The 115,343-nt window shown below is 59.6% G+C and carries 103 protein-coding genes, 1 tRNA gene and 1 riboswitch (2 of these 105 cut by a window edge); of the genes, 56 read left to right on the top strand and 48 right to left on the bottom strand.

Annotated features, from left to right (window positions below; genetic code table 11):
• The 3 genes from AC1EJ1_RS03275 to AC1EJ1_RS03265 form a co-directional block, all read right to left on the bottom strand.
• On the bottom strand, positions 1-167 hold the start of the coding sequence (locus tag AC1EJ1_RS03275; protein ID WP_285014081.1) for a glycoside hydrolase family 76 protein. Its footprint begins 1,372 nt before the window's first position; the window shows 167 of its 1,539 coding nt (coding positions 1-167); its start codon is at positions 165-167; the stop codon falls past the left edge of the window.
• Positions 168-288: 121 nt separating this feature from the next.
• Positions 289-1,386 carry a GntR family transcriptional regulator gene (locus tag AC1EJ1_RS03270; RefSeq protein ID WP_480295322.1) on the bottom strand — a complete coding sequence of 366 codons (1,098 nt, stop codon included), beginning with the start codon at positions 1,384-1,386 and terminating at the stop codon, positions 289-291.
• Between the two features lie 80 nt (positions 1,387-1,466).
• Positions 1,467-1,937 (bottom strand): hypothetical protein, encoded by a 471-nt coding sequence (locus tag AC1EJ1_RS03265; RefSeq protein ID WP_285014079.1) that lies wholly within the window; start codon positions 1,935-1,937, stop codon positions 1,467-1,469.
• Between the two features lie 331 nt (positions 1,938-2,268).
• Here AC1EJ1_RS03265 and AC1EJ1_RS03260 point away from each other — a divergent pair, with 331 nt between their 5' ends.
• The 12 genes from AC1EJ1_RS03260 (at position 2,269) to AC1EJ1_RS03205 (ending at position 19,217) form a co-directional block, all read left to right on the top strand.
• Complete coding sequence (locus AC1EJ1_RS03260; RefSeq protein WP_285014078.1) at positions 2,269-3,048, top strand: SDR family oxidoreductase; 780 nt, start codon at positions 2,269-2,271, stop codon at positions 3,046-3,048.
• A 289-nt stretch (positions 3,049-3,337) separates the two neighbouring features.
• Complete coding sequence (gene ileS, locus AC1EJ1_RS03255; RefSeq protein ID WP_092648585.1) at positions 3,338-6,592, top strand: isoleucine--tRNA ligase; 3,255 nt, start codon at positions 3,338-3,340, stop codon at positions 6,590-6,592.
• A 16-nt stretch (positions 6,593-6,608) separates the two neighbouring features.
• Positions 6,609-8,273: a bifunctional folylpolyglutamate synthase/dihydrofolate synthase gene (locus AC1EJ1_RS03250; protein WP_480295321.1), complete on the top strand. Its 1,665-nt coding sequence runs from the start codon at positions 6,609-6,611 to the stop codon at positions 8,271-8,273.
• A gap of 86 nt (positions 8,274-8,359) precedes the next feature.
• The gene (gene dhaK / locus AC1EJ1_RS03245; RefSeq protein WP_058236903.1) at positions 8,360-9,352 is read left to right on the top strand and encodes a dihydroxyacetone kinase subunit DhaK; all 993 of its coding nucleotides are present in this window, start codon (positions 8,360-8,362) and stop codon (positions 9,350-9,352) included.
• 14 nt (positions 9,353-9,366) lie between these two features.
• Positions 9,367-10,020: a dihydroxyacetone kinase subunit DhaL gene (gene dhaL / locus AC1EJ1_RS03240; RefSeq protein ID WP_480295320.1), complete on the top strand. Its 654-nt coding sequence runs from the start codon at positions 9,367-9,369 to the stop codon at positions 10,018-10,020.
• Positions 10,017-10,727 carry a dihydroxyacetone kinase phosphoryl donor subunit DhaM gene (dhaM, locus tag AC1EJ1_RS03235; protein WP_285014076.1) on the top strand — a complete coding sequence of 237 codons (711 nt, stop codon included), beginning with the start codon at positions 10,017-10,019 and terminating at the stop codon, positions 10,725-10,727. The genes dhaL and dhaM overlap by 4 nt, the downstream gene beginning before the upstream one ends.
• A 79-nt stretch (positions 10,728-10,806) precedes the next feature.
• The gene (gene ndk / locus AC1EJ1_RS03230; RefSeq protein WP_058236704.1) at positions 10,807-11,274 is read left to right on the top strand and encodes a nucleoside-diphosphate kinase; all 468 of its coding nucleotides are present in this window, start codon (positions 10,807-10,809) and stop codon (positions 11,272-11,274) included.
• A 26-nt stretch (positions 11,275-11,300) separates the two neighbouring features.
• On the top strand, positions 11,301-14,822 hold the full coding sequence (gene smc, locus AC1EJ1_RS03225; protein ID WP_058236705.1) for a chromosome segregation protein SMC: 3,522 nt from the start codon (positions 11,301-11,303) through the stop codon (positions 14,820-14,822).
• Positions 14,823-14,898: 76 nt separating this feature from the next.
• Positions 14,899-15,267, top strand: a complete 369-nt coding sequence (locus AC1EJ1_RS03220) for a hypothetical protein (RefSeq protein ID WP_070727205.1) — start codon at positions 14,899-14,901, stop codon at positions 15,265-15,267.
• A gap of 18 nt (positions 15,268-15,285) precedes the next feature.
• Entirely contained in the window at positions 15,286-16,440 is a 1,155-nt protein-coding gene (gene ftsY, locus AC1EJ1_RS03215) for a signal recognition particle-docking protein FtsY (RefSeq protein WP_058236707.1), read from the top strand.
• A gap of 66 nt (positions 16,441-16,506) precedes the next feature.
• A complete protein-coding gene (gene ffh / locus AC1EJ1_RS03210) occupies positions 16,507-18,099 on the top strand; it encodes a signal recognition particle protein (protein WP_058236708.1) in 1,593 nt (530 codons plus the stop codon).
• Between the two features lie 8 nt (positions 18,100-18,107).
• Positions 18,108-19,217: an amidohydrolase family protein gene (locus AC1EJ1_RS03205; protein ID WP_480295319.1), complete on the top strand. Its 1,110-nt coding sequence runs from the start codon at positions 18,108-18,110 to the stop codon at positions 19,215-19,217.
• Here the strand turns inward: AC1EJ1_RS03205 and AC1EJ1_RS03200 are convergent.
• Positions 19,173-20,168 (bottom strand): inositol monophosphatase family protein, encoded by a 996-nt coding sequence (locus AC1EJ1_RS03200; RefSeq protein ID WP_480295318.1) that lies wholly within the window; start codon positions 20,166-20,168, stop codon positions 19,173-19,175. The two genes, AC1EJ1_RS03205 and AC1EJ1_RS03200, sit on opposite strands and share 45 nt — an antisense overlap.
• 262 nt (positions 20,169-20,430) lie before the next feature.
• On the opposite strand from AC1EJ1_RS03200, the gene rpsP reads away from it, so the two are divergent.
• The 12 genes from rpsP (at position 20,431) to AC1EJ1_RS03140 (ending at position 29,714) form a co-directional block, all read left to right on the top strand.
• On the top strand, positions 20,431-20,958 hold the full coding sequence (gene rpsP / locus AC1EJ1_RS03195) for a 30S ribosomal protein S16 (RefSeq protein ID WP_070727214.1): 528 nt from the start codon (positions 20,431-20,433) through the stop codon (positions 20,956-20,958).
• Positions 20,958-21,197 carry an RNA-binding protein gene (locus AC1EJ1_RS03190; RefSeq protein ID WP_480295317.1) on the top strand — a complete coding sequence of 80 codons (240 nt, stop codon included), beginning with the start codon at positions 20,958-20,960 and terminating at the stop codon, positions 21,195-21,197. Before rpsP ends, AC1EJ1_RS03190 begins: the two co-directional genes overlap by 1 nt.
• A gap of 79 nt (positions 21,198-21,276) precedes the next feature.
• Positions 21,277-21,786 (top strand): ribosome maturation factor RimM, encoded by a 510-nt coding sequence (gene rimM / locus AC1EJ1_RS03185; RefSeq protein ID WP_058236713.1) that lies wholly within the window; start codon positions 21,277-21,279, stop codon positions 21,784-21,786.
• A gap of 4 nt (positions 21,787-21,790) precedes the next feature.
• On the top strand, positions 21,791-23,155 hold the full coding sequence (gene trmD, locus AC1EJ1_RS03180) for a tRNA (guanosine(37)-N1)-methyltransferase TrmD (protein ID WP_092648591.1): 1,365 nt from the start codon (positions 21,791-21,793) through the stop codon (positions 23,153-23,155).
• A gap of 171 nt (positions 23,156-23,326) precedes the next feature.
• A complete protein-coding gene (rplS, locus tag AC1EJ1_RS03175) occupies positions 23,327-23,680 on the top strand; it encodes a 50S ribosomal protein L19 (RefSeq protein ID WP_058236715.1) in 354 nt (117 codons plus the stop codon).
• A 64-nt stretch (positions 23,681-23,744) separates the two neighbouring features.
• A complete protein-coding gene (lepB, locus tag AC1EJ1_RS03170) occupies positions 23,745-24,473 on the top strand; it encodes a signal peptidase I (RefSeq protein ID WP_227469358.1) in 729 nt (242 codons plus the stop codon).
• Entirely contained in the window at positions 24,473-25,156 is a 684-nt protein-coding gene (locus tag AC1EJ1_RS03165) for a ribonuclease HII (protein ID WP_058236716.1), read from the top strand. Before lepB ends, AC1EJ1_RS03165 begins: the two co-directional genes overlap by 1 nt.
• A gap of 7 nt (positions 25,157-25,163) precedes the next feature.
• On the top strand, positions 25,164-25,466 hold the full coding sequence (locus AC1EJ1_RS03160; RefSeq protein ID WP_058236717.1) for a DUF2469 domain-containing protein: 303 nt from the start codon (positions 25,164-25,166) through the stop codon (positions 25,464-25,466).
• Between the two features lie 144 nt (positions 25,467-25,610).
• The gene (locus AC1EJ1_RS03155; RefSeq protein WP_480295316.1) at positions 25,611-26,051 is read left to right on the top strand and encodes a YraN family protein; all 441 of its coding nucleotides are present in this window, start codon (positions 25,611-25,613) and stop codon (positions 26,049-26,051) included.
• Positions 26,048-27,625 carry a YifB family Mg chelatase-like AAA ATPase gene (locus AC1EJ1_RS03150; RefSeq protein ID WP_058236718.1) on the top strand — a complete coding sequence of 526 codons (1,578 nt, stop codon included), beginning with the start codon at positions 26,048-26,050 and terminating at the stop codon, positions 27,623-27,625. The genes AC1EJ1_RS03155 and AC1EJ1_RS03150 overlap by 4 nt, the downstream gene beginning before the upstream one ends.
• Positions 27,600-28,772, top strand: coding sequence for a DNA-processing protein DprA (dprA, locus tag AC1EJ1_RS03145; protein WP_480295315.1), 1,173 nt, complete (start codon positions 27,600-27,602; stop codon positions 28,770-28,772). The genes AC1EJ1_RS03150 and dprA overlap by 26 nt, the downstream gene beginning before the upstream one ends.
• Before the next feature lie 9 nt (positions 28,773-28,781).
• The gene (locus AC1EJ1_RS03140) at positions 28,782-29,714 is read left to right on the top strand and encodes a tyrosine recombinase XerC (protein WP_058236720.1); all 933 of its coding nucleotides are present in this window, start codon (positions 28,782-28,784) and stop codon (positions 29,712-29,714) included.
• A gap of 9 nt (positions 29,715-29,723) precedes the next feature.
• Here the strand turns inward: AC1EJ1_RS03140 and AC1EJ1_RS03135 are convergent, their stop codons facing one another.
• Positions 29,724-30,230: a M23 family metallopeptidase gene (locus AC1EJ1_RS03135; protein ID WP_480295314.1), complete on the bottom strand. Its 507-nt coding sequence runs from the start codon at positions 30,228-30,230 to the stop codon at positions 29,724-29,726.
• Positions 30,231-30,602: 372 nt separating this feature from the next.
• On the opposite strand from AC1EJ1_RS03135, the gene rpsB reads away from it, so the two are divergent.
• The 13 genes from rpsB to AC1EJ1_RS03070 all read left to right on the top strand — a co-directional run bounded on the left by rpsB (position 30,603) and on the right by AC1EJ1_RS03070 (position 43,346).
• On the top strand, positions 30,603-31,556 hold the full coding sequence (rpsB, locus tag AC1EJ1_RS03130; RefSeq protein WP_480295313.1) for a 30S ribosomal protein S2: 954 nt from the start codon (positions 30,603-30,605) through the stop codon (positions 31,554-31,556).
• A 45-nt stretch (positions 31,557-31,601) separates the two neighbouring features.
• Positions 31,602-32,432, top strand: a complete 831-nt coding sequence (tsf, locus tag AC1EJ1_RS03125) for a translation elongation factor Ts (protein ID WP_058236722.1) — start codon at positions 31,602-31,604, stop codon at positions 32,430-32,432.
• A 60-nt stretch (positions 32,433-32,492) separates the two neighbouring features.
• Entirely contained in the window at positions 32,493-33,227 is a 735-nt protein-coding gene (gene pyrH, locus AC1EJ1_RS03120) for a UMP kinase (protein WP_371935764.1), read from the top strand.
• Positions 33,228-33,229: 2 nt separating this feature from the next.
• Positions 33,230-33,787 carry a ribosome recycling factor gene (gene frr, locus AC1EJ1_RS03115; RefSeq protein WP_058236723.1) on the top strand — a complete coding sequence of 186 codons (558 nt, stop codon included), beginning with the start codon at positions 33,230-33,232 and terminating at the stop codon, positions 33,785-33,787.
• Positions 33,787-34,689 carry a phosphatidate cytidylyltransferase gene (locus AC1EJ1_RS03110; RefSeq protein ID WP_058236724.1) on the top strand — a complete coding sequence of 301 codons (903 nt, stop codon included), beginning with the start codon at positions 33,787-33,789 and terminating at the stop codon, positions 34,687-34,689. The genes frr and AC1EJ1_RS03110 overlap by 1 nt, the downstream gene beginning before the upstream one ends.
• Positions 34,686-35,918, top strand: coding sequence for a dual-specificity RNA methyltransferase RlmN (gene rlmN, locus AC1EJ1_RS03105; protein WP_285014073.1), 1,233 nt, complete (start codon positions 34,686-34,688; stop codon positions 35,916-35,918). The genes AC1EJ1_RS03110 and rlmN overlap by 4 nt, the downstream gene beginning before the upstream one ends.
• Positions 35,911-36,462, top strand: coding sequence for a DivIVA domain-containing protein (locus AC1EJ1_RS03100; protein WP_058236726.1), 552 nt, complete (start codon positions 35,911-35,913; stop codon positions 36,460-36,462). Before rlmN ends, AC1EJ1_RS03100 begins: the two co-directional genes overlap by 8 nt.
• Complete coding sequence (dxr, locus tag AC1EJ1_RS03095) at positions 36,462-37,694, top strand: 1-deoxy-D-xylulose-5-phosphate reductoisomerase (protein ID WP_285014072.1); 1,233 nt, start codon at positions 36,462-36,464, stop codon at positions 37,692-37,694. Before AC1EJ1_RS03100 ends, dxr begins: the two co-directional genes overlap by 1 nt.
• Positions 37,694-38,947 carry a M50 family metallopeptidase gene (locus tag AC1EJ1_RS03090; RefSeq protein ID WP_285014071.1) on the top strand — a complete coding sequence of 418 codons (1,254 nt, stop codon included), beginning with the start codon at positions 37,694-37,696 and terminating at the stop codon, positions 38,945-38,947. The genes dxr and AC1EJ1_RS03090 overlap by 1 nt, the downstream gene beginning before the upstream one ends.
• A 50-nt stretch (positions 38,948-38,997) precedes the next feature.
• Positions 38,998-40,161, top strand: a complete 1,164-nt coding sequence (ispG, locus tag AC1EJ1_RS03085) for a flavodoxin-dependent (E)-4-hydroxy-3-methylbut-2-enyl-diphosphate synthase (protein WP_070727237.1) — start codon at positions 38,998-39,000, stop codon at positions 40,159-40,161.
• 77 nt (positions 40,162-40,238) lie between these two features.
• Positions 40,239-41,111: a carbohydrate ABC transporter permease gene (locus AC1EJ1_RS03080; RefSeq protein ID WP_285014070.1), complete on the top strand. Its 873-nt coding sequence runs from the start codon at positions 40,239-40,241 to the stop codon at positions 41,109-41,111.
• On the top strand, positions 41,098-41,952 hold the full coding sequence (locus AC1EJ1_RS03075; protein WP_058236730.1) for a carbohydrate ABC transporter permease: 855 nt from the start codon (positions 41,098-41,100) through the stop codon (positions 41,950-41,952). The genes AC1EJ1_RS03080 and AC1EJ1_RS03075 overlap by 14 nt, the downstream gene beginning before the upstream one ends.
• A gap of 29 nt (positions 41,953-41,981) precedes the next feature.
• Positions 41,982-43,346 carry an ABC transporter substrate-binding protein gene (locus AC1EJ1_RS03070; protein ID WP_285014069.1) on the top strand — a complete coding sequence of 455 codons (1,365 nt, stop codon included), beginning with the start codon at positions 41,982-41,984 and terminating at the stop codon, positions 43,344-43,346.
• A gap of 39 nt (positions 43,347-43,385) precedes the next feature.
• Here AC1EJ1_RS03070 and AC1EJ1_RS03065 read toward each other — a convergent pair whose 3' ends face one another.
• Positions 43,386-44,456, bottom strand: coding sequence for an aldo/keto reductase (locus AC1EJ1_RS03065; protein WP_480295312.1), 1,071 nt, complete (start codon positions 44,454-44,456; stop codon positions 43,386-43,388).
• Between the two features lie 110 nt (positions 44,457-44,566).
• On the opposite strand from AC1EJ1_RS03065, the gene AC1EJ1_RS03060 reads away from it, so the two are divergent.
• Genes AC1EJ1_RS03060 through AC1EJ1_RS03050 form a run of 3 tightly spaced genes read left to right on the top strand, consistent with a single transcriptional unit; the run spans position 44,567 to position 47,700 of the window.
• Positions 44,567-46,342: a proline--tRNA ligase gene (locus tag AC1EJ1_RS03060; protein WP_480295378.1), complete on the top strand. Its 1,776-nt coding sequence runs from the start codon at positions 44,567-44,569 to the stop codon at positions 46,340-46,342.
• A complete protein-coding gene (gene def, locus AC1EJ1_RS03055; protein WP_285014066.1) occupies positions 46,342-46,833 on the top strand; it encodes a peptide deformylase in 492 nt (163 codons plus the stop codon). Before AC1EJ1_RS03060 ends, def begins: the two co-directional genes overlap by 1 nt.
• A gap of 3 nt (positions 46,834-46,836) precedes the next feature.
• The gene (locus AC1EJ1_RS03050) at positions 46,837-47,700 is read left to right on the top strand and encodes a class I SAM-dependent methyltransferase (protein WP_285014065.1); all 864 of its coding nucleotides are present in this window, start codon (positions 46,837-46,839) and stop codon (positions 47,698-47,700) included.
• Here AC1EJ1_RS03050 and AC1EJ1_RS03045 read toward each other — a convergent pair.
• Positions 47,687-48,442 carry a DUF981 family protein gene (locus AC1EJ1_RS03045; RefSeq protein WP_058236735.1) on the bottom strand — a complete coding sequence of 252 codons (756 nt, stop codon included), beginning with the start codon at positions 48,440-48,442 and terminating at the stop codon, positions 47,687-47,689. The two genes, AC1EJ1_RS03050 and AC1EJ1_RS03045, sit on opposite strands and share 14 nt — an antisense overlap.
• A 213-nt stretch (positions 48,443-48,655) precedes the next feature.
• Between AC1EJ1_RS03045 and AC1EJ1_RS03040 the strand changes: the two genes are divergently transcribed.
• The 5 genes from AC1EJ1_RS03040 to aspA all read left to right on the top strand — a co-directional run bounded on the left by AC1EJ1_RS03040 (position 48,656) and on the right by aspA (position 54,517).
• Positions 48,656-49,156 carry a DUF3145 domain-containing protein gene (locus AC1EJ1_RS03040; protein ID WP_058236736.1) on the top strand — a complete coding sequence of 167 codons (501 nt, stop codon included), beginning with the start codon at positions 48,656-48,658 and terminating at the stop codon, positions 49,154-49,156.
• A gap of 3 nt (positions 49,157-49,159) precedes the next feature.
• Entirely contained in the window at positions 49,160-49,477 is a 318-nt protein-coding gene (locus AC1EJ1_RS03035) for an acyl carrier protein (protein ID WP_058236737.1), read from the top strand.
• A 53-nt stretch (positions 49,478-49,530) separates the two neighbouring features.
• Positions 49,531-52,245, top strand: coding sequence for a fumarate reductase/succinate dehydrogenase flavoprotein subunit (locus tag AC1EJ1_RS03030; protein ID WP_480289291.1), 2,715 nt, complete (start codon positions 49,531-49,533; stop codon positions 52,243-52,245).
• Entirely contained in the window at positions 52,242-52,997 is a 756-nt protein-coding gene (locus AC1EJ1_RS03025) for a succinate dehydrogenase/fumarate reductase iron-sulfur subunit (protein ID WP_058236738.1), read from the top strand. Before AC1EJ1_RS03030 ends, AC1EJ1_RS03025 begins: the two co-directional genes overlap by 4 nt.
• 62 nt (positions 52,998-53,059) lie before the next feature.
• Positions 53,060-54,517, top strand: a complete 1,458-nt coding sequence (gene aspA, locus AC1EJ1_RS03020; protein ID WP_227469364.1) for an aspartate ammonia-lyase — start codon at positions 53,060-53,062, stop codon at positions 54,515-54,517.
• Between the two features lie 91 nt (positions 54,518-54,608).
• On the opposite strand, the gene aceE is transcribed toward aspA, so the two are convergent.
• The gene (gene aceE / locus AC1EJ1_RS03015) at positions 54,609-57,359 is read right to left on the bottom strand and encodes a pyruvate dehydrogenase (acetyl-transferring), homodimeric type (RefSeq protein ID WP_480295311.1); all 2,751 of its coding nucleotides are present in this window, start codon (positions 57,357-57,359) and stop codon (positions 54,609-54,611) included.
• A gap of 301 nt (positions 57,360-57,660) precedes the next feature.
• Here aceE and AC1EJ1_RS03010 point away from each other — a divergent pair, with 301 nt between their 5' ends.
• Both AC1EJ1_RS03010 and AC1EJ1_RS03005 read left to right on the top strand, forming a co-directional pair.
• Positions 57,661-58,062, top strand: coding sequence for a DUF3052 family protein (locus AC1EJ1_RS03010; protein ID WP_058236741.1), 402 nt, complete (start codon positions 57,661-57,663; stop codon positions 58,060-58,062).
• A gap of 81 nt (positions 58,063-58,143) precedes the next feature.
• A tRNA-Val gene (locus AC1EJ1_RS03005) sits at positions 58,144-58,217 on the top strand.
• 3 nt (positions 58,218-58,220) lie between these two features.
• On the opposite strand, the gene AC1EJ1_RS03000 is transcribed toward AC1EJ1_RS03005, so the two are convergent.
• The 3 genes from AC1EJ1_RS03000 to AC1EJ1_RS02990 all read right to left on the bottom strand — a co-directional run bounded on the left by AC1EJ1_RS03000 (position 58,221) and on the right by AC1EJ1_RS02990 (position 62,256).
• Positions 58,221-59,096 carry a Cof-type HAD-IIB family hydrolase gene (locus AC1EJ1_RS03000; protein WP_480295310.1) on the bottom strand — a complete coding sequence of 292 codons (876 nt, stop codon included), beginning with the start codon at positions 59,094-59,096 and terminating at the stop codon, positions 58,221-58,223.
• 131 nt (positions 59,097-59,227) lie between these two features.
• Entirely contained in the window at positions 59,228-60,697 is a 1,470-nt protein-coding gene (gene der / locus AC1EJ1_RS02995) for a ribosome biogenesis GTPase Der (RefSeq protein WP_058236744.1), read from the bottom strand.
• Complete coding sequence (locus AC1EJ1_RS02990; protein WP_058236745.1) at positions 60,694-62,256, bottom strand: UDP-N-acetylmuramoyl-L-alanyl-D-glutamate--2,6-diaminopimelate ligase; 1,563 nt, start codon at positions 62,254-62,256, stop codon at positions 60,694-60,696. Before AC1EJ1_RS02990 ends, der begins: the two co-directional genes overlap by 4 nt.
• A gap of 66 nt (positions 62,257-62,322) precedes the next feature.
• Here AC1EJ1_RS02990 and pepN point away from each other — a divergent pair, with 66 nt between their 5' ends.
• The 7 genes from pepN (at position 62,323) to AC1EJ1_RS02955 (ending at position 68,766) form a co-directional block, all read left to right on the top strand.
• Positions 62,323-64,887, top strand: a complete 2,565-nt coding sequence (pepN, locus tag AC1EJ1_RS02985; RefSeq protein WP_480295309.1) for an aminopeptidase N — start codon at positions 62,323-62,325, stop codon at positions 64,885-64,887.
• Entirely contained in the window at positions 64,884-65,696 is an 813-nt protein-coding gene (locus AC1EJ1_RS02980; protein ID WP_058236747.1) for a DUF881 domain-containing protein, read from the top strand. The genes pepN and AC1EJ1_RS02980 overlap by 4 nt, the downstream gene beginning before the upstream one ends.
• Positions 65,697-65,698: 2 nt before the next feature.
• Positions 65,699-66,031 (top strand): small basic family protein, encoded by a 333-nt coding sequence (locus AC1EJ1_RS02975; RefSeq protein ID WP_058236748.1) that lies wholly within the window; start codon positions 65,699-65,701, stop codon positions 66,029-66,031.
• A gap of 10 nt (positions 66,032-66,041) precedes the next feature.
• Entirely contained in the window at positions 66,042-66,779 is a 738-nt protein-coding gene (locus tag AC1EJ1_RS02970; protein ID WP_058236749.1) for a DUF881 domain-containing protein, read from the top strand.
• 106 nt (positions 66,780-66,885) lie between these two features.
• Positions 66,886-67,323 carry an FHA domain-containing protein gene (locus AC1EJ1_RS02965; protein ID WP_058236910.1) on the top strand — a complete coding sequence of 146 codons (438 nt, stop codon included), beginning with the start codon at positions 66,886-66,888 and terminating at the stop codon, positions 67,321-67,323.
• Positions 67,320-68,087: a transcriptional regulator FtsR gene (gene ftsR / locus AC1EJ1_RS02960; RefSeq protein ID WP_092648609.1), complete on the top strand. Its 768-nt coding sequence runs from the start codon at positions 67,320-67,322 to the stop codon at positions 68,085-68,087. The genes AC1EJ1_RS02965 and ftsR overlap by 4 nt, the downstream gene beginning before the upstream one ends.
• 154 nt (positions 68,088-68,241) lie before the next feature.
• Complete coding sequence (locus AC1EJ1_RS02955) at positions 68,242-68,766, top strand: MerR family transcriptional regulator (RefSeq protein WP_058236911.1); 525 nt, start codon at positions 68,242-68,244, stop codon at positions 68,764-68,766.
• A 2-nt stretch (positions 68,767-68,768) separates the two neighbouring features.
• Here AC1EJ1_RS02955 and AC1EJ1_RS02950 read toward each other — a convergent pair whose 3' ends face one another.
• The 4 genes from AC1EJ1_RS02950 to AC1EJ1_RS02935 are packed head-to-tail and all read right to left on the bottom strand — an operon-like array spanning position 68,769 to position 76,618.
• Complete coding sequence (locus AC1EJ1_RS02950) at positions 68,769-71,270, bottom strand: YhgE/Pip domain-containing protein (RefSeq protein WP_480295308.1); 2,502 nt, start codon at positions 71,268-71,270, stop codon at positions 68,769-68,771.
• Entirely contained in the window at positions 71,271-73,937 is a 2,667-nt protein-coding gene (locus AC1EJ1_RS02945) for an MMPL family transporter (protein WP_480295307.1), read from the bottom strand.
• Positions 73,938-73,973: 36 nt separating this feature from the next.
• Complete coding sequence (locus AC1EJ1_RS02940; RefSeq protein ID WP_480295306.1) at positions 73,974-75,494, bottom strand: Hsp70 family protein; 1,521 nt, start codon at positions 75,492-75,494, stop codon at positions 73,974-73,976.
• A 5-nt stretch (positions 75,495-75,499) separates the two neighbouring features.
• Positions 75,500-76,618, bottom strand: coding sequence for a hypothetical protein (locus AC1EJ1_RS02935; RefSeq protein WP_480295305.1), 1,119 nt, complete (start codon positions 76,616-76,618; stop codon positions 75,500-75,502).
• Between the two features lie 137 nt (positions 76,619-76,755).
• On the opposite strand from AC1EJ1_RS02935, the gene AC1EJ1_RS02930 reads away from it, so the two are divergent.
• Positions 76,756-77,121 (top strand): RNA polymerase-binding protein RbpA, encoded by a 366-nt coding sequence (locus AC1EJ1_RS02930; RefSeq protein WP_058236755.1) that lies wholly within the window; start codon positions 76,756-76,758, stop codon positions 77,119-77,121.
• On the opposite strand, the gene lnt is transcribed toward AC1EJ1_RS02930, so the two are convergent.
• The 28 genes from lnt to AC1EJ1_RS02790 form a co-directional block, all read right to left on the bottom strand.
• The gene (gene lnt / locus AC1EJ1_RS02925; protein ID WP_285014052.1) at positions 77,118-78,689 is read right to left on the bottom strand and encodes an apolipoprotein N-acyltransferase; all 1,572 of its coding nucleotides are present in this window, start codon (positions 78,687-78,689) and stop codon (positions 77,118-77,120) included. The genes AC1EJ1_RS02930 and lnt overlap by 4 nt on opposite strands.
• On the bottom strand, positions 78,674-81,433 hold the full coding sequence (locus tag AC1EJ1_RS02920; RefSeq protein WP_285014051.1) for a DEAD/DEAH box helicase: 2,760 nt from the start codon (positions 81,431-81,433) through the stop codon (positions 78,674-78,676). Before AC1EJ1_RS02920 ends, lnt begins: the two co-directional genes overlap by 16 nt.
• 14 nt (positions 81,434-81,447) lie before the next feature.
• A complete protein-coding gene (locus tag AC1EJ1_RS02915; RefSeq protein WP_285014050.1) occupies positions 81,448-82,365 on the bottom strand; it encodes a helix-turn-helix transcriptional regulator in 918 nt (305 codons plus the stop codon).
• Positions 82,358-83,302, bottom strand: a complete 945-nt coding sequence (locus AC1EJ1_RS02910) for a helix-turn-helix transcriptional regulator (RefSeq protein ID WP_285014320.1) — start codon at positions 83,300-83,302, stop codon at positions 82,358-82,360. The genes AC1EJ1_RS02915 and AC1EJ1_RS02910 overlap by 8 nt, the downstream gene beginning before the upstream one ends.
• A gap of 222 nt (positions 83,303-83,524) precedes the next feature.
• Positions 83,525-84,370 (bottom strand): ATP phosphoribosyltransferase, encoded by an 846-nt coding sequence (gene hisG, locus AC1EJ1_RS02905; protein ID WP_285014049.1) that lies wholly within the window; start codon positions 84,368-84,370, stop codon positions 83,525-83,527.
• A 32-nt stretch (positions 84,371-84,402) separates the two neighbouring features.
• Positions 84,403-84,666, bottom strand: a complete 264-nt coding sequence (locus AC1EJ1_RS02900) for a phosphoribosyl-ATP diphosphatase (RefSeq protein WP_058236761.1) — start codon at positions 84,664-84,666, stop codon at positions 84,403-84,405.
• Positions 84,667-84,687: 21 nt separating this feature from the next.
• Complete coding sequence (locus AC1EJ1_RS02895; protein ID WP_285014048.1) at positions 84,688-85,731, bottom strand: ABC transporter substrate-binding protein; 1,044 nt, start codon at positions 85,729-85,731, stop codon at positions 84,688-84,690.
• 22 nt (positions 85,732-85,753) lie between these two features.
• A complete protein-coding gene (locus AC1EJ1_RS02890; RefSeq protein ID WP_285014319.1) occupies positions 85,754-86,488 on the bottom strand; it encodes an ABC transporter permease in 735 nt (244 codons plus the stop codon).
• A gap of 125 nt (positions 86,489-86,613) precedes the next feature.
• Positions 86,614-86,740, bottom strand: a riboswitch (FMN riboswitch).
• A 47-nt stretch (positions 86,741-86,787) separates the two neighbouring features.
• Entirely contained in the window at positions 86,788-87,450 is a 663-nt protein-coding gene (rpe, locus tag AC1EJ1_RS02885) for a ribulose-phosphate 3-epimerase (protein WP_058236763.1), read from the bottom strand.
• Between the two features lie 4 nt (positions 87,451-87,454).
• A complete protein-coding gene (locus tag AC1EJ1_RS02880; protein WP_285014047.1) occupies positions 87,455-88,900 on the bottom strand; it encodes a transcription antitermination factor NusB in 1,446 nt (481 codons plus the stop codon).
• Between the two features lies 1 nt (position 88,901).
• Positions 88,902-89,846 carry a methionyl-tRNA formyltransferase gene (fmt, locus tag AC1EJ1_RS02875; RefSeq protein WP_285014046.1) on the bottom strand — a complete coding sequence of 315 codons (945 nt, stop codon included), beginning with the start codon at positions 89,844-89,846 and terminating at the stop codon, positions 88,902-88,904.
• Between the two features lie 9 nt (positions 89,847-89,855).
• Positions 89,856-91,451, bottom strand: a complete 1,596-nt coding sequence (locus tag AC1EJ1_RS02870; RefSeq protein ID WP_285014045.1) for a GTPase family protein — start codon at positions 91,449-91,451, stop codon at positions 89,856-89,858.
• Complete coding sequence (locus AC1EJ1_RS02865; RefSeq protein WP_285014044.1) at positions 91,451-93,145, bottom strand: dynamin family protein; 1,695 nt, start codon at positions 93,143-93,145, stop codon at positions 91,451-91,453. The genes AC1EJ1_RS02870 and AC1EJ1_RS02865 overlap by 1 nt, the downstream gene beginning before the upstream one ends.
• A 7-nt stretch (positions 93,146-93,152) precedes the next feature.
• On the bottom strand, positions 93,153-94,499 hold the full coding sequence (gene hisS / locus AC1EJ1_RS02860; RefSeq protein ID WP_285014043.1) for a histidine--tRNA ligase: 1,347 nt from the start codon (positions 94,497-94,499) through the stop codon (positions 93,153-93,155).
• A 32-nt stretch (positions 94,500-94,531) separates the two neighbouring features.
• Entirely contained in the window at positions 94,532-95,251 is a 720-nt protein-coding gene (locus AC1EJ1_RS02855) for an MBL fold metallo-hydrolase (RefSeq protein ID WP_058236769.1), read from the bottom strand.
• Between the two features lie 3 nt (positions 95,252-95,254).
• Positions 95,255-96,586, bottom strand: a complete 1,332-nt coding sequence (locus tag AC1EJ1_RS02850) for a DUF349 domain-containing protein (protein WP_480295377.1) — start codon at positions 96,584-96,586, stop codon at positions 95,255-95,257.
• An 83-nt stretch (positions 96,587-96,669) separates the two neighbouring features.
• The gene (locus tag AC1EJ1_RS02845; protein WP_285014041.1) at positions 96,670-99,003 is read right to left on the bottom strand and encodes a RelA/SpoT family protein; all 2,334 of its coding nucleotides are present in this window, start codon (positions 99,001-99,003) and stop codon (positions 96,670-96,672) included.
• 73 nt (positions 99,004-99,076) lie between these two features.
• Positions 99,077-99,622 (bottom strand): adenine phosphoribosyltransferase, encoded by a 546-nt coding sequence (locus AC1EJ1_RS02840; RefSeq protein WP_070727295.1) that lies wholly within the window; start codon positions 99,620-99,622, stop codon positions 99,077-99,079.
• A complete protein-coding gene (gene secF, locus AC1EJ1_RS02835) occupies positions 99,619-100,725 on the bottom strand; it encodes a protein translocase subunit SecF (RefSeq protein ID WP_480295304.1) in 1,107 nt (368 codons plus the stop codon). The genes AC1EJ1_RS02840 and secF overlap by 4 nt, the downstream gene beginning before the upstream one ends.
• Positions 100,722-102,563 carry a protein translocase subunit SecD gene (secD, locus tag AC1EJ1_RS02830; RefSeq protein WP_285014039.1) on the bottom strand — a complete coding sequence of 614 codons (1,842 nt, stop codon included), beginning with the start codon at positions 102,561-102,563 and terminating at the stop codon, positions 100,722-100,724. The genes secF and secD overlap by 4 nt, the downstream gene beginning before the upstream one ends.
• Before the next feature lie 46 nt (positions 102,564-102,609).
• Entirely contained in the window at positions 102,610-103,068 is a 459-nt protein-coding gene (locus tag AC1EJ1_RS02825; protein ID WP_285014038.1) for a preprotein translocase subunit YajC, read from the bottom strand.
• Positions 103,069-103,220: 152 nt separating this feature from the next.
• Positions 103,221-104,249 (bottom strand): Holliday junction branch migration DNA helicase RuvB, encoded by a 1,029-nt coding sequence (gene ruvB, locus AC1EJ1_RS02820; protein ID WP_285014318.1) that lies wholly within the window; start codon positions 104,247-104,249, stop codon positions 103,221-103,223.
• Position 104,250: 1 nt separating this feature from the next.
• Entirely contained in the window at positions 104,251-104,844 is a 594-nt protein-coding gene (ruvA, locus tag AC1EJ1_RS02815) for a Holliday junction branch migration protein RuvA (RefSeq protein ID WP_285014037.1), read from the bottom strand.
• A 35-nt stretch (positions 104,845-104,879) separates the two neighbouring features.
• A complete protein-coding gene (gene ruvC / locus AC1EJ1_RS02810) occupies positions 104,880-105,509 on the bottom strand; it encodes a crossover junction endodeoxyribonuclease RuvC (RefSeq protein ID WP_058236777.1) in 630 nt (209 codons plus the stop codon).
• Complete coding sequence (pdxT, locus tag AC1EJ1_RS02805) at positions 105,500-106,093, bottom strand: pyridoxal 5'-phosphate synthase glutaminase subunit PdxT (protein WP_058236913.1); 594 nt, start codon at positions 106,091-106,093, stop codon at positions 105,500-105,502. Before pdxT ends, ruvC begins: the two co-directional genes overlap by 10 nt.
• A gap of 7 nt (positions 106,094-106,100) precedes the next feature.
• Entirely contained in the window at positions 106,101-107,024 is a 924-nt protein-coding gene (gene pdxS, locus AC1EJ1_RS02800; protein WP_058236778.1) for a pyridoxal 5'-phosphate synthase lyase subunit PdxS, read from the bottom strand.
• Positions 107,021-107,785 carry a YebC/PmpR family DNA-binding transcriptional regulator gene (locus tag AC1EJ1_RS02795; RefSeq protein ID WP_480295303.1) on the bottom strand — a complete coding sequence of 255 codons (765 nt, stop codon included), beginning with the start codon at positions 107,783-107,785 and terminating at the stop codon, positions 107,021-107,023. Before AC1EJ1_RS02795 ends, pdxS begins: the two co-directional genes overlap by 4 nt.
• Positions 107,786-107,898: 113 nt before the next feature.
• A complete protein-coding gene (locus AC1EJ1_RS02790; RefSeq protein ID WP_070727411.1) occupies positions 107,899-108,393 on the bottom strand; it encodes a SixA phosphatase family protein in 495 nt (164 codons plus the stop codon).
• Between the two features lie 35 nt (positions 108,394-108,428).
• On the opposite strand from AC1EJ1_RS02790, the gene AC1EJ1_RS02785 reads away from it, so the two are divergent.
• Positions 108,429-108,644, top strand: coding sequence for a hypothetical protein (locus AC1EJ1_RS02785; protein ID WP_285014035.1), 216 nt, complete (start codon positions 108,429-108,431; stop codon positions 108,642-108,644).
• 26 nt (positions 108,645-108,670) lie between these two features.
• Here AC1EJ1_RS02785 and AC1EJ1_RS02780 read toward each other — a convergent pair whose 3' ends face one another.
• The 5 genes in view from AC1EJ1_RS02780 to coaBC are tightly spaced (at most 19 nt apart) and all read right to left on the bottom strand, a layout consistent with a single transcriptional unit that may run on beyond the window.
• A complete protein-coding gene (locus AC1EJ1_RS02780; RefSeq protein WP_285014034.1) occupies positions 108,671-110,281 on the bottom strand; it encodes an ABC-F family ATP-binding cassette domain-containing protein in 1,611 nt (536 codons plus the stop codon).
• 19 nt (positions 110,282-110,300) lie between these two features.
• On the bottom strand, positions 110,301-112,298 hold the full coding sequence (locus AC1EJ1_RS02775) for a primosomal protein N' family DNA-binding protein (protein WP_285014033.1): 1,998 nt from the start codon (positions 112,296-112,298) through the stop codon (positions 110,301-110,303).
• Between the two features lie 6 nt (positions 112,299-112,304).
• Entirely contained in the window at positions 112,305-112,922 is a 618-nt protein-coding gene (locus AC1EJ1_RS02770) for a vitamin K epoxide reductase family protein (RefSeq protein ID WP_285014032.1), read from the bottom strand.
• A 4-nt stretch (positions 112,923-112,926) separates the two neighbouring features.
• Entirely contained in the window at positions 112,927-114,129 is a 1,203-nt protein-coding gene (metK, locus tag AC1EJ1_RS02765; protein WP_285014031.1) for a methionine adenosyltransferase, read from the bottom strand.
• Positions 114,126-115,343: the 3' portion of a bifunctional phosphopantothenoylcysteine decarboxylase/phosphopantothenate--cysteine ligase CoaBC gene (coaBC, locus tag AC1EJ1_RS02760; protein ID WP_285014030.1), read on the bottom strand. It continues 3 nt past the right edge of the window; the window shows 1,218 of its 1,221 coding nt (coding positions 4-1,221); its start codon lies beyond the right edge, outside the window; the stop codon is at positions 114,126-114,128. Before coaBC ends, metK begins: the two co-directional genes overlap by 4 nt.

The following is a 115,343-nucleotide window of genomic DNA, read 5'->3' as shown; positions in this document are numbered from 1 at the left end:
TATTGGGCTTCTGGATCCCAGTACTTGTCGATGAAGGCGTTCCACATTTTCGTAGCCTTGTCGGGGATTGCCGGCGCAGCCTGCGTCGGCGCACTCACGCAGAAAACGGCGAGAAGGGCTGCGATAATCGGTGCGGTCAGGAAGCGGACGATCTTGCGTATTCTCATTGTTCACCCTCGAATCAATGCGTATTTGGAGATCATGATGATTGATCGAAATATGTGCAATATACAGTGACACTGATCCCACCGTCTGTCAAGGGGTTCAGTAAAATCGTCGCGTTGAGAACTAGTCGTTCAAGCGAGCGACTGTGTCGCCTTCCACCAGTGTCAACGGCAAAGAAATCTTCTCCGTGGACGCGCCTTCGCGAATCTGCTGGATCGTTGTTTCAACAGCCAGTCGACCCAGTTCCTCCTGCTCCTGCTTCATATGAGTGAAGCGTGACAGTGTGTGGTCGAAACCAGCTGGACGGTGATCAAAGCAGATAATTGACTTATCCTCGGGAATGCGCAGACCCATGTCGTCGAGGGTGTCACGCAAGATTAGCGCAATATTGTATTCGCACGCGACGAACGCAGTGACCTCCTGGTGCTGCTCAATAAAGGCGCGCAACTCAACCTGATCGTCTTCCACCGACACGTTCGTGCCCGGTGTGGTCGAACGAATCTCGTGATAGGACAGTGACTGATCCAGGCTGATATGGCGCAGTGCGTGTGCCTTAACCCAGCCGGAGTGGCGATCGGCATTGGATGTAACCGTTCGTGGCGCACCGATAATGGCAACATGGCGGTGACCTGCATCAAAGAGATACTCCGTTGCCGTAATGGCGCCCGCCTCGTGGTCCGAGCTCACCGCAGCTACCGGAATTGTCTGATAGTGGCGGTCAAGGATCGTCAACGGGAAGTGCTCTCCGACAAGCTTGAGGACGACCGGACTGATCATCTTCGAAATGAGTGGCATCAGGATAATGCCCTGCGCGCCCGCCCGGATCACCGATTGAATCGCTTCGGTTTCGCGGCCAGCCTCGCCTCGCGTCAACTTGACGATCAGATTCGCGGTCCCAAAGGACGCCTCAAATGCTCCGGTCAGGATATGCGCACCGAACGCCTCGTCGAAATTCGTGACAATCAGGCCGATCAGCGGTTCTTTCTGCCCTTCGCGAGGGCGGGTCGGAGTGTTCGACACGACCGTGGTCCCGATGCGAGGCTGACGCGTGATGAAGCCATCCTCGCGCAGCATATCCAGTGCGCGGCGAATGGTGATGGAACTGACGGAATAGTGCTCACGCAGCTGAGCTTCGCGGGGAAGGCGTGAGCCGATCTTCAAATCACCACGGACGATGCGGTTCCGAATGTCATCGTAGACCCGTTGATATAAAGCACTCACGGAGCGTCCTATCCCGTTGATTTTAAAAAGTATTCTTATTGAGTATAGCGAGCTGCAGGGAGACCCTTTGAAGGTTCGCTCTATTCTAGCTCACTGCCGCTGTGAACAGTCCAACCACGAGGCGCAACCAGCGGGACGCACAGGGCAAAGACCAGTGGCACGACCGCGCTGATCAATAGGGCAACACGTAATCCCGACCCGCCATCGTCAGGAAGAAACCGTGCGACCGGCTCGAGGAAACCGGACGATGCTGCAGCAAGCTGACCTGCCGCACCGGGCCCCAGCGCACCGCCCGCATCACTTGCGAGCGCCAGTACCGCGAACATTGCCGCACTCCGGCGGGGAAACGAGCCGCGGTCAATGAGGAAAACGGGCATCCCGAGTAGTGATTTCACGAGTGTGCGATCATCGTCGGCCACAGTGGGCGGCAAGGGGACACGCAGAAAGAGCAGAAGATTCACGGCAGGAATGACCGCCCACAGCAGTGGCAGCAGTGACCAGTACTGCGTGCCGATAAGCGAGATGAGAGCTGTCGTACGGATCGGACGCAACCTGGGGGAGTACCGCCAGTAGCACAAGGCCGACCGTCGCTGCCGCGTGGGCGCATACCATAGGCGGCCTGTAGCCGACCTTGTCCACGATGAACATCGCGACGAAATCAGTGAGCAATTGGATGCCAAAGTTAAACGATGACAGGATTGCCAGCTGTGCGACGGAAATATCGAGCTACTCGTTAAAGATGACGAACAGCAGGGGAGCCAGGTTGTTGATGACCGCGTGGACAACGTAGCCCGTATAACAGGCGCGCACAGTGGTCCGCTCACTGAATTGACGCGATGCCATCGGACCTCCTTTCGTGTCCGAAGAGACCATAATGGAGTTATGACAACTTCACCATCTGCAGGCCAGCCCGCGCGCCGCGCAATCGTGACGGGCGCATCCAGTGGCATCGGACAGGAAACAGTTCGCCAGCTTCGTGACCGTAACTGGGAGATCATTGCTGTTGCCAGACGCGGTGACCGTCTGAAAGATCTTGCACACGAATGCGGATGCATTCCCTTCGCTGCAGACCTGGTGGATGAAGGCCAGGTTGACGCTCTGGCTAGGTTCGCTGACGAGATAGGTGCGGTGGATGCCCTCGTCAATTGTGCTGGAGGGGCCAGAGGGGTTGAAACGATCGCTGACGCCGTTGTGGACAAGTGGCAGCACATGTTCGACATCAATGTGAAGACCACGCTGCAACTGACCCGGGCACTGCTGCCACAGATGCGTGAGCGCGGCGGCGACATCGTCTTCCTGACATCGACAGCCGCCCATGACACCTATCCCGGCGGGGGAGGATATGTGGCCGCCAAACACGCCGAACGTATCATTGCCAATACTCTGCGCATTGAATTAGTAGGCGAGCCGGTACGGATCATTGAGATCGCACCTGGCATGGTCAAAACGGAGGAATTCTCCCTGCGTCGCCTGGAGTCACAGGAAGCCGCCGATTCGGTGTACGAGGGCGTCGCGGAGCCACTGACAGCTGCTGACATTGCAGATGCGATTGTATGGACCCTGACCAGGCCCTCGCATGTCAACATCGATTCGATGATTATCCGCCCACGCGCCCAAGCCAGCAATACGCTTGTCGCCCGCGAAACAGACGGGTCGAATTAGGGCAAACGCCACATGGACGCGCATGAGCCTTGCGCCTCAAGTCGGCTACTATTGGCAGTGGCGATGATCCGACCCGGAAATTCCGGGATATCAGCGGGGAGTCTTCTGGAAGAACGAGGCTTCGGCCTTCAGTAGAACCGGACGGGTGGGCCCGACACAGCCCCAAACGAGTGGTCGCTCGGGGATCCTGATAACGGAGCGCGAGCGTCAAACGGGGTGGTACCGCGGAAGCTGGCGACGCCAGGATCCGTCCCTGTATTGCTACGCAGGAGACGAAACGAGGACCATCATGGCGCAGGGACATTACCCTCTGAACGGGAACACCCATCCAACCGGTAACCCCTCTTTCCCAGATATGGAAGAGGCGACTCTCAAGTACTGGGATGAGCACGATATTTTCGCCAAGTCCGTCAATGAGCGTGCTGCGGGCAATCGCGGCGACAATGAATTCGTCTTCTATGATGGTCCGCCCTTTGCCAACGGCCTGCCACACTACGGCCACCTGTTGACCGGCTACATCAAGGACATCGTCGGCCGCTACCAGACGATGCTGGGGCATCGCGTGGAGCGACGCTTCGGATGGGATACACACGGCCTGCCCGCCGAGCTGGAAGCACAGCGCCTGCTCGGTATCGACGACGTTTCCGAAATCACCAAACCAGGCGGACTGGGCATCGAAAAGTTCAACGCTGAATGCCGATCCTCCGTCCTGCGCTACACGGATGAATGGCAGGACTACGTGACGCGCCAGGCACGCTGGGTCGACTTCGACGACGACTACAAGACTCTTGACATCACCTACATGGAATCGGTGCTGTGGGCGTTCAAGACGCTGTATGACAAGGGTTTGGCATATGAGGGATACCGCGTGCTGCCGTACTGCTGGCACGATCGCACCCCGCTGTCGAACCACGAACTGAAGATGGATGACGACGTCTATCAGGACCGCACCGACCAGTCGGTCACCGTCGGCTTACGCATGGAAAGCGGCGAGCTGGCCCTGATCTGGACAACAACCCCGTGGACACTGCCTTCCAATCTCGCCATCACTGTTGGGCCGGACATCGAATACGTTACGGTTGTTCCTCAGGAAGGCGAACTGGCGGGTGAACGCGTCATCATCGCGCATGACTTGCTGGCGTCCTACAGCAAGGAACTGGGCGAAGGTCCGACGATCGAAGCCACCTATCCTGGCTCTGAGCTGGTCGGACGGCGCTATGCACCGATTTTTGACTACTTCGATACCGATGAACGCCGCGCTGAAGGCCAGACGCCCGGACCGAACGCATGGACCATCATCGCTGGCGACTTCGTCACCACTGAGGACGGCACCGGCCTGGTGCACACAGCACCGGCATTTGGTGAAGACGACATGATCGCCTGTCAGGAAGTCGGCATCAGGCCTGTCGTCCCTGTCGATGAGGCAGGATGCTTCACCTTTGAGGTGCCCGACTACGAAGGCGTGCAGGTGTTCGACGCGAACAAACTCGTGCTGGCTCACCTGCGCGAACAATCAGGGCCCATCGCACGTCGCCCTGAAGAGGTGCGTGCGAAGATGGTGCGTCAATCCTCATTCACCCACTCCTACCCACACTGCTGGCGCTGCCGTAAACCGTTGATCTACAAGGCGGTCAGTTCATGGTTCGTCAAGGTCAGTGCTTTCCGTGACCGAATGGTGGAGCTCAACCAGCAGATCACATGGGTACCTGAGCACACCAAGGACGGGATCTTCGGAAACTGGCTGGCCGGCGCCCGCGACTGGTCCATTTCGCGTAACCGCTTCTGGGGTGCGCCGATCCCCGTGTGGGTCTCAGATAATCCGGAATACCCCCGCGTTGACGTCTACGGCTCGATTGCGGACCTCGAAGCTGATTTTGGGGTCGAGGTCACCGATCTGCACCGCCCATTCATCGACACGCTGACGCGACCAAACCCCGACGACCCGACCGGCACATCCACAATGCACCGCATCAGCGATGTGTTCGACTGCTGGTTCGAGTCGGGCTCCATGCCGTACGCCCAGGTGCACTACCCGTTTGAAAACCGCGACTGGTTCGAAAGCCACTACCCGGGCGACTTTATTGTCGAGTACATCGGGCAGACCCGCGGCTGGTTCTACACACTTCATGTTCTGGCCACCGCACTGTTTGACCGGCCCGCATTCACGCACTGCGTCTCCCACGGAATCGTGCTGGGCGACGATGGCCGCAAGATGAGCAAGTCCTTGCGCAACTTCCCGGACGTCAACCGCGTCTTCGATGAGTACGGGTCCGACGCGATGCGGTGGTTCCTCATGAGCTCACCGGTTGTGCGCGGCGGTAACCTCATTGTTCACGAGGGTGGCATCCGCGACACGGTGCGCCAGATCCTGCTTCCTCTGTGGAATGCCTACCACTTCCTCGCCCTGTACGCAGGTGCGTCCGATCATGGCAATGGATATGTGGCTGAGCCGCTGGCCTTGGACGATCCGAAAGTGCTTGACGGCCTCGACGTCATGGATCGCTACCTGCTGGCACGCACCCAGTCACTGGCTGACGCTGTTCGCACCGCTTTGGATGCGTACGATATCGGCACGGCGTGTTCACTGGTTCAGGATCATATGGATGTTCTGACGAACTGGTATGTGCGCACTCAGCGTCAGCGCTTCTGGGATGAAGATGCGCGCGCATGTGACACATTGTCATCAGCCCTGGTGACCCTGTGCGAGGTTACTGCCCCGTTGTTGCCCCTGCTGACCGAGGAAATCTGGCGGGCACTCACAGGTGGAGAATCGGTCCACTTGCAGGACTGGCCGACAATGCCCGAGGCAGTGCGCAACGACGAACTGGTCGCCGTGATGGATGCAGTGCGTCAGGCCGTATCAGGTGCTCACGCATTGCGCAAGACGCATAATCTGCGCGTGCGCCAGCCTCTGCGTCAGCTTTCCGTCGTCTCGGAGGCGGCGCCCTCCCTTGAACCCTTCGCTTCCCTCATTGCCAGTGAAGTGAACGTCAAGAACGTCACTTTAGTGGATCCGGATCACTCCGGTCTGAAAGTGACGACGCAACTGGCATTGAATCCTCGCGAATTCGCCCCCGAGGTCCGTAAGGTCACCTCCCAGCTTTTCGCAGCCCACAAGCAGGGGCAGTGGGAGCTGGACGAATCAGGTCAGACTGTGACGTTCCCCAACGTCGAGGTGGGCGGGCAGCCCGTTCAACTGGGCGAGGGACAGTTCTCTGTGTCGACTACCGTCGAAGCATCAGAAGGTGAGGTTGCATCCGTTCTGGCTGACGGCACAGTGGTCGTCCTCGACACGGACATCACCGCCGAACTTGCTGCCGAGGGATACGCGCGCGACGTCATCCGCATCGTACAGGACGAGCGCAAGCGAGAGGATCTGAATATTTCAGACCGCATCGACCTGGAGCTGACCGTGCCAGAGGAACACGTGGCGGATGCGGAAACGCATCGAGACATGATCGCGCACGAAACACTGTCGCTGTCCGTTTCCATCGTTCCAGGCGATACGCTGGCAGCGCACGTCAGCGTGCACGCAGACAACTGAAGGAGAACCCTGTTCCATGAGTGACCATCCCGCCTTCTTTGGCTCCGACGAGGAACCCAGTGGCATTCCTGCGGATTTGCTGCCCTACCTTGAGGCTGCAGATGAGCCATCTGAGGCGGACCGTCAGGCCGACCAGGCTCGTCAGGAAGCCGAAGAAGCGGCGGATCGGGCAGACCGGGAGCGAGCCGAGGCATTGCGTGCACTGGTAGAGAATTCGCTCCTGCTCGGACCCGATCCGTCGATCCTGGCTGAAATCGAATCAGATGAGGACGAGGACGGGACACCCTCGGACGAAGAAGATCACGAACGCATGCTCGACGACGCGCAGCAGGCTGCCCAGGAACGCGCGGAAGTGGCACGCATCTACGAATCAATTGTGGCGCGCGCCCCGGAACACAAAGTCCAACCCAGCCTGGAGCGCGTGTCTCGCGTGATGGATATTCTGGACGATCCCCACACGTCTTACCCGAGCGTGCATATCACGGGCACGAATGGCAAAACGACAACTGCACGCATGATGGATGCCCTGCTGGGAGCGCTGGGCCTGCGCACGGGCCGTTTCACGTCGCCGCACCTGCTGGACGTTCGCGAACGCATCTGCCTGGACGGAGAGCCCATCTCGCACCGGGCCTTCATTGATGCCTACCACGATGTGCAGCCCTATATCGACATGGTTGACCACAGCTCGATCGAGCAGGGTGGCCCGACACTGTCGTTCTTCGAAGTTTTCACTGTCATGGCGTTGGCTGCATTCGCAGACTATCCGGTCGACGCGGCTGTGGTGGAAGTCGGTATGGGAGGCACGTGGGATTCCACCAACGTGGTGGACGGTCAGGTCGGTGTCATTATGCCGATCGACGTTGATCACCAAAAGTGGCTGGGCAAGACGGTCACGGACATTGCCCATGAAAAGGCCGGCATCATCAAACCCGGCCAGATCACTGTTGTTGCCCACCAGCGTGACGAGGTGCTCGAGATTCTGCGCGAGCGCGCCGACCAGGTGGGTGCGCGCCTCCTGGTGGAGGGCACAGACTTTGAGGTCGTGACTCGTGAAAGGGCAGTAGGCGGGCAGCTCATGTCACTGCGCACTCCGCATGCGATGTACACCGATATTTTCCTTCCCCTTCATGGCGAGCACCAGGCGCACAATGCCGCGGCCGCTTTGGCAGGTGTGGAAGCGTTCATCGGTGAGCGCGCATTGGACGCGCAGGTGGTCGAGCAGGCATTCGGTGCAGTGACATCACCGGGCAGGCTGCAGGTCGTGCGACGCTCACCCATGATCATCGTGGATGGAGCCCACAACCCGGCAGGTGCGCGTACCGTTCGCGCCGCCATCGACGATCTCGGTCTGGCTCACGTGGTCGGCGTGTTCGCGGCGATGGCGGATAAGGACGTGGACACGATGCTCGGCGAAGTTGAACCCGTGATGGACGAGCTGATCGTCACCCAGATGGATTCTGAGCGGGCGATGGAACTCGACGACGTGCAGGCCATTGCTGAGGATGTCTTCGATGATACGAGGGTGAGTCGGATTCCTGACATCGCCGAAGCAATAGCGGAAGCTGCCACCCGTGTGGAAACACGCGCTGAGCCGGGTGAAAATGTGGCCGTCATCGTGTTCGGCTCGATTGTACTGGCAGGGCAGGCCACGCAGATCGTCTCCCAGGCTAACGGCCGCTGACTTCCACGAGTGTCGCCGTTTCCGTGGTTAAAATCCATGAAGGATGGCACCATGGATGTGAGATTGATTGGTTCAAGGAGGCACTGGTGAAAAAACTGGTCAACGACGTTCATCAAGTAGTTGAGCAGGCTCTGCAAGGCTTCGGTGGTGTGTACGCCGACCTCGTCACCGTCCATACGAATCCAGCCTATGTCACTCGTGCACAGGCGAAGGATCAGGGGAAGGTTGCCATCGTCTCTGGTGGTGGGTCGGGCCACGAACCATTACATGCGGGATACGTTGGGAAAGGCATGCTGGATGCCGCTGTGCCCGGTGCCGTGTTCACGTCACCGACACCTGACCCGATCGCGCAGGCCGCATTGGCTGTCGAACGCGGAGCGGGCGTGCTGTTCATCGTCAAGAACTACACGGGCGATGTCCTCAACTTTGAAACCGCTGCCGAACTGGTGCAGATGGACGACATCGACGTTGCCACCGTTACCGTCAATGATGATGTCGCAGTGGAGGACTCGCTTTATACAGCCGGACGACGGGGCGTGGCAGGCACGGTTCTAGTGGAGAAGATCGCTGGCGCAGCAGCCGAACGCGGAGACGATCTGGACACTGTCACCCGCATCGCTCAGCACGTGATCGACAATGTCCGATCGATGGGATTGGCACTGGGGCCCTGCACCGTGCCACATGCAGGACGCCCGTCCTTTGAACTGGGTGACAACGAGATTGAACTGGGGATCGGAATCCACGGCGAACCGGGATACCGGCGCGGTCAGATGGAAACTGCGGACACGCTGACTGAGGAACTTTACGACAAGGTTCGCTCCGATCTGGCCCTCGAAGCAGGCGAATCCGTGATTGCGCTGGTCAACGGCATGGGCGGAACCCCGCTCAGCGAGCTGTACATTGTGTACCGTCACGTGGCCGAATTGCTGCAGCGTGACGGAATCAATCTGGCACGCAGCCTTGTCGGTGACTACGTGACGTCACTGGAAATGCCGGGTGTTTCGGTTACCCTATTACGGGCGGACAACGACATCGTGGAGCTTTTCGATGCTCCCGTATGCACGCCGGCCTGGAAATGACATCAGGAGCATAGATGAGTGAGACGCTAAACGAGCAGTGGATCCGCGAATGGATGATGACTGCTGTGCACACGATCGCAGACAACAGAGAATATCTGATTGACCTGGATCGACACATCGGGGATGGCGACCACGGTGAGAATATGGATCGCGGTTTCAGTGCCGTTCGCGACGCGATGGAGTCCGATGACCATGCGCACGAAGCTGCAGCGGCCCTGCTCAAAACAGTTGCGAAGACCCTGATGTCCACGGTTGGCGGAGCTGCCGGCCCACTGTATGGCACAGCGTTCCTGCGCGCATCACAGGCACTGACAGGACAGGAAATCTCCGCCCGGGACGTGGTGGCCATGTTCGACGCAGCATTGGAAGGCATCCAGGCCCGAGGCAAGGCAGAAGAAGGCGAAAAGACGATGGTCGATGCGTGGGCACCGGCCGCTCGCGCCGCTCATGATGCTGCCAAAGTGGAGCGCCCGATCTGCGAGATTCTCGAGGCCGCCGCGCGCGCTGCCGAAGAAGGCGTTGAAGCCACGATCGACATGCAGGCCGCGAAGGGGCGCGCATCATATCTGGGGCCGCGCTCAGTAGGCCACCGCGATCCTGGAGCCGCCTCCTCAGCGATGATTATTCGAGCTGCGGCTAAGGGCGCAAAGTCGGTGGATAACCGATGAGCTCAAGAGTCGCCCTCGTAATCGTGTCCCACAGTGACCTCCTGGCGAGGGGCGTGCGGGAAGTAGCAGAGCAGATGGCACCCGACGTGCACATCGAATGCGCGGGGGGAATTCAGGACGGCTCGCTGGGCACCTCCTACGACAAGGTTGCCTCTGCGATTACCCGCGCACTCGGAGCAATCGAGACCGGCCATGACGGTGCAGGCGTCGTGTGTCTGACCGACATGGGCTCAGCAGATCTGACCGTGGAATCCGTCCAGGAAATGGAAGACTTCGAGGCGTTGGAACACGCGCATGCTCCACTCGTTGAAGGCACCATTGCTGCTGCGATCAGTGCGCAATCAGGCAGTAGTCGCAGTGAGGTGCGCGCCGCAGCTGAACGGGCTGGCGCTCCTGACACGCCGCGTTCTGCCGCCTCCCCGGTGGGACGCGTCGTGATTCACGAAAACGAAGACACCGCTGACCACGTTGTGACGGCAACTGCGCGAGTGGCCGACCCGGTAGGGCTCCATGCGCGTCCGGCTGCATTGTTGGCTCGCTTAGCTGGCTCATTCGATGCAGAAGTATTCGTCAACGGAGCCGATGCAGGGTCAGCGTTGGAAGTGATGGCGCTGGGAGTGCGTCAGGGTGACATTGTGCAGCTGCGTGCCACAGGACCGCAGGCACAGGAAGCAATAGATGCACTGGTCGACAAGCTCGAAGAGTGACTGCATAATAATGTAGGTCTTTTGACCTAGTGGCCGAAAGGCTGCATGAAGTGCACGATCATCTACGAGGGGGAATGCTATGTCGGCACACGAACGCACAGACGGCTCCCATGAACGCACACTGGTGCTGGTCAAGCCTGATGGATACAGGCGAGGATTGACAGGCGAAGTGCTGCGACGGATTGAATCAAAGGGATACAAGCTGGTTGGTCTGAAAGTTCAGCAAGCCTCTGAAGAATTGCTTCAGGAACATTACCATGAACACCGCCATCGCCATTTCTACCCTGCATTGATCGAATTCATGTCGTCTGGACCGCTCGTGGCTGCCGTTGTCGAAGGGACACGCGTTGTCGACGGAGTGCGCCGACTAATCGGCTCAACCGACCCGACTGACGCCGAGCCAGGAACAATCCGTGGCGACTTGGGCCGCGCGTGGGGACGCGCAACCGCGGAAAATATCGTGCACGGATCAGATTCGCCGCACTCTGCCCAACGCGAGATTGCCCTGTGGTTCCCGGAGCTTGCCGACGATGCAATGCACGCTTAACTGCCTTTTTACGTATTCTTAAAGACGTGCACCTGAAAAATTTAACGTTACGAGGCTTTAAATCCTTTGCTTCGGCGACAACGCTGCGTTTAGAACCCGGCATCACGTGTGTAGTCGGCCCGAACGGGTCGGGCAAATCGAACGTCGTCGATGCTCTTGCCTGGGTCATGGGCGAACAAGGTGCCAAAACGTTGCGCGGTGGACAGATGGCGGACATCATCTTCGCCGGAACATCCTCGCGAGCACCGTTGGGGCGTGCTCAAGTTGATCTGACCATCGACAACACCGATCGGGCCCTGCCCATCGACTACTCAGAAGTGACGATCTCGCGCACATTGTTCCGCGGTGGGGGATCAGAGTATGCCATCAACGGCACCCCAGCGCGCCTGCTCGATGTTCAGGAACTCCTGTCCGACACGGGTATGGGCAGGCAGATGCATGTCATCGTGGGTCAGGGACAACTCGATCAGATCCTTTCGTCAACACCTGAGGAACGTCGAGGTTTCATCGAAGAAGCCGCCGGTGTTCTCAAGCATCGCCGACGTAAGGAACGCGCCCTGCGCAAGCTTGAGCAAATGGATCAGAATCTGGTGAGGGTCCTCGACCTCACGCAGGAAATCCACCGCCAGCTTGGCCCACTGGCACGCCAGGCTGCAACGGCCCGCCGTGCACAATCGATACAGGCTCGTGTTCGTGACGCAAAGGCACGCCTGATTGCAGATGAGATCGTTGACCTTCGCGACCGCCTGAATGCGCACGACGAATCCGACCAGGTGCGTACCCAGAAGACTCAGGAATTGCGTGTTCACGCGCGCGAGCTGACAGAAAGTATTCAACTTTGTGAACAGCGCGAACGCGAAGCCGATCCGCGTTTGACTGAGGCGAATACCGCTTGGCGTGACCTCACTGCGATCGGGGAGTCCTTGCGCGCAACAGTTCTGATGGCCCGCGACAAGATTGCCTCCCTCGAACGTCCACTTGATGCGCCCTCCGGTGACGATCCTGACGAACTGGACAGGCGTGCCGATGAGGCCAGTGCCGAGGACGCCGAGCTTCTGCGCACAGTAGAAGAGTGCCGACGGCGCCTGCAGGAGGCTATCAGTGCTCGTGAGGAGGCGGAGCAGCGTGATGAAGAAGCCCACGGGACGCTGTCCGGCATCACGCGCCAGATAGCGGATCGACGTGAGAAGATCGCACGTCTGACAGGCGACGTCGAATCTGCGCGCTCACGCCTCGTAGCTGCCGAAGCTGAGGAAAATCGAGCAGAAGAACTGGTGCGCGCCGCGCGCAAACGTCAGGAGGAAGCCGAGAAAGCCCTCCGAAAGACGCCTGCTCCCGATGGCGAGGGTAGCGAAGACACTGCTGCGCGCAACCACTCGCAGGCTTCCGTCAAACGCGATGAAGCCCGAAGTCAGGTTGACGCTTTGGTGGCGCGTGAGCGGGAAGCACGCGCCGAGCGAGCCAGGTGGGAGTCGCGCCGTGACACGTTGGCTGAGCAGCTCGCACCCGACGACGCAACTTCGACATTGGCAGGCCGCTCCGGTGTCCTCGGAACGGTCCCTGAAGCCTTGACCATTGAGCCGGGCTGGGAAGATGCCATTGCCGCAGCACTGTTCCCACTGGCTGATGCCGCGATCGTCGACGGAACGGCGAACGGAATAGACTGCCTGCGTCACGCCCGCGAACACCAACAAGGACAGATGCGCATGATGCGCGCCGGTGACGGCGACGGCAATAACGAGGTGGAACCGCAGCCACGTGGTCCCCTTCCGTCTGGAGCGCGCTGGGCGCTGGACGTCATCACCCACGCGCACTCGGTTTCGCGCAGCGTCACGAAGCTGCTCGAAAGCGTCGTCGTGTGCCGGGATCTCGACGAAGTGCAGGACTTGCTGGAGCATCCCGACGTTCGAACAGTGGTCACGTCCAACGGTGATGTTGTCACGGGGGAGTCACTGATCGGATCTGGCCACTCCACTTCCTCGGTGTTGAGTGTGCGCGCTCAGTACGAACAGGCCGTTGAGGGAGCGCGCCACGCCCTCGATGACGAACAGAAGGCCTCTGAACAGCTGGTTCACGCAAATAAGGTACTCGATCAGGCGATCCGCGCTGCCAACGAAGCGCTCAAAGCCTTGCGTGCCCAGGACTCGCAGCGCGCAAAGCTCGCTGAAGCATACGCGCGCGCCCAGTCGGCAGCCAAGGCTGCTCAGGCAGAGACACAAAGGTGCGAGGCGACCGCACGTAAAGTCGCCGAGCATGTTCAATGGGCACGCAGCCAGGTGGATACCGCCGACGAGCGGCTGAGCACCTCCAAAGACATGGAACCGGCTCCCGACGCTGAGCCGGCTCAACAGAGAGCAGGCGAAGCCGCGCGCATAGCCCGCGAAGCTCGCGAACATGAGACGGCCACGCGTCTGGAACTTCGCACCAATGAAGAACGGTCGAGACAAAGCGGAGGAAGGGCTCGAGCTCTCAGGCAGGCAGCAGCGCGCAGCCGTGAGGAGCGCAGCCGATACGCCCAACGTGAGGACCAGCGCCGGCGCAAGCTGCTCATTGCCCAACGCGTTGCCGAACAGGCTCAGTACGGCGTGGACGTTGCCGCTCGAATCGTTGAGCACTGGGAACACCTGCGCGCCGAAGCTGAATCACTGCGTCAGCAGTCAAGCCATGAGCGCATCGAATTGCGCGCCGCGCTCGATGCCGTCAATGCTGAAATTGCCGAGATCACCGGCCTGGCACACCAGGACGAAATCGCACGTGCACAGACCATGATGCGCTTGGAACAGGCGACCGCCCGGTCGATGGAGGAACTCAGCCTGGAAGCTGACCAGCTCATCGAAGAATTCGGCCCCCATAACCTCGTGCCGGATTTTTCAGGCGAGGGCGACCCGACTGCCTTTTCGCGCCCCGAACAGGAAAAGGCACTGGCGGCTGCTGAACGTGACCTGGCAAAACTTGGCCGCGTGAACCCACTGGCACTGGAGGAACACGAAGCACTGTCCAAGCGCCACGAATTCCTGGTTTCCCAGGTCAATGATCTGAAATCGTCGAAAGCCGATTTGCTGCATATCATTGACGACGTCGATCGCCTGGTCGAAGACGCATTCACCACCGCGTTTAACGACACGCGCGAACAGTTTGCCCACACCTTCGAGGTCCTTTTCCCCAACGGCGAGGGCAACCTGACGCTGACGGATCCAGATTCGATGCTGACAACGGGCATCGAGATCGAAGCCAGGCCGGCGGGCAAGAAGGTCAAGCGCCTGTCACTGCTGTCCGGCGGAGAACGCTCCCTGGCAGCTCTGGCATTCCTCATCGCCATCTTCAAGGCGCGTCCCTCACCGTTCTATGTCATGGACGAGGTTGAGGCCGCCCTCGACGATGTGAACCTGACGCGATTGCTCGAAATCTTCCGGGAGCTGCAGGAAGAAAGCCAGCTGATTGTTATCACCCACCAGAAACGCACGATGGAAATCGCTGATGCGCTCTACGGCGTGACGATGCGTGACGGGGTCACAACCGTCGTCTCGCAGCGCCTGGCAGATGCTTAGGAGATCACAGATAACAAATTGAGCATGTGCGGCGTTTACTGTGGCTCTCGCTGGCGTCACACATGACAATGAAGACATGTTTGGTTCTCTTGTGGTCATCGTGCTGACAACGTTGGTTGTTGTGGCTCTGGCAGGAGGCGTCCTGGCAAGCCTGGCCTTGTCACGCCGAGGCGCCCAATCATGGCAGTCTCTTTGGAAAGACCAGTCGAAACGCTGGGCTGACCCGGCGCGAACAGATGAGGACGCGGATATCGATCCTCAGCTTGTCAGCCTGGACACGATGCTCCGGAGCAATGGGCGAGACGGCTCGGCGTATGTCGATGCGACCGACCTGCCTGGATATGAACGCCTCGAGGATGCAGCAGTACGTGTCGAAGAGGCGGCCACACGCATGGAGGCTGCATCGCGGCGCGGACGCGTGCGTAAAATGCAACTCACGCATTAAATAGGCCATGATAGGACTATGAACACTTTCACCGATTTTGTGACAAGTCCGATCGGTCTGGTATGCCTGTTGGTTCTCGTTGCCCTTGTGGGCGTGGGAATCTGGTGGGGCGTACGAGGACGACAGTCCAGCCCCGAACTTGAAGAACGCCGCACACCCACTATTGAGAGCGGTCAGACCACTGCGGCTCCTGACGTTGAGACGCAACCGCGTACCGAAACCCCTGAATCCGTTCCCTCCCGCATGCAACGTCTGCGCGGACGCCTCGCGCAGTCTGGCGCTATCGGACATGCGCTCCTTTCAGTTCTCTCGCGCGCGCAGCTCAACGCGGCAGACTGGGAAGAGATCGAAGATTCACTTCTGATGGCCGACCTGGGATTGCCGGCCACCGAAGAACTCATGGAGCGGCTGCGCACCCGCGTCAAGGTTGAGGGACATTCAGATGCCGAGTCAGCCCGCACGATTGTACGCGAAGAGCTTCTGGCACTGGTCGACCCGACTATGGATCGTTCCCTGCATTGCGAGCCGCACATTGATGAAAACGGCACCAAGGTCAGTGCGTCTGTGCTGGTGATCGGCGTCAATGGAACAGGTAAGACGACGACGATTGGCAAACTGGCCCGGTTGCTTGTTGCACAGGACAAGACAGTCCTGCTCGGTGCTGCTGATACATTCCGCGCCGCAGCGGCTGACCAGCTGGAGACGTGGGGCAACCGCGTGGGGGTTGACGTGGTCCGATCCGACCGTGAAGGCGCCGATCCCGCATCCGTCGCTTTTGATGCCGTACACCGCGGTGTCGACGACGGCGTTGACGTCGTGATTGTGGACACGGCGGGTCGACTGCAAAACAAGTCAGGTCTGATGGATGAGCTCGGGAAAGTCAAGCGCGTCATGGAACGTGTCAGTCCCGTTGACGAGGTCCTCCTGGTCCTCGATGCGACGACCGGCCAAAACGGTATGCGCCAGGCGGAAATTTTCGCAGAAGTGGCTGGAGTGACAGGAATCGTCCTGACGAAGCTGGATGGCACCGCAAAGGGCGGAATCGTGGTGTCGGTCCAAAGGGAACTCGGAGTTCCTGTCAAGCTGGTGGGGCTGGGAGAGGGCGTCGACGATCTGGCGCCCTTCGATGCCGAGTCATTCATTCAGGCAATTGTGGGACAGCCTGCCACGTAAGCACACGGCGCCGTGGGTGCGCTAGTGTAAGACCATTGCGTCCACATCGGAGAAGGAAGGGATCCAGTGTTCTCCAACCTGTCAGATCGTCTCACTGAGTCGTTCAAACAACTTCGCGGGCACGGTATTCTCAGCGAATCTGACGTTGATGAAACAGTCAGTCAGATCCGACGCGCCCTGATTGACGCTGACGTTGCCCTTCCTGTCGTCCGCGAATTTACCGCCGCGGTGCGTGAACGCGCTTACGGAGCGACCCGCTCACAGGGTCTGAACCCCAGTCAGCAGGTTGTGCGTATCGTGCGCGACCAGCTGGTCGAAACCCTCGGCGGCGAAACGCGTGAACTCCACTTCGCTGACCGGGGGCCGACCGTGTTCATGCTGGCCGGCCTTCAGGGTGCCGGTAAGACAACCCTTGCCGGCAAGCTCGGCAAGTGGCTGACGGAAGAAGGCAAGAAGGTCATGCTGATTGCATCGGACCTTCAGCGCCCAAATGCCGTCCAGCAGCTGCAAGTTCTGGGCGAGCGTGCCGGAGTCAAGGTGTGGGCACCGGAGCCGGGGAACGGAGTCGGTGATCCTGTCTACGTGGCGCGAACCGGCGTCAACTACGCCATCAACAATGGTTTCGACGTGGCAATCGTCGATACCGCTGGGCGCCTCGGTGTTGACCGGGAAATGATGGATCAGGCAATCGCGATTCGTGACGCCGTCAATCCGCACGAAATCATGTTCGTCCTGGACGCAATGGTTGGCCAGGATGCCGTGCAGACATCGACCGCGTTCAGGGATGGGGTCGGCTTTACCGGTGTCGTCTTGTCGAAACTTGACGGCGATGCCCGAGGCGGCGCTGCGCTGTCCGTACGCGGCGTGACCGGTGCGCCGATCCTCTTTGCCTCAACGGGCGAAGGCCTTGACGATTTTGAACGATTCCACGCAGACCGCATGGCCGGCCGAATTCTTGATATGGGTGACGTTCTGACCCTGATCGAGCAGGCCGAAAAGAAGATGGATCAGGAGGAAGCCGAGAAGGTCGCTGAGAAGGCCATGAGTGGCCAGCTCACCCTCGAAGACTTCCTGAACCAGCTCCAGCAGGTCCGCAAACTCGGATCCATGCGCAAGGTTCTGGGAATGATTCCGGGAATGGCGCAGATGAAGGACCAGCTCGCCAACTTCGATGAGTCAGAAGTCAACCGTGTCGAAGCAATCGTCCGTTCCATGACGCCCGCCGAACGCAACGACGTCAAGATTCTCAACGGATCGCGCCGTGCTCGTATTGCCCGCGGTTCAGGTACCACGGTGACGGAAGTCAACGCACTGGTCAAGCGCTTCGAAGCAGCCCGCGAGATGATGGGTCAGATGGGCGCTGCCGGCGGCTTCCCCGGAATGGGGAATATGCCGGGACATGGTGGCCGCGCCAAACAGCGTGAAGATGCACGCCGTGCCAAGGCTCAGCGTGCGCGCGTGAAGAAGAAGGCGCGTTCAGGAAACCCAGCCAAGCGTCGCCAGCAGGAACTCGAAGCAATGCTTCCAGCCAGTGAACGCAGGAACAATGCGTCCTCGTCGGGTAGCGCATTCGGCATTGGTCAGGGCCAGGGCGCTGCCCAGCGCCCCTCTATGGACCAACTGCCCGAGGATATTCAGCGCATGCTCAACGGATTCTGACGGATATCATGCGCCTGACAGGAACAGCTCTGTGGCGTCCCTCCTCAGACGGGTCGCAGCCCGCCGCATGGACGCAAGGCTCCTGGTCGATTTGTGACGGCAGAATCTCCACGGCCGCACAGCCTCCGGCCGCGGATGAAGAGGAACTGATCGGGTGGATCATTCCCGGCCTCGTTGACGTGCATTGTCACATTGGCCTGGGTCCTCACGGTCCTGTCGATCAGGAAACACAGAATCAGCAGGCTCAAGCAGACCGTGACAGCGGAGTTCTGCTCATGCGTGACTGCGGCAGTCCTGTCGATACGTCGCATATTCAACACGATCCCACATTGCCGCACTTGATCCGCTGCGGCACACACCTGTCACGCCCTAAACGCTACATTCGTGGCATTTCGCGCGAACTGGCCACGCCCTCGCAACTGCCTGAAGCGGTCGCACAGGAAGCGGCCCGCTCGGATGGATGGGTCAAAATCGTGGGGGACTGGATCGACCGCAGTGAAGGATCAGAATCGGATCTGCGCCCCCTGTGGCCAGGTGAGGTCCTGCGTGACGCAGTTGCCGCCGCGCACGAATCTGGCGCGCGCCTGACCGTTCACACGTTTTCTCACGCAGCAATCGACGATCTGCTGGCAGCCGGCGTCGACGGAATCGAACACGGTTCCGGTATGGACGATGATCAGCTCAGTGAGGCCAGACGGCAAGGTGTTGTCATCACACCCACGCTCTGCCAAATCGAACTCTTCGAATCCTTCGCGCAGGCTGCCGACGGCAAGTTCGCGCGCTACGCGCAGACCATGCGCACGCTTTACGAGGGACGACACGACCATTATGAGCGCCTCTTCGATTCAGGAGTCCACCTGCTTCCCGGAACAGATGCCGGCGGCTACCAGGATCACGGATCCCTTCCAGCAGAACTTGCCCGATGGCACGCGGCAGGCTTGCCGCCAGCCAAGATTCTCGACATCGCGACCTGGCAGGCTCGCGACGCCCTCGGCTATCCCAGTCTGTACGATGGTGCGCCAGCTGACTGCGTGGTCTACGAGGCCGATCCTCGTGCAGACATTACCGAACTGTCACGACCGGTCGCCGTCATCTTGGGCGGGACGCGCGTCGCCTGAGCGCCGGCTGTCAGCCTGGTGAAGAAGCTCCTGGAGGACGGGGGCCTCCATCGAGCCGACCCACGCTGCCACGCCTGGACGCACTCCGTCGGGAAGATCAGTGCCCATCGGGGCATTCACGACGTTCCCGCCTGCCACTTTGACCATGTGGATACCGGCTGCCACATCCCACGGCTTCATCGTCCCGGCCAGCATTGCACCAGCCCTTCCAGACGCGACCATCGCCAGGTCGAGGGCTGCGGCACCTGGCCGACGAACAGCCTGATACGTTGACGCCAGGCGAGCGTATTCTTCAGCTGAACCGGCAGGATCGTCAATGAATGAATGCAGTGACGGGTGATATGACAGCACGACCGCGTCTCGCTCGCTCGTGGGACCCTGGGCGTGAATGTCGATGTCTTCCCCGTCAGTGCGCAGCCACGCATGAGTGAGATCAGCGAGGAACAGGTGATCCATGATCGGAGCATTGATTGCGCCAGCAACGACTGCGCCGTCCAGCTCAGCAGCGATTGACGTGTTGAAATAAGGCATTCCGGCTGCGAAATTCGCCGTCCCGTCGATGGGGTCGACGATCCACCTGACGCGCTCAGCCAGCGACATACAGCGGCGCCTGGCACCCTGAACCAGGGGGGATGTGGGAAATTCGAAGTGCTCGGTGAACTCCTCGGTCGGCCCGTCGAATTTTCGGGGCAGGGTGCGTTCACCAGTTTCCTCACCCAGTACGCGTGAGCCCGGAACAAAATAGCCCAGGAGAACATGCAGCGCAGATTCCACGCGCTTGTCATGTACAGTGACCGGATCGTGGTGGTCAGCTTTGAAGTCAACGGATTCAACGTGGCTGACAGCGCGCCGCAGATAGCTGGCCACGGCGCGCGCTGCAGCCCCCGCCAGGATCGCCAGGTCGTGAGCAATGCGCTCATCATCATTCGTGACGTCACCATGTGTGCTCATAAGGCTATTGTGGTGTTTCGCCCACTGAATTTCCACTTCTCGTGAGCCCTCGTCGTGATCGATCACACGCCAGGAAACAGAGGATGAGAGGAACAAGATCTGGGAATTGAGACCGATGCGTGGCACAATGGAGTGCTGTACCCGGTCGAGGGTTGGTCCCTCTCACCACTCGAGACTGTGTCCAGGATCTATCGTGACATCGTGTTTCCCACCGATACCATGTGCGATCCAACCCGAGTTAGAAACAGGAGTGACCACACAAGTGGCAGTTCGTATTCGTTTGAAGCGCATTGGTAGGATCCATGCGCCCTTCTACCGCGTCGTTGTCGTTGACCAGCGTAAGAAGCGCGATGGTCAGGTCATTGAAGAGGTCGGCATCTATGATCCGACCCGCGACCCCTCCATCATTAAGATCGACTCCGAGCGCGCGCAGTACTGGCTTTCAGTGGGTGCGCAGCCCTCGAACACGGTGCGTAACCTGCTCGTGCTGACCGGTGACATTGCCAAGTTCAACGGCAAGAAGGACGCCGTCTCGCGCGTCAAGGTCGCTGAGACCGATCAGTCAGCAGAAGCCGAAAAGGCCATTAAGGCCGCTGAGGAAGATGCTGAAAAGCGTAAGGCCAAGGTTGCAGCTGAAAAGGAAAAGGCCGAGGCTGAAGCCAAGGCTCAGGCTGAGGCTGAAGCAGCCGAGGCAGCCGAAGCTGAAACCGACGCCCCAGCCGAAGAATCCGCAGAAGAACCGGCTGCCGAGGCAGCCGAGGCTCCAGCTGAGGAAAAGGACGCTGAGTAATGCTGGCCGATGCCTTGGAACACCTTGTCAGCGGAATTGTTGACAATCCTGACGATGTGCGTGTCACGCGGCGGTCGATCCGGCGCGGGCAGCTGCTGGAAGTTCGGGTTAACCCGGATGATCTGGGTCGCGTGATCGGCCGGTCGGGTCGCACCGCACGCGCACTGCGCGCCGTAATGAACGGCCTGTCGACTCGCGGCTTCGTCAGGGTTGACGTGATTGATACTGACCAGGAGTAACAGCGCCAAGGCTGTATATGGCATAGGTGTGGGGTCCGCTCAACATGAGCCGGACCCCACAACACCGTGAGGAGCAAAGATGCAGCTCAGAGCGGCAGTGGTGGGGACGGCCCACGGCCTGAAGGGCGAAGTGTACGTGACAGTCACGACGGACCGGCCCCAGGCGCTGGCTCCCGGCACCACTGTGCACACCTCTCACAGCGAATACAGCACTTTGACGATGCGGTCTTTGCGTGCACACAAAGACCGCGTCCTGGCGGGCTTCGAAGAAATTTCCACCCGCGAACAGGCTGAGGACCTGCGCGGCACGGAATTAATGGTGGATGCCCTCGATGAGGATGACGCGTGGTATCCCCACCAGCTCACCGGACTGGAAGCCGTCACTTTGCTGGGCGAACACCTGGGAACAGTCACCGGTATGCAGCCCGGAGCTGCGCAGGATCTTATCATTGTCGATGCCGATGGCCGGGAAGTACTGGTGCCATTTGTCAGCGCCCTGGTACCGGAAGTCAACGTGGACGAGGGAACCATGACGATTGATCCGATCCCGGGTCTGTTCGACGATAACTACGACATGGACGGAGAATAGCGGCGTGCGAATTGATCTGCTCACCATCTTCCCGCACTACTTTGACGTCTTGGACCTGTCCCTTCTGGGCAAGGCCCAGGACGCGGATCTACTCGACATTCACACCCATGATCTGCGTCAATGGACAACGGATCGTCATCGCACTGTCGATGACGCGCCGTACGGCGGGGGAGCAGGAATGGTGATGCGGCCCGACGTGTGGGGCCGCGGCATCGACCAGGTTCTGAGCGTCGACCTGGATGATTCCCACTCTGACTCCGCCCGAAGAGTCCTCGCGATTCCGACCCCGTCCGGCACGCCGCTGGATCAGCGCCGTGTGGAAAAACTAGCGGAAGTCGACCAGATCATCCTTGCCTGCGGACGATATGAAGGTATCGATCAACGCGTTGCCGACTTCTATCGCGAGCAGGAAGTGGAAGTCCTCGAATACTCCATCGGCGACTACATCCTCAATGGCGGCGAGGCCGCAGCACTCGTCCTTGTCGAATCCGTGTCACGACTGCTCGAGGGTGTCCTCGGCAATCCTGAATCTCTTGACGAAGAATCCTATGGGCCCGATGGCCTGATCGAATATCCCGTGTATACCAGGCCCAGATCGTGGCGCGGCATTGACGTGCCCGACGTGCTCACCAGCGGCAACCACGCCGACATTGACCGGTGGCGCCGTGATCGATCACTGGTCAGAACTGCTCACCGTCGGCCCGACCTCATTGATCGGCTCGATGCACAATGCCTGTCAACCCGCGACAAGGAAGTGCTGGCCGGTGCCGGCACGATCATCACCCCCAAGCGACGCGATGTCATGATACGGCTGGCGCGTGAAGGGGAAGCAGAGGCTCTTTCTGAGCTTGCAGCCAACACGTTCCCACTGGCATGTCCGGACTACGTCAGTCAGGACGATATTGCAGCCTTCATTGAGGAAAGCCTGTCTCCCAGCGAATTTGAACGCATGCTCGCGTCCCCGTCCGTCTACCGGATCCTGGTCGCGCAGTTGCGCGGTGCTTCATCGGAGCTGATCGGCTACACCCTGACTATTCTGTCCGGGCCCGACGGAATGCCTACCCAGATGGTGCGGCCTGGGAAGCTTGAGCTAGGGGCGGCATATCTGTCCAAATGCTACGTGAGAGAATTCTGGCAGGGGTCAGGTGTGGCCGGAGCGATGATCGAGCGTGCGGTCGCAGATGTGGAAGCTCAGGGGCGCAACTCACAGATTGCCCTGGGAACCTCGATCGCCAATAAACGCGCTCAGACGTTCTACAAGCGTCATGGTTTCTCAGTGGCCGGCAGGCGCACGTTCATGGTGGGGGAGAAAGCCAATATCGATGACGTATTCGTGCGTAACATCACGCCGCGATCACGCCACGAATAGCTCACAGGACTTGGGAAGCACCCGATTCTTGTGGCACACTAGAACGTCAGATCAGCTGGGCGTAGCCTGCCGCGGGGGGAGCGCCAGAAAGCACGATCTGCTCAAGAATTGCGGACCAAGATCCGCCGTATAAACGGGACTGACCTGCGGCAGAAACGTTGAGGAGTAAAAATGCAGAAACTGGATGCTGTTGATGCACCGTCATTGCGCGATAACATTCCGGTTTTCCGTGCTGGAGACTCGGTGAAGGTTCACGTACGAGTCGTTGAAGGTAACCGTAGCCGTATTCAGGTCTTCCAGGGGATCGTTATTGCACGCCGTGGTCACGGCGTGTCCGAGACGTTCACCGTCCGAAAGATCTCATTCGGTGTCGGCGTTGAGCGTACCTTCCCGATCCACACGCCTACCATTGACCACATTGAGGTCACTTCCCGCGGTAATGTGCGCCGCGCGAAGCTGTACTACCTGCGTGATCGTCATGGCAAGGCGGCGCGTGTGCGCGAGCACCGCGAGTTCACTGAGTGAACGAGACTCACGAGCGCCCGGTACCTCCACGGTACCGGGCCTCAGTTTCAGAGGAAGTCGACGCGTGAACTACCAACCGATCCAGCACAGAAAGCGCTACCACGACTCCGACCAGGATGACTCTTTGCAGAAGAAGCCAAGCGGTTTCTCATGGTTGAAAGAGTGCGCCATCATCGTGGTGGGCGCACTCGTCCTGTCCACCGTCATTCGCGCTTTTATTTTCCAGATGTTCTGGATTCCCTCGCCCTCGATGCGTTCCACGCTCGTCGAAAATGACCGCATCGTCGTCTCACGAATTTCGACCTTCCGAGGCGATATCGAGCGCGGTGACGTGATCGTGTTCAACGATGCAAAGGGATGGCTTCCTCGCGCAGAATCAGAAGGTGCAGGGAGAATCCTGCGTTCGGTGGGAGAATTTATCGGCATCCTCCCAGCTAACGGCGAACAGACGCTGGTCAAGCGCGTCATCGGAGTAGGCGGAGACCGTGTCCAATGCTGCACCGCGAACGGCGCACTCACCGTCAATGGCCAGGAGATCACCGAACCGTACATTCCTGCAGGCGAACCAGCATCGCGTATGGAATTCGACGTCACCGTCCCCGAAGGATCAGTGTGGGTGATGGGGGACAATCGCCCGAATTCCGCTGACTCACGTTTCCATATGGACCCGCTCGAGAATGCATTCATTGACACTGACGAGATCGTCGGCCGCGCAACGATGGTGCTGTGGCCCCTCGGTCACTGGAGCTGGCTAGGCGATCGTGATGTTTTCTCAGCCGTGAAAGATTCGTGATGCGTCAGCTTCGCCGCTTTGCCACACGTGACGTCGAGTGCGAATTGCTGCAGTCATATCCCACCGTTTTAGGTGTGGACGAAGTGGGACGCGGCGCAATTGCTGGTCCCGTTGCCGTGGGAGTCGCCCTCGTGACTGAAAAATCGGGACCTGCTCCTGTTGGACTTGCAGACTCAAAGATGCTCTCTGCACGCGCTCGAGAAGAGCTCGTTGACCCTATTCACCAGTGGGTCGCCGCCTCGGCAGTCGGCATGGCCAGCCCCGCAGAAATTGACGAGGGTGGCATCATCGGCGCTCTAAGATTGGCAGCATCGCGGGCGATTGAAGCGGTGAGAGGGGATGGTGCCACTATCGGGGTGACTTTACTTGATGGTGTTCATAACTGGCTCGCTGCAGATCTTCTGGGTGTTTCTCCCGTCGGCACTGACGTTTCCATCATGACGCGCGTGCATGGAGATGCAGAATGTGCAGTCATTGCCGCTGCGTCCGTTCTGGCGAAGGTGGAGCGAGACAGATTGATGTGCTCGCTGGAGGATCCAGGATACGACTGGATTCACAATAAAGGGTACGCGTCGCGCACCCATATTGACGCCCTGAGCCGCATGGGTGCGTGTGACCAGCATCGGCGTTCGTGGAAACTTCCCGGCGTGGAGCCCAGCACGAATTTGACGAACAGGGCATGATGATACCGTGAGCGCAGATGATCTGGAAGGCTACGAGAATAGCCTCGAACTTGACCTGTTTCGTGAATACCGCGACGTGATCGGTCTGTTTTCGTACGTGGTGGAAACCGAGCGACGCTTCTATCTGTGCAACAAGGTTGATGTGCAGGCCCGACCGATGGGCGGCGACGTTTTCTTCGAGCTGACGTTGACTGATGCATGGGTGTGGGACATTTACCGCTCTTCTCGCTTCGTGAAGTCAGTGCGGGTCATTACGTATAAGGATGTCAACGTCGAAGAGCTGTCGAAGCCTGAGCTTGACATCCCATAGGCCCTGTAGCCTGTTCAAATAGCTCTATCCACAGGATACTTCCCGGAAGAGATCCTTCCACAGATGCCGTGTGTACAGGCATCGCATCCACAGATACTGAAGCCGCGATAGCCACTGACTCGACCTCGTTGGCACGGTTGCACTATGACAGCAACCGACGAACGCATCGACTGGCGAGGTACACTGGGCCGCGCCGGAGAAGACTGCGCTTCCCGCGTCGTACAGGAGTGTGGATACGAGGTCCTCGCACGTAACTGGAGAAACGGGACTCGCGGCGAGATTGACCTCATTGCGCGTAGCGGCACAAGGATGACCACCTTTATTGAGGTTAAAACGCGTATTGGTGACAGGTTCGGCAGTGGCCTCGAAGCCGTGACACACGTTAAGTTCACGCGCATCGCGCAGGCAGCGGCCGCATGGTGCGCGGCCAACCGGCCGGAAGCGCCGATCAGATTTGATGTGGTCTCAATCGAGGTCAGCCCCAGCCAGGCAGCATGCTTGAGTCGCGCACTTGAGAGCGGCCACGGCGCTCAATGGCTGCGTCGCAATGCGGATATCACCTGGTGTCAGGGCATTCAGCTATGAGCGGGCAGACGGCCTCGATCCGCACGATTGCGTTGATCGGCATGGATGGTCACATAGTCAATGTGGAGACATCTGTCGCGAACGGTGTGGTCTCATTTACTCTGGTCGGTTTACCGGACGCGTCTTTGCGTGAATCCAAGGACCGTGTGCGCTCCGCACTCAGTGCCTGCGGGCTGGGCCTTCCCAACCAGCGCGTCACCGTCAACTTGTCACCGGCCGGCCTACCCAAGTCAGGATCAGGGTTTGATTTGGCGATCGCACTGTCTGTTCTGCTGGCCAGTGGACAGATCCCGCCCGACGCTGTGGTGGACACGCTTTTCTTGGGCGAACTGGGTCTGGATGGGTCGCTGCGGCCTCCACCTGGCCTTCTCGCAGCTGTCATAGGTGCTGCACGAGGCGGTACCACGGATATCGTGGTCCCAGCAGCAAGTGTCGCTCAGGCGGCGCTGGTGCCGGGTGTATCCGTCCACGGCTACGAGCATCTGGCGGATTTAGTCGAATCTGTTGGCGGCATTGCCCAGCGCAGCGGAAGCGTAGGCTTCTCCCATCCTTCCGAGGGCGAGTGCGATCACTACAGTTCCAGCGCGCAGTGTCCGTCCTTACTTGATTTGAGCGATGTACGAGGTCAGTCTTATGCCCGGACAGGCCTTGAGATCGCCGCAGCAGGGGGACACCACATCATGTTGATAGGGGAGCCAGGAGCCGGAAAGACCATGCTTGCGCGCGCGTTGCCGACCATCCTGCCACCTTTGGATACTGACACATCACTCACGACGACCGCGCTGCACTGTCTGGCGCAGGCGTGGAGCGCAGAGCACGGACTGATCACTCAGCCTCCGATCGAAGCTCCACACCACTCGGCATCGATGCCGGCCCTCGTGGGTGGGGGACAATCAGTGGGGCGACCAGGCGCCATCTCCCTTGCACATGGGGGAGTGCTGTTTCTTGATGAAGCTGCTGAGTTTGCCCCCTCAGTGATGGATGCCTTACGTGAACCGTTGGAAAACGGTGTGATGACGATTCACCGCTCGCGCGCCACCGTCACGTTCCCGGCATCTTTTCAGCTCGTCTTGGCGACCAACCCGTGCCCCTGTGGTAACCGGAACTCCAAGCATGCTCGATGCACATGTACCTCCATGCAGCAGCGCCGCTACTTGTCGCGCCTGTCTGGACCGCTTCTTGATCGTGTCGACATTCAATTGAATGTGTCCAGACCTACCGCGGGAGACTTCGCGATGGATACGGGGGAGACTTCGGCATGCGTTCGCGAGCGTGTGGAGGAGGCCCGCCAGCGACAACGCCGCCGCTTCGAGGGGACACCCTGGAGACTCAACCGAGAAGTTCCCGGCTCCGTCCTGCGGCGGGATTTCATGCCCGACGAGGCAATCGCATGCGCAATGTCGCGCGCAGTGGATTGCGGCTCACTGTCAATGCGCGGCGCGGACAAAGTCCTGCGAGTGGCATGGACGATCGCTGATCTGGCAGGTCACAACCATCCCACCATGAATGACTTCACGATGGCGTATTCACTTCGAACAGGAGAAGATTATGACGATCCCCCTACTGCCCGATGAGCATCATATTGCTGCCTGGTGGTCCAGTGTGATCGAACCGGGTGACGTGTACGCCCATGCGCTTCGCCTCGCTCTGGGCGATGATGAGGCGATCGCCTGGGTGTGTGCAGACACGCCGGGCAGCTTGCCACTTGCACTTGAGCGAACTGCGCAGGGAATTCCTCGGGATTGGGAGACTGTCTGGAAGCGTTGGCATCCACGAGCCGTGGTCGCCGACCCGGCCGGGGAACTTGAATGGATTGAACGCGTCGGTGGTCAGCTGCTGATTCCCAGCGATAGCAAATGGCCTGAGGCTTTGAACGACTTGGAACACGAGCGGCCGGTGTGCCTATGGGTGCGAGGCCACCTGCTTGATCGCCCTACCGTCGCCATTGTCGGATCACGAGCCTGCACCCGGGTTGGTGAGAAGACTGCTGCCGACATGGGCTACGAGCTGGCGTCCAAAGGTATGTGCGTGGTGTCCGGAGGCGCGTTCGGCATTGACATCGCAGCACATAGGGGAGCACTCGCCTCGCCTCCGGGCCCCACTATTGCCGTGATGGCTGGCGGACTCGAACGGCCGTATCCCGTAGCACACCGTCAACTTTTTGACGAGATAGTCAGCCATGAGGCGGGTGCGCTGATGAGTGAGGTACCGCCACGGTGGCGCCCTGCACGCTGGCGTTTTCTCACGCGTAACCGCGTTATCGCGGCGTTGGCACAAGCGACCATCGTCGTTGAAGCCGATCAACGATCCGGAGCGCTGGCAACAGCGCGGCGCGCCATGGAGCTGGGACGGCACGTCGGAGCTGTTCCAGGCCCTGTTACATCAGCAATGTCACGAGGCTGCCATCGGTTGATTCGTGAGGGCGGCACGCTGATCCGCGACAGCGCAGATGTTATTGAGATGGTCAGCACCCTTGACCTGAACATCGGAAACACAGAACCGCTCTTCCACCAGCCTCAATCACCCGACCACGGCATTGACGCCCTGCCTTGCCACCAGCGCAGAGTGTGGGAAGCGCTGCCCAGGCGCGCCGCTTCCAGCGTGGATGCCATAACCGTCACGGCAGGGATGAGCATAGAGGATGTGATGAGCGCATTGGGCGCTCTCGAGCTTGCAGGGCTCGCAGCGCACACACACGGTCGGTGGAAGCGCACCGCGTAAAATAGGCGCGTGAGTGATGCTAGGACACAACCGGTACGGGAGCTCATCGACGTGTGGATTGATGAGCTCGCGCACTCGCGTGGCCTGTCAGCCAACACTGCGCGCGCCTATCGAACTGACCTGAATGAGTTTGCAGATTTTCTGGACCAGCGCATCGCAAACGGCACCACACTGGACCAGGCAGTGACCACCAGCTCGATTCGTCAGTGGCTCGCCCACATGGCCAATGATGGGATGAGTCGGGCGACCCTGGCTCGACGCATCGCCTCCATCCGCGGATTCACCAGCTGGGCGCACCATCACGGGCATCTGAGCGCAGACCCCGCTCTTCTCGTCACCGCACCTTCGCGTGACCAGCGCCTACCACATGTCCTCGACATTCAGGCGGCGCGCGCACTCATGGACTATGCACGTCAGGAAGCGCGCGACGGCGATCCGGTCCATATCCGTGACTGGGCAATGGTGGAAACCCTCTATTCGACCGGCATACGCGTCTCCGAGCTATGCGGTTTGGATCTGGGGTCCTTCGCATTCGACCGGCAATGCCTGAGAGTGCTCGGCAAGGGCAACAAGGAACGCGTTGTTCCCTTGGGCGATCCGGCAGCTCAGGCACTGCATATGTGGTTGGACCGTGGTCGCGTCGCCCTCGTCGATGCGCGCGTGACAACGAACGCCGCATTTTTGGGTGAGCACGGCAAACGTATCGACCCGCGTGTTGTTCGAGCTCGGCTGCATCGACTGGCAGCCAGGGCAGGTGTGCGGGACGTCGCGCCGCACGCGTTGCGCCACAGCGCCGCCACGCATCTTCTTGAAGGCGGCGCCGACCTGCGCGTTGTTCAGGAGATCCTGGGGCACTCATCATTGCAGACCACGCAGCGCTACACGCATGTCGATGCTGCGCGTCTGTCGGCGATCTACCGTCAGGCACATCCGCGTGCATGACCCCTAGCGTCACTCCCACGGCTTCAAGACAATCGGTCCAACGAGGAATCTGAGCGGGTCATGGTAGGTCCGGGGGCCAGACTTCACGCCCCAATGCAAAGCGCCGGGGGAGTGGCCACTGGCAACATGGCCGATCACATCACCCTTGCGAACCTCATCGCCGGGCGTGACCGTGGCTTCAACCGGCTCGAACGTTGAACGCACCGATCCGTGCGACACAGAGACCACCGGCCGATCGACAATGACGCCTGCCACCACAACTGTGCCGTCCGCTGGCGCGTAAACCGGTGAGCCGACCAGCACATCCAGATCGACCCCTCGATGTCCCGGCAGCCAATTGTGCTTTAGGTCGTCGAAAGCGCGTGCGACCGGCACAGGATCTCCACTGGGCCATAACCACGGCTCGCGCGCATCGCTCAGTGGCTGCGCTGCACCCGCCCACACGACAACCGATACGGATAGCGCCCCTGCGAGCATGCATAGCACCCGACCCGCGCTTTGACCTCTTACTCTCATGCCGACACTGTCACCTACCTGTGCTTTGCACGCAATCGCTTGCCGCGCTCCTGTGGACACGTTGACGCGACGCATCTACCTGTGGACATGTTCTGAAACGGACGTTTAGGGACGGGCTTCACAGTTCCGGAAGGCGGAGATGCCCACCACGTGGACTACAATGTGGGGAGCGTCCGCATCAGCGGGCGACTTCGCGTGTCATTTCCGCACTCGAGTTTTCACACGAAAATTGACGAGGGCGGGGCGCGGATGCCACGGTCCCTACGGGGCGGCATCCGGTCATGGCACCAGGATCGGCATAATGCCGATAACAACCGAGAACCGGTACGCATCTGCGTGCCCCGACCTGCGCATTGCGCAGAAAGGACGATCATGGCAGTCGTCACCATGCGCCAGCTGTTGGAATCTGGCGTTCACTTTGGCCATCAGACCCGTCGCTGGAACCCGAAGATGAAGCGCTTCATCCTCACGGAACGCAACGGCATCTACATCATTGACCTTCAGCAGACAATCGCTGACATCGACATTGCATACGACTTCGTGAAGGAAACCGTTGCTCATGGAGGCAACATTTTGTTCGTCGGCACGAAGAAGCAGGGCCAGGAAGCCATTGCAGAGCAGGCCTCACGTGTTGGCATGCCGTATGTCAACCACCGTTGGCTCGGCGGTATGCTGACGAACTTCTCCACCGTTTCCAAGCGCCTGCAGCGTCTGAAGGAACTCGAGCAAATCGATTTCGAGGATGTCGCATCCTCCGGACACACCAAGCGCGAGCTGCTCATGATGAGCCGCGAAAAGGACAAGCTTGCCCGTACCCTTGGTGGTATCCGCGACATGTCCTCCCTGCCGTCAGCGCTGTGGATCGTTGATCCCACCAAGGAGCACCTGGCAGTGGCAGAGGCTCAGAAGCTCAACATCCCGATCGTTGCCATCCTCGACACCAACGCTGATCCTGACGAGGTCGACTACCGCATCCCCGGTAACGATGATGCGATCCGCGCCGTGTCCCTGCTGACCCGCGTAATTGCTGATGCAGCAGCCGAAGGCCTCCTCGCACGCAACTCGCGCCGCCAGAAGGATGCTGAAGCTGACGACAGCACCGAGGGCGAACAGTCCGAACCGCTGGCAGAATGGGAACGCGAGCTGCTTGAGGGCAACAAGCCTGCTGAAGAAGCAACCAAGGACAAGGCTGAAGAAAAGGCCGACGACAAGGTCGAAGAAAAGGCTGAAGAAGCATCCGACGACAAGGCTGACGAAAAGGCTGAAGAAGCCGCACCCGCGTCAGAAGAAGCATCCGAGAAAGAAACCTCAGCTGACGCTCAGTGAGAGCTTCAGCAGACCACTACACTTTTTGCGAAAGGACTGACAGCAATGGCGAATTTCACCGCTGCTGACGTCAAGGCTCTGCGTGAACAGACCGGCGCAGGCATGATGGACGTCAAGAAGGCACTGACCGAAGCTGACGGCGACCAGGCCAAAGCTCTTGAAATCATCCGACTCAAGGGCCTCAAGTCCCTGTCCAAGCGCGAAGACCGTGTTGCCTCGGCTGGACTGCTTGTCGGCACCGTTGTCGATGACAAGGCCGGCATCCTGGTTGAGGTCAACTCTGAGACCGACTTCGTTGCCAAGAACCAGAAGTTCATTGACTTCGCCCATTCGGTTCTCGAATCGGCAGTCAACTCCGGCGCAGCCACCCTCGAGGATCTTTTGGCTGCTTCCCATGAGGAAGGAACCGTGCAGGATGCGCTCAACACGATGGGCGCCGTGATCGGCGAAAAGCTTGAGATTCGCCGTATCGTCCGTCTCGAAGGCGAACTGGTCACCCTGTACCTGCACCAGACCAGCCCTGACCTACCTGCGCAGGTCGGCGTTCTCGTCTCCACTGACGAAGCTGGCCGCGAGATTGCACACGACGTTGCTATGCACATCGCTGCCTACCAGCCGACGTACCTTGACCGCGACCACGTTCCGGCCGATGTACTGGCACAGGAGCGCTCGACTCTCGAGAAGATCACGCTGCAGGAAGGCAAGCCTGAGAACATCGTTCCCAAGATCGTTGAAGGCCGCCTGAACGCATACTTCAAGGACAACTGCCTGGTTGACCAGGAGTACGCTCGTGACCCCTCCAAGACCGTTGGACAGGTTCTCAAGGAAGCCGGCGCAACTCTGACCGACTTCGTTCGTCTCCACGTCGGAGCCTAAACAGTAGCCATGATGGCCCCGCCCACACGGACGGGGCCATCATCACAATAAGGAGAGTGCATGGCGATGTCTCAGCGCCGAGTATTACTGAAACTGTCAGGAGAAGCATTCGGCGGTGGCAAAGTAGGTCTCGACCCTACCGTCGTCAGACAGATTGCCGAACAGGTCGCGCAGGCAGTTCACCAGGGCATCCAGGTCGCCATTGTGGTGGGCGGGGGCAACTTCTTCCGAGGTGCCGAATTGTCACGCTCTGGACTGGACCGTGCACGCGCCGACTATATGGGGATGCTCGGTACTGTCATGAATGCCCTGGCATTGCAAGACTTCATCGAACAAGCTGGCGTCGCCAGTCGTGTGCAGACCGCCATCTCCATGCAACAGGTCGCTGAGCCCTATATTCCGCTGCGCGCCATTCGTCACATGGAAAAGGGCCGCGTGGTCGTCTTCGGTGCTGGTGCCGGAATGCCGTACTTTTCGACCGACACTGTCTCCGCTCAGCGCGCACTGGAAACCCACTGCGACGAACTGCTCGTCGCGAAGAATGGGGTCGACGGTGTTTACGATGACGACCCGCGTTCCAATCCGAATGCCCGTCGCTTCGATTTTCTGACATACTCGGATGCATTGGCTCGCGGCTTGAAAGTTGTAGATGCTGCCGCATTTGCTCTGAGTCGTGACAACGGACTGACCATGCGCGTGTTTGGAATGTCCGAACCAGGAAACATCACTAAGGCACTGATGGGCGAATCAATCGGTACGCTAGTGACTGCAACACCTTCAGATGACGAGGAGTAAACGTGATTGATGATGTTCTGCTCGAAGCAGAAGACAAAATGGACAGCGCCATCGAAGTGGCGAAGGAAGACTTCGGCAATATTCGCACTGGACGCGCCAACGTCGGCATGTTCCAGCAGATCATGGTGGACTATTACGGCGCACCCACACCGATGCAACAGCTGGCCTCGTTTCAGATTCCCGAGGCGCGCACCGTCCTGATCTCTCCTTATGATCGCAATTCGACCGCAGAGATCATGCGCGCTATCCGCGAATCTGACCTGGGTGTCAACCCCTCGGACGACGGCAACGTCATCCGTGTGGTGCTGCCATCGCTCACCGAGGAGCGTCGCCGCGACTATGTCAAGCAGGCTAAGACCAAGGCTGAAGAAGCTCGCGTGTCCGTGCGCGCTGTGCGACGCAAGGCCATGGATCAGCTCAACAAGATGAAGAAAGACGGAGACGCTGGGGAAGACGAGATCGAACGCGCGGAAAAGTCTTTGGAAAACACGACCCGCGAACACGTCAGCCAGATCGACGAGCTTCTCGAATCGAAGGAAAGCGAACTGCTGACGATCTGATGGCACACGCCTCGACACGCACCATCATCACACAGGTTTTTCGTCCAGGGCCCACCCAGGATCACAAACCTCTGTCAGTGTCCGGACGCGCCGGACGTAACCTTCCAGCTGCGATCGCGACGGCAATCGTCCTCATCACGATTGTCGGCGTAGCTGTCGCTATTGGCCGGTGGGCCGTCACCGCAGTCGTATGCGTGATGTCCTTGGTCGCCATCTGGGAACTGGCCGCTGCTGTGCGCCGTGACGGCATTATCGTCCCGACTGCACCCCTTTATGTTGGCGCTGTTGCGATGATCGTCTGCGCCCGCCAGGGCGGGATTGGAGTAAGCGCCGGAATTCTGGCTCTCACTGTTGCCATCGCCAGCGCATGGCGTCTGCTCGACCCCGACGGTGACCGCCCGCACGGACGAGACCTCGTCTACACGGCTTTTATCGCCGTATACGTACCGTTCTTTGCCTCATTCGTTGCCACAATGATCTCGGGTCAGTCTTGGCGCTGGGTTCTGGTGATGTACCTGGCGGTGACCTGCTCGAACGATTTGGGCGGCTGGGCCTGCGGTGTTCTCGTCGGCCGTCACCCGATGGCTCCGCGCATCTCTCCGAAGAAGTCGTGGGAAGGTTTTATTGGTTCGGTCGCCATGTGTATGGCTGTGGCAGCGTGTTTCATTGTGCCTCTCGGCGGACGCTGGTGGTGGGGTCTGGTTGTGGGTCCGCTCATTGCTGTGGCTGCCACCGTGGGTGATCTGACCGAATCCATGCTCAAACGCGACGTGGGACTGAAGGATATGTCGGGTATCCTGCCAGGCCACGGCGGAATGATGGATCGCCTCGATTCAGTGCTGATGTGCGCCCCGGTCTTCACGTTCATTGTCAGCTATGCATTGCCGGGGACACTGCTATGAGCACCCGAGAAGTACGCCCCACCGATCAGGCACCGGAAGGCGCGACGCATCCTGATGCCAAGCCGGTCCTGTCTTTCACCGCGCGCCGTCGCGGCAAGGCGCCGCGTCACCTCGTTGACCTGGACCTTGCTGAACGTAAGGAAGCTGTGGCAGCGGTTGGTATTCCTGCGTTCAGAGCCGATCAGCTGTCGCGCCACTATTTTGAGCACATGCTCGGTGACACTGCGCAGATGACGGATCTTCCTGCATCACTGCGCCCGAAGCTGGGGGAGGAACTCTTCCCGAAGCTCCTGACGGAAGTCACCGCGCAGCACGCTGACAAGGGCCAGACGATTAAGACTCTGTGGGAGCTTTTCGACGGCGCCCGCGTCGAATCGGTTCTCATGCGCTACCCTCACCGCACGACGCTGTGCCTGTCTTCTCAGGCCGGCTGCGGGATGGCGTGCCCGTTCTGCGCGACCGGGCAGATGGGGCTGACACGCAACCTATCCACCGGTGAGATGGTCGAACAGGTGCGCGTCGCCCGCTTGGCATGTGCCCGAGGCGACATTGGTGATGGGCCGACACACCTGACTAACGTCGTTTTCATGGGGATGGGGGAGCCGCTTGCCAACTGGCGTCACCTGGTGGGCACGCTGCACCGACTCGTGCGCGATGTGCCTGAGGGATTCGGCATGTCCGCCCGTAACATCACCGTCTCAACTGTCGGCCTGGTTCCTGCGATCGACAAGCTGTCAGGCTTGGGAATCCCGGTGACACTGGCAGTGTCCCTGCATGCACCCGACGATGACCTGCGCGATGACCTCATTCCGATTAATTCACGCTGGAAGGTCGGTGAACTCCTGGATGCTGCGAGGCGGTATTTCATGGCGACCGGCAGGCGCGTGTCAATCGAATACGCGTTGATTCGCGATATGAACGATCAGCCGTGGCGCGCGCAGCTCCTCGCTGATGAGCTCAATAAACGAGGGCGCACGTGGGCCCATGTCAATCCCATTCCGCTTAACCCCACGCCCGGGTCCATCTGGACGGCATCGACACAATCCGCCCAAAATGAATTTGTTGACACGTTACGTCGTGCAGGGATTTCGACCACGATACGTGATACACGTGGATCCGACATTGATGGGGCGTGTGGTCAACTCGCAACCGCCGTCGAGAAGGTAAGCTCATCTCGTAAGAAGCGGCCCGTCCCGGTTCACATCGAACGCAGGAGTGAGAATGAGTGACTCTTTTCCGAAAGTGAGTGTCTTCAAGCGCGGTTACGACCCGAAGCTCGTTGACGAATTCTTCACCGAAGCGCGCAGTGCTTACGAGGGCGGTGTTCCTGCAGAACAATTCAGCGCCGAGCAAGTCCGCCAGGCGACCTTCCTGCTCAAACGCGGCGGATACGCGTGTGAAGCAGTGGATGCTGCGATGAGCCGTCTGGAAGATGCGTTCATTCAGCGTGACCGTGCCGACCATATTGCCGTCAACGGCGAATCCGCTTGGTATGAACGCGTGGCAGACCGTGCAACGACTCTGTACCCCCGCATGCTTCGCCCACGAGGGGAGCGCTTCTCCCATCCTGCATCCGGCCGAGGCTACAACGCACAGGAAGTGGATGATCTTCTGGACCGCTTGGCTGACTACTTCGATGACCGCGGTGAAGTCACTGTCGAGGACGTACGCCTGGCAACGTTCCGTGATGCAAAAGGCACGAAGGCCTATTCTGAAGGGCCTGTGGATGCCTACCTGGGGCGCGCCGTTGAGATCCTCCTCGCTGTCAACTGATGCACACCGATCCTTTTGTGCGCGATGTCGTAATCCTCGGGTCCACCGGGTCGATCGGCACGCAGGCCCTTGATGTCATCGAACGCCACGAAGAGGCGTTCCGGGTGCGCGCGCTGGCAGCAGGTGGCAGCAACATTGACCTGTTCGCCCGTCAAATCAGGTATTTTCGCCCCGAACGCGTCGCCCTCGCCCAGCCCGTAGCACACCAGCTTGCCGCTGCCTTGGACGAGATGGGTACTGCGCGTCCAGACATTGCCGAGGGCGCCGACGCCGTCGCACAGCTTGCCGGAGCTTACCCCAAGGCCACAGTCCTCAACGGGATCACGGGCCAAGCCGGCCTGGAATCCACACTGGCCGCGCTGACCGCCGGATCCACGTTGGCACTGGCTAACAAAGAGTCCCTCGTTGTCGGTGGCTCCCTCGTCCGGAAAGCAATGCAGCGCCCCGGGCAGATCATTCCCGTCGACTCGGAGCATTGCGCGATCGCACAGGCCCTCAGCTCGGGGATCCATGAGAAGGGTCTAACGGCGCCGCGAGTGACCGGCCGAAGCGAAGTTGCCGAACTGGTGCTCACCGCCTCAGGAGGCCCATTCCGCGGGTGCACCCGCGCTGAACTGGCACACGTCACCGCGCAGCAGGCTCTGGCTCACCCGACGTGGGCAATGGGGCCGGTGGTAACGATTAACTCATCAACCTTGATGAACAAGGGGCTGGAGCTGATTGAGGCGCATCTGCTCTTCGATATAGCGCCTGAAAGCATTATTCCCGTCGTTCACCCACAGTCGATCGTGCACTCGATGGTGACGTGGCGTGATGGCGCCACCATTGCTCAGGCCAGTCCGCCTGATATGCGCCTGCCGATCGGCTGGGCACTGTCGTACCCGGAAAGGCTAGGCGACATCGCCCAGCCGCTGACGTGGTCAGCATCGCAGTCGTGGACCTTTGAACCCGTTGATTCTGATACGTTCCCCGCTCTTGACCTGGCTCGCCAGGCCGTGGCCGCTTCACCGACGCACCCGGCCGTATTAAACGCCGCCAATGAAGTCATGGTCGATGCATTCTTGCGCGGCCAGGTGCGGTGGCTCGACATTGTGGACACTGTTGGGGCTGTCCTTGACGCGCACGAGGGCGTCAGCGATCCAACACTGGATGATATCCATGAGGCCGAACGGTGGGCTGCTGACCGTGCCCGTGCCGTAGCGGGTCTGGGATCTGAACGAGGGGACCACTAGTGGCGGGAGCCGTTGGCATTATCGTCGTCATCATTGGGCTTCTGCTTTCGGTTGCCTTGCACGAGATCGGTCACATGGTGCCAGCCAAACGCTTTGGAGCTGCCGTCAGTGAGTATTCCGTTGGTTTCGGACCGGTAATCGCTCAACGCACCTGGCGCGGTACGCGCTACGTGATTCGGTGGATTCTGCTGGGAGGCTACGTGCGCATCCTGGGCATGCTGCCTCCCGCGCGGCCTGGCACACGCACGCACCGCGGCTCGAAGCTTACTTTGGCCGAACAGGCACGTCGCCAGTCCGCCGAGGAAATGATTGACGAGGATGCAACCGGCATTCCGTTTTATCAGCTGTCCGTGCCGCAGAAGATCACTGTCATGATGGGCGGACCGGTTATGAACCTGCTGATCAGTGCTGTTCTGACGGCAGTGGCACTGATGGGAATTGGCATTCCGACCGCATCCCTGACACTGGCGGACGCGCCACAGACCATCACGTTGCGCGACGGGGAAGAATTCCCGGGCCCTGCCTATCAGGCCGGCATCCGCGCAGGCGACACGGTGCGTTCCTGGGGTGACACGTCGGTTCACCAGTGGGATGATCTGGTCGGCGCGATCGCGCACACAGGATCTGAACCCACCGCCGTGACAATTGAACGCGACGGCGTGGAGCAGACGATGACCGTGACGGCCCACCAGGTGTCTGATGGCTCGTATATCACCGGAATTGTTGCCGGGGTGGAGCGACGCTCAGCTCAGGTTTCAACCGTGGGCAGTGTGTGGGCACAGATGGGTATCGGCACAGCGGCAATTGTGGTCAAGCTCCCTGTGGCAGTGTGGAATGTCGTGGAGTCGCTTTTCACGGGCAAGGACCGTGGCGAGGACTCTGTCATGTCTGTTGTGGGGGTGGGTCGCGTCGCGGCTGAAATTTCCTCCAGCGCAGCGCACGACGCACAATCAGGTGGAACGGATTTTGCCGGTGCTGCCGGAACGCTGCTGATGCTGCTTGCTTCACTGAATATGGCGTTGTTCGTGTTCAATCTGATTCCGCTGCTACCGCTGGACGGCGGCCACATCGCAGGCGCCCTGTTCGAGGGGACCCGTCGCATGTGGGCGCGCCTTCGCAATCGTCCAGATCCCGGACCGGTTGATACGGCGCGTATGTTGCCGGTGACCTACGCTGTGATGCTGATTCTGGTGGTTATGACGATTGTGCTGGTGATTGCCGACATTGTTGTCCCTGTCACGTTGCCCCTGTGAGATCGTCGTTAATCGCTGCCAACTGCCATGCTTCGGGAGATAATGAGCCCATGAGCCAGCCAATTGCATTGGGAATGCCCTCCACTGCGGATGTGGGATTTCCTCGGAAGAAGACTCGTCGCATCCACGTAGGGTCAGTCCCTGTGGGGGGCGGCGCGCCGATTTCTGTTCAGTCCATGACCACCACGAAGACGCATGACATCGGGGCGACACTTCAGCAGATCGCGGAGCTGACTGCAGCTGGGTGCGACATTGTGCGTGTGGCATGTCCGACTGATAAGGACGCTGCTGCGCTCAAAGTAATCGCGCAGCAATCCACCATCCCTGTTATTGCGGACATCCATTTCCAGCCCAAGTACGTGTTCGCGGCAATCGAGGCGGGATGTGGGGCAGTACGTGTCAATCCAGGCAATATTCGTCGGTTCGACGATCAGATCGAGGCCATCACTCAGGCTGCTACAGAACACGGGACCTCGATCCGCATCGGTGTCAACGCCGGCTCGCTGGACAAACGTATGTATGAAAAGTTCGGCGGCCCAACCGCTGAAGCTTTGGCTGAATCAGCTGTCTGGGAAGCCTCGCTGTTTGAGCAATACGACTTCCACGACTTCAAGATTTCTGTCAAGCACCACGATCCTGTCACGATGATCCGTGCCTATGAGCTCTTGTCCGAACGAGGGGACTGGCCGCTCCACTTGGGTGTCACGGAAGCTGGACCGGCCTTCCAGGGCACCATCAAGTCGGCTACCGCCTTTGGCGCCCTGTTGCGTGAGGGCATCGGTGACACGATCCGCGTGTCCTTGTCGGCACCGCCCGTCGAGGAAGTCAAGGTTGGCATTCAAATTCTGCAGTCAATGGGGCTGCGCGAGCGCACACTGGAAATCGTGTCATGCCCGTCATGCGGCCGCGCGCAGGTCGATGTGTATTCCCTGGCCAACAGTGTGACTGAGGGGCTGAAGGATTTGACGGTTCCCCTGCGCGTCGCCGTCATGGGATGCGTCGTGAACGGACCAGGTGAAGCACGCGAAGCCGACCTGGGTGTGGCATCCGGCAACGGGAAAGGCAAGATCTTCATCAAGGGTGAAGTGGTCGAAACAGTGCCGGAAGATCAGATTGTTGAAACACTGATTCGCCGCGCAAACCTGCTCGCCGAAGAAATGGGCCTTGAAGAAGGCGACGGTCACGTCGAGGTCATCCCTGCCGGAGCACGGTGATCACCGTGAGGTGCGCGTCGAGCGGGGATATTGTGTACCGTTGAAAGATAGCCTGGAAGTGCGGAAGGGAGCGGCTCGTGGGTAGTAATCGCCTGGGTCGAACCGTGACAGGTTATGCGCTCTTGGTGCCCAGTTTGATCGGTGTGCTCGTTTTCCTTCTGGCACCCATCGGCATTGTGATCTGGCTGAGCTTTCAGCGCTGGGATTTGATCGGACCGCGCCAATTCGTCGGATTCGACAACTGGGTATCTGTCCTTACCGGACCTGACCTGGTGAACTCCCTGATCGTCACTGCACTCCTGGTGCTGTTGGTAATTCCCATTCAGACACTCCTCGGCCTGCTGATGGCTGCTCTCATGGTGAAAGGACTACCAGGCTCGGGAGTGTTCCGCGTTATCTACGTCATCCCGTGGGTGTGTGCGCCACTGGCTCTGGGCATCGTGTGGAAGTGGATTTTTGCCCCCACCGGCGGTGCCCTGAACGCACTGATCGGCACCCGGGTCGAATGGCTGACCGATCCGACATTAGCCCTGCCAGCAGTCGCATTCGTATCCATCTGGTCCCAGGCCGGCTACGTCGCCCTGTTTTTTATGGCCGGTCTGGCTGCGATCCCAGAAGACATCATTGAGGCAGCGCGCGTCGATGGAGCATCCGACACGCGCATCTTCTGGTCAATCAAGGTGCCCCTCATCCGCCCGACGATGTTCTTCGTACTGGTTACGTCCACCATTTCCGTCTTCCAAATGTTCGACCAGATTTTCGCGCTGACCGAGGGCGGCCCGGCCAAGCGGACAGAGGTACTGTCCTACCGGATCTACAACCTGGCGTTCACGAACTTTGATCTGGGCAGAGCGTCGGTGACGGCGTTGGTTCTCTTCGTCATCCTGGTGGCAATCACGCTGATTCAGAATCGCTACTTTTCCCGGAGGATGACCTATGAGTACTCCTAGGAAGCGTGGCGTTGCCGCGGTGTGGACGAACACCCTTGTCTACGCAATCTTGGTCATCGGTGCGGTTCTGGTTCTGGCACCGTTCGCGTTGTCTGTCATGACGTCGTTGAAGACACCAAGGCAGTTCGCTACCTCGTCGCCTCTTGAACCTCCCGCACCGCCGACTCTGGACAACTTCACGAACCTGTTTGCAGGTGGAACGAAGGTCGACTTCAGCCGCGCCTTCGGCGTGACGTTCGCCGTCGTGATAGTTGTCCTTGTGGGCCAACTTCTTTTTTCCATCATGGCCGCCTATGCTTTCGCGCGTATCAGTTTTCCTGGTCGTGACGCCGTCTTCTGGGTGTATCTGGCTACGCTCATGGTGCCGCAGGTCGTCACGATCGTTCCGCTGTATCTGATGATGGCGCAAAGCGGGCTGCGCAATACGTTCTGGGCATTGGTGCTGCCGTATGTCTTCGGCTCCCCGTATGCGATCTTCCTGCTTCGTGAGTATTTCCGCTCCATTCCTCAGGACCTGATCGACGCAGCGCGCCTCGATGGTGCTGGAACTATCCGAGTATTGACTCGGATTGTCGTGCCTATGTCCCGCCCGATTATCGCAACTCTTGCGTTGATCACGGTAGTGACGCACTGGAACAACTTCATGTGGCCGTTGATTGTGACAACCGGCCAGGACTGGGCAGTGATCACCGTGGCGACCTCGAGCCTGCAGTCCCAATACACCAATAACTGGACGCTGGTCATGGCTGCCACCACGATTGCAATGGCACCGTTGATCCTCATATTTGCGCTCTTCAATCGTCGTATTGTCGATTCCATTGCGATCACGAGCTTTAAGTAGACCCCACCACAACACGAAAGGATGAAGCGATGACACATCTGCGAAAGCCGCTTCTTGCAGGAGTTCTGGGCATGGCATTGGCTCTGGCTGCCTGCAGCTCAGGAGGATCCGGTCAAAGCGGCGAAAGCGGGGGGACCGCTTCGAATTCAGGAGCTGCCACCACTGTGACCTTGAGGCTGTGGGACGAGGGGGCCGCCGGCGCCTACGAAGAATCACTCGCTGCATTTCACGACCAGAATCCTGACATAGCTGTGGAGATTTCCGTCGTCCCGTGGAGCGACTACTTCACCAAGTTGCGCACGGATATCGCTGCCGGCTCGATGGATGACCTGTTCTGGATTAACAACTCGTCCTACACGTCCTACGCCAAGAGCGGCAACATGGTCAATATCGACGAGGCATTGGGCGCCGAAGCGCGCGACCAGTGGGATGCCAATGTTGTCAAGGCCTTCACCCTCGATGACACATTGTGGGGCGTGCCGCAGCTGTCGGACGCTGGAATTGCGCTGTACTACAACAAGACTCTCCTCGATGAAGCTGGCGTGACACCGGACGACCTCGCCAATGCGAAATGGTCACCGCAGGGCGGCGACGACACGCTGATCAACCTGCTCAAGAAGCTCACGAAGGATAACAGCGGCAATACTGCTGACTCAGCTGACTTCAACGCAGATTCGATCAGCCAGTACGGCTACAACGCGGCTCAGGATCTCCAGGCAATCATGCTGCCCTTTATTGGCTCCAACGGCGGCACGTTCCAGAACGGTGACCAATTCACCTTCTCTGACGCCAGGACCACACAGGCCATGCAGTACGTTGTCGACCTGATTACCAAGGAACACGTGGCTCCCTCGGCAGCCGATACGAACATGGACGGAGAATTCACTCGTAACCAGTTCCTCCAGGGCAACATGGCGATCTTCCAGTCCGGCCTGTACAACTTGGCCACCATTGCGGAAAGTGCCGATTTTGAGTGGGGGACAGCGCTTCTGCCGGAGGGTCCCGCAGGCCGTGTCTCTGTCACCAACGGCATCGTCGTTGCGGGCAATGCGAAGAGTGAGAACCCCGAGGCTGTTGCCGAGGTTCTGGAGTGGCTCGGTTCCCAGGAAGGCAACGAATATATCGGAAAGAACGGCACGAATCTGCCTGCGGTCACAGCGGCGCAGCAGGTCTACTTCGATTTCTGGAAGGACAAGGGGATCGACATTCAACCGTTCTTCGACGTTGTCGCCGATGGTGCGCCCACCATTGATCCGCCTGTAGGCGACAACTTCACGGCCGCGTCAGCCGCGTACACCGAAGTCCTTAACGAGGTCTTTCAGGGACGCGTTCCCGTCGCTGAGGGTATGAAGACAGCGGACGAGAAGGCGAACGCCGCCATGAACGGCGAATAAGACGTATACCGCTTGCGCGGCCGTGGGTCAGTCGGTGCCTTACGGCCGCGTTTCAGTTGCGCCCCACCATTGGTTGATGCCTGAATCCACCGCATGCTCGTCGATGGCCTGCAGTTCCTCGTCGCTGAAGTCAGTGGCGTCGAGTGCTCCGAGAGAATTCGACAATTGCTCCACGCTGGAAGCTCCGACCAATGCGGTGGTCACGGTGCGCGCTCCCTGATCTCGCAGCACCCACGCGATAGCCATTTGAGCCAGATCCTGTCCACGCTCATGAGCTATATCGTTGAGGGCGCGAATGTGATCGAGCGTCTCATCGGTGAAGAATTCGCGCGAAACTTTACCCACGCCGAGCCGTGAATTCTCAGGAATGCCGTCCAGGTACTTGTCGGTGAGCATTCCCTGCGCCAGAGGAGAAAACGCGATGACGCCCATCTTCTGTTCAGCGGCAGTATCCAGCAGCGAGGGCTCGCCTTCTTCAACCCACCTATTCAGCATCGAGTACGACGGCTGATGAATCACGAGGGGAACGCCGAGTTCACGCATGATCGACTGTGCCTGAATGGTTGCGTGCGCACTGTAGGACGAAATCCCGACGTAGCGTGCTTTGCCCGATGCCACAGCATCACGCAGCGCCATCATCGATTCTTCCAGGCGCGTTTCGCCTTCAGGACGATGGTGGTAGAAGATGTCCACGTAATCGAGCCCCATACGGGTCAATGACTCATCCAGAGATGACAACAAGTAGTTGCGGGAGCCGCCCTGGCCATAGGGACCTTCCCACATGTCCCATCCCGCTTTCGTTGAAATGACGAGCTCGTGGCGATGTGCCCGCAAATCCTTCGCGAAGATCCTCCCGAAGTTCTCTTCCGTGCTCCCCGCTGGCGGACCGTAGTTATTGGCTATGTCGAAGTGGTAAATACCGTGATCGAATGCGAAGCGAATAATGTCACGCTGTGTCTGGAACGGGCGGTCGTCACCGAAGTTGTGCCACAGTCCCAGTGCAATGCGAGGGAGCTGCAAACCTGAGTCCGCGCAACGCGCGGTCGGCATGGTCGAATAACGGTCCGTCGAAGGCAGCCAGGGAGTACCGGTTGGAAGAAAATTCATCATGGTTCTATTGTCTCGTGCTGCTGGTCGCCTCGCTTGGATTCCGACATCTCAGGGACAGGATCTGACAGGAAGCGCAGTGGTGAACTAATCTGGAAGACGTGCTGAAAACTATGTCATCTTTCTTTGTCCGCACGTTGCGTGAAGATCCCGCCGACGCGGAAGTCACCTCTCATAAGCTCCTGGTGCGCGCTGGTTACATTCGACGTACCGCACCCGGTATCTACACGTGGCTCCCGTTGGGCCTGCGCGTGGTGCGCAAGGTGGAGCAGGTTGTGCGTGAGGAAATGGACAGGATCGGTGCGCAGGAAGTACTGTTCCCAGCTCTGCTTCCAGCCGACCCGTACAAGCAGTCCCATCGCTGGGAGGAATACGGCCCTACGCTCTTCAAGCTGCGTGACCGCAAAGAGGGGGACTATCTGCTTGCCCCCACTCACGAAGAGATGTTTACCCTGCTGGTCAAGGATATGTACTCCTCGTACAAAGATCTTCCCGTCACGCTGTACCAGATTCAGACCAAGTACCGTGACGAGGCTCGTCCTCGCGCCGGTCTGATCCGCGGACGCGAATTTATCATGAAAGATGCGTACTCTTTCGACCTTGACGATCACGGGCTGGATGCCTCCTACGACCTGGAACGTTCGGCGTACGAAGCGATCTTCAAACGTCTGGACCTTGAATACGTCATCTGTTCGGCAATGTCCGGCGCAATGGGCGGATCACGCTCTGAAGAGTTCCTGCATCCGTGCACGATTGGCGAAGATACATTTGTTCGCTCTGCAGGTGGGTATGCGGCCAACGCGGAAGCTGTCAAGACACCGGCACCGGACCCGCTGCCAATCGAAGGTCAGCGCCAGGCAGTTGTCTATCCGACGCCGAATTCCACGACGATCGACGCACTCGTGACGTTCGCGAACGACGAGCATCCGCGTGAGGATCGCCCGTGGGAAGCATCCGACACATTGAAGAACGTGGTAGTGGCGTTGACGCATCCTGACGACACGCGTGAAGTCGTGGTGATCGGTGTGCCAGGTGACCGAGAAGTCGATATGAAGCGCCTAGAGGCCGCTGTTTCACCGGGGCGTGTTGAGATCGCGACCGGCGAGGATCTGGCGCAGCATCCGGAGCTGGTCGCCGGTTACATCGGCCCTGACGTCCTGGGCCCCAATGCACGGGGCATTGAACACCCTGTGCGCTACCTGCTCGATCCGCGCATCGTGGATGGCACGTCGTGGATCACAGGCGCCAATGAGGTCGAACGGCACGTCTTTGGCCTTGTCAAGGGGCGTGACTTTACTGCAGATGGCTGGATCGAAGCGGCCGAGGTACGCGAGGGCGACCCCGCACCTGACGGCTCCGGTCCGTTGCACCTGGAACGCGGCATCGAAATCGGCCATATTTTCCAGTTGGGACGCAAGTACGCCGAGGCGTTGGGCCTGACCGTTCTGGATGAGAACGGCAAATCCCGCATCGTCACGATGGGCTCCTACGGTATCGGCGTGTCTCGCGTGATGGCGGCCTTGGCTGAATCGACCAGCGATGAGAAGGGCTTGTCATGGCCCGCACACATCGCACCCTTCGATGTTCATGTCCTCGCTACGGGTAAGGGCGAGGAGATCTTCACGACGGCGCGCGATTTGGCCACTCAGTTGGATGCTGCAGGTCTCGATGTGCTCTACGATGACCGTCCGAAGATGTCGGCAGGTGTCAAGTTTGCTGACAGTGAGTTGATCGGCATTCCGATCACCCTCGTCGTTGGGCGTGGCCTGACTGACGGTGTCGTGGAAATCCGTACGAGAGCGACAGGTGAGCGCCATGAAGTTCCCGTGGACGAAGCGCTCATGCGTGTCAGTGAACTTCATCAAGACTTAATGAATCAGGGGCAATAATGGCGATTCGTGACATTCGCATAATCGGAGATCCCATCCTGCGTACGCCGTGCAAGGAGATCACGACGATTGATGACCACGTGAAGATGCTGGTCGAAGATTTGCTTGAGGGCGTTGATATGGAGGGGCGTGCGGGTCTCGCGGCCAACCAGATCGGCGTTGGTCTGCGTGCGTTCTCGTGGAACATCGATGGGGAAGTGGGCTACATCCTGAACCCCCGGATCGTCGAGTTGTCCAAGGACGAATATCAGGATGGCGATGAGGGTTGTCTGTCAGTTCCTGACTTGTTCTTCCCAACTGAGCGTGCCTGGTATGCCCGTGCCGAGGGGATTGACCTGGATGGCAAGCCAGTTGTCGTCGAAGGCGAGGAGCTGATGGGTCGGTGTATTCAACACGAATGCGACCACCTGGACGGCAAGATTTACATTGATCGCCTTGACCGCAAGAACCGTAAGGAAGCGATGCGCGCGATCCGCAAGATGGGTCTGTAGCTGATGCGTGAGCACGGTGACGCACTCTGCCTCAATCACGCCTTCTGGCAGGAGCAGGCATCACGTCACGCTCAGTCACCGTTTTACGACGTTGACACTCTGGTGAACGATCGCGCGAAGATTCCTGAGGCTATACGCTTGGATCGACCGTACCTGGAGGGCGCTGGCATCGAGGGCGGCGACGTCATCCACCTTCAATGCCATATCGGCACCGACACTGTAGGACTGGCACGCTTGGGGGCGCACCGTCTGGTTGGCCTTGATTTTTCCGAAGAATCCCTGGAGATTGCACGCGGCATTGCCGACCGAGCAGGCCTCCACATCGACTACGTGTGCTCGGATGTTTTGTCTGCCCATGAGGCGGTAGAGGAACGCTTCGACATTGTGTACACCTCGGAGGGTGCCCTTGCATGGGTGCCTGACATACGCCGGTGGGCTCATGTTGTCGCTTCCTTGCTGAAACCAGGCGGCACTCTGGTTGTACGTGACGTGCATCCTCTTGTGGGAACATTGAAGGACCCGGTGCAATGTGACGCCCTCGAACTTCATTTCCCGTACTTTGAAACCCGTGAGGGAATCACATGGGACGACGACTCAAGCGAAGCCGACTACGCAGGCTCTTCTGTGACCCCAGGCAAGAACGCGACGGTGGAGTGGAACCACTCACTTGGGCAGATTGTCAATGCGCTCAGTGACGAGGGCGTCTTTGTTAAACGCCTTGACGAGATTGATGAGTTATTCTTCCCGATGTCGCCCGATATGAAACGGTGCGGACCCAGCAGCTGGAAGCTACCGGAATCCGCACCGACATGTGCCCTTCCTCTGTCATTCAGAATCGTGGCAACTGCAGATCTCACATCGTGTTGACGATCAGACCGATGTGCGTGTAGAAGTTCAGGCATCCGAATAGGCCGATTGCAACGCCGCATGCCAGCCACAGCCACATGACAGCGTTAAGAATGCCGCCTCCACGCGATTCAGATGTGCCTTCTTTATCAGCGCGGAACACGCCGATTGGGAACAGGACGCAGCCCAAACCGATGACAAAGAAGAACAGTGACATGAAGATCGCTTCGAACCACGGCCACTGTGCAAACCAACCGGAAATGGGCTCCTGCGGGGGAGCGGTGAAGAGTCGGTACATCACGCCGGCGAAGGCGATGCCCCACAGTCCCAATCCCAGTCCGCCGGCGAAAATCGACAGCGGCTTTGCGGCGTGGAGCAGTTCGCTCAGAGCCTTCTGTGAACGGGCAATGTGGTCACGCTGCTTCCAGAGATAGAAGCACGCGAACAGTAAGAGTGATCCAAAGCCCAGGCAGGTTTCACCGAAGATCACATTGTCGTAGGCGAAACCGCCAGCGGCCAGCGGCCACGTCGTCGTCATGTGCAAGCCGGTGGTTGTCAAGATCAAGCCAAGAGCACCGAACGCCATGGCGTATCCGTCGACCCGCACGGCAGTCTTGCCGGAGTTCGAGCGAACTTCCCTGAAGAACATCGCAAGCCCGATGAGCGCTGCACCGGCTGCGACTGCCATTAACGTGTTGTAGGTCGGCATGCTCGGCCAATCGATCATGCCGGGGCTTTCAACACCTCTGAAAAAGTCGTCCATCTATTCTTTTCTTTCCTCGACCCATGTCTCCACACAAAATGGAGCCGCGCCGTCTGCGCAGTGGGGACACTACGATGCTAACAGGCTTTCACGGCGTGGCACTGGAATAGTCGGCGTAGACGCGTCATAATGGGTGTAACGCCACGATTCAGCGTGTCTGTTTCCGGTTGAGAACGTAGGGGAAGACGATTCTCACGCGAAATGGAGGTCACGATGAGTAGGTCTTACACCCGTGGTGTACTTTTCGTGCACTCAACTCCGCCAGCGCTGTGTCCACACATCGAGTGGGCCGTTGGAACAGCGCTCGGACAGGAAGTGCACCTGCAGTGGACTGATCAGGATGCTGCACCCGGGATGGTACGCTCCGAATTCTCATGGGTAGGCCAGACCGGGTCCGGCGCCCGACTCGCGTCGGCACTTCGCGGCTGGGAACACCTGCGTTACGAAGTCACCGAGGAAGCCACCGCGATCACTGACGGTGGCCGCTGGTCTCACACGCCGTCACTGGGCATCTTCCACGCCCAAATGGACACGGCAGGCAACGTTGTCGTGCCGGAAGGAAGGATTCGCGCAGCCCTCGACGAATCACATTCCCCGACAGAGATGATCGACAAACTCAATCTTGCGCTCGGACAGGCGTGGGATGATGAGCTCGAACCATTCCGCTATGCCGGTGCCGGAGCTCCGGTGCGCTGGCTCAACCGCGTGGGGTAAGACATGGGATCGATCGGCGACCAGCTTGGCATCGACTTGACCGAACTCCTCGACATGGACGAACCGCCTCAGAGCGATCAGGAGGACAACGATACGGTCGGTGAAGCCGTCATGAACGCACTGCTGGAAGAAACCTCCATCGAACCAGACCGGATGCGCGCAGACCTGACACTCGAAGGTGACCTCGACCTGGACACCCTCGGACGCTACTCTGTGATCAGCCAAATCGAGCACGAACTCGGCATCACCTTGATCGACCGGGACGTGGATGCACTCACAACGGTCGAGGACCTGCTCAACCTAGCTCGCTCGACGTCCTGAACCGCACACGAGCCCTCCCGAACCCGATAGGCTGGATATGAGGAGGATCGGACATGACGATCAACGGCACGTTGACGCCCACCGCGCGGCGCGTCACGATTCCAACATGGGTGTGCAAAGTCGTCATGGCAATCACAGGCCTGATCATGGCGGCGTTCGTCTTCATCCACATGGTCGGCAACGTCAAGATCCTGACCGATCCTGCTCAGATGGATCACTATGCGCAGTGGCTGCGCACGATCGGTGAACCGGCTCTTCCGTATGGGTCCGTTTTGTGGATCCTGCGCGTGATCTTACTGTCGTGTGTTCTGCTGCATATCTGTGGCGCACTCATCTTGTGGCGCCGCGGCGCGTTGACCCACACGCCCGGTGTGCGCAGGCTGAAGCATCGCGGCTGGGCTGCAAAGCTCATGCTTCCGACCGGACTTGTCCTCATTGCCTTTATCGTGATCCATATCCTTGACCTCACCATTGGCACAGTGGTCGAATCGGCCGCTTTCCGCCATCCCGACTCTCGTTTCTACGCCGCTGCCAATGTGGTGGCATCGATGAGCAGGCCTGTCATGTTCGCGGCATATGTCATCGCCCTTATTGCGATAGGCCTTCACCTCAGCCACGGCATTGAGCGAGCCTGGCAGGATCTCGGTGGGCGCTCACCACGTATCGGCACCGTTGTGCGCATCGCTGGCTATGCGATCGCTTTGGCAGTTGTGATCGGAGACCTCACCGTCATCGCCGCTTCGCACATGGGAGCGATCAGCGTCGCCCTCGCGCTTCCGCTCGCTGCCGGACGCACGCATCTGCGCATTGACGAGGGCGCCCCTGTTGACGCCCATGAACCTGAAGTCGAACCCGAACGCATGTGGGACGAATTTGTCTCCCACGCGCGCCTCGTCTCACCCGGGAACAGGCGTACATTCAGGGTGGTTGTTGTGGGGACCGGTCTGGCGGGCGCCAGTGCCGCAGCGGCTCTGGCTGAACTGGGCTTTGGGGTAGATGCGATCACAACTCTGGATACGCCGCGACGCTCCCATTCAGTGGCAGCTCAAGGCGGTATCAATGCGGCGCGGGCACGACGAGTCGACTCGGACAGCGTGCAGCGGTTCGTCACCGACACGATTAAGGGCGGTGATTTCCGCGCCAGAGAGTCTGAAGTATGGAGACTGGGTATTGAATCGGCGCGCGTCATCGACCACATGAACGCGCTGGGTGTGCCGTTCGCCCGAGAATATGGCGGATCATTATCCACACGATCATTTGGCGGCGTGCAGGTTTCGCGAACGTACTACTCGCGAGGGCAGACGGGCCAGCAACTTCAGGTGGCAGCGTCCTCGTCCCTCATGCGTCAGGTGGCTGCAGGCCGCGTGACGTTATGGGTGCGCCACGAAATGCTCGACGTCGTCGTTGCTGACGGCCGGGCCGCCGGTGTGATCACGCGTGACATGATCACCGGACGCACCCGCTTCCATCCCGCACACGCAGTTGTGATTGCCACAGGCGGATACGGCAACGTCTACTACTATTCGACGCTGGCAAAGAACTGCTCGACAACAGGCATATGGCGAGCTCACCGTGCCGGCGCCGCCCTCGCTTCACCGAGCATGATCCAATTCCACCCCACCGCATTACCTGTCTCATTCCCGTGGCAATCCAAGACCACGCTCATGAGCGAATCTCTGCGTAACGACGGACGCATCTGGGTGCCACGCAGCCCTGGCGATGACCGAGACCCGAACGCCATTCCCGAAGAGGAACGCGACTACTACCTGGAGCGCAAGTACCCCGCGTTTGGAAACCTCACGCCTCGCGACATTGCCTCTCGCGCTGCGCGCGAGCAGATCGAATCGGGGCATGGGGTCGGTCCCGAACGAAACAGCGTGTACCTGGATTTTAGGGACGCACTGGAGCGGGTGGGCCGACGCGTCATCGCTGAGCGCTACGGCAACCTCCTTGACATGTACCTCGATGCAACAGGGGAGGACCCCTACACTCGCCCCATGCGCATCGCTCCCGGCGCGCATTTCACAATGGGTGGCTTGTGGGTCGACTTCCGCCTCATGACCACCATCCCGGGACTGTTTGCAGCCGGCGAGGCGAACGCGGCCTACCACGGGGCCAACCGTCTGGGAGCCAATTCCTTGCTTGCCGCCTGCGTCGATGGTGCTTTCACAATCCCGCGCACAGTACCCGACTATTTGGCAGGCATTTTAGGCCAGGAGTTGCTCTCCGTCGATGATTCCCGCGTGATCGCTGCCCGTGAGGGGGTCGAATCGCGACTGCAGGGCCTGCTCCACATCGATGGAGCTACTCCGACGGACAGTTTTGCCCGCAAGTTGGGCGATATCATGTACCAGGGGTGCGGCGTTGTGCGCAGTAAGGAGAGCCTGGAGGCTGCGCTCAGCGACATCGACGCACTCCAACAGCGCATGGGTGCCGACCTGCGTGTCAGTGGCGAGACAGGACACTTCAACACCGACTTGGTTGCAGCTGCCAGGCTTCAGGACAGCATTCAGATGGCCACACTCATGTGTGTGGACGCGTGGCATCGCGAGGAATCCTGCGGCGCGCACTTCAGAAGTGAATACCAGACGGAGCAGGGGGAGGCGCAGCGCCGCGACGACCAGTGGATGAACGTATCCGCCTGGACCACTGACGGGTGGCATGACCTGAGGACAGATGGCGCAGCTCCCTTGGCAATTACCTGCACTCACCACGCCGAAGAGCTGACGTTTACTACCGTCCCCCTGGCAACGAGGAACTACCAATGAAACTGATCGTCGACGTGTGGCGGCAAAAAGCCCCGGAAGCTGTCGGAACATTCCACTCCTACGAACTGGACGGGTGCGATGAACGCATGTCGATTCTGGAGCTCCTCGATCACCTCAACCGCAACCTGAGTTCCCGCGGCGTCGAGCCGGTTGCGTTTGATTCGGATTGCCGCGAAGGAATCTGCGGTGCATGCGGCATTCAAGTTGATGGAAGGCCCCACGGATTCAGTGAGAATCTGCCGGCTTGCATGCAGAGGGTCGGCGCTCATGCCGATGGCACGCATGTGCGCCTGGAACCGTTGCGATCGGGCGCCTTTCCAGTGATCCGTGACCTTGTGGTAGATCGCAGTGTCCTCGACCGGATCACGATGGCGGGAGGATTTGCTTCCGTTGATACCGGTCTGGCTCCTGATGCGGACGCGATTCCGATTCGTCATCAAGATGCCGAAGGTGCACTTGACCTGGCCGCGTGTATCGGCTGCGGCGCGTGTGTTGCGGCGTGTCCGAACGGCTCAGCCGCGTTGTATGCGGGTGCACGGATGGGTCACCTGGCAGCGTTGAACATTCCGGGGTTGGAGCGGGCAGAGCGTGCCCGGCGCATGAATGAGGCGATGGATCAGTACTTTGGCTCGTGTTCTGGCTACGGCGAATGCATCAGAGTGTGTCCTGCGAATATTCCTTTCGACGTTGTTGCCGTTGCCTCACATGAACGTCTCAGGGCACTATGGTCGAGGTGGCCTCAGCCTCGCTAAAGCACCACTACTATAGACATTGAGATGAGATGCCCGACGATGGGCTGACATGAACGGAGGATATTGTGGGAAATCGGTCCGAAGAAGATCTTTTGGGAAGTCGCGACGTTCCGCAGGAAGCCTACTGGGGTATCCACTCCTTGCGCGCGCAGGAAAACTACCAGATTTCCGGTAGGACGATCAATGAAGTGCCTGAGCTGATTCGGGCATTCGCTCAGGTCAAGAAAGCCGCCGCGCTGGCGAATAAGGATTTGCGAGTGCTCAAGCCCGCCACGGCAGATGCAATTGTGCAGGCCTGCGATGCCATCATCGACGAGGGCGCGTGCCTCGACCAGTTCCCGATCGACCAGTTCCAGGGTGGTGCGGGCACATCGGTGAATATGAACGCCAACGAGGTGATCGCCAATCTCGCTCTCGAGATGACCGGTCAGGAGCGAGGGCGCTATGATCTGATTAATCCCAACGACGATGTCAACCACTCCCAGTCCACCAACGACACGTATCCCACAGCTTTTCGACTGGCCGCCTACGAGAAGGTCGACCAGCTGCGGCACGCCGTGAATGATCTGGCCGACGCGTTTGAGCGCCTCGGTGCCCGCTATCAGCATGTCCTCACTATGGGGCGCACACAGTTGCAGGATGCCGTCCCCATGACGATTGGTCAGGAAATGACCGCGTTCGGCGTGACTTTGCGTGAAGAGGACCCACGTCTGGTCAACGTAGCCAACCTGCTTCTGGAAACAAACCTGGGCGCCACTGCGATTGGCACTGGGCTCAATACGCCTCCGGGCTACCAGAAGGCAGTGGTCGCTCATCTGCGTGAGATCACGGGCCTGGACGTGACAGCCTCCGAAGACTTGATCGAAGCGACATCGGATGCCGGGGCGTATATCTCCATGCATGCCACGATGAAGCGCACCGCTGGCAAGCTGTCCAAGATCTGCAACGACCTGCGTCTGCTCTCATCGGGTCCGCGAGCCGGCTTGAACGAGATCAACCTTCCGCAAAGGGCTGCCGGATCCTCAATCATGCCCGCGAAGGTCAACCCGGTGATACCCGAGGTGGTCAACCAAGTCTGCTTCAAAGTCATCGGCAACGATGTGACGGTCACGATGGCAGCCGAGGCCGGCCAGCTTCAGCTCAACGTCATGGAACCGGTGATCGCCCAGTGCATGTTTGAATCGGCCACGTTGCTCACCCACGCATGTGACACGCTGCGTGAAAAGTGTGTGGACGGTATCACCGTCAACGAAGAAAACTGCCGAAACATGGTGATGAATTCGATCGGTATCGTCACCTATTTCAACGATGTCATCGGGCATCATGCCGGTGACGTGGTGGGTAAACGAGCTGCGGCAGAAAACAAGAACGTCGGTGATCTGATCGTTGAGATGGGCTTCCTGTCTCAGGAACAGGTCGATGAGATCCTGTCTCCGGAAAACCTGGCGAACCCGCAGTATCGTGGCGCCAAGATCAGCGATGATCCTGAAACCCCCAAGCAGGCGTCAAGTAAGCACTAGCGCGTAATTCTGCCAATTGCAGACACACGAAGACGCCCTCGTCACTCTCACTGAGTAGCGATGAGGGCGTCTCCACGTCTGCGTTCACATCTTATTCGTCTGAAGCTGCAGCCTCATCGGCACCGATGCGCACATTGTGCAGCTGGTACTTCTCGATGGCCTGTTCGATGACTGCGCGGTCAACCTGGTTTTGATCGGCCAGTGCCTGCAGCGTGCGCACCACCATTGATTCTGCATCGATGTGGAAGTAGCGTCGTGCTGCGCGGCGCGTGTCGGAGATGCCGAAGCCGTCTGCGCCCAACGTGTACAGGTAGCCGGGAACCCACGGACGGATCTGATCAATGATCAGGGCATCGTAATCGGACGTGCCAATGAAGGGGCCTTCAGAGCCGGACAACTTGGTTGTCAGGTAGGCGTAGCGCGGATCCTCATTCGGATGCAGGAAGTTGTGCTCGTCAGCTTCCACGCCATCGCGACGCAGTTCGTTCCATGACGTCACCGACCACACGGCGGCGTCCACGCCCCAGTCCTCGGCCAGGAGCTTGCGGGCCTCACGTGCCCACGGCACCGCCACACCTGATGCCAAAAGCTGAGCCTTCGGGCCCTGCCCTGTATGGTCATCAACCTTGTAGATGCCCTTGATAATGCCGTCCACGTCCACATTTTCAGGTTCTGCCGGCTGATGAATCGGCTCGTTGTACACCGTCAGGTAATACATGACATTCGGGTCACGCGTATCCGAGGGATCGTGCTCGCAGAACATGCGCTTAATGCCATCCCACATGATGTAACGGATTTCGTAGGCGTAGGCGGGGTCGTACAGCACGAAACCGTGGTTGGCTGCACCCAGGATCGGGGAATGGCCGTCCAAATGCTGAAGACCCTCGCCGGTCAGGGTGGTACGTCCAGCTGTCGCGCCCACGACGAAGCCACGAGTCAGCTGGTCGGCAGCAGCCCAGAACTGGTCGCCGGTGCGCTGGAAACCGAACATCGAGTAGAAGATGTAGAACGGAATCATCGGCAGGTTGTGCGTCGCATACGAGGTGCCCACGACCTGCAAGGCAGCCGCAGATCCAGCCTCGGTAATACCGGTGTGCATCACCTGCCCCTGTTCGGATTCCTTGTAGGACAGCATCATGTCCGCGTCCACGGCAGTGTAATTCTGACCGTGCGTGTTGAAGATCCTGGCTGACGGGAAGATAGCGTCCAGACCGAACGTGCGTGCCTCATCGGGAATGATCGGCACGATGTGCCGACCAATATTCTTATCACGAAGCAGGTCTTTGAGCAGTCGGACCAGTGCCATTGTCGTGGCCACTTCGAGTTTTCCTGAGCCCTTCGACAAAGCCTCGAACGGCTTCATCGCAGGTTCAGGCAGGTGTGCATCGTCATGGGCACGACGCTCAGGCAGGTATCCGCCCAGCTTCTCCCGACGTTCCTTCATGTACAGCAACGCCGGATCGTCTGCCGGTGGCATGTAATACGGCGGCTTGTACGGATCCTTCTCCAGCTCCTCGTCGCTGATCGGGATCTGCAGACGGTCACGCAGCGCCTTCGCATCCTCCAGAGTCAGTTTCTTCATCTGGTGCGTCGAGTTGCGTCCTGCAAAATGCGTGCCGAGCGCGTATCCCTTAATGGTGTGCGCCAGGATGACGGTAGGCTGTCCGGTGTGCTCCATCGCAGCCTTGTAGGCGGCGTACACCTTGCGGTAGTCATGGCCACCTCGGCCCAGAGCCCAGATCTGCTCATCGGTCCAGTCCTTCACGAGCGCCTTGGTTCGCGGATCACGTCCGAAGAAGTGTTCACGAACGTATGCACCATCTTTGGCCTTGAACGTCTGGTAGTCACCGTCGAGGGTCTCATCCATCAGGTGAACGAGGGCATTGTCCTTATCTGCTGCCAGCAACTGATCCCAGCCGCGTCCCCAGATCACCTTGATGACGTTCCAGCCGGCGCCCTTGAAGAAGGCTTCGAGTTCCTGAATGATCTTGCCATTGCCACGTACAGGCCCGTCGAGGCGCTGCAAGTTGGCGTTGACGACGAAGGTGAGGTTATCCAGGCCCTGCTGTGCGGCAAGCTGCAGCATGCCGCGCGCTTCCGGCTCGTCCATTTCGCCGTCACCCAGGAATGCCCATGTGTGCTGCTGAGAAGTGTCCTTGATGCCGCGCAACTGCAGGTAGCGGTCAAACCACGCCTGGTAGATTGCCTCGGCAGGCCCCAGTCCCAGTGACACGGTGGGGTATTCCCAAAAGTTAGGCATTTGGCGTGGGTGGGGGTAGGAAGGTAGTCCACCGTCCACACTGACCTGCTGACGGAACCCGTCCATCTCTTCTTCGGTCAGGCGACCTTCGAGGAATGCGCGTGCATAAGGGCCAGGGGAGGCGTGTCCCTGGAAGAAGATGTGGTCGCCGCCGCCCGGGTGGTCTTTGCCGCGGAAGAAGTGGTTGAGACCCACTTCGTACAGGGTAGCGACTGATGCGTAAGAGGAGATGTGGCCGCCTACTCCGACACCGGGGCGCTGAGCGCGCGTGACCTGAACGGCGGCATTCCACCTGATCCAGCGGCGGTACTGACGCTCCATCGCTTCATCGCCGGGGAAGTAGGGTTCCTGGTCAACGGGGATCGTGTTGACGTAGGGCGTGGTGTATTCCTGAGGCAGCTGCACATCGCGTTTGCGAGCCTCGTCCATCATGTGCAGCAGGATGTAGCGTGCGCGAGGTCCGCCTTTTTCATCGATCAGGCTGGTGAGCGAGTCGATCCATTCCTGGGTTTCGTCAGGATCGTTGTCTGGAATTTGACTGAGCAATCCGTTGATGACGGGATGCTTTTGGTTTGTGCTCACAGATACCCCTTTTTATCTCGTGCTGACAGACCTGAAGGTCGCCAATGTCCTGGTGGTTCTATTCTCACCCGAAAGTCCCAGATTTGCGACTTCTTTAGGGCTTAAGACCCATGAGAATCGCCTCAATTTTGATTCATTGACGAGGGTGACGCCTTCCGACCGTACTCGCAGGTCCCGTCAAGCCACATCGGCGGCGACTTTCGGCGCAAATATTCTTCCCAGGTGCAGATCTGCTCTACTATAGTGCCGTTAGATAGTTCACGAGCCCAGCGGGTTCGCGTGTGGAAGGTGGTTACACAACGTGGCGATCAGCCTCGGATTCACCCAAAATCAGGTTGTCCAGGAATTCTACGTAGACGATGACAGCGATGAAGCTGTTCGCGATGCTGTCGCACGCGAGACTGGTCACGAACTGGTCGATGTCGATTATGGCGACGTTGTCGACGGCGCACTGGTATGGTGGCGCGCTGACGACGCTGAAGAGGAAGACCTCGGTGACGTTCTGGTCGATGTTGCGTCAAACCTTGACGACGGCGGCATGATCTGGGTTCTTTTCCCCAAGCCTTCTGATCCGAACACTGTGCCCGTGGCGGACATTGCCGAAGCAGCCAGTGTGGCAGGTCTTCATTCTACGTCCGCGTTCTCAATGGGGGACACGTGGACCGGAATCTGCGTCACGGCTCGTCCGCGCGCACACCGGTAAGACATCTCACGCACGTCTCAAGTGCGTCTGCGTACCTGTGTGCGTTAAAGTATCCCTCGTGCCACGTCAGTGGCACGTGTCGGGCCTGTAGCTCAGTTGGCCAGAGCGCTGCGTTTACACCGCAGAGGTCGTCGGTTCGAGACCGGCCGGGCCCACCGTTAAAGCGCCAGTAGCGCGCGTACCACAGTCATGACACCGTGATCAATATTTGACGGCGCGCGGTATCGGGCTCGTGCTGTCACATCCGGATGAGCGTTAGCCATCGCGTACGAATAGTCGGCATGGTCGAAGAGCTCCAGGTCGTTCAGGAAGTCGCCAAACACAACCGTGTGCTCCGGACCGATCCCCAGCGATTCCTGCAGGGCAGTCAACCCTCGTCCTTTATTCGCCACAGGATTCATCATATCGACCCAGTGGCGCGAAGATTCTGCCACCTGATGCGATTGACGCAAGTGGGGAACCTGATCATCAACGAAGGCAGAAATATCCGTGAAGTCATACGTTGCGAGTTTCAGGACGTTATCGTGCGCCGCGGCCTGCTTCAAGTCGTCGACGACTTCCAGTTGTGCATAGTATTTGTGGGCTTCAGCGTAAAACTCGGCATCTGTGCGTTCAACGTACGCGCTGTTCTGCCCGCACACGACCAGACCGAGGTTGTAGCTTCCGTCAGAGCTCACACGCCGCGTCACATCGATCATTTCATTGACTGTCGGCATGTCGATGCAAGTGGTCGACACAACCTGCCCGTGGAACGTGACGATGGAGCCATTTTCAGCAATGTAGGAGTGACCGGCGTCTGTGCCGGAAAACATGGTGTCGAGGGTGGCGAGCTGACGGCCTGACGCGGGCACGAACGCAATCTCACGTACAGCCAGTTCATGCATGAGCGGCCAGAACTCGTCCGGCAGTTTCGAGTTGCCGTCCAGCAGCGTCCCGTCCATGTCGCTGGCGATCAGTCGAATGTCAATTGGCCCATCGGGCAGTGTCATCATGGGCGTATCGTTCACGTCGGCTCTCCGTTCTTGTCCGGTCATGACTGTATCATCGACCGGCCTCCCGCACGGGTCACCCTCGTCAATTCACTCCTTCATGCGCGTTGCGTGACGACGCTGCACATAGCAGATCGAAAGATAGATGCCATACATGCCGAAAACAACAGTCAGGACTATTTCCTGCGCCGCTCCCGCACGCGCACAGATATCTGAACGGGGGAGCCGGCGAAACCGAAGTCCTCACGCAGACGCCTCTCAATGAAACGTCGATATCCGGGGTCGAGGAAACCGGTCGTGAAGAGCACGAAGCGTGGGGGAGCGGATGACACCTGCGTTCCGAACAGGATCCTGGGCTGTTTGCCACCGCGCAGCGGATGCGGGTGTGCGGCCACAAGCTGCCCCAGAAAAGCGTTCAGCTTACCTGTCGAGATTCGTGTTTCCCACCCGGCAAGAGCCGTATCCAACGCCTGCACGATTCTGTTCGTATGCCACGTCGTTGCCGCCGAAATATTGATGCGCGGCGCCCACGCGACCTGCACGAGTTCGCGTTCGAGTTCAGATTTGAGTTCCTTTTGGCGTTCCTCGTCCACCAGGTCCCACTTGTTGTTGACGATCACGAGTGCCCGCCCGGCATCAACAACCTGCTGCACGACGCGCACGTCCTGCTCGGTCAATACTTCCGAGGCATCAAAAAGGACGAGGGCGACCTCGGCTTTTTCAATCGCAGCCTGTGTTCTGATCGACGCGTAGAAATCAGCTCCCGTTGTTCGGTGCATTTTGCGGCGCACACCGGCCGTATCCACAAATTGCCACTGGCGGTCGCCCAAAGTGACGATCTCATCGACCGGGTCACGCGTAGTGCCAGCTGTTGAGTCTACGACGACGCGCTCATGTCCAACGAGCGCATTGAGCAGTGAGGACTTGCCGACGTTCGGTCGTCCCACCAGAGCCACGCGGCGAATGTTGGGATCGCGTGGTTGACCGGCTCGTGCCGAGCGCTCAGGGAGAACTGCCAGCACTCGATCCAGCAGGTCACCCGTGCCTCGACCGTGCAAAGCGGAGATGGCGTATGGTTCGCCCATACCCAAACCCCACAGGTAGGCAGCGTCTGCTTCCTGCATGGCGGAATCCACCTTGTTAGCCGCCAGAATGACCGGCTTGCCGCTGCGGCGCAGCAACTCCACGATACGTTCATCAGTGGTGGTAATTCCCACCGTCGCGTCGACCACCAGCAGCACTGCATCTGACAGGTCGATCGCCACCTCGGCCTGGTCGGCCACATTGCGATCCAGTCCGCGCACGTCGACTTCCCAGCCGCCCGTGTCAACGACGAGGAATTCGCGACCAGCCCATTCGGCCTGGTAGGTGACACGGTCACGTGTGACACCCGGCGTGTCCTGCACAACCGCTTCGCGACGCCCCAGGATACGGTTCACCAGCGTGGACTTGCCGACGTTGGGTCGCCCGATCACAGCAAGGACCGGTAAGCCGTCCATCTCAGTGCTGGAGGGCAGGTCGCCCTCGTGATCGTCAAGGATCTGCAAGTCGGATTCACTGAGCTCATAGTTGTCCAGTGACGACCGCATCGAGCGTGCGCGGGCTTCACCTGTGTCAATATCCTGCTCTTCGCTCACGTTTGTCATCCTCGCTTGCGGGGTTCACTGTATTCCAGCACTTCGCGTGCAACCGGCACGTCATTGTATCGGTGATAGACATGATCTATCTCCTGATACCACTCGGCACCCTTCCCGGTGATCAGGACGATGTCATTCGCACTGGCGTCCTGAATCGCGCACCGTACCGCATCCCGGCGGCACGTTGTAACCTCCGTGACGTTGGTCAGGTCGGGACGCACGTTGCGGATTCCCTCCATCAGCTCGGCGCGAATTGCCGCCGCGTCCTCGGTTCGGGGGTTCTCATCTGTCACCCACAACACGTCCGCGTGTCTCGCCGCAACTTCAGCCAGCGGTATGCGTTTGGAGGCATCCCGGTCACCGTCCGTGCCAAAGACCAGGACGACGCGGCCGCCAGCCAGTTCGCGCGCATCCTTGAGAATCCATTCCAGAGCTTCGGGGGTGTGCGCGTAATCAACGATCACGAGCGGCTGATCGTCACAGTCCGGATTGATTTTCTCCATACGCCCAGGAACCTGCGGTGCCCGCTCGAGGGCAGTGACCGCCTGATCTGAATCCGCACCCACTGCCGTCGCCGCTGCGATTGCCACAGCGCAGTTTTGCACGTTCACTTCTCCGAGTACCGGGCTGTGAACCTGGTGGGTGTGCCCCGCCGGATCGGTCAGGGAGAAAACGGTTTGTGCGGTCTGCGGATCCGGATGAATATCACTGACGTGCCAGTCTGCCTGTTGCGAGCTCAAGGCCGCAACAGTCGTGATCGGGATCGTGGCCTCACGTGCCAGTCGCTGGCCCCATTCATCGTCCACGCACACGATTCCACGCAGGGCATGCTCGGGCGTGAACAGGGATGCTTTGGCCTGGAAGTAGTGCTCCATGTCGTGATAGAAGTCCAGGTGATCGTGCTGCAGATTCGTAAAAATGGCGACGTCAAAGACAATGCCGTCAACACGATTCAAGCTCAATGCATGAGAGGACACTTCGATGACCGCATTGTCAGCGCCTTGTTGCTGTGCGCAGGCAAGAAAGCGATGCAGGACCGGTGCCTCGTTCGTGGTGCGCGTCGCCAAGATCGTCATGTCACCGATGCGGGTTTCCACGGTGCCGCACAGCGCAGGAACATCGTGTATGGCGCCCAACGCGGCGCTGACCAGATAGGTTGTGGTGGTCTTTCCGTTTGTGCCGGTCACTGCTGCGGTCGTCAGTGACTGATCGGGGTTTCCGACCACTCGTGCAGATACGAACGCTGCCGCCTGGCGAGGGTCGTCGACAACTGCAATAGGGACGCTCGCGCCACTGTCACGCAGGATCCGCGCACCTTTCTCATCAGTGATGACGCCGGCCGCGCCAGCCTCAAGCGCACCTGCGGCAAATTCGGCGCCGTGGTGGGAGTATCCGGGGATTGCCACGAACACCCATCCGGCATCAATGTCGCTGGAAGAGACCGTCACGCCAGTGACGGGACAGTTGGCCTTGTCTTCATTCACCCATTGATGAACATCGAGGTCGCGGACCAGTTCACGAAAAGTAATCGCTGATGTGCGAGGACGCAGTTCATTAATGGTAGTCATGGCGCACACTTTACTACTCGGGCGCGCCCCAATGCCTCAACTCGCGCGCGCTCTTACAATCGAGACATGTTTAACCTCACGCGATCCCAGGCACGTCAGCGTGCTCAGACAGTCTCAGTGTCCCACATTGACGTGACGGTGGATCTGACGCGTGCAGGTGATCTTGACGAGACACATTATCCTGTCACCTCTGTGTTCACAATGACGCTCAACCGTCCCTCAACATTTGTTGACGTGGTGGGAACGGTGGACGAGGTTCTGGTCGATGACGCTCCGCATGCGTTCCACCATGACGGATCTCGCCTTGACCTTGATGACCTTCCAATATCACGTCCGATCACGCTCACCGTGCGCGCCCACTGCAGCTTTTCACGCACAGGGGAGGGGCTCCACCGCTATCTCGATCCTGAAGATCACCGCATCTACCTGTACACACAGTTTGAGCCCACCGATGCGCGCAGGGCCTGGCCGTGTATGGATCAGCCCGATATCAAGCCGCGCTGGACCTTCCACGTCCTCGCGCCGAAAGAATGGACTGTCACGTCCAACGGCATCGACACACCGACGGATGCCGGCACCTTCATTCGGCACGACTTTTCCACCACACCACCTCTGTCCTCCTACATCACCGCAGTTGTTGCAGGCCAGTGGGCCGTAGTTGACGGCGGTACCTGGGAAGGTGGAGCCGGCGACGGCACACATGTCGCGATCCCGCTGCGTCTGATGTGTCGCGCCGCCCTCGCGCCTTTCATGGACGACGACGATATTCTGACTGTCACCCGACAGGGCCTCAACTTTTATCATCAGCACTACGGTGTGACATTTCCGTGGGGATCCTACGATCAGGTGTTCGTGCCTGAATACAACCTTGGCGCAATGGAGAATCCCGGGTGCGTCACGTTCAACGAACATCTCCTGTCGCGCGACACCCCCACATTCGCGCAGCGTCAGCACCGTGCCAACACGATCCTTCACGAAATGTGCCACATGTGGTTCGGTGATCTCGTCACGCCCGCATGGTGGGATGACCTGTGGCTCAAAGAATCCTTTGCTGACCACCAGGGCACCAACACGGCTGCTCACGCCACCGCCTACACAGGGGAGTGGACGTCATTCGCCATTGGCCGCAAAGCCTGGGCCTACGAGCAGGACCAGTATCCAACCACCCACCCCATCGCTGCAGATATCCCGGACGTGGAGGCAGCCAAGAACAATTTCGACGGCATCACCTACGCCAAGGGTGCAGCCGTTCTCAGACAACTGTTCGCCGCCCTTGGTGAGGACGCGTTTTTTGCCGGTGCACGACTCTACTTCACCCGCCACGCCAACGGTGCGACGAAGCTGACCGACCTTCTGAAAGCCCTGGAAGAAACGTCCGGGAAGGATCTGACTGAGTGGAGCAGGCTATGGCTGGAAACCAGCGGCCCATCCAGGCTCTCCGTCGACGTGCAATTCGACCATTCGGGCCGTCTTTCCCGCTTCGACCTGGTCCAGGACCGCCTCGTTCGTCCACACACACTTGAGGTATCCACGTGGGCGATTGACGAGGGAGCCCTGAGGCGCACCCACACCTATAGCCTGCATACTGAGGCCGCCCGTATCCGCATCACAGACGACACACTTTCACGCGGGGAATGCGATTTGATCGTGTTGAACGACCACGATCTAACGTATGCGATCTGCAGGTTTGATGCGCACAGCGCGGACACGGCATTGGCTTACATCGGAACCTGCCCTGATCCGCTCACGCGCGCCGTTGTGTGGGCGAACCTATGGAATATGGTGCGCGATGGGCTCATGCGCGCAGACCGCTATGTTCGCGCAGTACTCACGCAGGCACTCACCGAAGATCACGACGCGGTTGTGGACAGACTGCTGTCCAGTGTTCAGTACGCCATCGCGCATTACTGCCCGCGCTCACAACGAGCAGCATTGCACGAACAGGTCGTCGCCACTGCACTCGACATCCTCTCACACACCACTACCGTGGACCACCAGCGTCTGTGGCTCGGAGCGTTGCTCAGCTCAGCACCCTGGTGCCCCTTGTCACCTGCAGCGACCAGCACGATCACAGCCGTGGCGGGCCGGCACAGTATTCATGGACTGGAAATCGGTCCCGAACTTGCCTGGCGTGCACGCCGCGCGCTTGCTGCGCGCGGCGATGTCGACCGCGCTCGCCTCGACCAGTGGCTGGACAACGAACGCACAGGGGAGACTACCATTTTCCACGCTCGCGCTGTGGCTGCTCTGCCCACAGCCACTATCCGTGAACAGTCATGGAAACGAGTTCTCACCGGGGACATTTCCAACGAGGAAACCTCAGCGATCCTCTTCGGCCTGGCGGAGTCCACGTGGGAGGGCGATGAGCTCGACCGTGAGTTCTTCGCGCACCTCGCTGATTTTTGGGCCACCCACTCCATCGGCATGGGTATTCGCTTCGTGCGTGCTGGCGCTCCACATCACGTCGACTGCGATGATCCGAATGCGGTAGCCACCCTCGTCAATGAATATGAACAATGGCTGGAGGGCAATACGGATGCACCTGCTGCCCTGCGACGGCTCGTAATCGAGAACTTTGACGACGTTCAGCGTGCTCAACGCGTCCAGGAACTTTGGGAGGAGACGCTATGAGCACTGCCTCGCCCCGAAAGGACCCTGCCGCATCGATGTCGCAGCTCAACCAGCTTCTTCGCAATCCGCTCGATGCTGCCTACCACGCATACGCAGCCGATCCGAATGCCCGCCGATCCGGCCCGGCAATGCGCGTCCTCGTCATCATCATGGCGATCGCGCTGGGGATCGCCTCCGGAATCGCAGTGCGATACTTACGCGCCCCCGCTGATACGACAGTGCGAAACTCATTGACCTCGCGCATCGAAACCGTCCAGACGCAGGTTGACTCGCTCAGCCAGGAAGTGTCCGACCTGTCCTCCACGATGCGCTCAGCTGCCGATATCGCCCCGACATCTGCACCGCAACTGGAGGCAAGCGTGGCGATGGCCAGCGCGGCTCACTCCGTGCACGGACCGGGTCTGACTGTTGCCCTCAGCGACGCCACAGATTCCAAAACTGAACGACCCCAGGCGGTTGTGCGCGATCAGGACTTGCGAATGGTGGTCAATGCCATGTGGGCGGGCGGAGCTGAAGCCATTGACGTCAACGGCATTCGCATCGGGTCGGGCACCTTCATCCGCACCGCAGGTTCAACGATCCTGGTCAACACCACGGCCATCCAGTCTCCCTACGTCATCAATGCCATCGGAGACGGGTCGGATCTGTCGGTGGCACTGGTGCGTGGCGGCACCGGTGATTATCTGTCTACCGCCCAGTCAGCTCGAGGTATACAGATCACGACACGGGCCGCAAACTCCATTGAGATGCAGGGCGTTGATCAGCGCTCGACGCGCTACGCTGAAACTCGAGATGGTGCTGGAGGCTAAACATGATTGCTGTCCTTGGACTGATTGCAGGAATCGTCATTGGATTCATGGTCGATCCCACGATCCCGGTGTGGATTCAGCCATTCCTTCCCGTTGCCGTTGTCGCTGGGCTTGACGCTCTTTTCGGCGCCGGGCGCGCGTGGCTCGAAGGTGTCTTCTCCGACCGTGTCTTCATCATGTCGTTCTTCTGGAATGTCCTCGTAGCCTGTCTGTTGGTATTCCTAGGACAGCAGCTCGGCGTCGGATCCGCCATGACGACCGCTGTCGTCGTCGTTCTCGGTATCCGTATCTTCTCCAACGCCGCGTCCATCCGTCGTCTTATTTTCAAGGCGTAGGTGCACGACAATGGCACGTAATTCTGCGAACAAACCCCAGATATCGCGCGGTTCACGGCTGCGAGAGGCTCTTTTGGCCAGTCCGAGGCCGATCCATATTCTTCTTGTCGTCATCTGCATGATGCTCGGTATCGCATTGGTAACTCAGGTGCGCGCCCAGCGTGCCGACCCGCTCGACCAGATGACCGAGCAAGACCTGGTGGTGCTGCTCGATGAGCTGTCTGGACGCGAGGAAACACTGCGCGGCGAGAAGGCTGAGCTCGAGTCTGAGCTGGCTGACCTGGAGAATGCTGTCTCCCAGCAGCAGGCTGCCGACGAAGCGGCCCGCAAGAGTGTCGAGCAGGCACGTATCAATGCCGGAACGGTCCCTGTTGAAGGCGAAGGCCTCACCATGATCGTTACCGATCCGCAGGGAGGTGTCAATGCAGTCCAGTTCGTCATGACCCTTGGGGAACTGCGCAACGCCGGAGCTGAAGCTGTGAGCATCAACGGTATCCGTGCCAACGCGCAGACCTGGTTTTCCATGTCGGATGTGGGCATCATCATGAACGGTCAGGTGATCCACTCGCCCTACCAGTGGAAAGTGATTGGAGATTCGGACACGATTGCCACTGCACTGGAGATTTCTGCAGGTGCGGCTTGGCAGATGCGTTCCAAGAATGCGGACGTGGAGATCATCAAATCCCAGCAAGTCGTGATCGATGAAGTTGCTCCTACTCCGATCCCTCAATATGCGGCAGAAAAATAGAGGCGTGACATAATTGTTATCAATGAAACAGCAATGCGCCGGCGTACCTTTTTTGCGTACACTGGGGTGCATCTGAATTCCGGTGTACTCGCGGAAGAGGGAAATGATGGAAGATCACAGTGACTTTGACCCGACGGCAACCTCGGTCTTCGGCCTGCCAGGCTCGGAGGAAGAAGAGGAGACTGCTCAACCGCTGCCGTTGTCTGCTCGCGACCGCGAGGCAGTCGAGGCCCTTCCTGCCGGTTCCGCACTGCTCATCGTTCAGCGTGGCCCGAACTCCGGTGCGCGCTTCCTGCTCGATCCAGGCACAACTAACGCCGGACGCTCACCCAAGTCGGACATTTTTCTTGACGACGTGACTGTGTCCCGCAAACATTGCCAGTTCATCGCACAGGACGGTGGCTACATTGTCCGCGATTCAGGCTCCCTGAACGGCACTTATGTCAATCGTGAACGTGTCGATGAGGCACATCTGCAAGAAGGCGATGAAGTCCAGATCGGCAAGTACCGCATGACCTACCAGCCGTCCCCGCAGCAGGCATGAACACTGCCCACGCATACGCACTCGAGGAGAATCCACAACAGGGACAGTGGCCACGTGGCTTGAGTGCAGAGCCGACAATGGCCATCGGCCAGGTCACAGAAGCTCTGCAAAAAGAGTTCCCCACTGTCTCAGTGTCAAAGATTCGTTTTCTGGAGGATCAGGGACTCATCTGTCCGAGCCGTACGAGTGCGGGTTACCGAAAGTTTTCCGAGTCCGACCGTGAGCGACTGCGCTATATCCTGCGCCGCCAGCGCGATTCCTATTCGCCCCTCAATGCCATTCGCGATGAGCTGCGAGCCTTGGACGCCGGCCATGACGTGGATCTTGCTCCGAGCGCACGCATTGTTGCTTCCGATGGGGAAGTGGTTGTCCCTGCGAACCAGTCAACGATTTCCACGCGTGACTTGGCTGATCTGACGGGCGCCACTGTCGAAACTCTCGAACGTTACACTGCACTCGGATTGATCGCCCCTGACATTGCTGGCTATTTTCCATCTCGCACGGTTCACGTCGTGCACCTGCTGGTGGCCCTTGAAGCTGAGGGCATGAATGCGAGGATCTTGCGTTCTGTGCGCACAGGTGCCGAGCGCAGTGCGGATGTGATTGATCAGGTTGTGTCCTCGCAGTTGTCACGGCAACGCGCTACCGATCGTGAGCGTGCACACGCACGCTCAATGGAATTTGGTGAGAAGCTCGCTGACCTGCACCGGGAACTATTGCGAATTTCATTGTCGAGGCTCAACGGCGACTCACCTTCAAGTTGAACTTGAGGCTCGCCGTTTGAATTGTTGACCGACGACCGTTCGGGAATTAGCGTTAGAGAGTACACACAGTGAGCCCATTCAGTGGCTAAGAGTCCGAGGAGCATACGTGAGCGCGAATCCGGCTGATTCAGTAGCCCCACAACCACGACAGGCCATGCTCTTCGGCGACCCTCTTGAAGGCCTCAACGAAGACGAGACCGGCTATCGCGGCCCGGTTGCGTGCTCCGCGGCCGGCATCACCTACCGTCAGCTCGACTACTGGGCTCGCACAGGGTTACTGCAGCCTTCGGTGCGCGCTGCGCGTGGATCCGGTTCACAGCGCTTGTACTCATTTCGCGACATCCTCGTCCTGAAAGTCGTCAAGAAGCTCCTTGACGCCGGCGTGTCACTCCAGCAAGTTCGCCAGGCAGTCACGCAGCTCGGTAACCGTGGAATCGATGACCTCGCGTCGATCACGCTGATGAGTGACGGCGCATCCGTGTATGAATGCACCTCATCCGATGAGGTAATTGACTTGCTCCAAGGCGGACAGGGCGTGTTCGGTATCGCAGTGGGGCGAGTGTGGCGCGAAGTTGAAGGTTCCCTGGCTGAACTGCCAGTCGAGCGGCGCGACGAAGATGACACGGTTATTGACGATCTAGCTGAACGCCGTCGCCGCAGGCACCGTTCCGTTTCCTAAGTTCACATCGGAACAACGTTCAACGCTTCGCGAACCTTCTCGGGCGAGAGCGTTCGGCGCTGCGTAACCGCCACCGCCGAACCAATGAAGCTCACCAGGCCCCATCCGATCAGCGACAGGAGCGGGGGCACCCACGAGGATCCCACACCCAGAACGCTGGTCTGCAGGCCTCCGGCAAGTTCTCCCAACGGCAGCAGCGCGTTCATTGTAGATAAGGCGTCAGGTGAATCCTGGTAGGGCATCAGCCCGATGAGGGCAACGACCTGCAACGTGAAGAACAGGAGCGAGACGACACGCCCGATCCGGGCACCGCACACTGCCAATAGCATCTGGTGGACCAGGACTGCCACAATTGCGCCGACTATGATCAGTGCACCTGTACCAGCGAGACTGACAGGAAAGACCTTGAACAGCAGCGCTACACAGATCACGCCCAGCACGGAGATTGCCACTACGCCGGACGGGGCGCGCAGCGAATCAATGACCGCCCGAACTGCACCGACTGGACGAGCCAAGACGCGACCGCGAAGGCCCGGCATCATCAAGAATGCACCAAACGCACTGATCCAGATCAGGACTGCAGCGGTAAACGGGAAAGCTGTTCCGATGGTGCTCTGCGTCGTGGCATCTTGCTCTGTTTGCACCGGACGCATCGCCATGGACACAATCCGAGTGCGTTCCGCATCTGAGTAGACGGGGATTTGCGAGACGCCCTCGTCCAGGCCACCCGCGAGCTGGGACGATCCGTCGCGTAGCTGGTCGATGCCTGTGGAAAGCTGATCGGCTCCGTTTCCGAGCTGTCCGAGTCCGTCTGCCAGTTGGCTGGAGCCGTCAGCCGCTCCCTGGGCTCCGTCGTTGAGCTGGCTAATGCCACCCGAGAAGCGGCCCACTCCAGCCGACAATTGTGCCAAGCCGTCGGCTAGGCGATCGGCTCCGGTGACGAGTCCAGGCTGGCCTTCTGTGCCGTCAAATCCGTCCTGGAGCTGATGCACCCCGTTCTGTAGCTGTGTGACGCCCTGAACGAGGCCTATCGTCGAGCCTGTTCCATTGATGCCATCCGCCATTTGACGCGCTGCACTGGCAAGCTGTTGGGATCCTGTGGCCAGTTGGCTCACCCCTGCGAGTAAACCATCCGGACCGACAATCTGGGCGATGTACTCGTTGTAGTGGTCAACGAAATGTTGCGCGTCGGCAAGGCCGTCCGCGAATTCGTCACTGGAAATCTTCGCCAGGAAATCGTCGAGGGCAGCGAGGGAATCGGTTGCAACCGTGGGCAGGCCATCAATGAAAGGCACAATCAACTGCCCAAACTCTTTCATATCGGCACAGTATTGTGGGAACGTTTCAGCGGGGCATCGATCGATAAGGCCGAGCAGCGAGCTACGTAGCTCGTTAATGACATCCTGATCGGTCATGATTGGTTCAAGCCTGCTGAGCACATCGCGCGCATCCCGAGCCACCTGTTTCATCACATCGACAATTTGCTGAAGATCGATGGTGATCGTTGGCAGGTCAGCAGGATCGAAATCCTCGGGAATGAGGGCACGGATCGTGTCCAACCCGTTGTCAAGTCGCGCGATACCGTCGGCCAGCTGTTCGGTTCCTTCTGCCAGCTGGAGTGAGCCACTGGCCAGCCCCGGCGTCGTACCGTTTCCCAGGATGCCGTCCGCCAGCTGGTCAACGCCGCCGGTCAGACCGGGGGAGGAGGCTGATCCGGCGATTCCGTCGCGCATCTGGTGGATGCCGCCTGACAGTTGTTCCGCACCGGCATGGAGCTGTCCGATACCGCCCGAAAATCCTGCCACACCGCTCTCCAGTGCTGCCGTGCCGTCGGCAAGTTGGGCAAGTCCGCCGGCAAGTTCATAGGTGCCATCCGTGCTCTGGTGGACGCCGTCGGCCAGCTGATGGGCACCCTGTCCCAAGGACCCGATACCGGAATCGAGTTGCCTGGCTCCGTCTGCAGCTGCTCCCAGCTGGTCTTTCAGCTGGTCGAATCCCAGATAGACACCGTTGAGAACCTGCGTGCCCAGCGTCTGGCCCAAGGATCGCGCGGCGGCTTCCGTCACCGCATGGGCCAGTTCGTTCATCATAGGTGCAGTCGCATCAGAGCTGGTCAGTGAGACAATGCCGGGATTTGCGTTAGTTTGCCCGATCGTTGCCACCGCTGTCGAGAAGTTTTCCGGAATGGTCACGATTGCAGCAACGTCACCGTTCTTAATTGCGTCGTGCGCACTGTTGACCTGCATCAGCTCCCATTGGAACGTTGCGGTTCCATCGTGCGGTTTGAGCAGTTCGGCGGACAGTTGGCGTCCGAAAGGGACAAATTGAGTTGAGCCGTCGGGCAGCGTCATTTCCGCGCCCTTGTCCAGGTTTACGATCGCCGCTTTCAGGCGTGTAATGTCCGAGCCTGTACTGTTCCCACCGATTGACCACATGGACAACGCGGCGAGCAGGATCGGCACGATGACGGCGACCAGCAATAGGCGTGCATCTCGTAATCGCATTTATGCGTCGCCTCCAATCTTTACCGTCCGTGTGACCACAAAGCCACTGTTGCCAGCCTGAGGTCCCACAATCAGTGCACCTTCTTGTTCCACTGTCGCACTGATGAGCTGGTCTCGCACCTGTTCGGTTACCGGGCAGTCCACGAGTACCAGGTTCTTGTCCGACTCTTCAGCATCCGACGCAATCATGTGGGCCCATGAGGCTCGCAACATGATCGGAATGTTAGCGCGCATCCAGCTGGATCGATCGCGCGCGTCGTTATCGCGCACCACGATAATTCCCTGGTCAGCGCGGATAAGGCCCGCAGCCGCGCACATGAGTGTGCGCACCTGGCTGGGTGGCCCGTCCAGTTGGATGACCTCACCGGGCCAGACAATCAGCTCATCGCACGAGGCCACGGTCTGTCCACCCTCGTTAATGCGGACATCTTCCATGCGCAAGATTGCCGGTCCGTTGACACGTTTCCACTCCATGTGATCGCTGAGGTGATCCATAGCGACGCCCTCGACGTCGACGTGAGGCACTACCCGGTCCAGTGCGCGCGGAAAACGCCAGGCTCGCTTACCAAGCACCATCATGACCGCTGGAATGAGCGTCATGCGCACGATGAATGCGTCAATAGCAACGCCAACCGCCAGCGCCAGTGCGATGGGCTGGACGTAGAAGGAACCTGAGGGAATGAATCCGAAGAAAACCGACACCATGATCAGCGCTGCAGCCACCACAACAGGTGCGGAGGAGGCGAATCCCTTCTTGACTGCCTGCCGTGCATCCTCGCCGTGAGTCCAGTACTCGCGCATGCGGGTGACGAGGAAGACCTGGTAGTCCATCGCCAGGCCGAAGAGCACACCCAACGCCATGATCGGCATGAAGCAGATGACCGGCCCGGTATTGGAGATGCGCAGCGGTCCGGTGAACCATCCCCACGAGAAGATCATGGACGTGACGCCGAATGCTGCGCCGATCGACAGGAGGTATCCGATCGTTGCGGTCAGCGGCACCCACAGTGACCTGAAGACTACTGTCAGCACAATCAACGCCAGCCCCACCACCAGTGAGGCAAACGGCACCAGCGCATCCGTCAGGCGAGCGGTCACATCCATTCTGGCGGCAACCATGCCGGTCACATGAATATCCTCGACGCCCAGTTCACGCTCCCACGTGTCGGCAGCTTCGCGCAGGTTCTCCAGTGCTTTTTCGGTTGCAGGATCGTTCGACGCGGCCTCGGGGATCGCAATGACGGCAGCAAGGTCAGCGTTCCTGTTCGGGGTGGCTATCTGAATTGACCTGATGCCATCAACCTGTTCAACCCGGTCAGCAAGTTCATCGACCAGACCGAGCGGGTCCTCAGACTGGATGATGCCACCGATGATCAGCAGGGGAGCGTTGGCTCCGTCTCCGAATTCGTTCGCCACCAGCTCGTAGGTGTCTCGTGCGGCAGTGCCCACCGGCTCGGTTCCATTGTCGGGAAGGGACAGGCGCAGATCTTTGGCAGGAATGACGACGGCGGACAGGAAAACCAAGACGACAGCGATCGTGATCCACGGGCGGGCAGTGATCACTGATACCCACCATTGGGAAGCACTCTGCTTCGAGTGCTTCGCTGCATGTTTGCGAGTCTCTTCCTGACCGGAGCGCCGCGATGCGCGTGCGTAGCGTGGGCGCAGTCGCTCACCCATCAAACCCATCAGAGCCGGGATGGCGGTCACCGCAATCACAGCGGACACGGCCACAGCGGCCGCGGCACATAGACCCATCACTGCCAGGAAGGGGATGCCGGAGACGATCAGACCGCATAGTGCGATCACAACGGTGATGGCGGCGAAGATTACGGCACCACCTGATGTCGCATTGGCCATCGCAATGGAATCAACGACGTTCCAGCCGTGAGCCAGCTGGGAACGATGGCGGGAGACGATAAAAAGACAGTAGTCAATGCCGACCGCCAGACCGATCATGATTGCCAGCGTGGGAGTAGTGGTGGAAATGTCCACCCACTGCGCAACAATGAGTACACCTGTCATCGCGATGCTCACGCCGAGCAGTCCGGTGATCACGGGCAGGACTGCAGGCAGCAGTGCGCGGAACGTGATCGCAAGGATGATGAGCGCAATGGCCACACCAGCCAGTTCAAGAGGGGAGAGGGGCACTGATGTTAGCTGGTAGATCTGGCCTCCGACCGATGCCGGCATCCCGGCCTTGGTGCTGTCGGCAGCGACCGTTTCGATAGTGTCCAGTGCGCCGTCGTCATCTTGCCCGAGCGCCAAGTCAAGTTGGACGTTGATCAGCGCGAATCGTCCGTCCGTACTGATTGTGGGAGTGCGCAGCAGTTCTGACCACGGGTCGGCTGCCTGAGTGACGTGAGGGACGGCGCTCAACTGATCGACGACGCGCTGCACCTGGTCGCGGTGTGTCTCGATGGGGTGGTCATCAGGAGATTCCACGATGACCTGTGCGGTCAGTCCGGCCAGTTCGGTGAATCGTTCCGAAATAATGTCGAGGCCGTCTTGGGCCTCTGTGCCGGGAATCTTGAAATCATTTGACAGTTGCGGGCCTGCCTGCCACACCCCGATCCCGCCAATCAGCAGGACGGCAATCCACACGAGGAGCGTGCGGATCCCGTGGCGCGCGCAGGCGGCACCTAACTGACGCAGAAAAGTAGACACATTACATTGTCTAACGTTTGAGGATCTCCTGCAGTGTTATTTACTTCCCAGTGATTGCGAGACAGTGTAACCCGTGTCGCAGTCGGTGATGGCGACGTAAACGATACCGTGCCGATCCACCGTGTACTTTTCTTCGATTAAGGGTCCGTCCTCCGTGCGGCGCACACTCACGGCATGGGGGTCGAGGGCGTCGCCCATATCCTGCAGTTCGCGGGCGAAGGGGAAAATCAGCTCGCCATATGGCAAGACGTCGCCTCGCGGCACGCCCTGGTCGTCGGTTGCCGTGTATTCAACGAAGCGGAACCACCCGATATTGTGAGCGGCACGGTAGCGACGCGTGACGCTGACGGAATCCTGTGTGGAGACTCTGAGGTGAGCATCCAGCAGAGGATCAAACGACACCATCTGCCCTGACTGCATTTCGCGGAATACGCCGACTCCACGTGAAAGCTGTTCACGCAGGGTGAAGCCGGACTCGGGATCAGCTGCGATGGCCAGGCCGATCGCGGTTGATGCTGCGGTGTGAGGGGAGCGGTGGACACGTCGCCCGAAGCGGCGTCGCAGTTCGCGCAGGACGTGCGGCAGTTGGGACCCACCACCCACGACGTACAATCCCGCAACGTGAGGTCCCAGTTCCTCTCCGCCTTCTGAATCAATGGCGAGCAGCGGCTTCATTGTTTCGACGGTGGAATCGATCAGGTCGATGCAGTGAGCATAGAAGTCCGCGACCGGCACTGTGACATCGCGTGCGCCCACCGTCAATGAGATTCGCCTGGTCTGAGGTGTCAGTGCTTCCTTTGCATCGCGTGCCTGTTCAAGCAGATCGTCCATATCGGAGTCGCTCAGATCGGCAAAGGTTGCGCCGGCTGCGGCCAGTGCGCACTGGGCGAGTACCTGATCAAAGTCGTCCCCGCCGAGCAGGTTATTGCCGTGTGATCCGAGGATCTCGTGAGAGGTTCCTTCCACGCTGACCAGTGAGGCGTCGAAGGTTCCGCCACCGAGGTCATATACGAGGATCTGTTGCCGGTTGGTCGATAGCGAAGCGCGATGTCGACTGGTGTATTCGAAGCCTGCTGCTGACGGCTCGTTGATCATGGCAAGAGTGGTGAAGCCGGCTGCCCGGAATGCTTCCAGCGTCAGGAAACGTTGTGCCGAGTAGGCGTGGGCGGGAATACCGATGACGGCTTCCAGTGGTTCTTCGTCTGGGATCTGACTCACTGACGAGTTCGTGCGAATTTCGTGGGCCACGTAGGTGAGGAACTCGATCAGGAGCGTCAGGACGTTGATGTCGCGGCGGTCAACCCGCACCGTTGTTTCGCTTGTGACAGCTGGATCGGAGATCAGGCGTTTGAAGGAGCGCAGATGCGGAGCACCCTGGCGCGCCAGTTCTACCGCGTCGAAGCCGTAGACGCGATGGTCACCGTCAAGCGCCATGAGGGAGGGGATGTATTCACACACGTCGTCATCGACGTCACTGAAAGCTACAATAGGGTAGTTGCCTCGATCAGCTGCCGCAACAGTGGTGCGTGTCGTACCGAAATCTACTCCAAGTCTCATGTTTCCTACTGTAGTAGTCGATCGGCAGAATTCGAACGACGCCACATGATGATCACCGACATTGACACCGATAGGTAGGCGGCGATCGCCAGGATGAAGAATTGGTTGGTGTAGGAGGCAAGCGAGTTGACCACAACGAGGTCAATGCCGACCGCCGCGAAGGCGATGCCGAATGGAATCTTGATGGAGGAGCGCTTCGGGAGCATCATGACTCCTGCAACCACGGCAAGCGCACCCGCGATGACGCCGCCGATGACAGCTGCGATTGACAATGTGCCCGTCCAGCCGTCTTGTGTCACATCGGGAACGACCTGGTCGAGCATGGCATGTCCCGACGCGTACGACACGAGGGCAATCACGGCGCGTGCGACGTCACCGATCGTCTGAATGAAGAGCATAACGGCTGCGACGCTCTGGAAGCGAGACGTGGGAACGTTTCTAACCCAGCGTGTCAGGCGTGTGCCGGCGTCAGATCCATCTCCGGGCAGATCATTTGCCAAGTCACTGAGCGCGTCGATGAGCAGGTGTTGTGAAGGAGAGGGGTTGAGGTTTCGGGCTTTGTCCAAGTGTTGTGCCATCTGGGCGCGGCGCATAGCCGGAAGGGTGCGATCCACACTCTGTTCGGCAATGTCGAGGGCCAGGTGCAGGTGCGCGGCAGCAGTACTGCGGCTTGGTCGTTGGAGAGCAAGCGCCCCACCAGCTAACAACACCAAGAACACGTAAATAATGGTTGCGGCAAGAGGAAAGAAATAGTCATTATCTTGTGTGATGAATTTACCGACCTCATCCACGAATAATCCGGCACCGACGCCACCGAGGATCGCACCTGCCCAGGACGCCCAGGAATTCGTCAATACCATCGCGCCGATCAAGCCAATAATGAGCAGCAAGCCGCCCCAGATCGCATGAGCAATGTGAAACACTTCGCCGCCAACTTGGGGATAACCAGTCAGAGCAAGGTATGCGCGCGTCACAGCGATCGTCAGCGCGCACACCACGCCAAAGACCACAACAAGCGCGGGCGCGTCGGATTTAAAGTAGGGACGCAGTGACAGACCGCGCGGCTGGGTTGTCCCTCGCGTGCGCTGACGTTGAGCGTGGACCGAGCTGCTGACCTCGGGCATGAAGATTTCCTTTCGCCAAGTGAGAGGGGATTTCACGATTTCCCAAATCTGACATAATGTACATTATCGGATTGTGGTGGAGCGTGCGAACCTCTATCAGTTACAATATTCGAGCTCGCACGCATTTAGGAGGATTCATGGCTGATCGCGCCCTTCGCGGTATGCAAATTGGTGCAAAATCGATGGAATCAGAAGAAGGTGTCATCTTCGCCGACCGAGCGACTGCAACATACCTGTGCTCCAACGGCCATAAATTCCAGATTCCATTTTCCACCGAAGCGAATCCTCCGGCGACGTGGGAATGCAAATGCGGCGCCACCGCTGAAATTATCGGCGAAGAAGGCGAAGAGGAAGAACAGAAACCAGCCAAACCGGTTCGCACGCACTGGGATATGCTGCGCGAGCGCCGATCCCTTGAAGAACTCGACGTTGTCCTGAACGAGCAGCTCGAACTGCTGCGCTCGGGCCGTTTGCGTCCAGAAGGCGCCTACCGAAAGAATTAACGTCGCCGCACGCTGATGAGTGCGCGCACCACGGCGCAGATGGTGACGACTCCCCCTCCACACATTATTCCGACTGACGGAATTATGCCGAGTCTGGCTGCCCACGTCAGTGATGTACGCAACGGCAGCTGCGCCACCATGTGATCTGCAGTCTGTTTCGCTGTCTGGCGGACGATCGTGCCATCAGGGCGCACAATCATCGAGACACCATTGGTGGAGGCCTGGATTCCCGATCGGCCGTACTCCATTGCTCGAAAACGCAGCATCTGAGCCTGCTGAGCGGACTCAGCTGAATACCGAAAATGGTAGTTATTCGTTGGAATGGCAATGATCTGACCGCCTCGTTCCACACCGTCTCGAATCAGATCCTCATAAGCCACCTCGAAGCAGATTCCCATCACGAAAGGCACCTCGCGCCCATCGTTGAGCGTCACGGACAGCAGGCTCGGATTATCGACCGCAACCATGTCGACGTTGACCTGAGCTGCCTCGGTAGCCAGTTTTGAAATAAAGGAGCGCCACGGAATGTATTCACCAAACGGCACGGGGTGCTGCTTACCGTAAAGCTGATCGCTCAGACCCGAATCCGGGTACCACCAGCCAACCAGATTCGTGCGCGTATTGTCCTGACTGTCATACCCGTTGAAGCCGACCAGAATCGGAACGCCGAGCGCATCGACTGCTTCATCGACCAGGTTCGCTACGCCTGAATTGGCACGTGGATCGCGATCGGCTGCCGTCTCACCCCACACAGCCACATCCACCGCGTCGCCTTCCTCGGCCATTCGCAGCGTTTCGCGCGTGTGATTGCCAGTAACTTTCAGCGGCACGCTGTACGTTGCATTGCCCGGGATTTCAACGTTGCCCTGGACGACACCCACGCGAATCGATCCGGCTTCCTGCGCATTCGGTAGTGTGATCGCCAGCGGCAGACACGCCAGCGCAGCCGCCAGCACCAGCATCAACGGTCTGTTCCACCAGTGCTCATCCGAGCGCGTTCTCAGGAGCGAAAATGTGCGCCGCACCAGCACTGCGAGCATCATAGTGACTGCACTGACCAGCACTTCCCCACCCCACGGCGCGAGCTTTCCCCACGGAGCATCGACCATCGCATACGCCGTCTTGCCCCACGGGAAACCGCCAAATGGCACGGTTGAACGCAGCTGTTCGACCGCGACCCACAGAACGGCCCACGACAATGTCTGTCCCCACCAGGTGCGCACCCACACCAGTGCCCTGCTGATCGCAGCGCACCACGCCCAGATGCACAATGCAATGATCTGCGTGGCTGACAGTGTCACCCACGGCAACCAGCCGCCTGTTGCGATGGATGACCAGTGGATGTGCGGTAGCCAGAAAAGCGCGCCGACCAACGTTGCGTACCACATGCCTCGCCCAGTCGACGATCGATCGACGAGGGCGACTAGAAATGCCAGCCCGATGACGAAAAGCGGCCACCATCCCACATCCGGGAATGCCGCCCACAGACATACGCCGCTGATCGCGGCACACGGATAATCCAGCCATCTGCGCCGCGGGGGAAGTTTCAGTTTCAAACGGTCGACCATTCCACCACTCCATGTACGAGCATCCGTCGAGCGTCCCGGGCGCATGTGGCCAGGCCACCCTGATCAGCGTGCGAGAGCTGGTCGAGCAGATCCATCACCTGTCGCACCCAGCGCACAAAATCGCCGCCCGACAGGTCAGCTACTTGCAGTGCAGTGGTCAGCGACGCACCGTGCGCCCACGCATGCATAGCACCGACCAGCGAGATATCCGGCGGAGGAGTGGGTGTAGCTCCCGCAGACGTTTCTGCTTGTTGGATCTCCTGGCTGGCACGCCACGTTGCATCCAGTGCACGAGCGATCGCTGAATTGGCGCCACCAGGAATTGACGTGTCGGGATTGTTTTCCGCACGCGCTTCATACACGCAGGTGGAGACCACCGCTGCCAATTCAGCCGGATCTAGGTCGTCCCACGCCCCACATCGCACGGCGTGAACGACCAACAGATCCCGCTCACCAAACACGCGTCGCAGCTGTTGTCCCGCCGTTGTCACACGGTCGCCGTCAAGGAAGCCGAGGGATTCGAGCACCGCACACACACGGTCAAACTCCTTCGCGACCGTGTCGGTGCGCTCATTGATACGTTCAACCGTTCGCAGGTACTCCTTGCGAGCACGTGCCCATTCATGCCCCATCGCTGCATGCGACTCGCGCTGCGGGCAACGGTGAACCGGATGGTGACGAATTTCGTCTCTCATATACGCAATGGTGGGATCGTCACGGTGGGCTGACCGACGCGGTGCATCCAGTGCGCCTGAGCGTACACGGCGGCGAATTTCGCCGGCCACCTTCTCGCGCACCACACGTTTGCGCAGGTCACGTCCCATCGGGATTTTCATACTTCCAACCACGGCAAAGGCACGCATTTTCTGCGAAATAATCACATCGTGAATCTTCATATCCGTGCCGATTACGTCGATTCGCGGTGCTCGCCCCTCGTCGGCAGGCCGGATCACCACCCCATAGCGGGTCGCTCGCCCGGGCTGGTAGGCGACGATATCTCCGCGGCGCGCCCGGCGCAGATCCTTTTCCATGTCCTGCCGCACTACTGCCGACCGCGCCCTCGCTGAGGATTTCTCCAAACCGGACAGCTCTTCACGCAACTGGAAGTACTCCAGGGCATCGCCGTATTCACACTTGACGTGCGAGGCGACCTCATCCATATGTTTCTTCACCCGCGCAGCTTCGCGCGCAAATTCGACGACTCCGCGGTCGGCCTGGAACTGGGCGAATGAGGACTCGAGCACTTCGCGCGTCGACGCGCGAGAGGACCGTGCCAGCAGGTTCACCACCATGTTGTACGTTGGTCTGAAGGCACTGATCAGCGGGTAGGTTCGTTTCGACGCGAGCGATGCAACCTCTTCAGGCTCAACGCGTCCCTGGTAAAGCACCACTGCGTGGCCCTCACGGTCAATGCCGCGCCTGCCGGCACGTCCCGTCAACTGCGTGTACTCCCCCGCCGACAGTTGAACGTGCGCAACGCCGTTCCACTTCTGCAAGGATTCGATGACAACTGTCCGGGCGGGCATGTTGATTCCCAGCGCCAGCGTCTCGGTTGCATAGACCGCTTTAATTAAACCGCGAGTAAATAACCGTTCCACCGTCTCCTTCATGACGGGAAGCATTCCGGCATGGTGAGCCGCTATCCCTCGCTCCAGAGCGCTCGCCCATCGATGCAGCCCCAGCACGACATGGTCAGTGACAGGAATCTGCTCCATTGCCTTATCGACCGCATCCCTGATCTGGCGCGCTTCTTCCGGAGTCGTCAGCACCAACGGTGAGGCAGCTACCTGCTGTACCGCATCGTCACACGCAGCCCGAGAAAAGATGAACACAATTGCCGGCAGCAGGTGGGCCCGCTGCAGTGTCATCAGCACGCCGGCTCGACTTTCGCGGCGCTGCAGCCTGCCTCGTCGATTATGCTGCAAACCTCGGCCACTACCCGGTTGCGAGCTGCGGGCAATTTCATACCTGAGCTGCGGATTCACACCCGCCCGGCGGCTCGACCCCGGCGCGTACAGATCAAACAGGTGCGAATTGGCAATCATGTGCTGGTACAGGGGAACGGGGCGTTTTTCGGAGACAATCACGCGGCACGTGCCACGCACCTGCTGCATCCACGCGCCGAACTCTTCGGCATTCGACACTGTGGCCGACAGCGCAATCACACTGACACGCTGCGGCAGGTGGATCATCACTTCTTCCCACACCGGGCCGCGGAAACGGTCAGCCAGGTAGTGAACCTCGTCCATGACTACGTGCGTCAGATCATCGAGCGGCGCGCCCGCATAAATCATGTTGCGTAGAACCTCAGTGGTCATCACGACCACTGGAGCACCCGGATTGATGGACGTATCACCGGTGAGCAGACCCACCGATTCTTCCCCGAACCGCTTTTGGAAATCCATGAACTTCTGGTTGGACAGGGCTTTGATCGGGGTGGTGTAAAACGCGCGGGTTCCACGCCCAACAGCCAGATAGGTGGCGAATTCGCCGACAACGGTCTTTCCTGCTCCGGTCGGCGCGGCCACCAGCACAGACTCGCCACCCTCAACAGCTTCAAGCGCTTCCCACTGAAAATCATCAAGCGAAAACCCAAGCGAGTCGGCAAATGCACTGCGCGCACTCGAATCGACGGCGCGCTGAGCCTTGGCAGCCTCGAAGCGTTCAGCCGGACTCATCTGATCCATTTCGCGGGTTGGTTCGCCTTCCTCGCGGACGCGGCGGCGGCGTCTTTTCGGTGACATGCTCGCTTACTCCCCTACTTCCCCATCGCCCACACGTCGCGGGCCCGGCGCGCCACGCGCGCAGCACGTTCTTTCCATTCGGAGGGCTCAACCTGCACAACATGTGGGGCAATGTCGATCAGGAAGTGAGTCACCCATTCCTCGTCCCACACTGGCACATCGACACTGAATTCGCTGCCCGAGTCACTCACGACGCTCAGCGGCACGGCGTCAAGAATCCATCGTGCCTCGCTCGTACACGTCATACGCACCATTGCCGAGGGGGACCCATCCGCTGCTGCAGGGTGTGTCACCGGCTGATCGCTGACGCTGATATCGCGCATACGGTCTATCCGAAATGTCCGCTCAGCTGCAGCGTCGTGATCCCAGCCGGTCACTGTCCAGCCGGTTTCGAAACGCTTGATGTTCCACGGGTCAATGGTGCGCTCGCGGTCATGGTCGTCATGCGGGTAGGTGAATCTCACCGCTACTTGGGCAGACAGCGCGCTCAAAATGTCATCGATTCGGGCCTGGTCGCTTCCGGAGGGCGAATAGGCCAGGGATTCTTCAAAGGCCTGCGCGTCACGTGTCACCGCCAGCGCCGTGTGCATGACGTGATCGTGCAGGTCAGGACCCAGGATCGGTGTGAGGGCCTGCAACCCCACAATGATCAGTGCTGCTTCCTCTTCGGTCAGCCTGGGCGGGACGTCTGCGCCGAGCGTCGAATGCATGGCGACGCGTTCTTCACGCGCGTACAGATCCCAGTCAATTTCCAGCGAGGCCCCCGGCAGGGAGTCGCGCACACTGCCCAGCACTTCGATGTCGCGTTGGACCTGCTTGCGTGTGCGACCAAAGTGCTCGGCAATGTCGTTGACCAAGGATCCAGGATGATCACCGATCCAGGCGACCAGTGACAGCAAACGTGCGGCGGCTACTTCTGTGCGTTCAGGCATCGTCACTCCCCCAGCCAGCAGCGGCGTCCAGTCGCGTCATGATCGCTTCGCGCAGCCATTCAGGTGAACGCACCACTACGTGTGAAACGTGTGCGAGGATCGCGCTTATCCATTCGCTGCGTTCGGCGGCCTGTCCGCGATACAGCATCCATCCGTCAGCAACACTCACCTCGCCCTCGCAGCTGCGGGCGCCCTCGGCACGGCACATATCTCGCACTGCCTGCGCCTGTCCGTCTTGAATTGCCAGGGTGGGCGAAACCATGAGGCGTTCGAATGGGTCGCCCAAATTGTCCGGGATAGGGCCGGCGTCTCCGGGTTCTCCCAGCAGCGTGACGCCTGACGTTATGCGGGAGGTACGGAAGAGCCGTGGTTCGTCGCAATCCAAATCCAATCCCCACACGTACAGGCCGCGTCCTCGCATGATGATGCGCCACGGTTCGATTGCGCGCTCTGAAACGCGGGTGGATTCGTACATGAATGTGATCGGTTGGCGGTTGCGGATCGCGGTGAGAATATCGACGATCATGTGAGCGCCCGACAATCCGACGCTGAGCGGTGCACACGGTTTTTCTGCACCATCGCTGAGGGCACGCAGTTTCGTGGTCAGCATTGCGCCGCGCTCGGCTCCATCCTGCTCGTTCCACGCGCCCAACGCCATGTTGATCAGCGCGCCGTCCACTGCGTCGAACGTGGCGCGACGGTCAGCAAATGAGTCCGGCGAAATCGCATATCGCTCTCCGTGACGGCCGGGCGTGACGGTCATGATGATGCCAATGTCACGAAGAGCGTCCTTGTCGCGTTGGAAGGCGGAACTGAAGGCTTCTTCTGACAGATTTCGATAGCCTTCCAGCCTCCAGATCTGATCGCGTGTGCGCCCCACATCGGACGTGAGTAACTCAAAGAACGTGTTGAGAACACGGACGTTCGTTGATGACATACTCACTGTTTCAGCCTAGCGGATTGAGTCGCGCCGACATGACGTGGCGGATGGCGTGTGCAGGGTGCGGGGCGCGCGTGAACCGTATGAACGATATCCCCATTCGAACACCCCGCGGGGCGCTGCGATCTGAACCATATGGTTCCCTATCAGATCGGCGGGCTGCCCGGGCACACCAATATGGGCACCCTCGGGCCCCTGCCGTGGCCGGATCGACGCTGTTCAGATACGTGAAGCAGCCAGTTTGGTCACGATGATGGCGCGCGCGCCCTCCGCGTAGAGACGGTCCATCACCGAGTTGATGTTCTCTGCCTTCACCATGACGCGCACGGCGAGCCACTCGGTATTCATCAGGGGCGAAATGGTCGGGGAATTCAGGCCCGGCGTAATCGCAATCGCGGCGTTCAGGTCGCGCTCACGCACGTTGTAGTCGACCAAGACATACGAGCGTGCAACCAGGACGCCTTCCAGGCGTCGGTCGAGCGTCGCAAGCGCTGCGTTATCCCGCATGTCCTCACGGGCAATCAGCAGGGCCTCCGATTGCATCAGAGGGTCACCGAACACTTCCAGGCCGGCTGCGCGAAGCGTACCACCTGTTTCGACGACATCCGCGATCAGGTCGGCAACGCCCAGACGAACTGAGGATTCCACTGCACCGTCAAGGTGGACAACTTCGGCATCGATACCGGCCTCATCCAAGTAATCTCGCACGAGTTTGTCATAAGAGGTCGCAATGCGGCGCCCTTGTATGTCCTCCAGTGACGTGAACTCACCGGCTGGTCCCGCGAAGCGGAAGGTTGAGCGGGCAAATCCGAGCGCCCGATGCTCCACCGCGCCCGAAGGCGAATCGCGCAGCAAGTCACGCCCGGTGATACCGACGTGAATCGTGCCATGACCAACGTGGACCGCAATATCGCGCGGACGCAAGAAGAAAAACTCGACATCGTTCGCGTGGTCGCTGATCACCAGTTCACGGCCGCGGCGGTGCAGCTGATAGCCCGCCTCGGTGAGCATCGTGATAGCAGGTTCGGACAGTGAGCCCTTGTTGGGCACGGCAATTCGTAGCATGGTGAGTCCTTCGCAGGTGCGGTGCTGTGAGCTTACAGGTGCTTGTAGACGTCTTCGAGCGTCAAGCCCTTCTTGATCATCATGACCTGAGCATGATAGAGCAGCTGAGAGATTTCGAGCGCCAGGTCGTCGTCAGTTTCATATTCGGCTGCCATCCACACTTCAGCCGCTTCCTCGACGACCTTCTTGCCGATGGCGTGAACGCCGCGGTCAAGTTCAGCGACCGTTCCAGATCCCTCAGGACGTGTCTGGGCCTTCTCGGTCAGTTCTGCAAACAGTTCATCAAATGTAGTCACATGATCACATTACTCGAGCAATCAGCGGCTTGCGAACTCGTTCGTCACCGCGGCGTCAACATCGGGAGCCTGCGTGAGCACACCTGCAGTGTCATACAGGAATTGTCCCATCTTGTTCCATCTGTCGAGATCCTGCTTGCCGCTGGCGGCTCCGTTCCCTGTCGTCATCAGCTTGATCGTGGCTTCGAGTACTGCTCGGGCACCCTCGAACGATGCCGGATCGTTCAGCGTGTCATCGTATTTCTTCGCCACCTCCAGAGCGTGCTGAGGATTGTCCTTCGCTCGTTCAATCCCCTGCGTCGTACCGTCCACGATGGCACGCGCCGCATCAGGATGTGCGTCAACCCATTCGCGGGTGCTCACCAGCGTGGCGGACACCAACGGTAAAGCGTCTTGGTCGACGTCAAGGGCGCGCACCTTCATACCATCGAGCCCGAAACGGACCATCTCGTTGTTCGTGAAGACGACGACTGCGTCGACCTGGCCAGCCGCCAGGGCAGCCTGCTGCGTGAAGCCGATCGACACGACGTTGACATCCTGCGTGCTCAGCCCAGCGTTGTTCAGGATTGCGAGCAGGCCCAGCCAGTTGGAACCGAATTCGCCGGGGATACCGATACTGTGTCCGCGCAGATCGTCAATGGAGTCAATGTCGGATTCTTCTGGGACGGCGACAACCACCGGGTAGGTGTGGTAGTAGGAGCCAATGGCAACCACATCCATTCCCTGATCACGAGCCTGCAGTACCTCATCACCCGAGGCAAGCACGACATCTTCTTCACCGGCTGTCAGAGCGGTGAACAGTCCTTCATCGGCGCCGTGATGACGCAGCGTGACGTTCGCTCCCGCATTCGCGTATACCGCGTCTTCCTCGGCAATGTATGTGGGCGCGAACTGGACGTTGGGAATGTAAGTCAGCCCGAGCGTGACGTCAGTGGGCTCTTGCAAGTCAACTTCGCTTTGGGCATTAGCGGCCGGCGAGGGCGACTCGGAGGAGCTGCAGCCACATAAGGTCACAGCGCTCGCCGCTACCACTAGTGTTGTCAAAGCGCGTATGCCACGTGCCATCAGTAATCCTTCTTTCATCTTTTCAACTGCGGTTATACCGCTTTTCAATCCGGTAGATAACGATGTAAATGCTCATTGCCAACACGCAGAGCACAATGATGGAGACGAACATTCCGGGCGTGTCCATGTTTTGGCGTTGCTGGACAAGAATGCCGCCCATACCGTTGCCCCCCATGACCATCTCCCCCACCACGGCACCGGTCACCGACAGGGTGAAACCGTTGCGCAGGCCAGCCAGGATTGATGGTGCTGCCATTGGAGCTTCAATTTGGCGCAGCATTATCCACCCTGACGCGCCGTCCAGTGAAGCAGCTTCCAGCACGTCCTGGTCAAGGTGACGCAGTCCGACAACGGTGGACACGAGGATCGGGAAAAAGACCATGATCGCGCACAGGGCAATCACTGGGGCCAGGCCGAAGCCGACCCACAGGACCAGCAGGGGTGCCAGTGCGATCGCGGGGATCGCCTGGGTTGCACCCAGGAACGGTTCGACTGCTGCGCGGAACCAATTCACTTTGTAGATCGCGTACGCCAGTGGCAACGCCACAAGGGCACCTGTCGCACAGCCGAGCACTGCTTCGCCTGCGGTGATCAGCACCCGTTGCCACATCCAGGGCTGTGTGAGCAATACCTGTGCTCGCTGGAAGACTTGTGCGGGGCTGGGCAGTCGCCACGGTTCGAGTGAAAAAACAGTGGTGGCCAACGCCCATACGGTCATGATCAGCAGGAGGAAAATGAGGGGTGCGCACACGTTCATCACGCTGCTGATTCCTCGAGCGCCGCGTCGCTGGCTCTGGCTGGTTGCCACCTGTTCGTGTCCTCCGCGCACCGGGGGCTCACGCAGCACAAATGACGAGCGCGTCCAAACGCGCGGTCACGCTTCCTGTGCTCCTCCCATCCGGACTTTCACCGTCGGTACCGGAGTTTCACCGGTTCAGCCACGCGTATGAACGCGCGGGTCGCGGACTCTCACCGCCGGTTCGGACTTACACCGACCCCGGAGCATGTGGCAATTATGGCACGCCAACTGGGAAAAGGAAAACTAGATTCCTCAGCTCAGTGACAGTGCGAACCGGCAAGTTCGCGCAACGTCGCAATCTCCGTGTATGCATCCTCTGCCTTGAAAATCGCCGACCCGGCAACGAAGTTCGTGGCACCAGCCTGTGCGCACTGTTCAATCGTCTGGCGTGACACGCCACCGTCAACCTGAATCGACACGGGCAGGTCAGCCGACCTAATCGCATCACGAGTGCGGCGAATCTTGGGCAGCATTGACTCAAGGAACTTCTGACCACCGAATCCCGGCTCGACCGTCATGATGAGGATCATGTCGAATTCGGACAAGATATCGACGAATGGTGCAATGTCAGTTGCCGGGCGCAGCCCCAGGCCCACACGCGCACCCTGGTGTCGGATCTCGCGCGCAAGCCGAATCGGTGCCGCTGCAGCTTCGACATGGAATGTCACCGACTCACAGCCAGCCTCAGCGTAGGCCGGCGCCCACCGGTCAGGATCCTCGATCATCAGGTGCGCGTCCACCGGCAGGATGCCGGTCTTCACGCAGGCTTCTACAACCGGAAGGCCCCACGTCAGGTTGGGCACAAAGTGATTGTCCATCACGTCAACGTGAGCAATGTCAGCTGAGGAAATCGATTCGAGCTGGCCATGCAGATCAGCAATATCGCAATTGAGAATCGACGGCGAAATAGTCAGATGCATGCTCTCAGGATACCCGTTTCATCAGAGCCATAAACATCGCATCGGTGTCATCACGATGCGGCCACAACTGCAGGGTCGGTCCGTCAGCGCTCAACGGCTCAGGCGAGATACCCGCAGCAACCGGCACAGCATCGATCAGTTCCACGCGTCCCGACTCGCTCAGGCGTCGGACCTGGTCAACAGTTTCCGCACGATGCGGCGAACAGGTGACATACGCAACCACTCCCCCAACGCGAACCAGATCAACAGCCCGGTCCAATAAGTCACGTTGAAGCGCAACCAGATCCGCCAGGTCCCCCTCGGACCTGTGCCAGCGTGACTCCGGGCGACGGCGAAGTGACCCCAGGCCCGTACATGGCGCGTCGACCAGGACGCGATCGAATGAGCCAAGCTGCCACGGTGTTCCCTGCCCGCCGAGCGTGCGCCCATCAGCGGAAATGACCTCGACGTTGGTCAGGCGGGCCGTTGCGCGCTCAACGAGGCGTGCGCGGTGAGTGTGGACTTCGTTTGCCAACAGGTGTGCCCCTCGCTCGGCTCCCTCAGCCGCCAGAAGCGCGGCCTTCCCGCCCGGACCAGCGCACAGGTCAAGCCATGCGGTGTCCGACCCTTCGATCGGCGCGGCGGCAGTGACGAGGGCGGCCAGCTGGGAACCTTCATCCTGCGCACCGGCCAGTCCGCGTCGAACAGAGCCGATGCGTGCCGGGTCGCCCGACTCCAGGACAACAGCAAGCGGCGAACGCGTGCCCGGAGCTACCCGCGTGTGGCATGCATCAATCGCTTCATCAGCCAGGTCCTCCACGTCAATCAGACCCGGGCGGGCAACTAGAGTCACCAGTGGTGCCTCATTATTGGCAGCCAGTGTTTCTTCCAGCTCATCCTTGGAGCAGCCATGAGCTGTCAGGGCGTCGCCCAGTGCCGAAACAATCCAGGTCGGGTGTGAATAACGCACAGCCAGGCGTTCGACCGGATTCTCGATTGCGTCAATGTCCGCGTCGATCTGATCAGCGCCGGTGCGGATAATGGAGCGCAAAACAGCATTGACCATCTTCGCCGGACCGTCAGTGAGGACTTCGCGGGCAAGGTCAACGGTTGCGGCGACGGCCGCATGGTCCGGCACGCGCATGTTGAGGATCTGGTGAGCTCCCATGCGAAGCACCGTGCGCAACGATGGATCGAGCTGGTCGACCGGACGTGTCGAATGGGCGTTGATGATCCAGTCGAGGCGGCCCTGTGCGCGCGTTGTGCCGTAGACGAGCTCAGCGGTAAATGCCGCATCGCGCCCGTCGAAGGATGCGAAGTCTTCTTTCGCAGCACGCAGAGCTTTAGGTAGTGCAAGGTTCGCGAACGCGCCGTCCTGCTCGATCGAATCAAGGACCTCAAACGCGACGAGCCGGGCAGGATCAACGTTGCGTTTCGCTCGGTAACCATCCGCATATCGTCCTGTTGCCATCTCACTCCTCCGTTGCCATAACGCCGACACGTTCCTCGCCGCTGAGGCGTGCCCCACGCGCCCAGGCCGCTGCGTCCATCCAGCCTTTACCTGCTGGTGCGACCTGGCCCAGTCTGACGCACGCGTCAGCGCACCCGACCATGACCTCATGCTTTGTCACCTGCAGCAGACCTGTGCCGAGTGTGGGCTGATCGGTGGGCTCGGCCCCCGCAATCTTGAGACGTTTGCCGTCAGGCAGAACAGTCCATGCACCTGGGTTCGGAGTGAAGGCGCGGATGTGACGCGACACCTCTGCCGCGCTCTGGGTGAAATCAATGAATCCCTGGACGGGGGTGAGCATGTGAGCATAGGTGACACCATCTGTATCCTGCACGTGTGCTGATGCGCGTCCGTCAGCCAGTGCATCCACCGTGGCCACCATCTGGTCAGCTCCGAGACGTCCCATTCGTTCCAGCAGTTCCCCGGCAGTTTCAGACGGGTCGATCGTGACCGGCAAGCGCGAAAAAACCGACCCGGTGTCCAGGCCGTCTTCCAGCTGGAAGATACTCGACGCCGTTCGAGCATCACCCGACCAAATCGCATACTGGACCGGGGCAGCTCCGCGCCAGCGCGGCAAATCCGAGAAGTGCAGGTTCACCCACCCCAACCGCGGCATTGTTAAGACAGAAGGCGGAATGATCGCGCCGAATGCAACAACGACGCCAAGGTCCGCGTCATAAGCATCAATGTCGTGCTGAAGCGACGGATCGGTAAAACGTGACGACTCGATCAGCTCGAGGCCATGGTCAGCCGCGTATTGCGCGACAGGTGACGGGAAGGTTTTCTTGCCTCTGCCCCGTCGAGCCGGCGGACGAGTGATGACCGCGACCACGTCATGTTTCGAATCGTTCAACGCCGACAGGGTGGGCACAGCGACGTCAGGAGTTCCAGCAAAAATAATGCGCACAGCTATATTCTAGTGGGTTCGCGAGGCGGCAGCATTCAGGTGCTTCACGATGTCAGCCTGACGTTCGCATTCAGCTACGAGGGGCCCGCTGACACTCTGTTCGATGACTTCGCTGATCGACCGAGTCAAGCGCGAGTGTGCCCGGCGGCGAGCACGGGCTGCTCCTATGCGCACGCCAACCCACGACAGCAGAGCCACGATTACCGTCAGGGCCAGCCCTCCAAGAACGCACCAGGTGGGAACGGGCAGACCGCGCCACATCGGCACGTCCCACCGGATCATGAGGAACTGGTCGGCCCCACGCACCGCCAGGATCCACAGCACTCCGACCAGTGCCATCAGCCATCCGATGCCTTGGAGGATCGCGCTCGCACGCCACCAGGTACGTCGTTCTTGCAGGCCAAAATCGGTTCCGGCAACAGCCTGGTCGAGCCGTGTGGTGACGCTTTCGGCACGTTCGCGGGCTAGTTCACGTACGCGGCGCTGCCACACCTGCGGTCTGCCGTGCGCAATCTGCCCGGCAATGGTTCGCACGCCAGAATTCAATTTGGCACGGGCGACGGGTGTTGCTTCGGGCACAGATGACACTGATGATTCCGAGCTTTCCAGATGGAGGCGTGCCAGCGGGTCGGATTTGAATCGGGCAAGCAGACGGAACGGAAGCCAGCCGCACACTTTCTGAGCACGGTGACGATACCCCGCATCAACAGCTGACGTCACGTGTCCCACACCTGCAGCGCCCGCTGCAACATTAACCAGCTGTAAGGTCAGGTTCTTCGGCACCTTCGGCAGTTCAGCAGTTTCAATCTCCAGGTCCCGGCGCGCCACATCAACGGCTTCATCCAGGACGGCGCCAACACGCTCAGCCTGCTGACGCACAATACGTGCGCGCTCAGAGATCATCGAGCGAACCGCATCAATGCCCTCCCCTGTCACCGACGAGGCACCCACCAGCTTCATGCCGGCTGCCTGATCAGCTTCCAGGAGACGACGAATGTCCGCTTCGATCTGGCTACGATCAGTCGGCGAGAGCTGGTCGACGTGCGTGAGCACCATACACGCCGGCGCACCGTAGGCAGCGAAACGCGCAATCCACTGCGAATGGATAACGTGGTCGGCATACTTTTGCGGATCAACGACCCATACGATCAGGTCAACGCGGGACGCAAGACGCTCGGTGAGCGCCACATTGTCCTGCTGAATAGAGTCGATATCAGGCAGATCAACCAGGGCCACACTTTCCGGAAGGCCGGCGCCCGACGGGATCATGACCTGCTCGCGCACGCCCATCCATTCGACCAGTCCAGGTGCACGCGTGCCCGCGCCGATAGCGGCCAGAGCCTGTGTGGTGGTGGGGCGGCGTACGCCAACCTGCGCGATGTCGTGCCCCAGGATCGCGTTAAAAAGCGACGACTTGCCTGACCCGGTTGCTCCCACGAACGCAACCACGGTCGTGTCAGGATCGAGCCCTGTGCGTTCGTGTGCGCGCAGCAAGCAATCCGCGACGCGGTCCACGCATTCATTGGACACATCCGGTCCGGCAAGCTCCATAGCGGAGGCAATATGATCCACGCGTTCGGCAGGGTTGGAGAGACCACGGGTCATTATTCGGCTCCTACCGACCATTGTTGGCTCGCCTGCGCAATCGCCTCGGTCAGGCGCGCGTAGTCACCTGCTTCGGGCAGAGCGTCGCGCGCCGGCTGCAGGATTTGGGCGATCTCCTGGTCAGCTGCCTCCACGAGGTTGCGGTGCGCCTTCTTGGCCATGTCACGCACCGCCTGGTCGCCGAAAATCGCTTCGAGCAGTTTGTGCGCCACGGCCGCGGTTGCACCAGCTACACCCACTTCAGCTCCGGTCAGTCCACCCGTTGACGCAAAAATGACGATCATCAGCGCCACGCCCACCACGTTGACACCAATGGCCATCATCTGGGCTCCGGCGCGCTTGGACTGGCCCTCGCTGCGCACCATCGCAAGCAGTTCGCGCTGCCATTGATTCGCGACGCGCTGAGCACGCTCGGACGGATCCAACGCCGTCATGATTGACGAGGGCGACGCGCCTACCAGTGCCGGATCAGTGCGCGACAGCTCGGCCACCTGGTCACTCACGTCAGCAAATTCATCTGCCAGCAAGCTGGTCAAGCCAGCTTCAATGGCATCTTCAACAGGTTCGGACGGGGTCGGGCGCCCTCGAAAGAAGGCAGAAATGCGGTCACGCAGACGCGAAATGCCTCGCGACAGTATGCGCGTGAAATCTGCCGCGCCGACAACTTCCTGCCAGCGGGCCAGCACCTCACCACGCAGCAGCGTGCCGTCGGCAGTGCCCTGGCGGACACGACGCCCGGCAGCCTCCCCGATCCGGTCTATACGCTCCACAGTTGCCTCAACGGCGGCACGTTCCTCGTCGAGAGCCTGGCTGACTGCGCCGGCCGATTCGATCACCTCTCGCACCGATCCGCGGATCGCCTGCTGAGCCAGTTCGCTGCGGCGTTCGGCGTCTGCTCCCAGTGCGTGTAGTCGGTCAACGAGCGGCTGGACGGCATCGCGGGGCAGCAAGCCATCCTCGAGCGCCTGTTCATCGATAGCGAGCACCGGGGCGTTGCCAAGGCCGCGCTCGGACAATAATGCATTCAGGTCGGCCGCGACCTCCTGGGTTGCCCCAGGCGGAATGCGGTTGAGGACGATCACCGTCTCGATGCCGCGACTTCCGGCCTCTTCGAGCACCTGCCACGGCACGGCATCCGCGTAGCGGGCCGCAGTCGTGACGAAAATCCACAGGTCAGCCGCGTCGAGCAGTTGACGAGCCAAGGCACGATTGTCGTCCACGACCGAATCAAGATCAGGTGCATCGATAACGCCGACACCGTGGGGAATGGCTTCGAGGGCGCGCACACGTAGCGAGTGAGGATGTGATTCGCGCTCAGGATCAGCATCCGCCTCTTCACGCCTGCGCGTCAGGGAGGTGAGAATCCGGTTCGAGTCGAACCACATGGCGTCGCTGGGATTGTGCAGCAGGAGCGGGTCGCGTGTCGTGGGACGTACGGCTGACGACGCCGACACTGCGTACCCAACCATCGTGTTGACCAGGGTGGATTTCCCGGCCCCCGTAGATCCGCCGATCACGCACAGAATGGGTGCCTGGGCATGTTCGAGGCGCGGGATCACATGATCGTCGAGGCGCCGCAGGGCTCGAGCCTGTTCACTACGTGCACGGCGGGCTGACGGCGTTTCGACATTGATCGACACGTCCGCCAACGCATCACGCATTTCACGCGCACTGTGCAGTGGTGAACGCTCCATAGTCAGCCTAGTCCTCCTGTGTGGCCGACGCGATGCGCGGATGCATATCCTCTGCCGGAGGCATCCATGTCTCGCAATCGGCTTCGACCTGGTCACCCGATCGAATGTCCTTGACAGTGTCACCTTCCGAGGCGCCCGGGAACCAGACGAATGGTATTCCTAATCGATCAGCGTAGCGGATCTGTTTGCCGAATTTGGCCGCTGTAGGCGCAACATCGGTGGGAATACCGCGTGAACGCAGGGTCGCTGCGATCCGGTTGGAGTGCCCGCGGTCTTCCTCGTTCATGACGGCGACGACCACCGCGGCCGGTGAGGTACGCGTGGCGGTCACCATTGGCTGCGCGATCATGCGGGAGACGAGGCGAGAGACACCAATGGACAGCCCGACGCCCGGGTAGCTACGTTTGCCGTCCGATGCCAGAGAATCGTAGCGCCCACCTGAGCAGATCGATCCCAGTGACGGGTGTTCGGTCAGCACTGTTTCGTAGACCGATCCAGTGTAGTAGTCCAGTCCGCGCGCTATCTTCAAGTCAGCAAAGACAGCGCCGGGCATGCGCTCATGCGCGTCACTAATCAGCGCACACAGCTCATCCAGCCCCTCGCGCAAAATGTCGTTGGACAGTTCCAACGCGTCAATACCGTCGCGAAGCTCGGCCACATCATCGGTGTGGATCTGCGCCATTGTCAGCAGGGTGCGTGCCTGGTCGCCTGCTATTCCGGCTTCTGCCAGTTCCTCGGTCACACCCTCGGGCCCAATCTTGTCCAGCTTGTCCAAACCGCGCAGCGCTGCGTCAACGTCGCCAACTCCGAGCGCTTCGCATACGCCCTGAACGACCTTGCGGTTGTTGGCCAGGATCTTGAACGGGCCGATGGGCAGTGAGGACAGTGCTTCGGCCATCACGAGCGGCAGGTCGACCTCGAAGTGGAACGGCAATGCACCGTTGCCGACGATGTCGATATCGGCCTGAGTGAATTCGCGGAAACGTCCTTCCTGCGGGCGTTCGCCGCGCCAGACTTTTTGAATCTGGTAGCGCTTGAACGGAAAATGCAGGTCGTTGACGTTATCCAGGACGTATCGGGCCAGCGGAACGGTCAGGTCGAAGTGCAGTCCGATCCTGCGGTCCTTATCGGTGTGTTCGCCTTTCTCGAGTCCCTGGAGACGTTCAAGCAGGTACACCTCTTTGGAGGTTTCCCCTTTGGACAGCAGCGAGTCGAGGGTTTCGACGGCTCGGGTTTCAATGTTGGAAAACCCGTGGAGTTCGAACACATGACGCAGCGAATCGAGCACATGCAGCTCGATCAGCCGGCCCTCAACGCTCCATTCGGGAAATCCAGACAATTTTGTCCGTGCCATCGTATGTGTCCTTCGATTCTTTTACTCTGTGTCTAGCCTTCGCGTCGTGCGCGCGCAACGTACTGATTGGTCTGAAGTTCGTGTGCCCACGTCGTCAGTGGCCCGTGCCCCGGGATCATGACCGTTCGCGGATCAATGGCGTTGGCCATGGTGCGAAGCGTATGTTTCATTTGGCGTTCGTCTCCACCGGGCAGGTCGGTGCGTCCAACCGACCCGGCAAAGATCACGTCAGCACTCAGCGCCCACGGAATTGGATCGTCATGCTGCCACAGGATTGTGCCCTCGTGGTCCGCGATATTGACGTCGCACTCCCCCAGGAACAATGCCGACCCCTCTGTGTGGCCTGGCGCAGGAAGCATCTGCAGCCAGATGCCGGGCTGGATTTCGAACGTGTCAGAAGGCACGTCGCGCAGATCTTCCGGCTTGTGCCACGTCAGGTCCATGCCGCTCGGTTTCATCGGCAGATACGACATCGGGTCATCCATGCGGTATCTGTCAGGGCCAGGGATCCACACCGGTGCAGGCGCGTCAGGTGCCCATGAGGCCACCTCGTGAGCATCCCAGACATGATCAGGATGACCGTGAGTGCACAGAACGGCGCCCACCTGAGCATCAGCGCGATCCAGTGCCCCGCGGATCTGGTCGCACACACCTGCCGACGGGTCAACCACTACGACGTTCGCTTCTGCGTCGGGCTGAAGCACGATGCAGTTAGCCCCGAAAAACGGGGTCGGTATGACAGTGATGAGCACGCGTCACTCCATTGACGAGCGGATCTGATCCAACCACGCAGTCTTCGTTGCCAGTGTTTCGCGCAACGACTGTACCTGATCGGAATTTCCGGCGCTTTCGGCCTTCTCGATGTCGGCTTTCAGTCGGTCGAGCTGGTCTTCCAGCTGCCCCAGCATGCCTTCGGCGCGGGCACGTGTCTCCGGGTTCGAGCGCTTCCACTCGCGTTCTTCAGCCTGGCGCACCGCATCCTCCACGGCGCGCATCCGGCCTTCAACCTGGCCGACGTGGGCCGATGGCACGCGGCCAATCTCATCCCACTGGTCCTGGATGGCGCGCAAACGAGGCTTGACAGCGTCCATGTCTTCGATCGGCAAGAGCGCCTCGGCCTGCTCCAGCAGCGCTTCCTTGGCCTTGAGGTTTTCTTCAGATTCGGCATCTGCTGCTTCATCCTTGGCGCGGCGCGCATCGAAGAACACCTGCTGCGCTGTCCTGAAACGTGCCCACAACGCATCGTCTTCCTTGCGAGACGCGCGAGGCGCTGCCTTCCAGCGATCCATCAGGTCCCGGTAGGCCGACGAGGTTGGCCCCCAGTCCGTTGAATTCTGAAGGGCTTCAGCTTCAGCAATCAGCCCTTCCTTCACGCGACGCGCCTCAGTCTGCTTCTGGTCAAGTGCCGAGAAGAACTGGCGACGATGACGGTCAAAAACAGTGCGTGCACTGGAAAAACGCTTCCAGAGCTCATCTTCGGTGGATTTGTCCAGGCGTGGCCCCTTGCGCTGTAAAGTCTTCCACTCTTCAAGCAAGTCACGCAGTGCCTGTCCTGAATGCTTCCAGTGGGTGCGTTCTGGGTCCTGTTGAGAAATTTCTTCGGCCCGCTCGACCACGCTGGTGCGATCTGCAATGGCCTGTTCGCGAGCAGCCTGGCGCTCGGCCTTGGCTTGAACCTTGCGCTCCTCACCAGCCTGAGCGGCCTTGTCGACGCGCTCACGCAACGCGGGTAGGTCACCGATTGCTGCCGGCTCCGCAACGGCCTCACGCAGCGTGGCTACGGTTTGGTCGATGTCGCGTGCCCCCAGGTGAGGCAGACGGTCTTCAAAAAGGCGGATCGTGGCTTCCAAGTCGCTGTAGCGCCGCTCGTACAGTTCGAACGGGTTGTCCGGAGCGCCCTCCGGGTAGGATCCGATGAGGCGTTCGCTCTCACCGTCAGTGACGTAGATATTTCCTTCAGTGTCCATTCGCCCGAACTCGGTACGAGCAGGTTCGGATGCGGTTTCCGGGGAGCCAGTGGATGGCTGCTGTGGATTAGGCGAGATAGTCACGATCTTCCTTCTCGGGACGTGGATGGACCGATCCATCCGTGCGCGGTTATGTGTCTTGACTGACACTTCCTTATCCTACGCAAAATCACGCTCGAGGGGCGAACTGTCGGTCTCCTCGTTCACGATTCGTCTGCACGGGATTCACGCGCACGTTTCCGGGTGCCCGTCACGCGACGCGCCTCAAAAACACCATCAACACGTCTGAGAGCAGATAAAACGGCGTTCAGATGTGCCATGTCCGCAAGTTCGAATGTGAAGCGCGTAGAGGCCACCTGGTCAGCCGACGTCGACATTGATCCGGTCAGAATATTGACCGAATAATCCGACAGGACCTTCGTCAGATCCGACAGCAATCCAGCCCGATCCAGCGAACGCAATTCAATTTGGACGCGGTACTGCGCGTTCGAACGGTTCGTATCCCACGAGACATCGATGAGACGTTCAGGGTGGAGCTCTTCCAGACGGGCTGCGTTCAAACAGTCACTGTGGTGGACGGAAACACCTTGCCCACGTGTGATGAACCCCATAATTGGGTCGCCGGGCACCGGCGAACAGCATCGGGCCAGCTTGACCCAGATGTCATTGGAACTCATTCCAGACACCACGATGCCCACATCCGAGGTCGCCTTGCGTGTGCGCGTATCGCCTGGTGTGATGCCTTCAGCAAGCGTCTCTTCAGTGCCGGCTCCCCCGCCCAGGTTCTCCACCAGTTTGGACACGACATTGTGGGCGGACAGGTGGTTCTCTCCTACTGCCGCGTACAGACCCGACACGTCCTGGTAACCCAGGTCAGTTGCCACCGACAGGATCGATTCATGATTCATCAGGCGCTGCAGAGGCAGGTTCTGTTTGCGCATCGCGCGCGCCAGTGCTTCCTTGCCGGCTTCGATGGCTCCCTCACGGCGTTCGCGCGAGAACCACGATTTGATTTTCGATCGTGCACGAGGGGACGCCACAAATGCCAACCAGTCATGAGACGGGCCGGCCTTTTCTGACTTCGAGGTGATGATTTCACACGTGTCGCCCGATTCCAGCTGCGTATCAAGAGGAACGAGGCGGGCGTTGACGCGTGCACCGACAGTGTGATGGCCGACTTCGGTGTGGACGGCGTAGGCAAAGTCGACGGGTGTGGCGTGTGCAGGCAGCACGACAACTTCGCCTCGCGGGGTGAACACGTAGACTTCTTCACCGGCAATTTCGTAGCGCAGCGAGTCGAGGAATTCTTCCGGGTCGCCTGTTTCCCGTTCCATTTCCACCAGAGCACGCAACCAGTTCATCTGCTCATTGGTGCTCATTGCGTCGGACGTGCCCGATGTTGCGTTCGGGTTCTCCTTGTACTTCCAGTGAGCGGCTACGCCATTTTCGGCACGCTCGTGCATCTCATATGTGCGTATCTGGATTTCCACCGGCCTGCCGCCCGGCCCGACCACCGTCGTGTGCAGCGATTCGTAGAAGTTGAACTTCGGCATGGCGATGTAATCCTTGAACCTGCCCGGAATCGGATTCCACCTGCCGTGCATTGCGCCCAAAACGGCGTAACAGTCTTTGACACTGTCAACAAGGACTCGCACCGCCACCAGATCGAAAATCTCATCGAACGCTTTGCCGCGCACAATCATCTTCTGGTAGATCGAATAGTGGTTCTTCGGGCGCCCGCCGACCGTTCCGCGAATTCCGGCGCGCCGCAGATCCTCTTCGATCTGCGCGATCACGTCACGCAGGTAGGTTTCGCGGCGCGGTGTGCGCTGCTGAACAAGCCGGTCAATCTCCTCGTAGATTTCCGGCAGCATCGTCTTGAATGACAGCTCTTCAAGCTCCCACTTGATCGTGTTCATGCCCAGGCGGTGAGCAAGCGGCGCATAAATCTCCAGCGTCTCTTTCGCCTTGCGTTTGGCGGATTCAGGCGAGACGTACTTCCACGTGCGCGCATTGTGCAGGCGATCTGCAAGCTTGATCAGCAACACGCGGATATCCCGACTCATCGCCACGATCATCTTGCGCAGTGTCTCGGACTGGGCTGCGGTGCCATAGCGGATCTTGTCAAGCTTGGTGACACCGTCGACCAGCAGTGCGATTGACTCACCAAAGTCAGCGGTGAGCTGCTCAACCGTGTAATCCGTGTCCTCAACCGTGTCATGCAGCAGCGCCGCCACCAGCGTTGGCGTCGTCATGCCCATTTCAGCCAGAATCGTCGCCACTGCGACGGGATGAGTGATGTACGGTTCGCCAGATGCGCGTTTTTGGCCTCTGTGGTGAACTTCAGCCGTCTCATAGGCACGCTCGATAATTGAGATATCTGCTTTCGGGTGGTTGGCGCGCAAGGCACGCACCAATGGTTCAATCTCAGGTGCGGTCGTGCGCCCTCGCGAACCAAACCAGACCAGTCCCGACCGCACAAAGGACCCTGCCGACGGCGCTTTCGGCCTGCTCGGTGGTTTAGTTCTCTCACTCACACAGTCATCATAGGCTCAGGCGCGCCCCCACGTGTGAGGAAGCGCGCCTGAGCTGGAAAGTTACCGGGTGATGTCAGACAGACAGTGCCACTGCAGACTGCACATCCAAGCCCTCAAGCTTGTCTCGGCCCTTCAATTCCGTCAGTTCCAGGAGGACCGCCACACCTGCAACCTCGGCCTTGCACTGCTCAAGCAGATTCACCGAGGCACGTGCCGTGCCGCCGGTCGCCAGCACGTCGTCAATGATCAGGACGCGTTGTCCCTCTACGACAGAGTCCGGGCGAAGCTCCATGCGAGCGATGCCGTATTCGATGGAGTAATCCTCACCGATCACCGGTCCGGGCAGTTTGCCGGCCTTACGAATCGTGATCATACCGATGCCCATACGTGTCGCCATCGGTGCAGCCAGGACGAAGCCTCGTGACTCCAGGCCTGCGATAGCGTCAATGCGTCCCTCGTAGTGCTCGCAGAGCAGATTGATAGTTTCCTGGAACGCCGGGCCGTTGGCCAGCAGCGGTGTGATGTCGTGGAAGAGGACGCCTTCCTGCGGGAAACCGGGGACGTCACGCATATTGTCGACGACCAGTTTCTTGATGCGCCTTCCGAGTTCTTCTGTCATTTGCGCTTACGCTTCTTTCGTTGAGGTTGAGCATCATTGCCAAGACGGTGCCCCGGGATGACCGGTCGCGCCGCCACAGCGTGTGCCTGAACACTGTCGGATGTTGGGGCGTGGTCACCCTCGTCAGTCGAATCGATTGAGCGTTGCCTGGCGACGATGGTGTTGTGTTCACGGGCGCGTGACCGATGCTCCTCCAGCATGACCAACAGCGGCGAGGCGATAAATATCGACGAGTAGGTACCCACAATCATTCCGACGAACAGTGCCAGAGCAATATCCGTCAGCGTGCCCGCACCCAGAAGAACAGTACCGATCACGAGGATCGCTCCCACCGGCAGAAGTGCGACAACGGAAGTGTTAATGGAACGCACCATCGTCTGGTTGACGGCGAGATTGACCAGTTCGCCATATGTGTAGCGCTTCTGCTCCCACACATTCTTCGTCAGGCCGCGCACGTTGTCGAAAACGACCACCGTGTCATACAGGGAGTATCCCAAAATGGTCAGGAAGCCAATGACGGTTGCAGGTGAGACTTCGACTCGAGTGATCGCGAAGAACGCGACGGTCAGGGCCACGTCGTGCAGCAGAGCCGTCATAGCAGAGATTGACATGGTCCACGAGCGGAAGTACACCGTCATCAAGGCGGTGATGACCGCCAGGAAGATGACCAGAGACTGCAGTGCCTTCCCGGTAACGTCTTTGCCCCATGACGGGCCGATCGACGAGGACTGGACATCATCTGTGGATATATCGTATGCCTCTGCCAGCGCGTCGCGAACTTGCGCTGTCTGGTTGGGGTCCAGTGACGGTGTCTGGACGCGGATACCGTTCTGACCCAGATTCGACACGCGCACGTCGGTCACGCCCGCGGATTTGGCTGCATCATATGCAAGCTGCTGTTCACTTTGGCTAATGCCGATCATGGAGAATTGCGAACCACCGGTGAATTCGATGGATTGACGCAGTCCCAGCACTGACACGAGGAGCGCACAGACAACCAGCGTGATGCCGGCCGCGTACACGAAAATCTTGCGGTTCGGGACGATCCGATAGGATTTCTCGCCCGCATACAGGGCGTTTCCCCACTGGGCGTAACTTCTCATCGTGCTTCCTCCTGCTTAGCCGCAGCGGCTTGTTCTCGGCGCTGCTCAGCAAGCGATTTACGGGTGCCGACCGCTGTGCTCCCCGATGGCGTTGATACTGACTTCGTCTTGCGCACATCAGTGCGTGCACGCGCCGCGTAGATGGCACTGGACTTTGCACCGAGGTGTTCGGGATCCAAACCGGACAGCTTGTGGCCTTCACCGAAAAATGGGATGCGGATGAACAGCTCCATCATCGGGTGCGTGAAGAAGAAGATCACCGCAAGGTCAACCACCGTCGTCACGCCCAATGTGAAGGCGAATCCCTGCAGGCCACCCACCGCGAGCATGTACAGCACCACGGCGGCCACGAGGTTCACCGCGTCCGAAATCATGATGGTGCGTTTGGCCCGCTCCCATCCTTCGTCGACGGCTGCCACGAGCGGGCGACCGTCACGCACCTCGTCGCGGATGCGTTCGAAGTAGACGATGAACGAGTCAGCGGTGACGCCAACTGCAACGATCAGGCCAACTACGCCAGGCAGTGAGAGGCGATATTCCATCAGCCATGACAGCAACGTGATGACCAGGTAGGTGATCACGCCCGCCATCAGGAGTGAACCGATCGAGATGATCGACAGGCCTCGGTACTGCCAGATCATGAACAGGACAACCAGGATCAGACCGATCAGACCGGCCCACAGGCCCTTGGCCAGGTGGTCGGATCCGAGCGTTGCAGAGATCTGCTGCTCGGACTGGACGGTGAAGTCCAATGGCAGTGAACCGAAGTTTAGCTGATTGGCCAGTGCCTTGGCACTGGTTGGCGTGAAATTACCGCTGATCTTGGCATGACCGTCAGTGATTGCTGCATTCATCGACGGTGAGGTAATCACCCTATTGTCAAGGACGACTGCGAAGCGGTTACGCGTGGGATCAGAATTCTGGAAGCCGACCAGACGAGTTGACGCTTCCTTGAATGCTTCGGTACCGACTGAGTCGAATTCGAGGCTCACAACCCACTCGCCTGTTGCCTGCCCCGTCTGGTTGTAGTCCATTGCGGCCTGGGCTGAATTCAGGTTCTCACCTTTGACATCGATCGGGCCAAGCAGGAATTTTTGGGTTCCGTCATCCGAGCACGTGGCATAAGGCTTGTCGGGATCACCGGGAGTGGTCTGGGTGCGTGCCTCAGTCGACATGCAGTCCAGGGTCAGGAAGTCGAACACGACCTGCTCGGTCATCCATGCCGAGTCCGAGTTGTTCTCCGGTGTGGTCGCCGGCTCGGTGCTCAGTTTCCCATCCTTATCCTGGTCGGCAGCCTGGCGGGCCTCATCCTCGGACATGGCTGTGGACACAAGGGTTTGCGACTGCGGCTGGTCGGCTGCATCTCCAGACTGCGCGCTGCCGGCTCCCGACTGGCCGGAATCGCCGCTTTGAGCCGCTTCCAGTTGTTGCCTGGGTGCAACTGCGGCACCGACCTGCAGCACTGGACGGAAGTCCATCTGAGAAGATGAGCGGATCAGATTCAGCGTCTCCTCTGAGGGACGGCCAGGCAGCGAGACCACAATGTTGTTCGAACCCATTGAGGTGATTTCCGATTCGGAGACACCCGAGGCGTCCACGCGGTTACGGATAATGTTGATCGCCTCAGTGATGTCCTCATCAGTGATGTTGCGGTCGTCTTCGCCTGTCGTATTCGGCGTCAGAATCAGCTGGGTTCCACCTTCGAGGTCCAGAGCCAGCTTCGGATGGAGTGATGCACCTTGAGTTGCGCGTCCGATCAGCAGTGCTGCGATGCCGATAGCGATCACAACAAAGAGCGCGACAAGTGTGCGCACCGGGCGACGTTTCTTATTAGCCACAGTGATGGAGTCCTTGGTCAATGAAGTCGATGAATGGATGAATGAATTAGATGACGGGCGGAATATCGTCCTTGTTGCGGTTCTTGTCCCGCTTATCCTCGTCCTTAAGATCCGCTGCGAGCGTGTCGCCCTCGTTCACTGACGAGGGTGTCTCAGGTTCGATGGGATCATACCCAAGTACAGCAGGCTCATCTTCTTCCTCGGAAATGGCTTCTTCGATGTGATCAGCTGATTCCGTGGCGAAAGGTGGCTCGCCGACTTCGCGGATGACGGAACGTTCCCAGTAAGTTTCGGTGCCGTCCGACGTTTCCAGGATGACGATGTCGCCATCCTGATCCACGTAGCGTCCCCAGAACCCTACGGCGGTCTTCACCCATGCACCGGGCACCATCTGTTCGCTGATGATCCGTTGCTGTTCTTCCTGCTGTTTCGCCATTTTCTTGCGAGCGCGTGATGAGAACCAAAACATCACAATCAGCATCAACAACAGCGGCAGCCAAAGCATTAACGAGCCGGTACCTTGCACGGGGAAACCTCTTCATCCTCGACAAATCTACGTATATGACAGCACCGTGACAGTACACGGCGCCCGTTGCAGTCTACCTGTTCGTCTTCTCGATCGCGACGAACGGCGCCACTGTGCGTGCTACCTCACGTTTAAATCAGCGTGTCCTGATCGCTCGGAGGGGTCAGATTCAGGTGTGACCATGCTTTCGGTGTAGCTGCACGGCCGCGTGGGGTGCGAACAATGAACCCCTGCCTCATCAGGTACGGTTCAGTGACAGTTTCAACGGTTTCAGCTTCTTCGCCCACGGTGATAGCCAACGTCGACAGCCCCACCGGCCCTCCGCCAAAGCGCACGCACAGTGCTTCGAGGACGGCGCGATCCAGTCTGTCCAGTCCCGACTGGTCCACTTCAAACAATGCCAGTGCTTCACGCGCCGATTCCAGTGTGGGTGTTCCGTCCCCATGCACCTGCGCGTAGTCAAGTACGCGGCGCAACAGACGGTTTGCAATACGTGGCGTGCCGCGTGAACGGGAGGCGATTTCATGGGCTGCCTCATCGCTCACCGACACTCCCAGTAGCCCTGCCGACCGGTTGATGACCTGAACCAGGTCCTCTGTCTCGTAGAACTCCAGGTGCCCGGTGAAGCCGAAGCGGTCGCGCAGCGGTGCAGGCAGCAGCCCGGCACGCGTGGTCGCGCCCACCACTGTAAACGGTGGCAGTGTCAGCGGAATCGACGTGGCGCCCGGACCTTTGCCAACGACCACGTCGACACGGAAGTCTTCCATCGCCAGGTAGAGCATTTCTTCAGCGGTGCGTGCCAGGCGGTGAATCTCGTCGATAAAGAGGATGTCGCCCTCCTGCAGGCCAGACAGGATCGCGGCGAGGTCGCCAGCGTGCTGGATCGCAGGTCCGGAGGTTAGGCGCAGTGAGGATCCCATCTCCTGCGCAATGATCATCGCCAGGGTTGTCTTTCCCAGTCCAGGCGGTCCGGCCAGGAGCACGTGGTCGGGTGTGACAGAGCGACCGATCGCTGCTTTCAACACCAGTTCGAGCTGTGTGCGCACGCGCGGCTGACCCACGAATTCGCTGAGGTGTTTCGGACGGAGAGCAGCTTCAGCTGCGCGCTCCAGTTCCGTCGCATCGGGCGCGACAATGCGCTCAGACAGGTCGTCATCCATCTCATCCACGGGTGCCTCCCAGCTTGATCAGTGATGCGCGCAGAAGGTCGGATGCCCCCATCCCCTGCCCGGCAAGTGAGTCGACTGCTTTTCGGGCAATCGCCTGTGTCCAGCCGAGCTGTACCAGTGCAGCGGTGACTTCCTCGGTCACTTCATCACTGTCGGGTTCGCTGGGTACATCTTCAGCGTGTGCAGCGGGCCCCAGCTTGTTCCCAATTTCAAGGACGATCCGATCAGCAAGTTTTGGCCCCACTCCGGGGATCTTCCTGATTTGTGCGCTGTCTTTTTGGGCGAGGGCGTCGCGCAGCTGGTCGGGTGTGAGAACTGCCAACGCCGCCAGGGCGATGCGCGGTCCCACTCCGGAGACGGTGCGGATCACGGTGAACACGTCTTTCTCGTCACGCGTCGGGAAGCCGAACAAAGTGATCGCATCTTCCTTGACATCCATGACGATGTGGAGCGTGACCTCATTGCCACGGATCAGGCTGTGCGCCGTTGGTGGAGTGACCTTGACGGCCCATCCAATTCCACCGTTGACCACAGTGACTTCATCCAGGCCGATGTGCTCAACCGTTCCAGTCAGCAGTGCGATCACCGTTATTCCTCCTCGCTACGAACATCTGTTCCATCTTAGCGGCGATGCCAGCGCGGATCGACCGCACCCGTGCGGTGTTGCGTCGCCTGAGCTTCTGCCCAGATCTGCTGAGCCCGTGTCATGGTGCCCTTGGAGGAGACTTTGCCTGACAGGGACACGGTAATCTGAGAATCATCCCCCGCGCCGAGCAAGCCTGAGCCTCGCCAGGCGTGACAGATTGCAATTGCAAGGGCGTCAGCCGCGTCTGCTGGCTTCGGCGGAGTATCGAGGCGGAGGATGCGAGCCACCATGTGCTGCACCTGCGCTTTCCCGGCGGTGCCAGAACCGGTGATCGCTGCTTTGACTTCTGACGGTGTATGGACTGCCATTGGCAGACGTGCCTGCCCGACACATGACATGGCCACGCCCATCACCTGCATTGTGGTGGTTACTGACTGAAGGTTGTCCTGTGCGAAAACCCGTTCAATGGCCACCACTTCAGGCTGAAAGGTCTCAATGGTGTGCCGGATCTCCTGGGCAATGGATGCGAGGCGAAAATGGGTGGCCAGACTGGTTTTGGTTCTGGCCACGCCCACGTGAACCAGCGCCGCTGCGCGTGACGCATCAACATCGACCACTCCGATTCCGCATCGGGTGATGCCCGGGTCAATCCCCATTACGCGCATTGGTCAACCATCTGCACGAAGAGAGAATGGATCCGGTTGTCTCCCCCAATTTCAGGGTGGAATGATGTCGCAAGGCAGTGCTCGTTACGCAGTGCGACAATCGGCCCGTCAGCTTTGTTGTCGGCACGCGCCATGACGCGAACAGATTCTCCGACCGTATCGACCCATGGAGCGCGAATGAACAATGCCCGAAATGGCGTGTCAAATCCATCCACCTCCAGGTCTTCTTCATGGGAGTCGACCTGCCGGCCAAATGCGTTACGTCTGACAGTCATGTCCATTGCGCCCAATGCGATCTGGTCGCTGCGCCCGTCAAGAATAGTGCTGGCCAGCATAATCATGCCGGCACAAGTCCCCCACATCGGCATTTTCTGATCCACAGCCCCATGCAGTCCTTCGTCCATACCTGTGGCATGCATGAGGATAGACATGGCGGTTGACTCCCCACCGGGAATAACCAGGCCGTCGATCTGTGTCAACTGGTCAGGGTGGCGCACATACACAGCGCGGGCGCCGGATTCTTCCAGCGCCCGCACATGTTCTGAGATATCACCTTGAAGCGCGAGTACGCCTATGGTTCTCACGCTGGTGTCACCATCCGCGCTCAGCCAGGCGGTGGTCAACCGGCAAATCGTCAACGTTGATGCCGACCATCGCTTCCCCCAGTCCGCGTGAGACTTCCGCAATGGTGTCAGGATCGTTGTAAGCCGCTGTTGCGCGCACAATCGCGCTCGCGCGCTTAGCCGGATCACCGGACTTGAAGATACCGGATCCAACGAAGACACCCTCGGCACCCAGCTGCATCATCATCGCGGCATCCGCAGGAGTGGCGATGCCGCCGGCGGTGAACAGGACGACAGGCAGGCGGCCTTCTCGTGCCACCTCTGCGACCAGTTCATACGGTGCCTGCAGTTCTTTCGCTGCCACATACAGCTCGTCCTCGGGCAGCGAGGTCAGGTGCTGAATCTGGTCACGGATCTTGCGCATATGCGTCGTCGCGTTCGACACGTCACCGGTGCCGGCCTCGCCTTTGGAGCGGATCATGGCCGCGCCTTCACTGATGCGGCGCAGAGCCTCACCCAGGTTGGTCGCACCGCACACGAACGGCACGGTGAACTTCCACTTGTCAATGTGGTGCGAGTAGTCAGCCGGGGTCAGCACCTCGGATTCGTCAATGTAATCGACGCCGAGGGACTGGAGCACCTGCGCTTCCACGAAGTGTCCGATGCGGGCTTTGGCCATGACGGGGATGGAGACGGCGTCAATGATGCCGTCGATCAGATCCGGGTCTGACATGCGGGCCACGCCGCCCTGGGCGCGGATATCCGCGGGGACGCGTTCGAGTGCCATGACGGCCACGGCACCGGCGTCTTCAGCAACCTTCGCCTGCTCAGGGGTGACGACGTCCATAATGACGCCGCCTTTGAGCATTTGCGCCATTCCACGCTTGACGCGGTCGGTTCCGACCTGGCGTCCTTCGTCGGTGGGTGTGGCAGCAGAGGGATTTTCGCTCATTCCTCCTCCTGTTCAAGTTGAGCGCGAACTTCATCGCTCAGTGACATGTTGTGGTAGACGTTCTGCACGTCATCAGAATCTTCGAGGGCGTCCACGACACGCATAACCTTGGTGGCACCTTCAATGTCGAGTTCCACCTGTGTCGAGGCAACGAACTGCGCCTCAGCAGAGTTGTAGTCAATTCCTGCATCCTGCAGCGCGGTGCGCACAGCGACCACCTCGGTCGGCTCACAGGAAATGACGAAGACGTCTCCTTGCTGGGCGACATCTTCGGCACCTGCATCGAGTACGGCTTCCATGATGGAATCCTCATCCACACCGTCGGCCTCCGGCACCTCGACGATTCCGCGACGGGAGAAGAGGTAGGACACCGAGCCGGAGTCAGCCAGGTTGCCACCGGAACGGGTAAATGCCAGGCGTACATCTGATGCCGCGCGGTTGCGGTTATCGGTCAGACATTCGACCAGAATCGCAACACCTGCGGGACCGTAGCCTTCGTACATGATGGTTTCGTACTCAGCGCCACCGGCTTCTGCACCGGAGCCACGCTTGACAGCGCGATCAATGTTGTCGGCCGGAACGGAGTTCTTCTTCGCCTTCTGGATGGCGTCATACAGCGTGGGATTACCTGCGGGATCTCCTCCACCTGTGCGGGCTGCCACCTCAATGTTCTTGACGAGCCTGGCGAAGAGTTTTCCACGCTTGGCGTCGATGGCTGCTTTCTTATGCTTTGTGGTTGCCCACTTGGAGTGTCCGGACATGAATTCTCCCCTTGGGTATGGTCTAGTACGCGTATAGTGTAGCGCCCTGATCCCAGTACGGGCGCCTGGTGCACAGTATGAGAACCGTTGAGGTAAGTGTTTTCACACTTTCGTCACGCTGGCTCGCGAAAAACTTCCATTTCGCACGAGTTCTCGGCCAGCTGCGACCAATTGCCCTCGAAAGTGAGGACGACGGCGGTACCCGTGGGAACACCCCAACGGACTTTTTCCTTACAGGATCGGCGTGCCCCCAGCGATGCCGCCATTGCTGAAATAGCTGGCTCGTGGCCGACCATCATGACTGAGGTGACTGACGCGGGCAGGCTCCGCGCCTTGTCGAGCAGACTGTCAGCGCCGGCCAGATACAGTTCGTCATCAACTGAGGTGGTGCGCACCTCGATCGATGTGTGGAGCTGCGCCGCCGTTTCCTGTGTACGCACGGCGGGCGATGTCAGTGACAGATCAACGTGGTCAATCAGGCGTGAGACTCGTCGTCCCAGTCGCCGAGCCTGCTCAACACCTTCTGGAGTCAGCGGCCTTTGACGGTCACCGGAGCTGCTCGAACCGGCAGCAGCGTGACGTACCAGGATAAGCGTTCGTGTCGTCATAGTATCTACAATAGCGAGGATCGAGGAGGGATTGGATGGCACTGGCACCCGGGCCAGAGGATTTGGCGTGTTCAGCACGCGGATGCAGCCGTAAGGCTGAGGTTGCGATCATCTGGTCAAATCCGGCCATTCACACTGGCCGATCCAAGACATGGCTGGCGTGTCGTGATCATCGCGACTCGCTCCAGCAATACCTGGCCTACCGGGATTTTCCCACCCGTGTCGTCCCAATTGACGAGGTCGACTCTTAGCGTCCGACCACGTTAACCTGCAGTTTCTAGGTAAGTGTGACCAGGTCCAGGTACGACTCATCCCACAGATCCTCATCGGCGTCAGGCAGCACCAGCACGCGGTCCGGGTTGAGCGCCTCGACCGCGCCGGGATCGTGCGTGACCAGGACGACGGCGCCCTCATAGGTGCGCAGCGCGTTGAGAATCTCCTCGCGAGAGGCTGGATCAAGGTTGTTCGTCGGCTCATCCAACAGCAGCACATTTGCTGCAGAGACGACCAGCGTCGCAAGGGCCAGGCGCGTCTTCTCTCCGCCGGATAGTACGCGCGCCGGCTTATCGATGTCGTCCTCGCCAAACAGGAACTGCCCCAGCACGTTGCGAACGTGCGTGGTGTCCAGGTCAGGAGCTGCGTGCGCCATGTTGTCATACACCGTGGCGTCCATGTCCAGGAAGTCGTGTTCCTGGGCGTAGTAGCCAAGTTTGAGGCCATGCCCACTGATGACTTGCCCCAGATCAGGCTCTTCCACGCCGGCCAGCAGGCGCAGCAGCGTCGTCTTACCAGCACCGTTCAGACCCAGGATCACCACACGCGAGCCGCGGTCAATTGCCAGATCCACACCAGTGAAAACTTCCAACGAGCCGTAGGATTTCGACAGGCCCTCTCCTGACAGTGGCACGCGTCCGCATGGCGCAGGTTCGGGGAAACGCAAACGCGCAACCTTTTCATGCTGGATTTCCTGACCAGCCTGCTCAATCAGTTCATCGGCGCGGCGCAGCATCTGCTGTGCCGCAACAGCCTTCGTTGCCTTCGCGCGCATCTTTTCGCCCTGCGCACGCAGCTGTTCGGCTTTCTTGAGCGCGTTGGCGCGTTCGCGGCGGTGACGGCGTTCATCCTCGTCGCGTTGACGCAGGTAGGCAGACCATCCGAGGTGGTAGACATCCAGTGCCGTGCGGTTCGCGTCCAGATAGAACACGGAGTTGACCGTGTCATCCAGCAATTTGACGTCGTGGCTGATCACCATGAATCCGCCGGAGTATGCGCGCAGCCAATCGCGCAGCCACAGGATTGAATCGTGATCAAGGTGGTTGGTCGGCTCATCCAGCAGCAAAATATCAGCCTCTGAGAAAAGAACCCGAGCCAGTTCGACGCGGCGTCGCTGACCACCGGACAACGTGTCGAGGCTTTGCTCCAACACGCGATCGTCTAATCCCAGTGAATGAGCGATCTGCGATGCCTGAGCATTGGCAGCCCACCCTCCAGCATTCGTGAAACGCTGGTCGAGCTTGACGTAACGCTCCATCGCCCGCTGTTGGCGCTCCCCTTCCAGGGTGGACATTTCATGCTCAGCTTTGCGGATCTTCTCTATGAGGGTGTCGATACCTCGAACGGAGATGATGCGCTCACGCCCCGTCATCTTCTGGTCGCCAATGTGGGTGTCCTGTGCCAGGTATCCGATGGTGCCGCTGCGACGCACGTGCCCAGTAAACTCAGCGGCACCGTGATCGCTCTCCCCTGCTAAGAGGCGCATCATGGTGGTCTTGCCGGCACCGTTTCTGCCAACCAAACCGATACGCATCCCGCGGTCAATCCTGAAGGTGGCGTTCGAGATCAGTACGCGTGCACCGATCCGAAGCGAAAAGTCCTGCACAGAAATCACCTATCGAGTCTAAGCGGTGTCAGAACAACTCGGGAGGATTGACTTCCATTCTCACAGGTGCCAGCTTGTGGGCTGAGCGGTGCTGCCGCACCTGTGTCAGCTGGTCAAGCAGCGTATTTGTATGCGAAATCGGCGTGCGGACAAGAGTGCGGATGTGCTGGTCGGGCTCATGTTCCGGCATGGCGAGGGAGAGCTGGGCACTATCAGCTGCACGGCGTGTGGGCGCCTGTTCGATCGGAACTGTGCCGAGCAGCTCCGCATCTGAAAGACTTGCCACAATCGCGTGAACGTCAGGTGCAGGCCCGTCGAGGGCAACGATTGTCGTAAAGGGGAAGAATCCTACAGAACGACGTTCTGCCAGCTGATCGGCAGCAACTCTGACCGGATCCCACCGCACGAGGGCCTGACCCAGTGTCGGATCTGACAGACCGACAACGATGGCAGGGTGTGCGGGCGCTACACGTGACAATGCTCCGAACCAGCGGCGCATGGCTTCCTCGTATGCCCACAGTTCAGGGCGTGCGGCTGTTGTATCGGCATCGAGGATAACGGCTGCCTCATAGCCGCCATCGAGGGTAGGTTCTGCGCCGGGTGTTGCCACCACGATTCGTGAATCCGTCGGACGCAGTGTGTCGATCCGATGGTCTGCAGAAGAGACCACCAGTGGCAATCCCGGTAAAGCTCGAGCCAGTTCCTCTGCCGTGCGTTCAGAGCCGATTTGGCGTGCGCGCACCGCGTGCGCTGCGCAATGCGGGCACGTGAACGCCGACGCATCCCACTGACACCATTGGCACACAATCTGGCGATCGCCTCGCATCGCCAATGGGCCGTGGCATCTTTGACATCGCGCCGTCCGATGACACTGTGCGCAAGCAATAACCGGCACATAGCCGCGTCGTGGCACCTGAATCAGGACATGCCCGCTCTGCGCACTTTCCCGGATAAAGCGCTGCACGCTGGTCGGAATATTACCTGCCGATGGGCCTTCCCTGGCCGCGTCAAAGTCATCGAGGACACGTACGCGCGGCGCATGTTCGCGCAGCGCGTGGCGCAGCGGTGTGAGCGGCACTGCCCATGAGGAATTGACCAGCATATGCGATTTCACCGACCGTGCCAGGCTTGCGCTGAGCAGGTCGACCCCTTCCAGGTGGGCACGCGCGATCGCAACATCGAGCGCGCTTGTGCGTGGAGACCGCTCCTCGGTTAAACGGTCATCACCGTCATCCCACACGATGATTGCTCCCAGATCCTTCACTGGTGTCCACACAGCTGATCGTGTTCCCACCAGGATGGTCAGTTCTCCGGCTAGTGCGCGCAGATGAACGGCAAATCGATGAGCTGCCGAATCATCCGACCCGACCGTCTCGACACAGTCGGTACCGACGATCAGGGCGATCTGCGCAGCGATTCGATCCACCTGTTCACGCGTGGCGGCCACCACGATGACAGGGGCGCGCACCGAGCGGATTGCCACAACGGTTGCCAGCTGGCGTATCCAGTCATGGGGCACGACCTGCCAGACGATCCGCCCTGGCGCAGTCGGGTCCCCCTCGTACCACGACAGGAATTCCGTGTCCATTGAGATTGGCGAGGGCACCGCGCAGTCTCGGTGTGCAGCGAGAACGTCTTTTTCACTGCGTGCATGCCGCGCCGGGATCGCCAGTGAGAGCACCTGTGAGGTGGTCGCCAGATGTTTATGCGCAATGTAGCGCGCCAGTGTCAGCGTGGATTCGTTGAGCACCGGAGTGCGTGAAACAACGGACTGGATGGGTGACAGGGCGCGGTGGTGCGGTACGGTCTCCCGACCCACAACCCACCCTCGTTGGCGTGTACCGGCCAATGCAACGCGCACGGTGCAACCGACAGTTACTGCAGAGTCAAGTTCGGGTGGGACGGCGTAGTCAAGCGGATGATCGAGGTGCGCCAAGTCGACGTCGACCAGAACGTGCGCGACAGTCAGTGGGTCACGGGAATCCTCACGTGGCGGTGGTTCGAAGCCCGGCAGGTATGACTCCATTGCGTCTCACGCAATGAGCTCCGGGCCGTACTTAAGGACGATCAGTGCGGCGATGATGACAAGGATACCGCTCGTGATCCACCAGTCCGTGCCCGAGGCTATGAGGGAGCGAATGCTGGCACTTGAGGGCAGCGTTTCGCGGACCAGGCAGATACGCGTCATGGTGGCGAAGATCAGCAGTGATGACACGAACACCACCAGGCACCACGGGCACAATACCTGGATGACAACGTAGGACTGGTAAAACAGCCATAGTGCGCTGGCCAGACCGCCGGCGGCGAGGACTTCCGCGCCGATGAGGAACAGACGTGACAGGCGCGAGCCGGTGAGAAGGGCGCATGCAATAGTGAACACCGCTGCGCCAAAGGCGATTCCGAAAAATGCGTTGGGGAATCCCAGGACGCGGGCCTGCGGTGTCAATGCGACTGCCGAGCATGACAGTGCATCGCTGACATCGCATCCGAAGCGGCTGTTCTGGTCACCTGCAAGGATCCAGGCTTCCACGGACAGGACGAATGAGGCGATCAGGACTAGAGCCGACATAATGGCCAGCACTACGACGCTTCGCATCATCCACGCGCGCGAGGGAGCATGGTCGAGATCGAAATCGTCCCGGTCCGCCATAGTCTTAGCCTTTCAGTGCTGCGCGCAGATCCTCTATGCGGGTCACGTCTTCCCACGGGAATCCCGGTCGGCCGAAGTGGCCGTACGCTGAGGTCTCCTTGTAGATCGGGCGCAAGAGAGCGAGGTCCTCGATCATACCTGCTGGGCGCAGGTCGAACACGTCGGTGATTGCGCGCGCGATGGTCGCATCGTCTACCTGCCCCGTATCGAAGGTGTCGACGTACAGACCTACCGGGTGTGCTCGGCCGATGGCGTAAGCCACCTGAACTTCGCAGCGTTTCGCGATGCCTGTTGCAACGATGTGCTTGGCAATCCAGCGCAGCGTGTAGGAAGCTGAGCGGTCAACTTTCGATGGATCCTTACCTGAGAACGCGCCACCTCCGTGCCGCGCCATTCCGCCGTAAGTATCGACGATGATCTTGCGTCCGGTCAGGCCTGCGTCGGCAGCTGGTCCGCCGTACACGAACCGTCCCGATGGATTCACGAGGATTTCGGCGTCTTTCCAGGACACGTTGAGACCTGATTCGTCCAGCACTGGTTCGATGACATGGCGGCGCACTTGCCGAGTCAGGTCTGCCAATGTGAGTGCCTCGTCGTGCTGGGTGGACACAACGATCGTCTCGATACTGACGGGCGTGTGGTTCTCGTCATATCCGAAGGTCACCTGCGTCTTGCCATCAGGGCGCAGACCGTCGATGGTGCCGTCGTGTCGAACCTGTGCGAGGCGATGAGACAGCTTGTGTGCCGTCCAGATCGGGGCAGGCATCAGATCCGGTGTCTCATCGGATGCATATCCGAACATGAGGCCTTGGTCGCCGGCGCCCTGAAGTTCGCGCGGGTCAGCTGTATCAGCCCCTTCACGTGCTTCAAGGGAACGTTCCACTCCCCCGGCAATGTCCGGGCTTTGTTGGCCGATCGACACGGAGACACCGCAAGAGGCGCCGTCGAATCCAATTCGCGACGAGGTGTATCCGATGCGGCAGATTTCCTCGCGAACGATCTGCGGAATTTCCACGTAGGCGCGGTCCGTGGTTACTTCACCCATGACATGCACCTGGCCAGTGGTGGCGAAAACCTCGATCGCGGCACGTGCATGTGGGTCTTGTTCGAGCAATGCATCAAGGATTGAATCCGCGATGCGGTCACAGACTTTGTCTGGATGACCTTCAGTTACTGATTCCGAAGTAAAAAGTCGAAGCGATGTCACCGGGTTATCTTACCTATCCTCTGTGCGACCTCATCGATGATGCCGGCCGCAATTGTTACCTTCGATCCGCTGACTGTTTTCACGGGCTGTCCCTCGCGATCAACCAGCACGACCTGAGATTCCACGTCACCGAATCCCTGTCCGTTCCCTACGGCGTTAATAGCCAGCAGGTCGGCTGCCTTTCGCCGAGCTTTGTCGGCACCACGCTCGAGCACAACCTGAGGCGAGCCGGTTTCGGCGGCAAAGCCGACAAGCACCGGTGGACGCTGGGGCAAGTGGGCAACCGACGCCAGAATGTCGGTGGTGCGTTCAAGCTCGATGGCAGGCGCATCCTGAGTCGACGGATCTTTCTTGATCTTGTCGTCGGCAACGTGGATGGGTCTGAAATCTGCCACCGCAGCTGCCATGATCGCAATGTCCGTTGTCGCGATGCGGTCAGTGACTGCCTGATACATCTCAGCGGCTGTCGGGGCCGGGATGACGGTAATTCCGTGCGGAATCAGGTGATCGTCGATGTTGGCGGCAACCAGGGTCACGTCTGCCCCGCGTCGACGCGCTTCAGCTGCCAATGCGCATCCTTGCCGGCCGGATGAGCGATTGCCAATAAAACGGACGGGATCGATCGGTTCCTGGGTACCGCCAGCCGTAATGAGGACGCTGCGTCCGGCAAGGTCCCCCTCGTGCGGCTCGAGAGCTTCAAGGACGCGTTCCGTGATGATGAGCGGATCAGGCAGACGGCCTGTGCCGCTGTCTCCTGAGCTCAGCGGACCGTCATCCGGTTCGATAATGATCATGCCACGCGTGCGCAGTGTCTGGATGTTGTCCTGAGTTGCGGCGTTAGTCCACATCGCACTGTGCATGGCGGGTGCCAGAATGACAGGCGTATCGCGATGCGCAGCCAGCACAACGGTGGTGAGCAGATCGTTTGCCATGCCCGCTGCCAGGCGTGCAATGAGATCTGCCGTGGCAGGTGCAATCACAATGGCCTGCGCGTGGCGGGCAATCTCGACGTGCTCGGTTGCTCCACCGTCAAATACGCTGGTTGTGACGGCCTGCCCACTGAGCGCATGCCACGTGGTATCACCGACAAAGTGGGTGGCAGCCTGAGTGGGGATGACTCTCACTGCATAATCGTGGTGCTGGAGTTCGCGTACTACGCGGGTCACCTTGTACGCAGCAATGCCGCCGCCAACTCCGACGACGACCAGTGGCTT

This window comes from Pauljensenia sp. C0170B4, from assembly GCF_056590235.1.
The sequence above is the reverse complement of the archived record's forward strand: the minus strand, read 5'-3'. Positions and strand labels throughout refer to the sequence as shown.

Bases quoted from the DNA above. Each gene is read 5' to 3' on its own strand.
- AC1EJ1_RS03260 (WP_285014078.1), top strand. From the start codon at position 2,269: ATGACAACTTCACCATCTGCAGGCCAGCCCGCGCGCCGCGCAATCGTG.
- ileS (WP_092648585.1), top strand. From the start codon at position 3,338: ATGGCGCAGGGACATTACCCTCTGAACGGGAACACCCATCCAACCGGT.
- AC1EJ1_RS03250 (WP_480295321.1), top strand. From the start codon at position 6,609: ATGAGTGACCATCCCGCCTTCTTTGGCTCCGACGAGGAACCCAGTGGC.
- dhaL (WP_480295320.1), top strand. From the start codon at position 9,367: ATGAGTGAGACGCTAAACGAGCAGTGGATCCGCGAATGGATGATGACT.
- dhaM (WP_285014076.1), top strand. From the start codon at position 10,017: ATGAGCTCAAGAGTCGCCCTCGTAATCGTGTCCCACAGTGACCTCCTG.
- ndk (WP_058236704.1), top strand. From the start codon at position 10,807: ATGTCGGCACACGAACGCACAGACGGCTCCCATGAACGCACACTGGTG.
- AC1EJ1_RS03220 (WP_070727205.1), top strand. From the start codon at position 14,899: ATGTTTGGTTCTCTTGTGGTCATCGTGCTGACAACGTTGGTTGTTGTG.
- ftsY (WP_058236707.1), top strand. From the start codon at position 15,286: ATGAACACTTTCACCGATTTTGTGACAAGTCCGATCGGTCTGGTATGC.
- AC1EJ1_RS03205 (WP_480295319.1), top strand. From the start codon at position 18,108: ATGCGCCTGACAGGAACAGCTCTGTGGCGTCCCTCCTCAGACGGGTCG.
- AC1EJ1_RS03200 (WP_480295318.1), bottom strand. From the start codon at position 20,168: ATGAGCACACATGGTGACGTCACGAATGATGATGAGCGCATTGCTCAC.
- AC1EJ1_RS03190 (WP_480295317.1), top strand. From the start codon at position 20,958: ATGCTGGCCGATGCCTTGGAACACCTTGTCAGCGGAATTGTTGACAAT.
- rimM (WP_058236713.1), top strand. From the start codon at position 21,277: ATGCAGCTCAGAGCGGCAGTGGTGGGGACGGCCCACGGCCTGAAGGGC.
- rplS (WP_058236715.1), top strand. From the start codon at position 23,327: ATGCAGAAACTGGATGCTGTTGATGCACCGTCATTGCGCGATAACATT.
- AC1EJ1_RS03165 (WP_058236716.1), top strand. From the start codon at position 24,473: ATGCGTCAGCTTCGCCGCTTTGCCACACGTGACGTCGAGTGCGAATTG.
- AC1EJ1_RS03155 (WP_480295316.1), top strand. From the start codon at position 25,611: ATGACAGCAACCGACGAACGCATCGACTGGCGAGGTACACTGGGCCGC.
- AC1EJ1_RS03150 (WP_058236718.1), top strand. From the start codon at position 26,048: ATGAGCGGGCAGACGGCCTCGATCCGCACGATTGCGTTGATCGGCATG.
- dprA (WP_480295315.1), top strand. From the start codon at position 27,600: ATGACGATCCCCCTACTGCCCGATGAGCATCATATTGCTGCCTGGTGG.
- AC1EJ1_RS03135 (WP_480295314.1), bottom strand. From the start codon at position 30,230: ATGAGAGTAAGAGGTCAAAGCGCGGGTCGGGTGCTATGCATGCTCGCA.
- rpsB (WP_480295313.1), top strand. From the start codon at position 30,603: ATGGCAGTCGTCACCATGCGCCAGCTGTTGGAATCTGGCGTTCACTTT.
- tsf (WP_058236722.1), top strand. From the start codon at position 31,602: ATGGCGAATTTCACCGCTGCTGACGTCAAGGCTCTGCGTGAACAGACC.
- pyrH (WP_371935764.1), top strand. From the start codon at position 32,493: ATGGCGATGTCTCAGCGCCGAGTATTACTGAAACTGTCAGGAGAAGCA.
- AC1EJ1_RS03110 (WP_058236724.1), top strand. From the start codon at position 33,787: ATGGCACACGCCTCGACACGCACCATCATCACACAGGTTTTTCGTCCA.
- rlmN (WP_285014073.1), top strand. From the start codon at position 34,686: ATGAGCACCCGAGAAGTACGCCCCACCGATCAGGCACCGGAAGGCGCG.
- AC1EJ1_RS03100 (WP_058236726.1), top strand. From the start codon at position 35,911: ATGAGTGACTCTTTTCCGAAAGTGAGTGTCTTCAAGCGCGGTTACGAC.
- dxr (WP_285014072.1), top strand. From the start codon at position 36,462: ATGCACACCGATCCTTTTGTGCGCGATGTCGTAATCCTCGGGTCCACC.
- ispG (WP_070727237.1), top strand. From the start codon at position 38,998: ATGAGCCAGCCAATTGCATTGGGAATGCCCTCCACTGCGGATGTGGGA.
- AC1EJ1_RS03075 (WP_058236730.1), top strand. From the start codon at position 41,098: ATGAGTACTCCTAGGAAGCGTGGCGTTGCCGCGGTGTGGACGAACACC.
- AC1EJ1_RS03070 (WP_285014069.1), top strand. From the start codon at position 41,982: ATGACACATCTGCGAAAGCCGCTTCTTGCAGGAGTTCTGGGCATGGCA.
- AC1EJ1_RS03065 (WP_480295312.1), bottom strand. From the start codon at position 44,456: ATGATGAATTTTCTTCCAACCGGTACTCCCTGGCTGCCTTCGACGGAC.
- AC1EJ1_RS03060 (WP_480295378.1), top strand. From the start codon at position 44,567: ATGTCATCTTTCTTTGTCCGCACGTTGCGTGAAGATCCCGCCGACGCG.
- def (WP_285014066.1), top strand. From the start codon at position 46,342: ATGGCGATTCGTGACATTCGCATAATCGGAGATCCCATCCTGCGTACG.
- AC1EJ1_RS03050 (WP_285014065.1), top strand. From the start codon at position 46,837: ATGCGTGAGCACGGTGACGCACTCTGCCTCAATCACGCCTTCTGGCAG.
- AC1EJ1_RS03045 (WP_058236735.1), bottom strand. From the start codon at position 48,442: ATGGACGACTTTTTCAGAGGTGTTGAAAGCCCCGGCATGATCGATTGG.
- AC1EJ1_RS03040 (WP_058236736.1), top strand. From the start codon at position 48,656: ATGAGTAGGTCTTACACCCGTGGTGTACTTTTCGTGCACTCAACTCCG.
- AC1EJ1_RS03035 (WP_058236737.1), top strand. From the start codon at position 49,160: ATGGGATCGATCGGCGACCAGCTTGGCATCGACTTGACCGAACTCCTC.
- AC1EJ1_RS03030 (WP_480289291.1), top strand. From the start codon at position 49,531: ATGACGATCAACGGCACGTTGACGCCCACCGCGCGGCGCGTCACGATT.
- AC1EJ1_RS03025 (WP_058236738.1), top strand. From the start codon at position 52,242: ATGAAACTGATCGTCGACGTGTGGCGGCAAAAAGCCCCGGAAGCTGTC.
- AC1EJ1_RS03000 (WP_480295310.1), bottom strand. From the start codon at position 59,096: ATGACCGGACAAGAACGGAGAGCCGACGTGAACGATACGCCCATGATG.
- der (WP_058236744.1), bottom strand. From the start codon at position 60,697: ATGACAAACGTGAGCGAAGAGCAGGATATTGACACAGGTGAAGCCCGC.
- AC1EJ1_RS02990 (WP_058236745.1), bottom strand. From the start codon at position 62,256: ATGACTACCATTAATGAACTGCGTCCTCGCACATCAGCGATTACTTTT.
- pepN (WP_480295309.1), top strand. From the start codon at position 62,323: ATGTTTAACCTCACGCGATCCCAGGCACGTCAGCGTGCTCAGACAGTC.
- AC1EJ1_RS02980 (WP_058236747.1), top strand. From the start codon at position 64,884: ATGAGCACTGCCTCGCCCCGAAAGGACCCTGCCGCATCGATGTCGCAG.
- AC1EJ1_RS02975 (WP_058236748.1), top strand. From the start codon at position 65,699: ATGATTGCTGTCCTTGGACTGATTGCAGGAATCGTCATTGGATTCATG.
- AC1EJ1_RS02970 (WP_058236749.1), top strand. From the start codon at position 66,042: ATGGCACGTAATTCTGCGAACAAACCCCAGATATCGCGCGGTTCACGG.
- AC1EJ1_RS02965 (WP_058236910.1), top strand. From the start codon at position 66,886: ATGGAAGATCACAGTGACTTTGACCCGACGGCAACCTCGGTCTTCGGC.
- ftsR (WP_092648609.1), top strand. From the start codon at position 67,320: ATGAACACTGCCCACGCATACGCACTCGAGGAGAATCCACAACAGGGA.
- AC1EJ1_RS02955 (WP_058236911.1), top strand. From the start codon at position 68,242: ATGCTCTTCGGCGACCCTCTTGAAGGCCTCAACGAAGACGAGACCGGC.
- AC1EJ1_RS02950 (WP_480295308.1), bottom strand. From the start codon at position 71,270: ATGCGATTACGAGATGCACGCCTATTGCTGGTCGCCGTCATCGTGCCG.
- AC1EJ1_RS02940 (WP_480295306.1), bottom strand. From the start codon at position 75,494: ATGAGACTTGGAGTAGATTTCGGTACGACACGCACCACTGTTGCGGCA.
- AC1EJ1_RS02935 (WP_480295305.1), bottom strand. From the start codon at position 76,618: ATGCCCGAGGTCAGCAGCTCGGTCCACGCTCAACGTCAGCGCACGCGA.
- AC1EJ1_RS02930 (WP_058236755.1), top strand. From the start codon at position 76,756: ATGGCTGATCGCGCCCTTCGCGGTATGCAAATTGGTGCAAAATCGATG.
- lnt (WP_285014052.1), bottom strand. From the start codon at position 78,689: ATGGTCGACCGTTTGAAACTGAAACTTCCCCCGCGGCGCAGATGGCTG.
- AC1EJ1_RS02920 (WP_285014051.1), bottom strand. From the start codon at position 81,433: ATGTCACCGAAAAGACGCCGCCGCCGCGTCCGCGAGGAAGGCGAACCA.
- AC1EJ1_RS02915 (WP_285014050.1), bottom strand. From the start codon at position 82,365: ATGCCTGAACGCACAGAAGTAGCCGCCGCACGTTTGCTGTCACTGGTC.
- AC1EJ1_RS02910 (WP_285014320.1), bottom strand. From the start codon at position 83,302: ATGTCATCAACGAACGTCCGTGTTCTCAACACGTTCTTTGAGTTACTC.
- hisG (WP_285014049.1), bottom strand. From the start codon at position 84,370: ATGCTACGAATTGCCGTGCCCAACAAGGGCTCACTGTCCGAACCTGCT.
- AC1EJ1_RS02895 (WP_285014048.1), bottom strand. From the start codon at position 85,731: ATGGCACGTGGCATACGCGCTTTGACAACACTAGTGGTAGCGGCGAGC.
- AC1EJ1_RS02890 (WP_285014319.1), bottom strand. From the start codon at position 86,488: ATGAACGTGTGCGCACCCCTCATTTTCCTCCTGCTGATCATGACCGTA.
- rpe (WP_058236763.1), bottom strand. From the start codon at position 87,450: ATGCATCTGACTATTTCGCCGTCGATTCTCAATTGCGATATTGCTGAT.
- AC1EJ1_RS02880 (WP_285014047.1), bottom strand. From the start codon at position 88,900: ATGGCAACAGGACGATATGCGGATGGTTACCGAGCGAAACGCAACGTT.
- AC1EJ1_RS02870 (WP_285014045.1), bottom strand. From the start codon at position 91,451: ATGACCCGTGGTCTCTCCAACCCTGCCGAACGCGTGGATCATATTGCC.
- AC1EJ1_RS02865 (WP_285014044.1), bottom strand. From the start codon at position 93,145: ATGGAGCGTTCACCACTGCACAGTGCGCGTGAAATGCGTGATGCGTTG.
- hisS (WP_285014043.1), bottom strand. From the start codon at position 94,499: ATGGCACGGACAAAATTGTCTGGATTTCCCGAATGGAGCGTTGAGGGC.
- AC1EJ1_RS02850 (WP_480295377.1), bottom strand. From the start codon at position 96,586: ATGGATCGGTCCATCCACGTCCCGAGAAGGAAGATCGTGACTATCTCG.
- AC1EJ1_RS02840 (WP_070727295.1), bottom strand. From the start codon at position 99,622: ATGACAGAAGAACTCGGAAGGCGCATCAAGAAACTGGTCGTCGACAAT.
- secF (WP_480295304.1), bottom strand. From the start codon at position 100,725: ATGAGAAGTTACGCCCAGTGGGGAAACGCCCTGTATGCGGGCGAGAAA.
- AC1EJ1_RS02825 (WP_285014038.1), bottom strand. From the start codon at position 103,068: ATGCTTTGGCTGCCGCTGTTGTTGATGCTGATTGTGATGTTTTGGTTC.
- ruvB (WP_285014318.1), bottom strand. From the start codon at position 104,249: ATGGATGACGACCTGTCTGAGCGCATTGTCGCGCCCGATGCGACGGAA.
- ruvC (WP_058236777.1), bottom strand. From the start codon at position 105,509: ATGCGCGTAATGGGGATTGACCCGGGCATCACCCGATGCGGAATCGGA.
- pdxS (WP_058236778.1), bottom strand. From the start codon at position 107,024: ATGAGCGAAAATCCCTCTGCTGCCACACCCACCGACGAAGGACGCCAG.
- AC1EJ1_RS02795 (WP_480295303.1), bottom strand. From the start codon at position 107,785: ATGTCCGGACACTCCAAGTGGGCAACCACAAAGCATAAGAAAGCAGCC.
- AC1EJ1_RS02790 (WP_070727411.1), bottom strand. From the start codon at position 108,393: ATGACGACACGAACGCTTATCCTGGTACGTCACGCTGCTGCCGGTTCG.
- AC1EJ1_RS02785 (WP_285014035.1), top strand. From the start codon at position 108,429: ATGGCACTGGCACCCGGGCCAGAGGATTTGGCGTGTTCAGCACGCGGA.
- AC1EJ1_RS02775 (WP_285014033.1), bottom strand. From the start codon at position 112,298: ATGGAGTCATACCTGCCGGGCTTCGAACCACCGCCACGTGAGGATTCC.
- AC1EJ1_RS02770 (WP_285014032.1), bottom strand. From the start codon at position 112,922: ATGGCGGACCGGGACGATTTCGATCTCGACCATGCTCCCTCGCGCGCG.